Annotated in this window: 90 protein-coding genes and 2 pseudogenes; 61 read left to right on the forward strand and 31 right to left on the reverse strand. The window is 38.4% G+C overall.

Annotated elements, in window-relative coordinates; all coding sequences use genetic code 11:
- Positions 1–224: 224 nt before the first annotated feature.
- Positions 225–1,427 (reverse strand): enoyl-ACP reductase FabV, encoded by a 1,203-nt coding sequence (fabV, locus tag CTN07_RS12540; RefSeq protein ID WP_005306254.1) that lies wholly within the window; start codon positions 1,425–1,427, stop codon positions 225–227.
- A gap of 303 nt (positions 1,428–1,730) precedes the next feature.
- Between fabV and CTN07_RS12545 the strand changes: the two genes are divergently transcribed.
- Complete coding sequence (locus CTN07_RS12545; protein WP_005306251.1) at positions 1,731–2,924, forward strand: acetate/propionate family kinase; 1,194 nt, start codon at positions 1,731–1,733, stop codon at positions 2,922–2,924.
- Between the two features lie 633 nt (positions 2,925–3,557).
- Here the strand turns inward: CTN07_RS12545 and CTN07_RS12550 are convergent.
- The 3 genes from CTN07_RS12550 to CTN07_RS12560 form a co-directional block, all read right to left on the reverse strand.
- On the reverse strand, positions 3,558–4,730 hold the full coding sequence (locus CTN07_RS12550; protein WP_005306248.1) for an EAL domain-containing response regulator: 1,173 nt from the start codon (positions 4,728–4,730) through the stop codon (positions 3,558–3,560).
- Between the two features lie 202 nt (positions 4,731–4,932).
- The gene (locus CTN07_RS12555; RefSeq protein WP_005306246.1) at positions 4,933–5,949 is read right to left on the reverse strand and encodes a helix-turn-helix domain-containing protein; all 1,017 of its coding nucleotides are present in this window, start codon (positions 5,947–5,949) and stop codon (positions 4,933–4,935) included.
- A gap of 147 nt (positions 5,950–6,096) precedes the next feature.
- Complete coding sequence (locus CTN07_RS12560; protein ID WP_005306243.1) at positions 6,097–6,924, reverse strand: DUF723 domain-containing protein; 828 nt, start codon at positions 6,922–6,924, stop codon at positions 6,097–6,099.
- A gap of 497 nt (positions 6,925–7,421) precedes the next feature.
- On the opposite strand from CTN07_RS12560, the gene CTN07_RS12570 reads away from it, so the two are divergent.
- From CTN07_RS12570 to CTN07_RS12610, 9 genes are read left to right on the forward strand one after another with little or no spacing between them, the layout of a single operon-like run.
- Complete coding sequence (locus CTN07_RS12570) at positions 7,422–7,817, forward strand: hypothetical protein (protein WP_036765879.1); 396 nt, start codon at positions 7,422–7,424, stop codon at positions 7,815–7,817.
- A gap of 1 nt (position 7,818) precedes the next feature.
- Positions 7,819–8,586, forward strand: a complete 768-nt coding sequence (atpB, locus tag CTN07_RS12575) for a F0F1 ATP synthase subunit A (RefSeq protein ID WP_005306240.1) — start codon at positions 7,819–7,821, stop codon at positions 8,584–8,586.
- A gap of 47 nt (positions 8,587–8,633) precedes the next feature.
- Entirely contained in the window at positions 8,634–8,870 is a 237-nt protein-coding gene (gene atpE, locus CTN07_RS12580) for a F0F1 ATP synthase subunit C (RefSeq protein ID WP_005306237.1), read from the forward strand.
- Between the two features lie 48 nt (positions 8,871–8,918).
- A complete protein-coding gene (atpF, locus tag CTN07_RS12585) occupies positions 8,919–9,389 on the forward strand; it encodes a F0F1 ATP synthase subunit B (protein WP_036765878.1) in 471 nt (156 codons plus the stop codon).
- Between the two features lie 14 nt (positions 9,390–9,403).
- Positions 9,404–9,952: a F0F1 ATP synthase subunit delta gene (locus CTN07_RS12590; RefSeq protein ID WP_005306231.1), complete on the forward strand. Its 549-nt coding sequence runs from the start codon at positions 9,404–9,406 to the stop codon at positions 9,950–9,952.
- A 12-nt stretch (positions 9,953–9,964) separates the two neighbouring features.
- On the forward strand, positions 9,965–11,506 hold the full coding sequence (gene atpA / locus CTN07_RS12595; protein ID WP_036765877.1) for a F0F1 ATP synthase subunit alpha: 1,542 nt from the start codon (positions 9,965–9,967) through the stop codon (positions 11,504–11,506).
- Between the two features lie 43 nt (positions 11,507–11,549).
- A complete protein-coding gene (gene atpG, locus CTN07_RS12600) occupies positions 11,550–12,422 on the forward strand; it encodes a F0F1 ATP synthase subunit gamma (protein ID WP_005306225.1) in 873 nt (290 codons plus the stop codon).
- 20 nt (positions 12,423–12,442) lie between these two features.
- Complete coding sequence (atpD, locus tag CTN07_RS12605) at positions 12,443–13,828, forward strand: F0F1 ATP synthase subunit beta (protein WP_036765875.1); 1,386 nt, start codon at positions 12,443–12,445, stop codon at positions 13,826–13,828.
- A 10-nt stretch (positions 13,829–13,838) separates the two neighbouring features.
- A complete protein-coding gene (locus tag CTN07_RS12610; protein WP_036765874.1) occupies positions 13,839–14,279 on the forward strand; it encodes a F0F1 ATP synthase subunit epsilon in 441 nt (146 codons plus the stop codon).
- 411 nt (positions 14,280–14,690) lie between these two features.
- On the opposite strand, the gene sodC is transcribed toward CTN07_RS12610, so the two are convergent.
- On the reverse strand, positions 14,691–15,206 hold the full coding sequence (gene sodC / locus CTN07_RS12615) for a superoxide dismutase family protein (protein ID WP_005306216.1): 516 nt from the start codon (positions 15,204–15,206) through the stop codon (positions 14,691–14,693).
- 327 nt (positions 15,207–15,533) lie between these two features.
- On the opposite strand from sodC, the gene CTN07_RS22790 reads away from it, so the two are divergent.
- The 11 genes and pseudogenes from CTN07_RS22790 (at position 15,534) to ltrA (ending at position 28,423) form a co-directional block, all read left to right on the forward strand.
- Positions 15,534–15,701 (forward strand): hypothetical protein, encoded by a 168-nt coding sequence (locus CTN07_RS22790; protein ID WP_155763176.1) that lies wholly within the window; start codon positions 15,534–15,536, stop codon positions 15,699–15,701.
- A 157-nt stretch (positions 15,702–15,858) separates the two neighbouring features.
- On the forward strand, positions 15,859–16,686 hold the full coding sequence (locus CTN07_RS12620; RefSeq protein WP_005306213.1) for a ricin-type beta-trefoil lectin domain protein: 828 nt from the start codon (positions 15,859–15,861) through the stop codon (positions 16,684–16,686).
- A 218-nt stretch (positions 16,687–16,904) separates the two neighbouring features.
- Positions 16,905–17,420: a hypothetical protein gene (locus CTN07_RS12625; RefSeq protein WP_005306211.1), complete on the forward strand. Its 516-nt coding sequence runs from the start codon at positions 16,905–16,907 to the stop codon at positions 17,418–17,420.
- 55 nt (positions 17,421–17,475) lie between these two features.
- Positions 17,476–17,970 carry a hypothetical protein gene (locus tag CTN07_RS12630; protein WP_036765873.1) on the forward strand — a complete coding sequence of 165 codons (495 nt, stop codon included), beginning with the start codon at positions 17,476–17,478 and terminating at the stop codon, positions 17,968–17,970.
- Positions 17,971–17,996: 26 nt separating this feature from the next.
- Positions 17,997–18,974 carry a TcfC E-set like domain-containing protein gene (locus CTN07_RS12635; protein ID WP_146154888.1) on the forward strand — a complete coding sequence of 326 codons (978 nt, stop codon included), beginning with the start codon at positions 17,997–17,999 and terminating at the stop codon, positions 18,972–18,974.
- Between the two features lie 141 nt (positions 18,975–19,115).
- Positions 19,116–20,735: a CS1-pili formation C-terminal domain-containing protein gene (locus CTN07_RS12640; RefSeq protein WP_036765870.1), complete on the forward strand. Its 1,620-nt coding sequence runs from the start codon at positions 19,116–19,118 to the stop codon at positions 20,733–20,735.
- A gap of 9 nt (positions 20,736–20,744) precedes the next feature.
- Positions 20,745–21,461, forward strand: coding sequence for a hypothetical protein (locus CTN07_RS12645; protein ID WP_005306208.1), 717 nt, complete (start codon positions 20,745–20,747; stop codon positions 21,459–21,461).
- Positions 21,427–22,545: a hypothetical protein gene (locus tag CTN07_RS12650; protein WP_005306205.1), complete on the forward strand. Its 1,119-nt coding sequence runs from the start codon at positions 21,427–21,429 to the stop codon at positions 22,543–22,545. Before CTN07_RS12645 ends, CTN07_RS12650 begins: the two co-directional genes overlap by 35 nt.
- Positions 22,546–22,552: 7 nt before the next feature.
- Positions 22,553–23,890, forward strand: coding sequence for a hypothetical protein (locus tag CTN07_RS12655; protein WP_005306203.1), 1,338 nt, complete (start codon positions 22,553–22,555; stop codon positions 23,888–23,890).
- An 18-nt stretch (positions 23,891–23,908) separates the two neighbouring features.
- Positions 23,909–26,359: a hypothetical protein gene (locus tag CTN07_RS12660; RefSeq protein WP_005306199.1), complete on the forward strand. Its 2,451-nt coding sequence runs from the start codon at positions 23,909–23,911 to the stop codon at positions 26,357–26,359.
- Positions 26,360–27,139: 780 nt separating this feature from the next.
- A pseudogene (gene ltrA, locus CTN07_RS12670) lies at positions 27,140–28,423 on the forward strand (group II intron reverse transcriptase/maturase).
- 927 nt (positions 28,424–29,350) lie between these two features.
- Here ltrA and CTN07_RS12675 read toward each other — a convergent pair.
- On the reverse strand, positions 29,351–30,127 hold the full coding sequence (locus CTN07_RS12675; protein WP_005306195.1) for a transcriptional regulator: 777 nt from the start codon (positions 30,125–30,127) through the stop codon (positions 29,351–29,353).
- Between the two features lie 251 nt (positions 30,128–30,378).
- Here CTN07_RS12675 and CTN07_RS12680 point away from each other — a divergent pair, with 251 nt between their 5' ends.
- Together CTN07_RS12680 and CTN07_RS12685 are read left to right on the forward strand one after the other, a co-directional pair.
- Positions 30,379–31,344: a helix-turn-helix domain-containing protein gene (locus CTN07_RS12680; protein ID WP_005306192.1), complete on the forward strand. Its 966-nt coding sequence runs from the start codon at positions 30,379–30,381 to the stop codon at positions 31,342–31,344.
- Positions 31,307–31,666: a diacylglycerol kinase gene (locus tag CTN07_RS12685; protein ID WP_036765868.1), complete on the forward strand. Its 360-nt coding sequence runs from the start codon at positions 31,307–31,309 to the stop codon at positions 31,664–31,666. Before CTN07_RS12680 ends, CTN07_RS12685 begins: the two co-directional genes overlap by 38 nt.
- A 123-nt stretch (positions 31,667–31,789) precedes the next feature.
- Here the strand turns inward: CTN07_RS12685 and CTN07_RS12690 are convergent, their stop codons facing one another.
- Positions 31,790–33,010 (reverse strand): response regulator, encoded by a 1,221-nt coding sequence (locus tag CTN07_RS12690; protein WP_005306189.1) that lies wholly within the window; start codon positions 33,008–33,010, stop codon positions 31,790–31,792.
- A 150-nt stretch (positions 33,011–33,160) separates the two neighbouring features.
- Here CTN07_RS12690 and CTN07_RS12695 point away from each other — a divergent pair, with 150 nt between their 5' ends.
- Positions 33,161–33,787, forward strand: a complete 627-nt coding sequence (locus tag CTN07_RS12695; RefSeq protein WP_005306187.1) for a LysE family translocator — start codon at positions 33,161–33,163, stop codon at positions 33,785–33,787.
- Positions 33,788–33,870: 83 nt separating this feature from the next.
- Here CTN07_RS12695 and CTN07_RS12700 read toward each other — a convergent pair whose 3' ends face one another.
- Together CTN07_RS12700 and CTN07_RS12705 are read right to left on the reverse strand one after the other, a co-directional pair.
- Positions 33,871–34,599 carry an oligogalacturonate-specific porin KdgM family protein gene (locus CTN07_RS12700; protein WP_005306185.1) on the reverse strand — a complete coding sequence of 243 codons (729 nt, stop codon included), beginning with the start codon at positions 34,597–34,599 and terminating at the stop codon, positions 33,871–33,873.
- Positions 34,600–34,696: 97 nt separating this feature from the next.
- Positions 34,697–36,250, reverse strand: a complete 1,554-nt coding sequence (locus CTN07_RS12705; protein ID WP_005306182.1) for a sulfatase family protein — start codon at positions 36,248–36,250, stop codon at positions 34,697–34,699.
- Between the two features lie 419 nt (positions 36,251–36,669).
- On the opposite strand from CTN07_RS12705, the gene agaR reads away from it, so the two are divergent.
- From agaR to CTN07_RS12765, 12 genes are all read left to right on the forward strand, one after another.
- Positions 36,670–37,446 carry a transcriptional repressor AgaR gene (gene agaR, locus CTN07_RS12710; RefSeq protein ID WP_005306179.1) on the forward strand — a complete coding sequence of 259 codons (777 nt, stop codon included), beginning with the start codon at positions 36,670–36,672 and terminating at the stop codon, positions 37,444–37,446.
- Between the two features lie 49 nt (positions 37,447–37,495).
- Positions 37,496–38,776: a tagatose-bisphosphate aldolase subunit KbaZ gene (kbaZ, locus tag CTN07_RS12715; protein WP_005306176.1), complete on the forward strand. Its 1,281-nt coding sequence runs from the start codon at positions 37,496–37,498 to the stop codon at positions 38,774–38,776.
- A gap of 10 nt (positions 38,777–38,786) precedes the next feature.
- The gene (locus CTN07_RS12720; RefSeq protein WP_005306174.1) at positions 38,787–39,959 is read left to right on the forward strand and encodes an SIS domain-containing protein; all 1,173 of its coding nucleotides are present in this window, start codon (positions 38,787–38,789) and stop codon (positions 39,957–39,959) included.
- 18 nt (positions 39,960–39,977) lie between these two features.
- The gene (gene agaV / locus CTN07_RS12725; protein WP_005306171.1) at positions 39,978–40,478 is read left to right on the forward strand and encodes a PTS N-acetylgalactosamine transporter subunit IIB; all 501 of its coding nucleotides are present in this window, start codon (positions 39,978–39,980) and stop codon (positions 40,476–40,478) included.
- A 34-nt stretch (positions 40,479–40,512) separates the two neighbouring features.
- Positions 40,513–41,277, forward strand: a complete 765-nt coding sequence (gene agaW / locus CTN07_RS12730; RefSeq protein ID WP_005306168.1) for a PTS N-acetylgalactosamine transporter subunit IIC — start codon at positions 40,513–40,515, stop codon at positions 41,275–41,277.
- Positions 41,267–42,160, forward strand: coding sequence for a PTS system mannose/fructose/sorbose family transporter subunit IID (locus CTN07_RS12735; protein ID WP_005306165.1), 894 nt, complete (start codon positions 41,267–41,269; stop codon positions 42,158–42,160). The genes agaW and CTN07_RS12735 overlap by 11 nt, the downstream gene beginning before the upstream one ends.
- Positions 42,161–42,220: 60 nt before the next feature.
- Positions 42,221–42,664, forward strand: coding sequence for a PTS galactosamine/N-acetylgalactosamine transporter subunit IIA (gene agaF / locus CTN07_RS12740; RefSeq protein WP_005306162.1), 444 nt, complete (start codon positions 42,221–42,223; stop codon positions 42,662–42,664).
- 1 nt (position 42,665) lies between these two features.
- The gene (gene nagA / locus CTN07_RS12745; protein WP_005306159.1) at positions 42,666–43,820 is read left to right on the forward strand and encodes an N-acetylglucosamine-6-phosphate deacetylase; all 1,155 of its coding nucleotides are present in this window, start codon (positions 42,666–42,668) and stop codon (positions 43,818–43,820) included.
- A gap of 32 nt (positions 43,821–43,852) precedes the next feature.
- Complete coding sequence (kduI, locus tag CTN07_RS12750; RefSeq protein WP_005306156.1) at positions 43,853–44,683, forward strand: 5-dehydro-4-deoxy-D-glucuronate isomerase; 831 nt, start codon at positions 43,853–43,855, stop codon at positions 44,681–44,683.
- Positions 44,684–44,782: 99 nt separating this feature from the next.
- Entirely contained in the window at positions 44,783–45,541 is a 759-nt protein-coding gene (gene kduD, locus CTN07_RS12755) for a 2-dehydro-3-deoxy-D-gluconate 5-dehydrogenase KduD (protein ID WP_005306153.1), read from the forward strand.
- A 17-nt stretch (positions 45,542–45,558) separates the two neighbouring features.
- Entirely contained in the window at positions 45,559–46,602 is a 1,044-nt protein-coding gene (locus CTN07_RS12760; RefSeq protein WP_005306151.1) for a glycoside hydrolase family 88/105 protein, read from the forward strand.
- A gap of 68 nt (positions 46,603–46,670) precedes the next feature.
- Positions 46,671–47,390, forward strand: coding sequence for a carbohydrate-binding family 9-like protein (locus CTN07_RS12765; protein WP_005306148.1), 720 nt, complete (start codon positions 46,671–46,673; stop codon positions 47,388–47,390).
- 53 nt (positions 47,391–47,443) lie between these two features.
- On the opposite strand, the gene CTN07_RS12770 is transcribed toward CTN07_RS12765, so the two are convergent.
- The 4 genes from CTN07_RS12770 to CTN07_RS12785 form a co-directional block, all read right to left on the reverse strand.
- Positions 47,444–48,121: a hypothetical protein gene (locus CTN07_RS12770; RefSeq protein ID WP_005306146.1), complete on the reverse strand. Its 678-nt coding sequence runs from the start codon at positions 48,119–48,121 to the stop codon at positions 47,444–47,446.
- Between the two features lie 76 nt (positions 48,122–48,197).
- Positions 48,198–48,569, reverse strand: coding sequence for a hypothetical protein (locus tag CTN07_RS12775; protein ID WP_036765867.1), 372 nt, complete (start codon positions 48,567–48,569; stop codon positions 48,198–48,200).
- A gap of 68 nt (positions 48,570–48,637) precedes the next feature.
- On the reverse strand, positions 48,638–48,820 hold the full coding sequence (locus CTN07_RS12780; RefSeq protein WP_036765865.1) for a helix-turn-helix domain-containing protein: 183 nt from the start codon (positions 48,818–48,820) through the stop codon (positions 48,638–48,640).
- A 197-nt stretch (positions 48,821–49,017) separates the two neighbouring features.
- Positions 49,018–49,671, reverse strand: a complete 654-nt coding sequence (locus CTN07_RS12785) for a GntR family transcriptional regulator (RefSeq protein ID WP_005306143.1) — start codon at positions 49,669–49,671, stop codon at positions 49,018–49,020.
- Positions 49,672–49,824: 153 nt separating this feature from the next.
- Between CTN07_RS12785 and CTN07_RS12790 the strand changes: the two genes are divergently transcribed.
- The 4 genes from CTN07_RS12790 to CTN07_RS12805 all read left to right on the forward strand — a co-directional run bounded on the left by CTN07_RS12790 (position 49,825) and on the right by CTN07_RS12805 (position 55,022).
- A complete protein-coding gene (locus tag CTN07_RS12790; RefSeq protein ID WP_036765864.1) occupies positions 49,825–50,154 on the forward strand; it encodes a UxaA family hydrolase in 330 nt (109 codons plus the stop codon).
- Positions 50,154–51,329, forward strand: coding sequence for a UxaA family hydrolase (locus CTN07_RS12795; protein WP_005306137.1), 1,176 nt, complete (start codon positions 50,154–50,156; stop codon positions 51,327–51,329). The genes CTN07_RS12790 and CTN07_RS12795 overlap by 1 nt, the downstream gene beginning before the upstream one ends.
- 50 nt (positions 51,330–51,379) lie before the next feature.
- The gene (locus CTN07_RS12800; protein WP_005306135.1) at positions 51,380–52,336 is read left to right on the forward strand and encodes a DMT family transporter; all 957 of its coding nucleotides are present in this window, start codon (positions 51,380–51,382) and stop codon (positions 52,334–52,336) included.
- A gap of 265 nt (positions 52,337–52,601) precedes the next feature.
- Positions 52,602–55,022, forward strand: coding sequence for a polysaccharide lyase 8 family protein (locus CTN07_RS12805; protein WP_005306131.1), 2,421 nt, complete (start codon positions 52,602–52,604; stop codon positions 55,020–55,022).
- Between the two features lie 39 nt (positions 55,023–55,061).
- Here the strand turns inward: CTN07_RS12805 and CTN07_RS12810 are convergent, their stop codons facing one another.
- The gene (locus CTN07_RS12810; protein ID WP_005306128.1) at positions 55,062–55,616 is read right to left on the reverse strand and encodes a manganese efflux pump; all 555 of its coding nucleotides are present in this window, start codon (positions 55,614–55,616) and stop codon (positions 55,062–55,064) included.
- A gap of 134 nt (positions 55,617–55,750) precedes the next feature.
- Positions 55,751–58,831, reverse strand: a complete 3,081-nt coding sequence (locus CTN07_RS12815; protein ID WP_005306125.1) for a chondroitinase family polysaccharide lyase — start codon at positions 58,829–58,831, stop codon at positions 55,751–55,753.
- Between the two features lie 259 nt (positions 58,832–59,090).
- Between CTN07_RS12815 and CTN07_RS12820 the strand changes: the two genes are divergently transcribed.
- From CTN07_RS12820 to CTN07_RS12855, 8 genes are all read left to right on the forward strand, one after another.
- The gene (locus tag CTN07_RS12820) at positions 59,091–60,344 is read left to right on the forward strand and encodes an anaerobic sulfatase maturase (protein ID WP_005306122.1); all 1,254 of its coding nucleotides are present in this window, start codon (positions 59,091–59,093) and stop codon (positions 60,342–60,344) included.
- 71 nt (positions 60,345–60,415) lie between these two features.
- Positions 60,416–62,047: a sulfatase family protein gene (locus tag CTN07_RS12825; RefSeq protein ID WP_005306120.1), complete on the forward strand. Its 1,632-nt coding sequence runs from the start codon at positions 60,416–60,418 to the stop codon at positions 62,045–62,047.
- A 188-nt stretch (positions 62,048–62,235) separates the two neighbouring features.
- Positions 62,236–63,774, forward strand: coding sequence for a DUF2264 domain-containing protein (locus CTN07_RS12830; protein WP_005306117.1), 1,539 nt, complete (start codon positions 62,236–62,238; stop codon positions 63,772–63,774).
- 280 nt (positions 63,775–64,054) lie between these two features.
- Entirely contained in the window at positions 64,055–64,909 is an 855-nt protein-coding gene (locus CTN07_RS12835; RefSeq protein ID WP_005306113.1) for a tagatose bisphosphate family class II aldolase, read from the forward strand.
- 145 nt (positions 64,910–65,054) lie between these two features.
- Positions 65,055–66,029, forward strand: coding sequence for a sugar kinase (locus tag CTN07_RS12840; RefSeq protein ID WP_005306110.1), 975 nt, complete (start codon positions 65,055–65,057; stop codon positions 66,027–66,029).
- On the forward strand, positions 66,022–66,654 hold the full coding sequence (locus tag CTN07_RS12845) for a bifunctional 4-hydroxy-2-oxoglutarate aldolase/2-dehydro-3-deoxy-phosphogluconate aldolase (RefSeq protein WP_005306107.1): 633 nt from the start codon (positions 66,022–66,024) through the stop codon (positions 66,652–66,654). The genes CTN07_RS12840 and CTN07_RS12845 overlap by 8 nt, the downstream gene beginning before the upstream one ends.
- A 9-nt stretch (positions 66,655–66,663) precedes the next feature.
- The gene (locus CTN07_RS12850) at positions 66,664–67,242 is read left to right on the forward strand and encodes a DJ-1/PfpI family protein (protein ID WP_005306104.1); all 579 of its coding nucleotides are present in this window, start codon (positions 66,664–66,666) and stop codon (positions 67,240–67,242) included.
- A gap of 233 nt (positions 67,243–67,475) precedes the next feature.
- Entirely contained in the window at positions 67,476–69,011 is a 1,536-nt protein-coding gene (locus CTN07_RS12855; protein ID WP_005306101.1) for an outer membrane protein transport protein, read from the forward strand.
- A gap of 152 nt (positions 69,012–69,163) precedes the next feature.
- Here CTN07_RS12855 and CTN07_RS12860 read toward each other — a convergent pair whose 3' ends face one another.
- Positions 69,164–69,886, reverse strand: coding sequence for a YebC/PmpR family DNA-binding transcriptional regulator (locus CTN07_RS12860; protein ID WP_036765862.1), 723 nt, complete (start codon positions 69,884–69,886; stop codon positions 69,164–69,166).
- Positions 69,887–70,270: 384 nt separating this feature from the next.
- Between CTN07_RS12860 and CTN07_RS12865 the strand changes: the two genes are divergently transcribed.
- Complete coding sequence (locus CTN07_RS12865; RefSeq protein WP_005306096.1) at positions 70,271–71,005, forward strand: IclR family transcriptional regulator; 735 nt, start codon at positions 70,271–70,273, stop codon at positions 71,003–71,005.
- A 45-nt stretch (positions 71,006–71,050) separates the two neighbouring features.
- Positions 71,051–72,022 (forward strand): formimidoylglutamase, encoded by a 972-nt coding sequence (locus tag CTN07_RS12870; protein WP_005306093.1) that lies wholly within the window; start codon positions 71,051–71,053, stop codon positions 72,020–72,022.
- A 228-nt stretch (positions 72,023–72,250) separates the two neighbouring features.
- On the opposite strand, the gene CTN07_RS12875 is transcribed toward CTN07_RS12870, so the two are convergent.
- Positions 72,251–73,687, reverse strand: coding sequence for an amidohydrolase (locus CTN07_RS12875; protein ID WP_005306090.1), 1,437 nt, complete (start codon positions 73,685–73,687; stop codon positions 72,251–72,253).
- Positions 73,688–74,070: 383 nt separating this feature from the next.
- Here CTN07_RS12875 and CTN07_RS12880 point away from each other — a divergent pair, with 383 nt between their 5' ends.
- The gene (locus CTN07_RS12880) at positions 74,071–74,961 is read left to right on the forward strand and encodes a VirK/YbjX family protein (RefSeq protein WP_036765860.1); all 891 of its coding nucleotides are present in this window, start codon (positions 74,071–74,073) and stop codon (positions 74,959–74,961) included.
- 66 nt (positions 74,962–75,027) lie between these two features.
- Here the strand turns inward: CTN07_RS12880 and CTN07_RS12885 are convergent, their stop codons facing one another.
- Positions 75,028–78,078, reverse strand: coding sequence for an efflux RND transporter permease subunit (locus CTN07_RS12885; protein WP_005306085.1), 3,051 nt, complete (start codon positions 78,076–78,078; stop codon positions 75,028–75,030).
- Positions 78,079–78,081: 3 nt separating this feature from the next.
- The gene (locus CTN07_RS12890; RefSeq protein WP_005306082.1) at positions 78,082–79,188 is read right to left on the reverse strand and encodes an efflux RND transporter periplasmic adaptor subunit; all 1,107 of its coding nucleotides are present in this window, start codon (positions 79,186–79,188) and stop codon (positions 78,082–78,084) included.
- A gap of 199 nt (positions 79,189–79,387) precedes the next feature.
- Here CTN07_RS12890 and CTN07_RS12895 point away from each other — a divergent pair, with 199 nt between their 5' ends.
- The 3 genes from CTN07_RS12895 (at position 79,388) to CTN07_RS12905 (ending at position 80,851) form a co-directional block, all read left to right on the forward strand.
- Positions 79,388–79,999, forward strand: coding sequence for a TetR/AcrR family transcriptional regulator (locus tag CTN07_RS12895; RefSeq protein WP_005306079.1), 612 nt, complete (start codon positions 79,388–79,390; stop codon positions 79,997–79,999).
- Between the two features lie 242 nt (positions 80,000–80,241).
- Positions 80,242–80,613, forward strand: a complete 372-nt coding sequence (locus CTN07_RS12900) for a YgiW/YdeI family stress tolerance OB fold protein (RefSeq protein ID WP_005306076.1) — start codon at positions 80,242–80,244, stop codon at positions 80,611–80,613.
- A gap of 4 nt (positions 80,614–80,617) precedes the next feature.
- Positions 80,618–80,851 (forward strand): hypothetical protein, encoded by a 234-nt coding sequence (locus tag CTN07_RS12905; protein WP_075985072.1) that lies wholly within the window; start codon positions 80,618–80,620, stop codon positions 80,849–80,851.
- 98 nt (positions 80,852–80,949) lie between these two features.
- Here the strand turns inward: CTN07_RS12905 and yidA are convergent, their stop codons facing one another.
- The gene (gene yidA, locus CTN07_RS12910) at positions 80,950–81,762 is read right to left on the reverse strand and encodes a sugar-phosphatase (RefSeq protein WP_005306073.1); all 813 of its coding nucleotides are present in this window, start codon (positions 81,760–81,762) and stop codon (positions 80,950–80,952) included.
- Between the two features lie 353 nt (positions 81,763–82,115).
- Here yidA and CTN07_RS12915 point away from each other — a divergent pair, with 353 nt between their 5' ends.
- The 3 genes from CTN07_RS12915 to CTN07_RS12925 all read left to right on the forward strand — a co-directional run bounded on the left by CTN07_RS12915 (position 82,116) and on the right by CTN07_RS12925 (position 85,442).
- Entirely contained in the window at positions 82,116–83,117 is a 1,002-nt protein-coding gene (locus CTN07_RS12915; RefSeq protein WP_005306069.1) for an ABC transporter substrate-binding protein, read from the forward strand.
- A 157-nt stretch (positions 83,118–83,274) separates the two neighbouring features.
- Positions 83,275–84,165, forward strand: coding sequence for an ABC transporter permease (locus tag CTN07_RS12920; RefSeq protein WP_005306067.1), 891 nt, complete (start codon positions 83,275–83,277; stop codon positions 84,163–84,165).
- A complete protein-coding gene (locus CTN07_RS12925) occupies positions 84,165–85,442 on the forward strand; it encodes a quaternary amine ABC transporter ATP-binding protein (RefSeq protein WP_005306065.1) in 1,278 nt (425 codons plus the stop codon). Before CTN07_RS12920 ends, CTN07_RS12925 begins: the two co-directional genes overlap by 1 nt.
- Before the next feature lie 65 nt (positions 85,443–85,507).
- On the opposite strand, the gene CTN07_RS12930 is transcribed toward CTN07_RS12925, so the two are convergent.
- Positions 85,508–86,422 carry a LysR family transcriptional regulator gene (locus tag CTN07_RS12930; RefSeq protein ID WP_005306063.1) on the reverse strand — a complete coding sequence of 305 codons (915 nt, stop codon included), beginning with the start codon at positions 86,420–86,422 and terminating at the stop codon, positions 85,508–85,510.
- A gap of 156 nt (positions 86,423–86,578) precedes the next feature.
- Here CTN07_RS12930 and CTN07_RS12935 point away from each other — a divergent pair, with 156 nt between their 5' ends.
- Positions 86,579–87,835, forward strand: a complete 1,257-nt coding sequence (locus tag CTN07_RS12935) for an adenylosuccinate synthetase (protein WP_005306060.1) — start codon at positions 86,579–86,581, stop codon at positions 87,833–87,835.
- Positions 87,836–87,931: 96 nt separating this feature from the next.
- Here the strand turns inward: CTN07_RS12935 and CTN07_RS12940 are convergent, their stop codons facing one another.
- Positions 87,932–88,957: an isoaspartyl peptidase/L-asparaginase family protein gene (locus tag CTN07_RS12940; RefSeq protein WP_005306057.1), complete on the reverse strand. Its 1,026-nt coding sequence runs from the start codon at positions 88,955–88,957 to the stop codon at positions 87,932–87,934.
- Between the two features lie 297 nt (positions 88,958–89,254).
- On the opposite strand from CTN07_RS12940, the gene CTN07_RS12945 reads away from it, so the two are divergent.
- A complete protein-coding gene (locus tag CTN07_RS12945) occupies positions 89,255–90,232 on the forward strand; it encodes a nucleoside hydrolase (protein ID WP_005306054.1) in 978 nt (325 codons plus the stop codon).
- 109 nt (positions 90,233–90,341) lie between these two features.
- Here CTN07_RS12945 and CTN07_RS12950 read toward each other — a convergent pair whose 3' ends face one another.
- From CTN07_RS12950 to CTN07_RS23325, 4 genes are all read right to left on the reverse strand, one after another.
- Positions 90,342–91,889, reverse strand: a complete 1,548-nt coding sequence (locus CTN07_RS12950; protein WP_036766071.1) for a cryptochrome/photolyase family protein — start codon at positions 91,887–91,889, stop codon at positions 90,342–90,344.
- 398 nt (positions 91,890–92,287) lie between these two features.
- Complete coding sequence (locus tag CTN07_RS12955) at positions 92,288–94,477, reverse strand: FUSC family protein (RefSeq protein ID WP_005306048.1); 2,190 nt, start codon at positions 94,475–94,477, stop codon at positions 92,288–92,290.
- Complete coding sequence (locus tag CTN07_RS12960) at positions 94,474–95,382, reverse strand: HlyD family secretion protein (protein WP_005306045.1); 909 nt, start codon at positions 95,380–95,382, stop codon at positions 94,474–94,476. The genes CTN07_RS12955 and CTN07_RS12960 overlap by 4 nt, the downstream gene beginning before the upstream one ends.
- Before the next feature lie 18 nt (positions 95,383–95,400).
- Complete coding sequence (locus CTN07_RS23325; RefSeq protein WP_080551782.1) at positions 95,401–95,616, reverse strand: DUF1656 domain-containing protein; 216 nt, start codon at positions 95,614–95,616, stop codon at positions 95,401–95,403.
- 165 nt (positions 95,617–95,781) lie between these two features.
- On the opposite strand from CTN07_RS23325, the gene CTN07_RS12970 reads away from it, so the two are divergent.
- Both CTN07_RS12970 and CTN07_RS12975 read left to right on the forward strand, forming a co-directional pair.
- Positions 95,782–96,669, forward strand: a complete 888-nt coding sequence (locus tag CTN07_RS12970) for a LysR family transcriptional regulator (protein WP_005306043.1) — start codon at positions 95,782–95,784, stop codon at positions 96,667–96,669.
- A gap of 310 nt (positions 96,670–96,979) precedes the next feature.
- A complete protein-coding gene (locus CTN07_RS12975; RefSeq protein WP_005306040.1) occupies positions 96,980–97,876 on the forward strand; it encodes a DUF808 domain-containing protein in 897 nt (298 codons plus the stop codon).
- Positions 97,877–97,939: 63 nt separating this feature from the next.
- On the opposite strand, the gene CTN07_RS12980 is transcribed toward CTN07_RS12975, so the two are convergent.
- The 5 genes and pseudogenes from CTN07_RS12980 to CTN07_RS13000 all read right to left on the reverse strand — a co-directional run.
- Positions 97,940–99,913, reverse strand: coding sequence for an amidohydrolase (locus CTN07_RS12980; RefSeq protein WP_005306037.1), 1,974 nt, complete (start codon positions 99,911–99,913; stop codon positions 97,940–97,942).
- A 510-nt stretch (positions 99,914–100,423) separates the two neighbouring features.
- A complete protein-coding gene (tkt, locus tag CTN07_RS12985; RefSeq protein ID WP_005306034.1) occupies positions 100,424–102,418 on the reverse strand; it encodes a transketolase in 1,995 nt (664 codons plus the stop codon).
- Between the two features lie 98 nt (positions 102,419–102,516).
- Positions 102,517–103,467, reverse strand: coding sequence for a transaldolase (tal, locus tag CTN07_RS12990; protein WP_005306031.1), 951 nt, complete (start codon positions 103,465–103,467; stop codon positions 102,517–102,519).
- Between the two features lie 500 nt (positions 103,468–103,967).
- Positions 103,968–104,585: a hypothetical protein gene (locus CTN07_RS12995; protein WP_005306029.1), complete on the reverse strand. Its 618-nt coding sequence runs from the start codon at positions 104,583–104,585 to the stop codon at positions 103,968–103,970.
- Between the two features lie 199 nt (positions 104,586–104,784).
- Positions 104,785–105,074: pseudogene (locus tag CTN07_RS13000) on the reverse strand (ISNCY family transposase); the annotation flags it as partial.

Raw genomic sequence — 105,074 nt, forward strand, 5'->3', positions numbered from 1 at the left:
GTCACCTTGGTTAACATTTTTCGGAAGTCATCAAGATCAGATTCTGTCTTAATTGACTTTGCGGCTTCACGAGCAAAAGCTTCGAGTGCTTTCTTATCCATATTGTCCATCCTTAACCTTTAAGGTTTAAGTTTAGACAGTTACACAGAATTCAGGACACTCTCAGTTTTTGATTTTGCGATTAAACCAACCTCATTATGATTGAGGTTGGTTTAATCGAATTATTATGGCTTTAGTTTAAGTAATTCTGCCACATCGACCGATTGTTCATAATTAATATTAGGTACTTCAAATCCATTAAGTTGCATAAACTCTTGTCGATATTGTTGATAGTCACTTATGTCTTTAAAGTTATCGGGTGTGATTTTTTTTATAAGCTCTGCCGTTTGTTGTTGAACTTCTGGTCGTAATTCCCAATCATCCAGACGAATTAAACCATTTGCATCCGACTGTATTTCATCTTTGTTTGTCGATAACTTCTCTTTAAACAGACGCTGCATTTGTTTTAAGCACCCTTCATGAAGACCCTGTTGTTTCATCACTTGGTATAAAGCCAACATATAAGGTGAAAAAGTAGGAATAAATGCGCTCGCTTTGGTAACTAAGGCCTTACAGACAACAACATGAGCACTTCCTTGAATCGGTGCTAACTGCTGATTGAGTGTCGTGACACTTTGATGTAAATGCTCTTTTGCAGCACCTAATGTTCCGCGATGATATATATTGTGAGTTAGAGGAGAACCTATATAGGAAAATGCCAAGGTTTGGCATCCTGATGCAAGTAAATCTTTTGACTGTAGAAAATCAACCCATTCTTGCCAGTCTTCACCCCCCATGACTTTAACGGTATCTTCTATTTCTTTGGTTGTTGCTGGTGGAATGTCGACCAAGTCTAATGTTTCATGTTCTAAGTTAAGGTTATAGCCTGTTTGAACTTCTTTTATCGGTTTGATAGTAGAGCGCCACAGCGTTCCATCAATAGGGTTGGGCCTTGCTCCCGTTGCTAATGAGTAGATAACGAGATCAACTTTACCATTAAACTTTTGTTGAATAGCTTCGGCCACTTGTTGTCGTGTTGATTTTGCAAAGGCATCACCCACAATATTGATTGCTTGATAGCCATGACGCTCAGCTTCTTGCTTAAAGTAAATATTGTTATACCACCCAGCTGTACCTATGTTTTTATCGGATGGTCCTCGCTCATATGAGACACCAAGAGTATTGGCTTGGCCTCCTCCAAACGTTAAACATATCCGCGCAGCAAGACCAAATCCTGATGAAGCGCCGAGAATCAGAACATTTTGCTTATTTCTCGATGCTCCAAGTGAATTTTTAATGGTTTTAACTTGCTGTTTAATCATTTCATGGCAACCTAAGGGATGACACGAACGGGCGACATTAGAATCAATGATTGGCGTAATGATCATAGATAAGTCCTTTTTTTTTGTGTTACAAATAACAATGTATTCCATTTATTTTCAACAAAAGTTGAGTGTTTGCTGAATTTTTAAACTGATGAAATCGATTTCTTGATAAAAATTTGATCTAAACCAGTTAAATTCCAATTTTTTAATATTTTTTAAAACAAAAGTTGAGACTTTCAAAAAAAATTGAGTAAGATGGTCGTTAGAAAGCGATAACTTAGTGAATAATGCTCCACATATTTTGCTGAGTGATAATAAATGGGAACTTTGTATCCTTTTAGTCCTTGAAACGTTGATGAGATAACCATGAGCAACTCTTTAGTTCTAGTAATCAATTCTGGTAGTTCTTCACTTAAATTTGCCCTAATCGACACTGTTACCGGTGATGCGATGTTAAATGGTCTTGGTGAGTGTTTCTTCTTACCTGAGGCAGTAGTTAGCTGGAAAGTTAACGGTGAAAAACACGAGTACAAACTCAGTGGCCTAGAAAACCACCACCAGCAAGCGATTGATCGTATCGTTGCTCTGGTTGACGAATTAGGTCTGAAAGAAGACATCGTAGCTATTGGTCACCGTGTTGTTCATGGTGGAACTAAGTTCTCACATACCGTGAAAGTTGATGAGCAAGTTATGGCGGATATCGAAGCGTTGAGCGATTTAGCTCCTCTTCATAACCCAGCTCACGTTATTGGTATGCGTGCTGCAGCTAAAGCTTTCCCTACGCTATCTCAATACGCTGTGTTTGATACTGCTTTCCATCAAACTATGCCAGAAAAAGCGTTTACTTACGCAATTTCTAAAGAAGTTAGTAAAGAATATGACATTCGTCGTTATGGCGCACATGGTACAAGCCACTATTATGTAACTCGTGAAGCTGCAAAAGTGGTTAATAAACCAGTAGAAGCATCAAGCTTTATTTCTGTTCACCTAGGTAATGGTGCATCAGTTTGTGTGGTTAAGAACGGCGAAAGTATTGATACCTCAATGGGCTTTACACCACTTGCTGGCCTTATGATGGGCACTCGTTGTGGTGATATCGACCCAAGTGTTCTTGAGTACCTTCTTAAGAAAGGTTGGACTCCTGAGCAACTTCACGATCTTCTAGTTAAGAAGTCTGGCTTCCTTGGTATTTCTGGCATTACAAGTGACTGCCGTGGAATCATTGAAGCAATGGAGCAAGGTAACCACGATGCTAAGCTTGCATTTGAGGTGTTTACTTACCGTGCCGCGAAATACATCGCATCTTACATGGTAGCTCTAGATGAACTTGACGGTATTATCTTCACAGGTGGTATTGGCGAAAACTCAATGCCTGTTCGTAGCGAGATCCTTCGTTTATTGAAGATCTTTGGCTACCGTGAAGATGAACAAGCAAACGCAGATGCACGCTTTGGTAATTCAGGCGTGATCACGCAAGCAAATACTCCTCTTGCAATGGTAATTCCAACCAACGAAGAATGGGTAATTGCGAACGAGTCTATGGCGCTACTACACGCTTAATAGACTAATATCTCGCTTGGAACACGAGATATTGTACGGAACGGGAAAACGGCTCTGAGATCACTCAGAGCCGTTTTTCGTTATATGAGGTAAATTTTATTCTTGCTTACTCTTAATTGTTTATATTTGTAATAATGCAGATGCGGATATAAACAATCATCATATTTCAAGTGGTTGTATATTAAGAATTAAATTTTACTATCTCTATTTTGGAATTTAGATCACTTAAAAAATATTAGAAAAATTTGCAAAAAAGCCAAACAGAGACCATATTAAATATAAGCCTACTAACTGTTATCCATTATGCGAAGGTTTAGGAGGAATCAAGCAAGAATTCTTTCAATCTAGTTAGGCTGACGTTGCTGTCTCCAGACAAGATGCAGCAAAGACAATTTGGAATAGCTTCAACTAAGCCGTTGCTTAGAAATTAGATACTTAACAATTTGGTTTAGTACAAAGATATTTGATACTTCTTCACCAAAAACTATCTGGGCAGTCTAAGAATACGTTTGGCTCCCACGGCATACTCAACGTAATGAGTGGTGAAGGTACACATGCTTGCAAGCAAAAAACACAAAGGCCATACATATTGTTTGTATGGCCTTTTCTTGTTGAACGTTACCTAGAAGTTACTTAAACAACACTTTGAGTTAATTCGTTGGAGAGATGAAGATAGAGTTGCTCTAATGCCATCGGTTTACCTAATAAGTAGCCCTGACAGAAATCCACATTAAATTCGCGTAATTTCCCAAAAGTACGTTGTGTTTCAACGCCTTCTGCAACAACATTCAAATCAAGACTGTGCGCAAGCTGAATTGTATGCTGAATGATACTCTCTATTGATTCATTAATTTCAATTTGATCAATAAAACTTTTGTCTAGCTTCAATTCTGTAAAGGGTAAAGATGCTAGCTTTGAGAGTGACGAGTAACCAGTACCAAAGTCATCAATTGATAAACCAAAACCATTGAGCCTGAGTCGAGATATATTCTCTAATACGGTTTGGTTTTCAACAAATACAATCCCTTCTGTAAGCTCAATACAAACTTTATGATGTGGTAGGTTAAATTGTTTACAGGTTGCAATTAACCAATCACAAATAGGCTCTTCACTTAGGGTTTTTTGCGATACATTTATTGATATTTTGCCAATTTCTGGTATTGAGCTGAGGTCTTGAATTGCGTTAAAGGCTGTTAAATAAAATATATCACTGATTAATAAGCTAGTTTCCGCTTCTTCAATAAAATAATAAGGGGAAAGTAAACCATATTCTGGATGTTGCCAACGAACTAATACTTCAACACCATATAGCTTTTGGCTACGAGTTTCATAAATAGGTTGATAGAAATTAATTAACTCATGATTTTTAATACCATTAGCAATATCTCGTTGTGAGATAGAAATAGGCTCTTTTTTTTCTATATGAGATTGATGAGGACCCGGTGCAAAGATGGCATTGATGATTTTTTTTTCTGTTATGGGTTTTTGGATAAACTCTCCAATAAAGACAGAAAGAAAATCATTCATTCTCTGAATGGTTGATGATATTTTAGAATCTAAAGCTGAAATAAAATTGATTTGTCCTTCAAATCCAATCGCAACTAATTTATTGAGAAAAGAGACAGAATCGATTGAGGTTAATTCTATATCACATAAAATAATATCAATAGCTTGAGATTGGCAAATACTAAGTCCGGTTTGAATCGAGTCTGATGAATAGATTGATTCAAATCCAATACGCTCGAGCATATGTTTGAGCATATTGGCCTGAAAATGATTGTTTTCAATGATAAGTATATTTTTCATATGAACACATGCATAAAAATTATTGAACAGAGTTCACATTCTAGCGGCGTCTAAAGGTAAGAAAATAGCAGATGAAAAAGCAAAAGAATGAAGGTGCTATATATACCCAAGTAACCTAGCATCTTGAAGTCACTTGGGTATAGATATCTAATGATAGCTGAGTGATCCTCGATAACTGTTGAAGATCACTCTATATATTGTATTAGTTGATTAAATAAGGGTGATTGGATAGTTGCGATGGGCATACTCCTGTCCAGCGTTTAAATGCGCGAGAAAAAGTACTTAAGTCGGAAAACCCTAAGCGCGAAGCAACTTCTGTCATGCTGATATTACTGTTTTCTAGCCAAACTAACGCTTTTTCAAGTTTATATTTTTCTAGTACGCCTCGGTAACTTGTTTCCACTTCAGCTAATCGTCTATTTAACGTCCTAAAGCTAATATTCATCACTTTTGCAATATGCTCACCTGAGGCTTCATAAAGCGAAGGGAGTGTGTCTAGCGTGCTGTAAACTTGCTGGGTTATGTTCGTTTTCTTTAATCCAGCAAGTTCGGTATCAAGTAGTTGCCCCATTTGCTGATAAATAGCATTGTTTGCATAAGAGCTACCAACATCTAGCTGCTGCTTTTTAATAACAAGACGATGAATAGGGTAGCCTTCATGAATTCGGCAATGAGCATATTTTTCTGTTTGTTTCTTTATATCTAAAGAGCTCTGCCATTTTGGAATAAATAAGTCAAAATCAATGTTTGTACTCGCATTGGCATCCAGCATCGAGATAAAAGCGGATATGACCAACATTGTTTCATTATGACTCATGTCAGATTCTTTGCTGCTGGTTTCATGGTTGATAAACCAAATATCAATAACATCATTTTTTGTTTCATGGAACAAGCAGCGGATAGGAAGCCCTAATAGTGGACTATAGTGACAAGCATCTTTTATTGCGGTTAACAGCGTAGGTGCTGTCCAGATTCTTAAACTATACTCACCGAAAGAAAGTGGGCTAATTTGATTGGTTAGGTCAAATGGAAACTCATTTAATGATTGAGTCAGAGCCTTCTGGCGATAGAAAGTACGAAACTGATGAACATCCCACTCTTCTGAATGCGTGGCACTATTAGTCACTAGAGTTGTTTGTTCACTATCACTGAGCAGAGCAATCCATCCAGTATGAATAAGCGGGCTGTTTTTTGATGAGGTATGACACTTAAGCTCCATTGTCTATACTCTTTCCGAATTTTGATACTTTTTTATACCATGCTCAATGCAATATGTAGCATGTGAAATATTATCTTGCATTATAAGTCAGTCATTTTAAAACGTAGCTCAACAGCCCAATCATATACTGGGCATTGAGTAAATTTGTTATAACAATGAAATGGATGCTGAATAATGTTTTGATTTACAATGACTTCGTCTAGTCGAGCATTTTTTCTCGGCTGCACATTTTGGGCAACCGTTGCCAGATAAGTGATTGGAGGGCAATTGTTCAAATTTGCCATGTTGAGCGCAAATAATAACGCCTTTCGTTCTTACATTAGTATAAATAAACTGACTATAATCATAGAGCTTTCCATGCACCTGCTGAGCTTCTTTGATAAATTGCGCTGTTGTTTTTTTACGCCCATTTTTTGCACATTGAGGACAACCCACTCCTCTTAAATGCGCATCCGCTCTTTGTTCAAAATCACCATGTTCGGGGCACGTAATAATTCCTTTTTCTAAAGCTCCTGAGTAAATAAAGTGGCCGTAGCTATATTTGTTTTGATGGGTTTCATTTGCTTTTTCGATAAACATGGATTGGGATTTTGGATAAGACTTTGAACATTTTGGGCAACCTTTACCTGAAAGATGTGCGTTTGGTCGTTGTTCAAATTCGCCATGTTGAGGACAAATAATAGTACTTTTATTTAATGAACCTAAGTATTCAAATTTTGAATAATCGTATTTTGTACCATGAATTTTACGAGCATTAATAACAAACTCTTCTTTTGTTTTCTTTTCTTTTCCTGCACATTTTGGACAACCTCGCCCTGCTAAGTGTGCGTCTGGACGTTGTTCAAAATCACCATGAACAGGACAAGTAATCATACTTTTTGTTTTTGCATTTACATAAATGAAGTGGTTGTAAATGTATTTACCGTTGTGGACGATAGTTGCTTTTTCAACAAACTGCTCTTGTGTTTTCTTCATGGCTTTTCATCATATTTAATATGAACTTATTATATTAAGTTACGAAATAATCTAATATTTATGTATGTGGCTCTCCACAAATATTACCAACTTACAAATCGAGTTTTCATTAAAAGTTGATTAAGAATACTTATGCCTATTTATGTTTATTATGGTCGTATTTAATGAAAAAACATGCAATATACAAAAATGAAAATCATTGATTGCAAAATTTTTTGTGGCTTCAATAGATATCCTATCGTAGATTTTTTAGGCCGATATAATCCCGTGATATATCTTGATGTTATATTTGATGTTTATTTAATAGCCTGCTTGCTTATGCATACTATTAACATAACAAAAAATGTAATCGTGATTTTTGTTGGATTAAGAAAAGTTAAAAAAATTAAATAACGATTCATATTGAATTTATTGTTATAACGGGTTAACAATAAAAAGGACGCTAAGCTTTGACTAGAAAAGGAGTAACTATATTTTTATTGTAGAGTGATTCTTATATGGATAAAACGTATCAGCAGGATATTCTGTCTGCTTCTAAGTTTATAATCTTTGGTAAAATAATTACGAGTCTAGTCTTAATTGTTGGTTTAATTTCTTTTGGCTTGTCTAAAGAAATTTACTCTTTATGTCTGGGGGGTGCGATTGCCATTATACCGAATGCATTAGGTATTTGGTTTGCATCAGTAAAAGCTCGTATCAATCCTAATGTAGATATTAAAGTGTTAGCTCGAACAGTTGAAATGACACAATGGGTTTATACCGCATTATTTGTCTTAGTTACTGTTAAATTTTTATCATTTAATAGTAATGTTTTACTGTTGTCTTACAGTTTTACATTCTTAGGTTGTTTTATTGCTCCAATGTTGAATAAACCTCAAATTAGGATGACGTAAGGTGGATACTGTAACTACCGCTCATGATTATATTGAGCACCATATGACATTCTTAACTGTTGGTAAGGGGTTTTGGAGTATAAACCTTGATTCTATGCTAATGGTTTGGGTGTTAGGTTTACTGTTCATTGGCTTATTTCGATATGTTGTAACTCGAGGCACCAGTGGTGTTCCTGGTCGTTTACAGTGTTTTGTTGAGGTAACATTTGAATTTGTAAACAATTTAGTTAAAGAAATCTTTAAGACCGATGATAAGTTAATTGGACCATTATCATTAACTATTTTTGTCTGGGTTTTCTTAATGAATACAATCGATCTACTTCCTGTCGATTTTATTCCTCACGTTATGGGCCTTTTAGGCTTTGGACATTTTAGAGATTTACCTTCAGCCGATGTTAACGTACCAATGTCAATGGCGATAGGTGTCTTTATTCTTATTATTGGATATACATTTAAGAACAAAGGATTTGTCGGTTTTATTAAAGAGTTAACTACTCAACCGTTTGAAAATCCATTGTTATATCCGGTGAACTTTGTTTTGGAGTTAGTGACATTAATTTCAAAACCAATTTCTCTCGGTTTACGACTATTTGGCAATATGTATGCAGGTGAGATGATCTTTATTCTTATTGCATTAATGCCATGGTGGATGCAATGGGCTTTAAGTGTACCTTGGGCTCTATTCCATATTCTAATTGTGTTCTTACAGGCATTTATATTTATGGTGCTAACAATTGTTTATTTAGCAATGGCAGTAGAAGAACATTAATTAAATCAGTTTTATATATTAGTTGTTTAAAAATTTTGGAGTTATTTATGGATATCGTAAGTGCAGTTCTTTATGTTGCAGGTGCACTGCTAATTGGTTTAGGGGCTGCTGGTGCTGCAACAGGTATCGGTAACTTGGCAGGTAAATATTTAGAAGGTGTTGCTCGTCAGCCTGATTTAACTCCAATGCTTCGTACTCAATTCTTTATTATGATGGGTTTAGTTGATGCGGTACCAATGATCGGTGTAGGTATTGGTCTATATATTATCTTCGCAGTAGCGTAATTACGCAGAGTTTTATTCGTTATTTAATAGCGTATCAAGTGAGGATGTATGAACTTAAATGCAACCATGCTTGGTCAGGCAATTTCCTTTGTGATTTTTGTATGGCTATGCATGAAATATATTTGGCCACCATTGACCGAATTATTAGATAAGCGTCAACGAGAAATTGCAGAAGGCTTAATTCATTCTGAAAATGCAGCGAAAGAATTAGAACTTGCTCGTGCTAATGGCGACAAGCTTCTAAATGATGCAAAAAAAAGTGCGAGTGAATTAGTTGAACAAGGAAATAAACGTCGTTCACAAATTATTGATGATGCAAAAGCAGAAGCAGAAGCAGAGAAAGCTCGAATTATTGCTCAAGGCCAAGCAGAGTTAGAAAGTGAACGTAACCGTATTCGACAAGAATTACGTCGTGAAATGTCAGACCTTGTCATTGAAACTGCAGAGAAACTGATTAATCAAAATTTAGATTCGGCAGCGAACCGCGAATTGGTCAACAAACTTATTAAAGATATTTAGTTAGGGAGTGTGTGATGTCAGATCCTCAAACAATCGCTCATCCTTATGCTAAAGCTGCTTTCGAGTTTGCCAAAGAACAGCAAGCTTTAGAGCAATGGGCGCAGATGTTGACGATTGTCTCCGATGTAGTAACACAACCTGTGATATCTGAGCAGCTAGAAGATCTTGAGCAATTGGGTAATGAGCAGAGAGAACAGTTTGTCGACATGTTCTTGGCGATTTGTGATGGGTTATTAGATGAGCACGTTAAAAACCTAATTCGTGTAATGGCAGAAAATAGTCGATTGGCTGTGTTATCTAGTGTTACCGAGTTGTTTTTAGAGTTAAAAGCCGACTATGAGCGAACTGTCCAAGCTCATGTGGTTAGTGCTGATGAATTAACTGCAGATCAGAAAGTTAATTTGATTGCTGCTCTTGAGAAAAAACTCGATCGACATGTTGAGTTAGATTGCCAAATAGATAAATCGCTTGTTGGGGGCATGTTAATTCATGCTGGTGAGTTGGTCATAGATGGAACGTTGAAAACCTCAATGGATCGCTTAGCGTCTCGTTTACAAGCGTAATAGGTAGTATGTATGCAACTGAATTCAAATGAAATTAGCGATCTTATAAAGCAAAGAATCGCAGACTTCAATGTGGCGACTCAAGCTCGCAATGAAGGAACTATCGTTTCTGTTAGTGACGGTATTATTACTATTAACGGTCTTGCTGATGTTATGCAAGGTGAAATGATTGAGTTACCTGATAATCGTTTTGCTTTAGCATTAAACCTAGAGCGTCACTCAGTGGGTGCTGTTGTGATGGGACCTTATGCAGACCTTGCTGAAGGGATGAAAGTTAAGGGTACTGGCCGTATTTTAGAAGTACCTGTTGGTAAAGGTCTATTAGGCCGTGTAGTTAATACTCTTGGCCAACCTATTGATGGTAAAGGGCCTCTCGAACACGATGGATTTTCGCCAGTTGAAGTAATTGCTCCGGGTGTTATTGACCGTAAATCTGTAGATCAGCCGATTCAGACTGGCTATAAAGCGGTAGACTCTATGGTTCCTATTGGTCGAGGTCAACGTGAGTTGATTATCGGTGACCGCCAAACAGGTAAAACCGCAATGGCTATTGATGCCATTATCAATCAAAGAGACACCGGTATTTATTCTATTTACGTAGCTATTGGTCAAAAAGCCTCAACCATTGCAAACGTTGTGCGTAAATTAGAAGAAAATGGCGCACTACAAAATACTATAGTCGTTGTAGCATCAGCGTCAGAAGCGGCGGCACTGCAATATTTAGCACCATATTCTGGTTGTGCAATGGGTGAGTACTTCCGTGATCGCGGTGAAGATGCTCTTATTATCTATGATGATTTGTCTAAACAAGCCGTTGCTTATCGTCAAATATCTCTACTTCTTAAACGCCCACCAGGTCGAGAAGCATTCCCTGGTGATGTTTTCTACTTACATTCTCGTTTACTAGAACGTGCTGCTCGCGTAAATAGCGATTATGTAGAACGTTTTACTAAGGGTGAAGTAAAAGGCCAAACAGGGTCACTAACAGCTCTTCCTATTATTGAAACTCAAGCTGGTGACGTTTCAGCATTTGTTCCAACTAACGTAATTTCGATTACTGATGGTCAGATTTTCCTACAGACTCACTTATTTAATGCGGGTTTAAGACCTGCGGTTGACCCAGGTATCTCGGTCTCTCGTGTTGGTGGCGCTGCTCAAACTAAGATCATTAAAAAGTTATCTGGTGGTATTCGTACCGCTCTTGCTCAGTATCGTGAATTAGCTGCGTTTGCTCAGTTTTCATCAGACCTTGATGATGCAACTCGTAAGCAGTTGGATCACGGTGAAAAAGTAACTGAACTCATGAAGCAAAAGCAATATTCACCAATGTCGGTAGCACTTCAAGCTCTTGCGGTTTTCTCTGCAGAAAAAGGTTATCTAAATGATGTACCTCTAGCAAAAATTGGTGAATTCGAAGCTGAGCTTATTGCTTTTGCTAAGAGTGCTTACAGTGAGTTGTTAGATCGTATTAATCAAACTGGCGACTATAACGATGAAATTGAAGCGAGCCTTCATGAGTTACTAAAAGCATTTGTACAAACACAGTCGTATTAAGACTTTTTCAACATGTTGTTATGAATGTGGATAGGAGCTAACGATGGCAAACGCAAAAGAGATACGTACTAAGATTGCGAGCGTACAAAATACGCAGAAAATCACCAGTGCGATGCAGATGGTTGCCGCAAGTAAGATGCGTAAAGTAGAAGAAAACATGGCGTTGACTCGTCCTTATGCTGCCAATATGCGTAAGGTAATCAGTCATGTTGCTTCTGGCTCTCTAGAGTATCAGCATCCCTATCTTGAAGAACGTGAAGTTAAACGTGTTGCTTACATTATTATTTCCTCCGACAGGGGGTTATGTGGTGGCTTAAACAACAACCTATTTAAAAAGGCGCTAGCAGATATGCGCCAATGGCAAGAAAGTGGTGTCGAGGTGGATACAACTTTAATAGGTTCAAAAGCAATTTCGTTTTTTCACCGTTTTGGCAATGTTATCGCACAAACATCAGGCTTAGGGGATAAGCCAAAACTGGAAGATATTCTTGGTCCTGTTAATGCGATGCTTGAGCATTTTGATCAGGGAAAAATTGATCGTTTGTTTTTAGTGTTTAATGAATTTGTAAATACTATGGTTCAAAAACCACAAATAGTTCAATTACTTCCTAGTCCTGAGATTGAAAAAGAAGCAAATGATGAAATATCTGCTTCTAGTCGCTGGGACTATATTTATGAACCCGATCCTAAACAAATCCTCAACGAATTGATGCTCCGTTACATTGAGTCTCAGGTTTATCAAGGCACCGTTGAGAGTATTGCTTGTGAACAGGCAGCGCGAATGGTTGCTATGAAAGCAGCTACCGATAATGCAGGCCAGCTAATTAATGACTTGCAACTTATGTATAACAAAGCGCGTCAAGCTGCGATCACTCAAGAATTAAGTGAAATCGTAGCAGGGGCACAAGCTGTTTAACCGAATTCAGAGGATAGAGAATGAGTACTGGCAAAATAGTCAAAGTCATCGGTGCTGTCGTTGACGTTGAGTTTGACCAAAATAGTGTGCCTCGAGTCTACGATGCACTAACTGTTTTAGGCACTGAACATGCATCCTTAGTGCTGGAAGTACAACAACAAATTGGTAGTGGTGTTGTTCGGTGTATTGCAATGGGGTCATCAGACGGTTTACGTCGAGGATTAGTCGTAGAAAATACACAAAATCCAATTTCAGTTCCCGTTGGTAAAGAAACGCTTGGTCGAATCATGAACGTGCTTGGCGAACCTATTGATGAGTGCGGTGAAATAGGTGAAGAGACTCGGTATGCGATTCACCGTTCTGCGCCATCTTATGAGGAGCAAGCAAATTCAACCGCTCTACTTGAAACGGGCGTTAAAGTTATTGACCTTATTTGCCCATTTGCAAAAGGCGGTAAAATCGGTTTATTTGGTGGTGCCGGTGTTGGTAAAACCGTAAACATGATGGAACTTATCAACAACATTGCAAAAGCACACTCAGGTTTATCCGTATTTACCGGTGTGGGTGAACGTACTCGTGAAGGTAATGACTTTTATTACGAGATGAAAGAAGCTGGTGTTCTCGATAAGGTGTCCATGGTTTATGGTCAGATGAACGAGCCACCGGGTAACCGTCTTCGTGTTGCTCTAACTGGTTTAACTATTGCAGAGCGCTTCCGTGATGAAGGCCGTGATGTACTTCTGTTTATCGATAACATTTATCGTTATACCTTAGCGGGTACCGAAGTATCAGCCTTACTTGGTCGTATGCCATCTGCGGTAGGTTATCAGCCAACCTTAGCTGAAGAAATGGGTGTACTCCAAGAGCGCATTACTTCAACTAAGAAAGGCTCTATTACCTCTATTCAAGCCGTATATGTTCCTGCTGATGACTTAACTGACCCATCACCAGCGACAACATTTGCTCACTTGGATGCAACCGTTGTATTGTCTCGTAACATCGCAGCACTTGGTCTATATCCAGCCATTGATCCATTAGATTCAACGTCTCGACAACTTGATCCATTAGTGGTTGGTACAGAGCACTACGAAGTGGCTCGTGGTGTACAGACAGTATTACAACGCTATAAAGAGCTAAAAGATATTATTGCGATTCTTGGTATGGATGAATTATCTGAAGAAGATAAACAAACTGTATCTCGTGCGCGTAAAATTGAGCGTTTCTTAACACAGCCTTACCATGTAGCAGAAGTCTTTACCGGCCAGCCAGGTATTTTTGTTTCACTTAAAGATACGATTTCTGGATTTAAAGGACTGTTAAGTGGTGAATACGACGATATTCCTGAGCAAGCATTCTTGTATTGTGGCGGCATCGACGAAGTGATCGAAAAAGCGAAATCAATGTAAGGGGTAAAGTATGGCTATTGGTGTTTCAGAAAATACCTTTCAACTGAGTATTGTCAGTGCTGAAGGTCCTCTATTTTCAGGCCCGGCTCATGCTCTAGCTGTATCTGGAATTGATGGAGAGTTGGGTATTCGACCTGGACATTCTCCATTACTAACAAAACTAAAACCTGGTGTTGCAAGTTTTGTCGTTGACCTTCAGTTGCCAGAAGAAGTGCTTTATATTTCAGGCGGTATTGTTGAGGTTCAACCCAGTATTGTAACTGTGTTAGCAGATACGGCAATGCATGGTAAAGACATTGATAAAGCAAGAGCGGATGAAGCTCGCCGAGCAGCGGAAGAGAACATCAATAAGCATGCTGATGATGTTAACTTTGCTCAAGCTCAAATGGAGCTCGCGAAAGCTATGGCGCAACTTCGAGCGGTGGAATTAACCCAGCAAGTGCGTCGTTAAACGAATAATCATTTTAATAAATTACTATCTCCATTTGCCTCGATATGTAGCGATATCGAGGCTTTTTTCTATCTGAGGAAAAACGATTACTGGAACCAACAACATGGTGTTTCATTGGTTTGTCCATAGAAGTTTAGTTTTGCTTAACTTTGTTTGATAAAAACTGACTATGATAAAGCCATAAAAAGCGTAATCTGAAGCTACATACTCAGATTATTTGAGTATAAATAGATTTGTATAAGGCAAAGGAAGGTAAGTATTATGTCTTTTTCAAAAATTTATATCTTTTGGTTTATGTTTGCCACTGTTTTATGGATAGGTTTTCCATTGCTTGCGGTTACGTCAGGGATTTAAAAAAACGCTAGATTGAGTGCTCAATCTAGCGTTTTTATCAATATATTTGGCTAGTTATTATTTTACTACGCCACATGCCATTCGAGCCCCGCCACCACCAAGTGGCTTTGGCATATCAGAGTAATTATCACCGCCAGCATGAATCATAATGGCGTGGCCCTTTAACTCTTTTAAAGTTAGGCGAGGGGCTAAAACGGGATTCGTTGCTAGGCCATTGGCACTAACAAATAGAGCGGGTAGGTCGCCTTTATGATTGTCTGTACTCCAAGGATATCCATGCTTACCTGTTTTCTCTGGGTCGTAATGTCCGCCTGCTGCTCCACCTAAAATTGTCTTCCCATCTTTTTCGATAGAGCCACAGCTGCCATTTTGATGAACGTGGAAACCATGCATTCCCGGTGTTAGATCGGCAAGGTCTGGAGTAAACACGACACCATATTCATTTTGTGAGAGAGTAATATGACCTACCGTTTTACCTGTTTGTAAATCAGTCATGTTAACGACAAGGTCTTGAGCAAAAACTTGTTGAGATAGGGCTAGTGTTAACGCTCCTAGTAATACTTTTTTATACATATCTATAGTTCCTTTAGATGACGAATAAGCTTTCTTATCCTTAATTAGAATAATCATAAAACAAAAAAAAGATAACGAAATTTTCCGTATTGATTTATCGATTAATTAGAAAACATAAATCCTGTCAATAATGTTTTTGAACGTTGTTTGAAATTTATTGCCTCAAGAAGAACTCGGAAATATCCTAAGTTATTAAAAAACAAGGGAGTCTCTTTGCGGTTATGGTCACAATTATCATCTTACGAATTTGACAATTTGAAATGCTATTTTCTTTACGTTTGACTATGACAAAATGGTTTCATAATAAATTTTGCGGAGTAAAGTCACATGTCAAAAAAATGGGAACTGTTGGATCAACGAGTGCAACGAACGTTTGATCGGGCTGTAAAAAAGAAAGGTAAATTATCATTAGCAACAATTGTTGAGTCTCAGTATTATTTCCCTCGAAAGTATTCTATTGAACCGTTGGTGCAGGAAATAAAAAAGATTGCATAGGAATCATAAAATTAAAAAGGCACCAATATGAAGTTGTTGGTGCCTTTTTTATTTAGCAATTATTATATTATATAGTGTTTTTTTGCTATTCAAATTGCTATTAAATATAACTACACTGAAGATTGAAAGTAAATGAAGTCAACAGTTAGGTGTTAATATGATAAAAAATATAATATTAGTCTCATGTGTTATGATGAGTGCCAATGCAATGGCAGGTTTAAGTGAGTATGCTTCAAATTTAGACAAAACAACATTTAAATTTAAAGTTGGTAAAGAAAATAAACCAGGTAAATTTAATTGTGTAACAATTGCTGGCGGTTCAGAACTCGGTAATCCATATTTTAATGGTCAAGATGTTGTCGCTCATAAATGCAGCGAAGAAGAGAAGGACACCCAATTTTATTCATATATTAATGGTGAGATAAAGGCTGTTATTAATACATTTCCAAGCACGTATGTTTCTCATGATTATTGTATTGATGTTGATAATGGAATTGACGTACCAGGAAATAAAGTACAACTCTTTGAATGTAATGGATCTAAGGCACAAAAATTCACACCATACACTACCAATAAAGATCAAGTTGTATTTAAAACTAATGCAAAGAATTGTCTAAGTATTAGTGAAAATGGTGCTGAAGTAAGAGCTTGTGATTTAGAAGATAACACTCAATTATTTGATGCTGTAAACCCTAAAAAAATGATAAGAGTCGATTTTTATGATGGAGCAGGATTCAATATGTTAGGTCGAGTAGAAGATAAAGGTCTAAGAACATTCTACTCTCCTAAAAAGATGATGCTAGGGCAAGATAGAACGGTATATATGCCTGGAACCTCGAAAACAGTTAAAATATCTGGTATTGGGCTTTATGCTGGAGCTAGTACATATAGTAAATGGGTTGATACTAAACCTGGCGAACACTTCCGTTTACAAAGTTGGGGAACATTATTTAATCCACAGTATGAAGTTAGCAAGATTCTTTAAATAAGTAAGTAAAATTCTTAAATGATAAAAAGAGTAGCATTGGCTGCTCTTTTTTATATCTATAATAATTTTATTAAATATTATAAGGCATATTTAATATTCGATTGATTTTATATGCTATTAATTGTTCGGTGTTTTATATCTATTATACATCACATCAAGACAAAGCATCTTGGTAATAAATTTTAAGTAAAATACGTAAAGTAAAGGAAATTAAAATGAAAAAGACAATGACAACTCTAGCAATCGCAGGCCTATGTGCAATGTCAGCTGGCGCATTTGCAGCAACAGATTCGGCTAATGCAGTAGTTACTTGGAAGGGTACTGTACCTGGCGTTCTACCTGGTAACACTATTACAGTTACTGGTTTGGGTGGTGGTGATATTCCTGCTGGTCAACTTAATGTTTTAGAGGATGGTACATTCGCATCTGCAGAGTCTGTTATTCTAGAATCACGTTCGTACGATGAGACTAAACCAGAATCTGAGCGAACTGGTGATCTAATTCAGGCAACATGGAAACTAAAAGCTGTTTCTGTATCACCTGCATCTTATCATAAAGAAGACGTAAAAGTATCATTTAATAATAGCGAGATTGCAGTGGGTACTGATTTAGGCGATTTGACTGACACGATTTCTGTAGATGTTCGAAATGATGTTGCAAACGATCAAGTTACACCAAGTCAATCTGTTCAAGTTACAACAATTGCAGTGGCTTCTGTTGAAGTTGCGTAATTTCAAATAAAATTAATTTTGGGGAGGAGATAACTCCCCCCTTTTTGGATCTGCTATGAAAAAACTGTGTTTATATATAATGTTATTAGCATTTTCTGTAAATGGATTTACAAAAATGCTCTCTCATGTTTTCGATGTTTCTACTATTATAGATACCAGTTTATTTTATGATGATCATCTCGTTATAACTGGTAAGGATGCAAGTCTTTTAATTGATGATGGAGATTTATTTATTAATGATGATGGAGTATTTAAATCATCTCCAATTATTTTAGAAGCTCATATGAGTTCTGAAGGTATTATTGATATTGAAAAATATACAGGAGAAACATATTGGAGCTTAAAAAACATAGAAACATATATTGATCTTGAAAAAAAAGATTTATCATTAGATATTACAATCGATAATAAAGAATTTAAATTGAATGATAAATATAAAGATATAGATAGTACTGTTTTACTACTCGTTGCAAATAACGAAAAACTTGATGTCCATGCTGAACAAAATATAACAATTAATCTTACTGTATTTTTAGAGCCAGTCCTTTAAAATAGAACCATGAAGGGTTATTAATCGTGACTTATAAAAGAAAAATATTAGCCATGTCAATTGCTGCATTAGTTTCTAATTCGGCGTTTAGTATTCCTCATGGTTTTGAAGAACTATATAAAGAAAATGCAGGTAAAATAAAATTTATTATTAATGATGATTATGTCATAGAGTTAAATGCTAAATATAGCGATGAAAGCGTGTCTTTAGAACCAACAGAAATTAAAAGCTTAGAAAATAATTTAAAAGAAACTTATGTAAATTCTGATGGCATAAAAAAGATTGTTAATGATTTATCTCGAGGTGTTAAATCTTCATTAAGTTGTAAAGGAAAAAGAGACATATGTATACCTAATTTCAGTGAGGGTATCTCATATATAATCATTAAAAATCAAAAAATTGTTAGAGTCTTAACACCTCCAACATACTTAAATAGTCAAAAAATTCAAAAAAAATATGTTCCAATTACAAATAAAAATAAAGCATTAGTATCAAAACATAATCTAAGTTTTGATATGTATGATGATACAGATTCAACATATTATTATCGTAATACTTCTTTTTTAGGGTTGGGACCTGGTTATATATCAGGTGATTTTGATCTAAGTGAAAAATCAGATGATGATGATTTAGAGCTAAACGAGTTAGCGTATAATTTCTTGAGTGAGTCAACTCGTGTAAGATTTGGCTATTTATCTGATTTTGTTAATCAAGATTGGAACAGTACTAGCTTGCTAGATACAAATGCGAGTAAAAACTTCTTTGGTTTAACAATTGGTTCAACCAAACAACTTGAGTTTGAAAATAAAGATACATCACAAAGAATATTTTTTAATTCACCATCTAGCGGAAGATTATTTGTTTATAGAAATAATAAGCCAATTTTACAAAAAAATGTAAATTCAGGCCAGAATTATTTACGATTATCTGAGTTACCTCAAGGTATCTATGATATTGAGCTTGTGATCAAAAATGGTGAACGTACGGTCTTCAAAGAAAATTGAACGATATATAACAAATCTAAATATAATCTCAATAAAGGAGAAGTTGATTATTCCGTTTCTGTAGGTAACTACGAGAAGAATGATGTTTATGATAATCTAGATTATGGCAGAAACGATCAAGTTGAGTATGAAGATCGTGCAATGATTAATGGAAAAATTACGTATAAATTGAATGAAAGTATTATTGTTGGTGCAGAAGCTGCAATATTAGAATCCGATTCTTTTTATAAGGCCGGTATTGATTATCAGATAACAAATGACTTGAATATAAATTCAGTAATAAACCTATTCTCTAATGGTAGTAACTATTATCAAATAAACGCTATTTATAAAAATTTAGCTGTTCAATTTAATGACTACGATGATAGTCACGATTTGAATGAAGAACCTAAGATAGATAACTATTTTTATGGGATCGGTGATAATCAAGAACTAGCTATTTCATATAACCAAGAAATATTATCAGGTAACGCATATATAAGTTATATCAATCAAAGATCAGAAAAAAATAATTACTATAGTGATTATGATATTTATAATATTGGTTACTCAAGATTGATATTTACAGATAGTAATTTATCTATTAACTTTTCTAAAGTGAATAGTAAATCAAACTTTATTCGAGATGATAGCTGGGTGATATCAGTTGGTTTGGATATTCCAATTGGAAACTTTGACTCCGTTAGGTATTCTGGCGACTTTGATGACTCTTCACAATCAAATCGTATTGCATATAATCATCATGTGGAATTGATGGATAATGTCGATGGAAGTGTTGAAGCTGGAATAAGATATGATAGTGGAGATTATTCTGATAAAGATCTTGTCTCTGATGCATCTATATCTCTAAATAATAATAACTATTACTATAATAGTAGCCTCTATGGATATGCTGATTCTGAAGGTTATGCATCATTATCGATGAATTTAAGTACAAATACAGTAATAACATCTGATAATATTTTTGCTACGTCTCATAGTTCAGAATCTTATTTATCATTAAATAATCATTCATATATTGATACTGAAAAAGATGATGTTTTTTCTTCTGTTGCTAATATTAAAATGAACAATGAGCTATCAAAACGTATTCATATTAATGAAAGGTCTGAACTTGTTCCTATTGATAATTATAAAGAATATCAGGTATCTATCGATACAGAGGCTAGTGATTTTTATAATCAAGGAGATGACTTTATAAAAGCAACAACCGCACCAGGGACTGTAATAGATATGGATCTTCGCTTATATAATGTGGATTCTTATATTTCTATTTTTAATGACTTAAGTGGTTCACCTGTATCAAATATTAAATGTATAGGTGATGGTTGTTACGGTGTTCAAGAAATACAAGATGGCGTCTATAAAATTAGAGTTGCTAAAGGCCAACCATTTAAGTTAGTAACAAATAATGAAAGGTGCTTTATTCCTAGTTCTGATTCTATTGAAAGTAATAATTTAGGTGAGAATTTTTGTATGCCGACGACTGAAAATATTGATGGTATACAAATGGCTAAAATTAATGATAAGTATTATTATTATGTTGGATTATATAATGATAAAGACATATTTATGAATACGGCAAATACATTATCCAGTAATTTCAATGAGAAGTTTGTATTTAAGAACGCTGGTAATAAAACAATGGTTTTCTTTAGTTCAGATAATAAACTTTCTAAATTAGATAAAGAAAATATTAATACTCTTCAAAGTTATGCTTTAGATGATACTAAAGCGAAATCTGACTATGTAAAATTATAATGGGGTTATATGAATCTAAATAAATTTTTGTTGACTATTGGATTAGCTTCGATATCAATTTCAGTTCAAGCATTTTATGTTGATAGTATGGTTAAGTTTCCGCAAAACAATAGTGGGAATGGTATATTTACGGTAACGAGTGATTTGACTAGAACTGAATTTATAAATATTGAAATTAGTAAAGTTCTTGCTAACGAAAATAAGATAGAAAAAATACCTTATACCAGAGAAAATTTTCCTCTGTGGGATTTAGCTACTTCTCCAGGAAAACTGGTTCTCCATCCTGGCGAGGCAAAAGATATTGCTGTTAAATTTTTATGTCAAAAAAATTGTAGAAATGAAAATTCAGATTTAGTTTATCAAGTTAATTTTATACCTGTTAATGATCCAAATAAAAAAAATAAGAAACAAAAAGTTAATATGTTATTTGGTATGGCTCCATATTATATTATACCTGCTAAAAATCCAAAATATGATTATTCATACAGCTTTTCCAAGGGAAATAACGAATTAACTATTAAAAATAGTGGTAATAGTTATTTAAATTTCAATGTGGATAATTGTAAAGATAAAAATATTCCAGAAGGAAAAGATTGTTCTGTTAACTACCATTTAATAGCCAATAGAGAAAGAAAAATACAAATACCAGAACATTTAATTAGTCATAGTACAATATTAAGAGTTGCAAATCATGATGAATCATTTCTTAAGAAAAACCATCTATAATATCTTTTTTGTTGTAGTGTTAATTAGTTCTTTTTCCGGTTACTCTATGACTATTAATGGTACGATAAAAGATGGAGCCATGAGGTGGAATAATGCTATTCGAGTTGATGGTTTTTTATCGATGTCTAACTGGCAAATAATATCAGGATTACAACCAACAGAAGAGTGGAAACCTGGCGGTTTAATGTCAGTTACTGGGATCAAAGATAGTAATTTAATCTTATCAAATGGAAGTAAGGAAATTACTATACCTTTCGATATCTCAGGAGTTCAATATGGCCTTGGTGATAGTGGCGGAAAATTTGATATAGTGAGTTCTGGTAGTGCATCTTTTTCGGCATGTGATACTAGAAGTATATCTTCTGCTAAAGCTAGTATTATAGGGAAAAAGTGTGCATCAAAAGAATCATATAAAGGTAAAAATGGTTTACAGTTTACACCATTTCATTTTGCTAGACCGCTAATTTCATTAAAAGATTCTGATATTATTGATCAGTTTAATGATCCATCACTGACTAAAGGGATCTATAAAGGAACGGTCAATATTATCCCAATGTATGTATTTAAATCTCCGACAGGTACTTGGACTTACCGAACCACAACGCCTATAGCTATTGATATAGCTATTAAATATAGTGGTAGTCAAATGTTTAATGTTGAAGTCATTGGCGATGGAATTATTACTCCTAGATATAATAGAGAACAAAAAACTGTTACAGGTTTTACCGATTTTCAGGTTAAATTTAATGGTGTTTTTCCTAAAGGTACTAGAATTAATATGAGATTCTTAGAGCCGGAAGCTGGAATTTATAATTTAAAAGCTACTGACTCTTCAATTTCTGAAGATAAAAATAAAATACCTTATGGAATTTATTGCCATGGTAAGTCTTGTCACGATAAAGAAATTGTAGATTATCATGGGCAAATGATTTTAGATGATAAGAAAAGTTATTTAGAATCTACAGATGATAGTAAAGAAATTTCTTTTAGATTTCTTGTGGGCTATAAAGATATTCCAATGAATAAAGTTGATACTGGAAAATATCAAGATAGTTTTACTGTTATGTTTGAATCTGAAATGTAGAGGGAATATGAACAAGATAAATATAATTGCAGTTGCCTGTATTATCTCTTCATTATTAAGTGGTTGTGATGGAGATAACGATAACTCGTCAGTTGTAAAAAGCGCAGATAAACCTATTATCACTGATATCTTTGATAAAATTGAGTATAATAATGATGAGATATATCATATCGATTTATCTCATTCGGTAGTCGATCCTGCTGGTTTTCCTCTGTATTTAGAATCAATAAATTCATCATCTGAAGATTGCTCTATTATCTCTTTTGATAAAGATTCATTGTCGCTTGAATTAACGACAAATGGTAAAACAGCATGTAATCTTGATTATACGGTGAGAAATATACCCATTAGTAGTGATATTCAATCATCATCAGGAAATGGTAATCAATATCTTTTAATTTCAGATTCAAACGATGATATAGATTTATTAGCTATTAGTTTGACAACTACAATAAATACAGATCCTATCGAGATTGATCTAAAAAAAGAATTAGCTGATCGATATCCTGATGGTTTTGTAATTCTAAGTGCTAGTAATAACGGTGAAGGACATATAGATGATATCGATAAAGAGTCATCTATAATAACATTCTCAAGCTCAATTGTTGGCAGGAATCGCATTTATTATTCTCTTACTGATGGCAAGACAATTACTCCGGGTTTCATTGATATTGCAGTGTCAGATATCGGAATAGAGCAGCCAGAAGCAGATAACTTTATTGCAGAGGCTGTAGTTACGCCTGGTGAAGAAAATAATATTAATATTCAGGGGCATTTTGATGATAAAGGGCAAAAACTACAATTAGCTGATGTATCAGCATTTAACGCTGATGTATCTATTATCAATCAATATGAATTTAGTTTTGTATCTGAACAACCTGGAATTCATTATGTAACTTATTATGTGACTAACGAACTTGGAGGATTAGCTGTAGGGATTATTCAGGTTAATGTTGGTGGTGCTCCTTACCAGGATATTACGATAGATATTGATGGTATAGATACAACTTTTGTTGCGCCAAAAGAAATAAATTCTCTATCTGAAGACGAAAAAAAAAGTGTTGTTGCTAAATATAAAGAAACTGGGGAATTTGGTCCGAAAGGTGTAATAATGCCATTATTTGATGTTACTGGGTCTGTCCAAGTATGTAATAAAATGCGATCTTTTGTTCCTAGTATAGATGAGTTAAAAAAACTTTATAATAATGCTGAAGAAAACCTATTTGAACAATATTATTGGCCAATCACTAAGAAATATATAACCAGTGAAGGTTTTCTTTTTGATTTTAAAACTGGTGAAGTGACTTATTCAGATGGAATTGGTTATCTCACATGTTTAAAATAATAAATAGGTGATTTAATAATGGAAAAGATAAAAACTATAGTGTTTGTTATAGTTTCTTCTTTGCTATTTGGCTGCAATGGCTCTGATGGTGGAGAAGGAACTATAAAAGATGATTTTTATTTTAATGTTGAAAATAGTTTTCATCATGTAATTTTATCCAATGATAAAAGTAAGCATATAGACCTTTCAGATAATATCCATAAGCAAGGAAGTGGCTCTGTATCAATAAAAAATGTTACTATATTATCTGGTGATTGTTCAGCTCCTATTATTGATGATTTATCATTGGTTATCACTGATAATAAATCCAACCTATGTAAGGTAAATGTTGAATATGTATCTGATAATAATATACAGAAGTCGTCAAATGTAACCTATATTGTATCAGCTGGAGAACAGGGTGATATTCTACCTATTCTTAATTTAGATAAAAGCATAGAACAGGCAAATGCGCCCTTGGTGATAGACCTTAAATCTTCTCTAGGAAGTGATTATCCTTTTGATTATCATTTGGTTAGTTCATCAGTAGTCGGGAATGGTCAGGTTGATAATGATATTACAAATGATACATTATCTTTTTCTACCGATATGATTGGTTCGGATCGTGTTTATTACTCTCTAGAGAGTGATAATCCAGAGAATAAATCTGTTTATGGTTATATTAATGTTAATATTTCTAGTGATGATATCATTCCACCACAAGCTAATGATATAGCTTTAGAAAAAGATGTTGTTGCAGGTGAGACAATAACAGTCAATCTTAATGACTTAGATGCTATAAAAGAGGGATCTGTACCTCTTAGTGAAGTCCAATTAACAGATGTATATATGTTAGATACTTATGATGCAGCATCTGTGAAGATTGATAATCAAGACGATTTACGTAATGTTGAATTCTCTTTTCAATCTCAATATCAAGGTAAATATTATGTGTCAGATTATATATCTGATCATTTAGGCAATAGCGATATTGGCATTGTTGAAATCAATGTAAAACCTGCATACGATCTTATCTTCTTGCCCAATGTAGGTATTTTTACTGCTCCATTAACGGCTTATGATGTTCTTGATACTAGATATGAAAGACCAGATCCTTCTCATATTTATACAGAAGATGGGTCAAATGGTCCTAATGGTTTAGATATCGCTTTATTTTCTCAAACTGATGCTCAGCAATATTGTTCAGATATTGGGATGACACTAGCCACTGGGATTCAGTTAGAGCAACTCGATAGAAGCGCTTCTGGATCTACCCTTTTTGATAAGTACAATTGGCCTCAGAGTCATATTTTTTGGGGGTTAGAGAATAAAGGGGCATTTGATTTTAAAACTCATCAATGGATTGAAGAAACATCTACTACAACAGGTTATTTTACTTGTGTTATGCAGGTAGAATCAGATCAAGTTACGATTCATTCAAAAGATAAGCTCTATGTTGGACAAAATGATGATGCTTATTTAACGACAAAATTAGATTCAGGAGAAGAAATTGTTATTCCGGATGAATATGTAAATTATTCTGTTGGTAATGATAATATTCTAAATATTGACGTTAATAATGGTGATATAACTGCCTTAAAGTCTGGTTTAACTAATATAACAGGAACACTTATTGATTCCCCGGTTAGTGACTCAAAGCAAGTCGAAGTAATTGATTATCCTATTATTGAAATGAGGGTGAGACCTTTCGTTTCTGTTAAAGAAACGATTCCTGTGACATTCGAAATCTCATATAATAGCGGTAAGTCTTGGCAGCCATTGCCAGAAGATATTGTTGTTCAAAGTGTTTCTATGGAACCAGAAGGTCCCGCAGTAATCACTAAAGATGGTTCGAATCAATTTAATCTAACAGGTGTTCAAGAAGGACTTGTAACATTAACGGCTCATACAAATCATTCAGAAATTGATCAATACATAAAGCCCCATGATGTTAGAGTTTTTGCAAAAAATGTAGATGTTTGTTTACAATTTGCCTACTTTGATAGAATACATGGGAGAAAATTTTGTTTGGCATATGATGAAGGACGTTTTTTTGAGGTTCCAGGGTTAGAAGATTTAATTCTATCAAGACGTTGGTTTGCCAATAATAATCCTCGAGTTCTATATACAAATCAAAAAGAATATTGTCGTTTAATTGGTGGAAATGAATATCTTATTCCTCATGACTATGGAAAAGCCTATCCATTAGATGGCTGGATATTTGGATTATCTGATGAGAACATTTATATACATAGGGTTGTCAAAGAAAACTACGAAGAAGGTCAAGATAAGCCAGGAAGAAAAATGGAATGGAGTGGTATTGGTCCTTGGCATTGGGAAAGGTGGCGATGGGGTGGTGCCGGTACACCAAGTGAAAAGATAGCACCAACTTGTATGTACGAAGATATACATGTCAACCCATCTGAATCAACTAAAAAACGATTTGAAAATTATAAGCAAATGGTTAGAAATGTTGTTCTCATTAAATGATTGATATAAACCAATAGGGGGGCTAAGCTCCCCCTTTTTCGTTTGCCCAGCGAAGCTGGCAAACCCGTCAGATTGAAAGAAATCTGAATCACCCCGACTGAGGGGAAGATAATCCGAGTCGCAAGGGCGTCACTGGCCAACGGTGGGGTCTGAAGGAAGCGATAGGAAATTAACAGTACACAACACAAGTAAACCTGCTTCGGCAGTGTAGGTGGGTAAGCGTCCGAAATATCGCGAAGCCCTATACTCAGTCAGACCTATGCTGTGCTTGAGGGTGGCATTGTTAACAGGGAGCCAGTGCAGTAACTGGGGAAGCCTGACATCACATCTGGATAAGACCAGAAGCACTAGCTCAAGGTGAGTGCCAAGACTGGTGTTGGTGTGAGGTGGCAGATGAATCCGTAGTAGTGAATAAGGCTTGGCCTGTGAAGCCCAGTAATGGTGTGGAGGGGAAAACTAAGCTGACCAACAGCATCGCGTCTGTTGGGATGTCCATTAGCCAAAATCGATGAGGCATTGCGAAGGGAGGAAGTATACTTTTAAGTCTGTGATGAGCAGGTATTTTTTTTTTAGTGGTACACAAACCGACTCGCTATCGGGGTCTTCCGAAATGGAGCTCTTGGGAACAAGAGGTCTAAAACGAGAAACTGTACAAGGGAGTAGCTCAGGCTCAATTTAGTAGATTGCCAATGTGCTAGAAGGCTAAATAGCAGAGTGAAATAGACCAACATTAAAAGAAGATACCCTGTCCCCACATAGCACACAACCCAAAGGAAGAGAGTGAGAGTTTACTACAGTTTGTATGGTCACCTGCTGAGTAAGCAGCGACTCTACAAAGGATTTAAACAGGTGTAGAAAGCAAAAGGCGCGGCCGGAATTGATAGGCAGAGCCTGAGTGACTTCGCCTCAAATCTGAGTGATAACCTCGATCAACTTCTTCTTGAACTCAAAACTAAGCAATACAAACCACAAGCAGTCAGAAGGGTTGAAATCCCCAAAGATGGCGGAGGTGTAAGATTGCTTGGCATCCCGAGTGTTCGGGATAGAGTTGTCCAACAAACCTTAAACGATCTACTCACCCCAATTTTCGAGGAGCAGTTCCACCCATCTAGCTTTGGGTATCGGCCTCGAAGAAGCTGCCATGATGCTATCAATAAGGCCACAATGTTCATCCGTCGATATGGCATGCGACATGTAGTCGATATGGATCTGTCGAAGTGCTTTGATAAGCTCGACCACGAGCTTATCCTGACAAGTATCAAAAAGCGGATCACAGATAGCAGCATACTAGAACTGATTAAACAGTTCTTACAAAGTGGGGTGATAGCGAATGGAGAATGGCATGTAACAGAGATCGGCAGTCCTCAAGGAGGAGTTATTAGTCCGCTGATAGCAAATATCTACCTTGATGCCTTTGATCAAGAGATGCGTAAACGAAATCACCGAATCGTGCGCTACGCAGATGATATTTTAATCTTCTGTCGAAGTCGGCGAGGTGCAGAGAACGCGCTCAAGCAAGCCAGAAAAATACTAGAGCATGATCTGAAACTGAAAGTGAACCAAGAGAAGTCTCATATCGCACACAGTGCGGAAGGGGTAAAATTTCTAGGCGTTGAAATAGGGAGTAATTATACCCGTATTCAACCGAAGAAAATCAAAGGGTTCAAAAGAAAGTTGAAGCAGATGACACGGCGAAATAGTGGTAAGCCACTAACAATGATCATCGATGCCCTGAACCCAGTATTACGCGGGTTTGGTCAGTATTTTAAAATCGCCAATACCAGCAGAGAGTTTAAGAGCCTAGTAGCATGGCTAAGACGCAGACTACGCAGCATCCAACTAAAATTATGGAAAAAGCCGATGAAGTTGCACCGCAGGCTAAAGCAGCTTGGGTACAAACCACCGTTCCAATTCATCAAGATGAATAGTTGGAAAAATGCAGCGAGTCCACTTGCGAGTTATGCGATGCCAAACCAGTGGTTCGTCGACCTAGGACTGGTAAATTTAGGGCATATAAAGACAGGGTATGTGTTCAGCAATTATGCTGAATGGAAGTATACATGAGCCGTATACGAGGTCCGTACGTACGGTTCTGTAAGAGGGATGAGGCGGTGACGCCTCACCCTACTTGATGTTTGTCCTGCGAAGCTAGCAACACCATGAGGTTGAAGAAGTCTGAATCGTAAGGCTGTTACTGGTCAATGGTAGGGTAAAACCATAACGCAAGCGTTCGAAATATCGCTAATCCTAATACTCAGTCAGACCTATGTTGTGTTTGAAAGAGGGGACTGGGAATAAATGCAGTAACTGTGAAAGGTCTAGTTCTATATAATATTAGTCTGGTGTTGGTGTGGGGTAAAACCAAACTGATCGACAGCAAAGCCTCTGTTGGAGTACATTAGCCAAAACCGTGAGGCACTGCGAAGGGAGGAAGTATATTTTTAAATCTGTGATGAGCTGGTGTTTTTAATGATACACAAATCTATTCGCTATCGGGGTCTTCCGAAATGGATCTCTTGGGAGCAAGAGGTCTATAATGAGAAACTATACAAGGGAGTAGCTTAGGCACACTTTTGTAGATTACTAATGTACTGGAAAGCTCAACAACTGAGAGAAATAGGCCGACATTAAAAGGAGATGCCCATGTCCCAATATAACTCAAAGAAAGAGAGTGATAGTTTATTACGGTTTGTATGGCCACCTACTGAGTAAACAGCGATTTTACATAGGATTGAAATAAGTGAGGAAAGCAAAACGTGGTCAGAACAGAAAGGCAGAACCTAAGTGACTTTGCCTTAAATTTTAGTGATAACCTAATAACTTCTTCTTGAACTTAAAACTAAACAACATAAGTTACACACATTCAGAAAGATAACCCCTCAAAGATAGCGGAGGTGTAAGATTGTTTGGCATCCCGAGTGTTCGGGATAGAATTGTCCTATAAGCTTTAAACGATCTACTAAGGGGCTGTACAGATTCACTCATCTACTTTTATTTCAATGATTTATAATAAAAAAATATGTCTTTATTGGATAAGAAATCAATTCTATTGAATTTAAAAATATATTTAATAATGTCTTTTGAAATTCTTGTTATTTTTATTATTTCCCCTCCTAATTTTTTGAATAATTTATAGCCATTATCGTCGAAACTATACATTATTATATTTTCCACATTAGACTCTAATATCAATTCATATAATTCCCTATAGATTAGTTCAAAACTTGTTCTGTTCTTTGCAAAAACGCCCATGAAAATCATATTGTCATTATTATGTTCTTTTATTGGTGATGTATATATAAGGCAGGCTTCTAATTGATTGTTTTTATTCCAAGATATAGTTTCAATATTTTCTCTAAGTACAAAGTCAGATACAAATTCGTTTTGGAAATAATCGATCACAAATTGTTCAATATTAAGATATGGGTCATTATTTGTTTTGGTAAAATAGCAATTATTTGTATTTAATATATCGGATATAATTATATTGCTATTCTCGAATTTGTTATTTATATAGCTCTCCAATAAAGGATATTGATCTTTTATTGATGGAATGTATGCTGTTGTGAATTCGCATAATTTATTTATATAGTCAAATACTAAAAATTGTTTTTTAAGTGGTGGTAGTGTTTTCTCGTTTTCCCATCTGCTTAAGGTTACAGTATCAAGTTTATTAAAACTTGGGTGATAACTTGCCAATTGATCAACCATATCTTGTTGAGTTAGGTTATTTTCTTCTCTATATTGAGATAAAAAATGATTAAACATAGCATTCCTCTTTATTGTTTTGGTTGAATGCTTATTGTGCTGCTTTATGTATATGTCTGACATGGCATAATTTTTTATGTTATTTTCTTATTTGCTATGTGCTATCTTTTTGAGTATTTTTTTCTCTAGATACTGTTAAATAACATTATTTTAGTTTTTTTTTCTAATTATTAAGGGTAATTGTAGAAAATTATTACTTTGTCAAATTTGTGCTAATATCATTTAAAGTTGAATTTAGGAGACTATGCTAAATGAGTAACTGTTTTGCACAAATATTTACGAAGCACCGTAAAGCACAAGGCCTAACGCAAAAAGAAATGCTGGATTTTCTGTATCAACAGAATGAAGTGTTTTCTTCTCTAGATGCGGTAACCTTGAGTCGTTGGGAGCGGGGTAAAACAGTTCCTCCAATGGAAAAACGATTGTTTGTTTTATCTCTCATCAATAAAGTAGAAGAGTATTTTTGTCTTGAGGCTGTACAAGGGGAATATGAATCTGGTTTGGTCAACAAGATACTCAATAAACGTTACAGTAAAGTTATCAGTTTAGCCGCAATGTTTAAAACCGAGCAGGTTCAACAGGATTATCAACTTAATTTTAGTACATTTAACGATACTCCCAAGGAAGTGCTAGGATACTTTTCTAACCGTAATCGTTTTGCAGGTCAAATATGTGATCAAATTAATGCACAGTTGGGGTATTGGGAAGATAACAATCAAATTTTTGGTTTTTTTATTCATGCGCCAATTAAAACTGAAATGTTATCAATACTGTCTGGCCATATTGATGATATGATGAACCAAGTAAAATTTGAATCATCTCCACCATCGCAATGTGATGCTCTTTTTTTATTTGATCAAATCAACTTAACTCAAGAATGCTTTGAACTATCAAATTTACGGCTGTTTTTGTTATTGCTCGCCAATCCTCAATATAAACAACTTTATATTTGTATTCATGATCAAATGTACTTAAATTTGATGTTACGGTTGGGTGCCGAAGTGGTTTGTACTTATCAAACGGAAGAGATGAAAGAGACTGGTATAGAGCATTCACAATTAGTCGTTTTTGATTCGCTCAAATTCATCTCAAACAAATCTGTTTTTGAATTCTTTGCAAATGTTTATAATAAGCTAAATAGGAATAATCCTGACTTACTAAAACAACTAAGAGAATCAAATGAAACCAGGAGCAACAGGTTTAAAGCGTATTGTTGACGCGGCGGGTTACTCTGCACAGGGGCTAAAGGCTGCATGGGAAAATGAAGCGGCATTTCGTCAAGAGATGGTGTTACTGCCAATACTAACCATTATCACTTTTTTTCTACCAGTCAGTGTTGTAGAGCAAGTGCTAATGATAGGTACGCTGTTTATTATAGTCATTACAGAGCTACTGAATTCTGCTATTGAAGCGGTAGTTGATCGAATTGGCTCGGAATATCACGAGTTAAGTGGTCGAGCAAAAGACATCGGTTCTGCTGCTGTATTTGTTGCAATGGGACTTGTCGTTGTAACTTGGGGTTTGATTTTAATTTTATAGATAAAAGAATATATAACAGTATTCTGATTAGAAGCAGAGCATATTAAGTGCTCTGCTTTTTTGCTTTTTAACTGCTTGATTTAGCGTTTTCTTATAGATTAATCGATTTAATATCCATCGGGCTTAACAGACTACAATCTGATTTCTACCCTGTTCTTTTGCTTGATATAGACATTTATCGGCATTTGAAATCAAAGTATGAATGTCTTGATCGCCGTGTGTAACGCCAATACTAACGGTGTACTCAATATCGTTGTTGAGAATCACAGTTGGGATAGTATTGAGTTCTTTTTGCAGAGCTTCTAAGCGTTGTAAAAAAATTGATTGAGAGTTACCAAATACAATGCAGAATTCTTCTCCTCCCAGACGAGCGACAAGAGAATCCGAGAAATAGGTTCTCAGTAGTTTCGCAAAGTTGATAAGGACCATATCACCAACATGATGGCCATACGTATCATTAACCAGTTTAAACTTATCAATATCAATAAGAGCAAGGCATTTGGGGCCTGATGTTTTCTTTGTCGCAGGATGATTGAAAAAGTAACGGCGGTTCCAAGATTGGGTGAGGTAGTCGGTATTTGCCATATTAAATAGCTTTCGTTCAGCATCAAGAATATTCAATGTAGAATGAAGACGGCAATAAAATTCTTCTTGGTTAAACGGCTTACTTAGAAAATCATTGGCTCCGGCTTTTAAAAATTTTGCTGTTAACGCATGCTCATCACTGGCAGAAAGGCCAATCGCAGCCACTTCACTTGGGCTATGTGTTTTTCGAATTTCTTTGATTAAACTAACACCATCACGTTCGGGCATAGTGTAATCTGTAATAATCAGGCTGATGTCTTTTTCTTTACGAAAGATATCTAATGCTTGTTCTCCATTACACGCCTCTACGACATTTAAGTATTGACGTTCAAGTAAGCTACGAACATATTTTCGAGAGGTGATAGAATCATCAACAACCAGTACTTTGTGCTGGCTATTATTTCCCAGTCGATTAAGGATCGGAATAATGGAGGCTATACAACTTGGGCTATCTTTAGGTACATAGTCGATAACGGTTTTTGCGAGAACTCTTTCCCGGGTCATTTCATCCATTAAAGCGGTAAGGACAATCACTTTGATCCCAACCGATAGGCAGACATCTATCACTTCACCGTCTTGACCATCAGGTAAGCAGTAATCGAGAATTGCACATAAGAAATCGAGGTCTTGATCTAAGATTTTTTCCGCATCAGCGATAGACTCTGCAAAAATTGGTGTGTAGCCTGCTTTACGTAATTCCACTTCTAGTACACGGCGAAAAGGACGGCTGTCTTCCACCACCAAGATTTTATGTTCCATTCATTTTAACCTAAAGACAGTTTCATCGACGATTATAGGGGCGCTATTATGAGGCATTTCTTTAAGGCATACAAATAAAGTTATTGTGAATAAACTTATTGATTATTTTATAATTAATTGAATTTTTCTTGATATGGATGTGGTATTTAAATGCACGGAATTGCGTATTTTGATGTCTTTTTGCACGTGTTAGTGGTCTGGTCTTTAGCTGCTATTACGCCTGGAGCCAATGTTTTTTTGACGATTAATACCAGTTTGGCATCTGGAAAGGCAAATGGCTTGGCTTGCGCTTTTGGGGTTACTCTTGCCGTTGGCCTATGGGGATTGGCTGGTATTTCAGGGATTGTCATTATGCTATCCCTTTACCCTTGGTTATTTACTGTCATGAAGATTTTGGGTGGGACTTATCTTATTTATTTAGGGCTTAGTCGTTTTAAGACCGTACGCCGAGGGTATCAATTAGCGGGACAGGTAGAGGATAAACACTCATGGGGTGCCTCTGCTATTCGATCATTTACCACCAGTATATTGAATATTAAGACAGGATTGTTTGTGATCAGCTTATTTAGTCTTGCGATCCCTCGTGAGCATGATTACCGTATTGCTATCTTGGTTATAGCAACGATGATGTTGATTACGTTTGTTTGGCATTGCTTGTTAGCGCTTGTTTTTTCCCATTCAAGGGCTCAGAAAACCTATTTTCGGCTACAGCGTTATATTGATGCTTTAACAGGCGGATTGTTTACTCTTTTAGGTATTAAATTAATCACCAGTTAAAGTAAAAGCCCGACAAAGAATGATCGTTAGAATCTATTTTTATCGGGCTTACAAGTTTATCTCAATTTATAGCTGATATTCGTTTACCAAGTGTACTTAATACCCATGCGGTAGCGAGTTTGGCGGTTATCAGTATAGCGGCTTTGGCTCACATTACCGATTTCAATAAATGGACGCCAAGACGTATCATCTTTTGTTTTGTAGGTGTACATCAAACGGAAATTATGTAAATAGTTAATATCGTCATTATCAAACTGAGGTAGGGCGTTACTTTCCATCTCTTTCCAAATTTGGAATTCATACTGGAAGTCCCAGTTTTGAGTGTTGTAGCCTAGCCACGCATCAAATTCTTGAATTTTTGAATGATAGCTATCACCACTTGGACCTGTCATTGAATAGTCCCACAGTTTCCACTTATAACGGCCTTGAACACGAATGTTGTTATCGAACTTATAGTTTAAACGAACATAAGGTACATAGACTAAGCCATCTGGAACAAAATCAAGAGACATACCGACAAGGCCAACGGTATTTGGATTTAGACGCTTATAATAAAATGCGGAGAACTCAGAACCATTCATAGACATTGAGTCGAACATTTTGTCTTTTTCGTCGTTGTTATAACGAGCATCAAGTTCGAAACCAACACCTTTTCCTGTGTCTAAAAATGCTTTAATACGGTCACTGTGTTTATTTGCACCATCAACATACTGGTGGCGATATTCAATAGTGGTTTTGTAATCATTGGCAAGAGCTTGGCCGCCTGCAGTTACAAGAGTTGATGCAATAACAACTTTGGTTAATGTGTTCATGGATTGTCCCTAATATTTATAGTTAAGTTTTTATCAACCACATATCTTTTCTAATTCAGCAGATTCGTGGCAGAGATAGTTGATTTATCGATAACTGCTAGGTGTACGCTTTTGCACTATTTGCTGGAACCTCGGTTGGTCGCCAAGGGTCACCTGTATGTTCAAGCCAAGGTAGTAGCTCTTGTTGTACTAGTTTCTCAACGATTGCTTGGTGATCCGCTGCGATATTTTTCATTTGATACGGATCGGCTTGGTTATCATGCAGAGTAACCGTGAGAGGCTTTCCGATCTTACGATCAATCACTAAAGTATAATGATCGGTTCGTACGCCCCGACGACCGTAAGATTGGCCGCCATAAGGCATGAAAGTATAAAATTGAGAGGTTGGGGTTTTATCGCCTTTCATACCTTGTAAAGTTCGAGCAAAGTTGGTTCCTTCAACCGTATCTGGAATCAACTGCTCCATCCCCATTAAGCCAAATAAGGTTGGATAGATATCTGGGGCAGAGAAGAGTAAATCGTTTTGTTGTGGTTGCAGTTTTCCAGGCCAACGGAAAATCATCGGAATGCGCATAGCTTCTTCATAATGAACGTTTTTGGTTGGTTGACCGTTTGAGCCCATGCAACATCCATGATCGGAGAAGAACACAACCAAGGTATCATTAGCTAAATTAAGGCGATCTAATTCATCCACAATACGACCAAATTGTTCATCAACACCATTGACCATCGCCATGTATTCTTTGAAATAGTTAGGACCGTAACCCTCTAAATACTCTTTATCCCATTGTACGTTTGGACGTGTATTTAAACTCTTTGAACTTTGGCCTTTAAAACGGTCAAGGTATTTTTGTGGCACCTGATCGTAAGGGGAGTGTGGTGGGTTCATCGAAACTACGAGTGTAAATGGTTTCTCCGCATCACGATATTTTCCATTTTCGTTTCGTAAATAATTAATAGCAACATCAGCCTCATGCTCAGGACTCCATTGATTTATATGAAGCGGCTGATCACGTGGAGTGTCATTAGTCCAGTAAATTGGATTTAGATGTAAGTCATAAGTACCGTAGGAATACCAGAAATCAAAGCCATGGCGACGATCTGGTGCAGTCCAATCATTCCAATAGCGACCTTCCATAGGATTATTATAGCTAGGAACAAATGGGGTCTCTGGGGCATCGAGATGCCATTTACCGATATATCCCATGCTGTACCCTTGTTCTTTAAGGATATCAGACCAGGTCACTGTATTTTTCTTAAGTTCGATTCCAAAGTCTTTACCACCAAAGAAACCAGGGGTTCCCGTATGGCTATTACCTTGAATACCATTACGGTAAGGGTACTGCCCTGTCATTAACATACCGCGAAAAGGGGTACATAAAGGAAAGTTTGAAACCGCTTGGCGTAGTACAACGCTTTGTTTGGCAAACTTATCAAGATTTGGCGTTAAGCTATTATCTTGTTTCATAAAGCCTAGAGCTTGCGCTCGAAACTCATCAGGAAAAATGATCAATAGATTGGGTTTCTTTTGAACATTTTCGTTTGCGTATTTTTGTTCGGAAGCAGATACCGCATGAGGCGTTAAACCTGCTGAAACTAGCGCACTAGAGGCCGCCATTCCTTTTAACAGTCCACGTCGAGTAATAGACATACCATCAACTCCTAGTTGAAGTTATTTATAATAAAACAATAAAAGTAAATAAAAGTCTTTTGTGTTGCGATTTGTTGCGGATCGTAAGGTATCGACAGTTTTTGTGCTGTGTTTATGATCACAAAAAGTAAAATGAAAGAATAAGAAGGTTTTCGAAAGTTGACTTTCTTACTGTTTTTCGTTCAAAAAATGGCGAATTGCTCGAAAAAACTCGAATATTGTTTGTGGTTCCTATTTTCGAGATATATTATTGATTCGTAATACGTAATATAGCGCAAGCAAATTCGAAGATTAACGAAAGTTTGTGAAAGAGATCATAAGTTTTATTTTTACGTATTGTTTGGGTGTTTTTTAGGTGTAATCTACAAACGAAATCATTCGAAAGTAATTTCATTTGATTTCAATAGGAGACAACAGAAGTGAAAAGTGCTGTTGAAAGACGCATGGAAATTGTCAACGTTGTGAACCGTGATGGTAAAGCACGCGTTGAAGACCTTGCGTCACAGTTTAATGTCTCAAGCGTCACCATTCGTAGTGATCTGAGTTTTCTCGAAAAAAATGGTTATGTTGTTCGCTCTCATGGCGCAGCTATTCCTAACTCAGGTGTGATTGCAGAATTAACCGTACATGAAAAGCGTCGTCAAAATGCGGGAATTAAAACCGCGATTGGACAGGCTGCGGCGAAACTGATTCACAATGGTGACACCGTTATTCTAGATTCGGGGACAACAACACGAGAGATCGCTTCGAACTTAAAAACAGTTGAAGACGTTGTTGTCATGACCAATGGTCTGGATGTAGCAATGGAGTTAGCGTCAGCCCCTGGTGTTGAAGTGTTAATGTCAGGTGGTGTGCTTAGAAAGAACGCACTCTCTTTTTCTGGCTCTCAAGCTGAAACCGGCCTGAAAAACTATCGTTTCGATAAAGTTTTTTTAGGAGTAGATGGTTTTGACTTACGAGCAGGTATCACAACACACAATGAGCAGGAAGCCAGTCTTAACCGTTTAATGTGTGAAATTTCTGAACGCGTGATTGCGGTTGTGGACTCAACTAAGTTTGGGAAACGTAGCTGCCATATGATTCGCGAGTTTGGTCATATTGATACGGTAGTAACCGATTCTGATATTCCAGAAGACTATTTACAAGGTCTTCGAGATATGAAAGTTGACGTTATTATTGTCGAAAAAGAGAACTGATTAACTGACTCCATAGCGGCATCCTAGGTGTTGTTTGTGGAGTTAGTTAATGAACACCCTTCAAGAAATTGTTCAATCTCATAAAGCAGGCGCAAAAAATGGTATTTATTCCGTCTGCTCTGCCCATCCTTTGGTAATTGAAGCTTCATTACTTCAAGCCCTAGATGATAACTCTGCATTATTAATTGAAGCGACATCCAATCAAGTGGATCAATTTGGTGGTTATACCGGTATGACTCCCAGTGATTTTCGTGATTTCGTTTTAGATAAAGCTGAGCAATATCAATTTCCTACTGAAAAATTAATTTTAGGTGGTGATCATTTAGGTCCTAATCGTTGGCAAGATCTCCCAGCTTCTGAAGCGATGAGTAAAGCCGATGATTTGATCGCTGCTTATGTTGCCGCTGGATTTAAAAAAATTCATTTAGATTGCAGCATGTCTTGTGCTGGTGATCCTGTTCCGTTAAGCGATGAAATTGTAGCTGAACGTGCCGCTCGCCTTGCAAGAATTGCTGAGCAAACTGCGGTCGCAACATTCGGTTCAAGTGATGTCGTTTATGTGATTGGCACCGAAGTTCCTGTTCCTGGGGGTGCGGCAGAAGAGCTTGATGAATTGGAAGTTACTTCAGCACAAGCGGCGACAAAAACAATTGAATGTCATCGAAGTGCTTTTGCAGCTTTAGGCCTTAATTGTTGGGAGCGAGTGATTGGTCTTGTGGTTCAACCTGGCGTGGAATTTGACCATACAGGTGTTATTGATTATCAACCAGAAAAAGCCATTGGGTTAAGTCAAGTTGTTGATCAATATCCTCAAATGGTGTTTGAAGCTCATTCTACTGATTATCAAACCGATAAAGCTTATTGCCAACTTGTTGCCGATCATTTTGCCATTTTAAAGGTTGGTCCTGCTTTAACTTTTGCAATGCGTGAAGCGTTATTTAATTTAGCGGCCATTGAAGATGAGTTAGTCGCGTCGGCTCACAGCTCCCATTTTAAACAGCGCATTGAAAATCAAATGCGTGAGCATCCTCAATATTGGCAAAAGTATTATCACGGTAATGAGTCGCAGCAGCGTTTTTCTCGTTGCTATAGTTTTAGTGACCGTATCCGTTATTACTGGCCTGATGAAACAATTTTACAGGCTCAAGCCACACTTTTTTCAAACTTGTCTCGTTATAGCATTCCTTTGCCGTTATTGAGCCAATATCTTCCTGAGCAATTTCACCATGTCCGAGAGGGGCTGATCTCAGCCGAACCTAAGGCGTTGGTTATCGATAAGATCCGTCAAGTTTTGCGTAGTTACAGTAAAGCTTGTCATCCAAATATTTAATGAGGTCAGCATGAATTCATATTTAGGTTATACCGAGCAAGAGTTAAACCGTTTGAAAGGTTACTGGACAGCAAAAGAAATTACACAGCAACCTGAATGTTGGTTACAAACACTGCAAATTGTTCAGGAATGTCGTCCTGCAATTAAAGCATTTATGGATAAAGTGTTTGCTCATCAAAACATTCGTATTGTGTTAACTGGAGCGGGTACATCTGCCTTTGCCGGTAAATCTCTTGCGCCAACACTAACGGAACAGTTGAGTTGTCGTGTTGAAGCTATTGCTACAACTGATATCGTTTCCAATCCAAAACAATATTTTGCAGAAGATATTCCAACTCTTTTAGTTTCTTTCGCTCGTTCAGGAAATAGTCCAGAAAGTGTGGCTGCTGTTGAGTTGGCAAATCAATGCTTATCTCAGTGTTATCATCTAGTTCTTACCTGCAATAATGAAGGTGAATTATATAAAAATAGCATAAATAACGAAAATGCATTGCCACTATTAATGCCAGAGCAAACGAATGATAAATCTTTTGCGATGACCTCAAGTTTTTCATCTATGATGCTAGCCTGTCTTTCGGTTATGTTGTATGGAAACGATTATACGAAAGGTTTCGAAAGTGTTTGTCGAGATTCTGTGCAGTCGCTCAAAGATTTCGATTCGAAAATACGTAATACTATAAACCATGAAGTCGATAGGGTGATCTATCTAGGAAGTGGCGGTTTACAAGGGCTTGCTCAGGAGTCATCGCTAAAGTTATTAGAGTTAACGGCCGGAAAAGTGGTCGCTTGTTATGATTCTCCACTGGGCTTTCGTCATGGACCGAAATCTATCGTAAACGAAAAAACCTTAGTTGTTGTTTTCGTTTCTAATGATGAATACACCCGAAAGTACGATCTCGACCTATTAAATGAATTGCGTCGTGACAATATTGCATTTGATGTCATCGCGATTGCAGCTCAACCAGACCCTCGTATCGAAAGCGGAACCCATTTTTATGTAGATAAGATGGCTGGCGCTACTGATGCAGGGTTGTTATTTCCTTACATGCTATTTGCTCAGAGTTACGCATTCCATTGCTCTCTAGCGCTTGGCAATACACCTGATAATCCGTGTCCTACTGGTGAAGTTAACCGTGTAGTACAAGGAGTAGTAATTCACGATTTATCTGGCAATTTAAAATAACTATTAGAGGTAGAACTCATGACGGCACCAAATATCGTATGGACTCGCATTGATGAACGTCTATTACACGGCCAAATTCGTATTACTTGGGGTAAGCATTCTGAAGCTAACCTTATTTTAGTTGCGAATGATGACGCTGCTGACGGCCCTAATGCTGCATTTATGCAAGCGGGGATGAAAGCATCTGCTGGCGGTGAATATGCGGTACGCTTTTTCTCTATCCAAAAAACTATTGATGTAATTCATAAAGCATCACCGCAACAGAAGATTTTTATTCTGTGCAATAACCCAACAGATGTTGCTCGTTTGGTTGAAGGTGGAGTGCCAATTACTCACTGTAATGTAGGCAATATGCATTTCCATGAAGGTAAGCGCCAAATTGCAAAAACAGTTTCGGTTGATGAAAAAGATATTGATGCATTTGAACGTATGGTTGCTCGCGGTGTGACTTGTACTGTGCAAAATACACCAGACCAAAATCCAGTACCTGTTCTTGAACTTGCGAAGACGGTGGCATAAGCCGTCTCTACCCTACATACACAAGGATTGAATTATGTTTTTTGAAGCTGCACTTGTGGCGGTGTGGGCATTCTTCTGCGGTATCGATAAGTACGATGTTGCGCTGAATATTCACCGTCCATTGATTACAGGACCTGTGGTTGGTTTGATCATGGGTGATTTACAAATAGGTTTGATTGCTGGTGCAACACTTGAGCTAGCTTGGCTTGGTTTGGTGCCTAATGCCGGTGCTCAGCCACCAGATGTAACCATGGGTACTATCGCAGCAGTAGCATTTGCGGTAATGACGGGACAGTCTCCTGCGGTTGCGATGGGGGTTGGTATGCCTATCGCCGTTATGATGCAAATGTTGGTGATCGGCTTCTTTGCTATGACAGCATTTACAATGGGTAAAGCTGACCGTTTTGCTGAGCAAGGTGATTCTGATGGTATCGATCGCTTATTGATTACCACTATTTCATTGCGTGCTGTGTTATACGCTGTGATTGCCTTTATTACCGTTTACTTTGGTGAGCATGCGGCAACTTGGATTGATGAAAATGCACCAAAAGCGTTACTTGAAGGCTTAGGTATCGGCGCGAAGATGGTTCCTGCAATCGGTTTTGCCATGTTGCTAAAAATCATGTGGTCAAAAGAAGTGGCAGGTGTGTTCTTCATCGGTTTTGTAATGACTACTTACCTAAAACTTCCAATTATGGCAGTGGCAATTTTGGGCGCATCAGCCGCAGCACTGTACTTCTTCTTTAGTGGCAATGGAAACAGCAATAAGCAAGCAGAGGAATTTGAAGATGGCATCTGATATCACAGCAGGCACTCTAGCCGATAAAAATACCAAAACTCACGTAAATCTAGTCGATGATGTCGATGCGTACGAAGATACTACACCACGTAAAGTGATCACGAAAAAAGATCTTTGGATCTGTGCTATTCGCGGCCTATTTATGGAAGGTAACTTTAACTTTGAACGTATGCAGGCTGGTGGTTTTGCTTACTCTATCGTTCCGGCGTTAAAGAAAATTCACGGTGATAATAAGCGTGATTTTGCAAAGTCTCTTAAGAACCATCTTCAGTTTTTTAATGCAAGTCCAAAGCTGTTTACTTTCTTGCTTGGTACGGCCATTGCGATGGAAGAGAACAAAGAGAAGCCATCAACTGTTAACGTAATGAAAGTTGCGGGTATGGGACCAACGGGTGGTATCGGTGATGCTATCGACCACATGACGCTAATGCCATTAACACTTGCTTTGGGTGCTTCTATTGCGATGGAAGGCTCAATTGCCGGCCCGTTTGTGTTCTTCTTCTTATACCAAATTGTTCACTTTGCTGTTTATTTCGGTTTGATGTTCATGGGCTATAAAGCGGGTACCGCAGCCATGGTTAACATGAGCGAAGCTACGGAGAAGTTAGCAAAAGCTGCCAACATTATGGGTATCTTTGTTATCGGTGCGCTCTCGGCCACCTTTATTAAGGTGCAGACAACCGCCTCCATTGAATTGGGGGGCAAGGTGGTAGAACTACAAAGTGCTCTGTTTGACAAGATTATGCCAAACCTTTTACCACTGGCGCTTGTGTTCTTTATGTTCAAGATGGTGAAAGGAACAGGGTTCTGGGCTAAGCCACCTGTACTTATCTTCTCAACACTTGCTGCAGGTGTTGTCGGTCACCTACTCGGTATTTTATAAGCTCTCATCAAGTTAGGGAGTACTTGCTCCCTAACTTTCTGCAATACAAGGATTGAAATCATGATTGGAATCGTCGTATCTGGCCATATTCATTTTGCTTCTGGCGTTGCTTCTGCTGTGCGTGCTATCGCTGGAGAGCAAGAGCAAATGTGTTATGTCGACTTTGTAGAAACCATGTCAACCGATGAGTTAGAACTTGCCTTAAGACAAGCGGCTCAAGAAGTAGATTCTGGTGATGGTGTGCTGTTTTTAACGGATATCCCTGGAGGCTCTCCTGCTAATCGCGCTCTAGCTATATTGATGGATACACCTAATGTTGAGCTTATTGGTGGAGCTAACTTACCGATGATTGCGAATGCTGCGTTTGAACGTGATGGGGTTGAGCTGAAAGAGTTAGTTGAAATATTGCTAGAAATTGGCGGCTCTTGTATGCAAGACATGCGTAAGCAACTTGAAATGATGATGGCTCCAGAGCCTGAAGTTGAATGTGAAGATGGTTTGTAATATGCGTTTTGCTCTTCATCCCCAACGAATTTTTACAGCAACAGGTATTGAAACAGATCGTTATGTGATTGTTGCTGGCGGTGAGATTGAACAGATCACCGTAGAGCGTCCAGTCGATTGTGATGTGATAGAGCTTGATAATCAGACCTTACTGCCAGGATTGATTGATATTCATATTCACGGACGAGCAGGTTCTGATGTAATGGATGCAACAGAAGCGGCTTTGCAAACCATTAGTGACGCACTACCTCAAACTGGGGTTGTTGCATGGGTTGGAACAACGGTAACTGCACCTTGGCAAGATATTTTAGCCGCGTTAGAACAAGTTCGAGATTTTACCACAGGTTCTCATTCTGGGGCACAGTTGCTTGGTAGCTTTTTAGAAGGGCCATATTTTACAGAAGCGTATCGAGGCTCTCATCCAACAACCTATTTAAAAGCACCAACTATTGCTGAGTTAACCGAACTGCAGCAGGTTGCGGGTCAATCTTTGCTTCGTGTTGCCCTTGCTCCTGAATATGACGGCGCGATGTCTGCCATTGATTGGTTAACCGAACGAGGCATCAAAACTTCTGTTGCGCATACTAGTGCTAACTTTGAGCAAGTAACACAAGCTTATCAAGCCGGTGCTGACTGCGGTGTTCATCTGTTTAATGGCATGTTGGGATTGCACCATCGTGAACCGGGTTGCTGTGGTGCGGTGTTATATCACGACATGTTAGCAGAACTGATTGCAGACGGTATTCATGTTCATCCTGTGATGATGCAATTAGCCTATCGGATGAAAGGGTACCAAAAGCTGGCGTTAATAACCGATTGTATGCGTGCTGGTGGATTAAGTGATGGTGAATACTTACTTGGTGCACAAATGATTCAAGTCAAACAAGGTGAAGCGCGCACTCAAGATGGGTCACTTGCAGGCAGTACATGCAGTTTAGATCAAGCATTGCGTAACATGATCTTTAGCGTTGGTGTCAATGAGTGGGAAGCGGTTCAAATGGCCAGTCTTGTCCCTGCTCAATATATCAATAAAGCGTCGGAATTAGGTTCGATTGCAGTGGGTAAACGTGCTTCATTTGCAGTCGTAGATAGTGATTTTGTTATTCAAAGTACCATGATTGATGGTCAATGGGCATTTAAGCGTAATGCTTACTAATGTGCCTGAAAAACGTATTTTAGAGGTTAAACATGGAAATTCGTCAACCAATACATAGTGCACATGCAAAGCAACTTGATACTGCTGGTTTGCGTGAACAATTTTTGATTGAAGATCTGTTTCAAGCAGGTCAGATCAATTTAACCTACAGCCATATTGACCGTATTATTGTGGGCGCTGCGGTACCAACAGAGACTGCTATTGCCTTCGAAGGTGGCAAAGAGATCGGGGTGGATTTCTTTCTTCAGCGTCGTGAGTTGGGCATAATCAATATTGGTGAGCCAGGTTTAGTGGTTGTTGATGGCCAAACTTATGAAATTGGTGCACGAGAAGCCATTTATGTCGGAATGGGCGCACAAGATATTCGTTTTGAAAGTGTGAGTGCAGAACAACCTGCGCGCTTTTACTTGAACTGTGCCCCAGCTCATCACGCTTATCCAACTCGTAAAATTACCCGTGAAGATGCTGCTCCTGAAACCTTAGGTAATCAAGAGAACTGTAACGTTCGCACCATCTACAAATATCTTCATCCAGCAGTACTTCCAACTTGTCAGCTGCTAATGGGGATGACGGAACTTGCCCCTGGTAGTTTATGGAATACGATGCCGTGTCATACCCATGAACGCCGTATGGAAGTGTACCTTTATTTTGATATGAACCAAGATAATGTGGTGTTCCACTATATGGGTGAACCACAAGAGACTCGTCACTTAGTTGTGCGCAATGAACAAGCTGTGATCAGTCCTAGTTGGTCAATTCACTCAGGTGTAGGTACTGCTGCTTATACCTTTATCTGGGGCATGGTTGGTGAAAATCAAACGTTCCACGACATGGACCACGTAGCGATGAGCGATCTGAAATAAATTCAGCTTCGCCACTCTTCTTTTTATTAACTCATTTTTAGATAGCCAAGTGATTACGGTGACTTGGACGGGCTTGGCTATCTCTATTAAGGACAAAATATGAATAATCTATTTGATTTAACAGGAAAAGTTGCCATCGTTACTGGGTGTAATACGGGTTTAGGTCAAGGTATGGCTTTAGGACTTGCAAAAGCGGGTGCAGATATTGTTGGTGTAGGTCATCAAGCCGCACCGGAAACGCAACAGCAAGTGGAAGCAATGGGTCGTAAATTTCATTACATTACCGCCAATCTAATGGCCCAAGATCATTTAGAGCAAATTGTCGCTGAAGCCGTTGAAGTCATGGGACATGTGGATGTACTGGTTAATAACGCAGGCATTATCCGTCGCCAAGATATTTTAGAGTTTTCTGAGCAAGATTGGGATGATGTGATCAACATTAACCAAAAGACCCTATTTTTCCTTTCTCAAGCGGTGGCTAAGCAGTTTGTTAAGCAAGGTAACGGTGGCAAGATCATCAATATTGCTTCTATGCTCTCTTATCAAGGTGGTATCCGAGTGCCATCTTATACTGCAAGTAAATCGGCTGTCATGGGTCTGACACGAGCTCTTGCTACAGAGCTTGCTGAGCATAATATCAATGTGAATGCGATTGCTCCTGGATATATGGCAACCGATAACACCGCAGCGCTTCGTGCTGATGAAGCTCGTAATGCTGCTATTTTAGAGCGTATTCCAGCTAATCGTTGGGGCTTGCCGTCTGATCTTGAAGGTCCAGCTGTCTTTTTAGCTTCTAGCGCCAGTGATTATGTAAATGGTTACACAATTGCCGTTGATGGTGGTTGGTTAGCCCGCTAATTTAAGGAGAATGTGTCATGGAAGCAAAAGCAAATATTCTCACTGTAATGAAGCAAGTCTACCAATATCAAGCGCAAAATCAGACTCGCAGTGTGGTGCGCCGTAGTGGTAAAACCCGTTTTATTAAAGATACCGACTGGGAACGCGGCGTTTTTTGGTCATGCGTAGCCGCAGCTTGGCAGGCAACTGACGATAATGACTATTTAGATGGGGTGATGAACTACACCTTACATACTGGTTTTCGACCAGGCCCAAATGGTCGTTTTGCCGATGATCATATTTGCTGTCAGGCCTATTTAGATGTTTATCCACTGATTAATAAAGAAGAAGCGCTTGAGCCGACCATTAAGGCTCTAGATCTTATGGTGAATGAGCCACAACCTGGCCGTCAAGATTGGTGGTGGTGCGACTCTTTATTTATGGCTCCTCCAAGTTTTGCCGCTCTGTCGCAAGCAACAGGTGACAGTAAATATTTAACATATATGAATACAGCATTTTGGGATGCGGTTGAGCATTTAAAAGATCCTGAAACGGGTCTGTTCTACCGTGACCATCGCTATATCCCTGATGGTAATGGCAGTGAATTGCGTGAAGCCAATGGAGAAAAAGTATTCTGGAGTCGTGGAATTGGTTGGGTATTAGCAGCAGTTCCTCGTTTAATGGCTCGTATGCCAGAAGACTTTGCTGATAAACCACGTTATTTAACCTTATTTACCGAGCTTGCAGCAGAAGTCATTAAGTATCAACAAGAAGATGGTTTCTGGCGTACCAGCTTATTGGATCCACAAAACTATCCAGCAAAAGAGAGTAGCGCAACGGCCCTATTTTGTTACGGTTTAGCATGGGGAGTTCGTACTGGCTTGTTAGATGAAGCGACTTACTTACCTGTTGTCGAAAAAGCGTGGGCAGCATTGGGTGAGTGTATTCATGATAATGGCATGATTGGTTGGGTTCAGCTACCTGCATTTAATCCGCGTGATGTGCAGTTTGAACACAATATCGATTATGGCGCTGGTGCGTTCTTATTAGCCGGTACCGAAGTGCTCCATCTTGCAAAATAAATAGATATGAATAGCTGGCTTCGGTCAGCTATTTTTTTGCTTTACGTTTTTCATATAAGGACATAACAATGAAATTGGCTCTACTAACGACACTGGCTGCTGCGACCTTATTTTCTGCAGCAACATACGCATCTGATAATAATAAAACCTATAGCGTGAACTTTACCGATAAAGCGCCAGTTATTGATGGGCAGCTTGATACCAATATTTGGGATAAGGCAGAAAACTTAACAGATTTCACTTTCCCTTGGCGTAAAGTGGTACCACCGAAAACTGAATTTAAAGCATTATGGGATCAAGATGCGCTGTATTTTATCTATACAGTCACAGATAAAAATGTCGCAATAGGAACAGATCCTGAGCGTGCCATTTTAGACTCGGACCGTGTTGAGATCTTCTTAGCCAAAGATACCGCGTTATCACACTATTACACGATGGAAATTGATCCGAAAGGGCGTGTTTTTAGTGCAAAAGCGAGCTTTGATATGAAAACCCAAAAGCGAGCATCTTTAGATAGTCAGTGGCGCTGGCCTGGACTTGAAACAAAAGCAGTATTGACTGATATGGGCTACCAAGTTGAGGGTAAGTTACCGTTGGCTACGCTATCCCAACTTGAATTGTGGCAAGATAAATCTCAAAGTGAACTACTATGTGCATTAATGCGCGCTGAGTTTACTCAACAAGATGGCCAATTAGATATGGGATGGATGACATGGGTGGATCCTAAGACACCAAAACCAAATTTCCATAACCCACAGACATTTGGTTCTTGTAAGCTAGTGAAATAATGATATGGCTTACTTGTTTATCGTACTGATAAATAAGTAAGCCTTTTTACTATTTAGTTTGTTATCTTAAATAATTGAGATGAAGGGTCATCTGTTCCAAAGAGTTTTGTCGAACATTTCTTCGTTGCGTTGTTGCAAACAAAATCTGCATCCATTTCGCCTGCGGCAATAGAGGCCATCATCGTTGGGTATGGAACACCATCGGTCCAAATACCGGCAAGTCCTGCAGTTACTGGTAAATAATCTATCTTTTCTTGACTCTCAAAGCTGAAACTAACGATGGTTTCTGCTGATTTCCCATCAAAACTAACATCATCAATATTTGCTTTTATGGTGTGACCCAAAATATCCATAGGTACCATTGGCAAGGTATGAGCTAAGTAATCGGTTAATTCTGATGGTTGTTCAGCAAAGCGATTAAATGCTTCAAGACTAATAGGCATCTTAAATGGGCCAACAGTTAATGTTGCTGTCTTTGGCTCAACCTGTTGTGTCGAAAACTGTGAATTTACAATTGGCTTAACGTGTAGCTTCACTTCATATTGTTCACCTGATTGTCTTGCATACTCATAATTAACATCCCAATGGTCTCGGCCCGCAGCTTTGGTCATTCGAACTTGTTCAACATTGCCATAGTTTAGAATGTCAAAATCTTGCTCTGTAATACCATTAGCACTAAAAGCTGATTGCGAAATAATCGCGAGAATAAATGCAATAGATGTTCTTTTCATTGTTATAGATACCTCGTATTAAAGAACTAAGTGTATCTAATATTTCAGAGAACAATAATGGCATTGTCTGGTTTTTTTAACCATCATGATGCTGAATAGTTATAATGGTCTTGGCATACAAATAAGCCGAAATCCAACCCCATAGAACAACATTCACCACAAAGGCCTTTATAAGGTTAATTTCTGTTATTGGTATAGATTGAAAGACAGAGAATGTACATAGACTAGCGAGCAGTCCAACAAAGGTTCCTTTGATATACCATGTCTGTTTAAACCAAGGTAGGAGATAAAGTAAAGCCCATAGGCCACCCCAAAATACTTGTTTATAAATGAATATATGGTCTGGTGATGGTAATCCTTGTAGTGGGTTTATGAGATAAATAGCGATAGCATTGGCCACGCTTCCTACAAATCCAGCTCCTAAAGCGAGGGTAATGCGTTTTATCATAAATTATTTTCCATTGGTTAAATACTCTATCTAAGTAATAACCGCTTAGTTAGAAAATAATTTCACACTTAAGATTCGAGCTCATCGAGATATTGTTTTAATCCCTCTCTGTTAATAATGACTAATTCTCCATTTTTTTGCTTGGTTACAAGCCCTTGTTCAATTAGCCTTTTTAAGGTACGACGATAAACTCTACTTGATGTACCAAAGCGCTCGGCTTCTTGATCGATTCGATTAAAACGACCTAGCATTTGAGTATTATCTTTGTGGTGCAGAAGGTCATACGCAATATTGTAAAAGGCATATAACGTCAAGGGGAGGACATATGTCCTATTCAAAGAGAGGCAGATCATAGTTTGGGGAATAATGGATATAAACCAAAAGCAACCTGCCAACTATTATCCAACATTGCATTGAAAGTGGCAGATTGCGTACAAATTAATTCAACTCAATTTGACTCGGTGTTATTTCTATTCAAATCAGTAAACGTCGTAATATTTTCTTTAGACTCAAGCCATGCTCGGTTCGCATCACCTGCAATAATGGCATCAACAATACCATTATGACTGATGCCACTTTGTGAGAGATCATAATCATGGTGAGTTAGCTTAATGTAACTCTTTAGCTGATTTGAAATTTGTTCATATATCTTAATGAATTTATTGCTTTTACTGATTTCAACGACCTTACGATGAAACTCAAAATCCTTTTCACATACCGCAATAATATCTAATGAATCATTGAGACAGAATTGGCAGAAATCCTGATAGATACGGCTTAATTCTTTCTTATCTTCTTCTGTTGCTCGCTCCGCAGCCATAACCGCGGCTTGTGATTCAATAGCAACTCGTAAATTGTACAGTTCCCATAAATCATCTTGCGATAGGGTAAAGACATGCCAGCCTACATAAGGTTTCTGAACCACTAACCCTTCATGTGACAATGAGTTTAATGCCATGCGAACCGTACTGCGTGACAGCTCAAGATCTTTTGATAGCGTACTTTCGACAATCTTTTCGCCCATCGCTAACTGACCAGAAACGATCATATTTCTAATAAATTCAGTCGCTTGCTCTTCTAAACTCTGCTTATTGATCTTCATTTCCCTGACTCGCTTTAGTGCAAGTTTTTAAGTTGTTGAAAAATATAACACAAACTTGTGAAGCTTGTCATATTTTGTATTCTGTAGATCTGTATACTGCCGATTGTCGGACAATAGACAATTAACTAGTAACGATAAACCGAGAATATAACAATGAAAGCAATAAAACTTTCTCCTGCCGATAATGTGGCAACACTGCTTGGCGACGTGGCAAAAAATGAGTGGGTGGAAATTATTTCCGCTGATAATGAAGTTATTGCTGAGATTAAAGCTCTGCAAAAAATCCCCTTCGGTAACAAGATTGCATTGTGTGATATCGCTCATGCAGAACATATTAACAAGTGTGGTCATTCGATTGGTAAGTCAATTATTGAGATTCCATTAGGACAGCTTGTTCATGTGCAAAATGTTCGTAGTGAACGTTTAGATATTCCGGAATCCATTATCGAAGAAATCATTAAACAAATGGGGATTGAGCAATAATGACTATGACTTTCAAAGGCTTTCCACGTCCAAACGGTACATTTGGTATTCGTAATAATGTCATGATTGTTGCTATTGACGAGTGTTGTGAGGGCATCGCTCGTAATATCAGTAAAGAGATTGATGACTCTGTTGTGGTTACAAATCACTACACCTGTATGTATGGCGGTAACGAAGAAATGATCGATACCATTATTCATACTGCAACTAATCCCAATATTGCTGGCGTATTAGTAATTGCAATGGGATGTGGCTCAATTGATCCTGAAATGGTCGCAGAGCCTATACGTAAAGAAGGGCTTCCTGTTCATACGTTAACCGTGATTAAAAATAAGGGCACGATCGAAACTATTAAAGATGGCCTTGTGTTAGCTAAAGAGTTAAAAGCTTACGCTGATAGCGTTGAACGTATAGATGCCCCAATTTCTGCTCTACGCATCGGTATTAAATGCGGCGGTTCAGATACATCAAGTGGCTTAGCATCTAATCCATCTGTGGGTGCAGCATCCGATAAATTAGTGGATATGGGTGCAACAACAATGGCGGGTGAGTTATTAGAACTGCTAGGTTGTGAAGAGATTTTAAAAGCGCGTTCAGTAACACCGGAAGTTGGTAGCAAAATTGAGCGCCTTATTGCTGAAGATCTTAAGCGCTGGCATGTTATTGAAGGCACCGAAACTATGTCTATTGGTAACAGCGTTGGCGGGTTAACCACGATCGATGAAAAATCACAAGGCGCAATGCATAAAACAGGTACTCAACCGATTCAAGATTGCCTTCGCATTAATCATATTCATCGTGAAAAACCAACAAAACCAGGATTTTATCTAACGGAAACAACAATGCTATGTGGTGGTGCTGCTATGCATTTTGCATCTTTAGGTTGCCAGTTAATTTTGTGGACTGCAGGCGCTGCTGGTTTTAATAACTCCATTGTGCCAGTGATTCGAGTTTCTGGTAATAGTGCTTTGATCACTGCTGATATGGATATCAATGCTTGCGGAATTATGGATGCAACAGACACCATTGATAATGTATCTAATAAAATCATTGATAAAGTTTTTGCTGTTGCTGATGGTTTGCCAACTAATTTAGAAGGGATCGGTTTTGCTTATGCCTCTTTATATCAAAAAGATCAGCGTTTAGAACATGTTATCGGTATCTGTCCTCAATAATCCTATTCCTTTTAAAAGGGGTAAGATACTCCTAACGTGAGACTACAAAAATGAGTAAAACAGCTCCAAATAAATCATTAGGTCTGACTCTTGCGCTTATTTGTGCCGCTTTGTGGGGAGCATCGTTCCCTCTAGGTGGAGTATTGGCTGGTAAACTTGATCCTGTTGTTTTAGCTATTGCTCGTTATGCAATTGCCACTTTATGTTTTGTTGCCGTATTTATTTTTTCTAAAAAACACACCTTAAAGAAAATTCAAAGTAAGAAAGATGCCATTTTGTTGATGGCGGCTGGGATTTCCGCCCAAGCAGTATTCTTCTATTTTACAATTCTCGCCTATGAATATACTTCATCGGGAGAGATCGGTGTGATAAATGGTATGGCTCCATTTTTAACAATGGCTGCTGTATTTGTTATCGATAAAATTAAACCATCAGCACCGAAAGTATTTGCGGTTGTTTTATCTTTAGTGGGTGCTGCTGTTATCGCTTATGACCCATCTAATAAGATTCAAGGTCTAAATTTGGGTCATTTATTTGCTCTCTGTGGTGTTTTAGGTTTTGTTACTTATAACTATATTTTGGGTAAATTTGGTTCAGATTTAAATTCTCGTTACGATCTGTATTCGAGTAGCTTCTACCAGTTTGCTTCAGCAACAGTAGCCCTGTTTATTTTGGCTATTGTCACTGGCGCAGATTTCAGTTCTGCTGCTGTGTTAGTGGAAAACGGTAAGAATTTAGGCAGTATTTTAGCATTAGGTTTGTTGTGTTCTGGTTTTGCTTACGCACTATGGGAGTTAGCAACACTAAAAACTCAAGATGCGGTTATTACAACAATGGCACTAAACGTATTGCCTTTGTTCGCAATGATTGTTGCTTACTTCTTATTGGGAGAAGTGATGACACTGCAGAAATTAGCAGGTGTAGTTACAGTTGTGATTGCACTATGTATTTATACGGTTGGTGACAAATTTAAGAAGAAGCCAACAGTCCATCAAGCAACGGTTTAATTTCTCCATCTTATAAGCTGCTAGCCTGAAAACTGGCAGCTTTTTTTATTAAATCTCATCTACAACGCGCTACAAGTTTGCTGAATTTTTAGATAAGGGGTCTAATGGCCTCTTTTCGATTTATATTCGTAGACATTTTCGAATGTGATTCTCTAGCAGAATATTGCGATTATTTTTCTTGTTATAATCAAAATTTGAAGTTCATTTACTTTCATTTTGTTTCTTTTGTTATGTTTTAGAACAATAAAAAACAAAAGGACTTAAAATGAAACAACTATCACTACTAACTCTATCTATTATCTGTGCGTTTTCATCTATACCAGTACAAGCTAATGATAATGAGAGTGCAAATATAGCTTTAACGTCACAGTTAGAAGTTAACGAACAGGCTTTTTCTCAACTTCGACAAAAATGGGCTGAAGGATTTCTTGGGGCTTCTGATATTGCTTTTGACCAGAAATTAAAGCAAATGGTTATAACCGCAAATAATGGTGCGCAAAAACATTGGAGCTCAATGAATACAGCTTCGACTCGATTGTCTTTATGGAATGATCTTGTTTTAGATGATCAAAGCGAAGCTGGAAAAAAAGTACTTGGAGCTAAACTTAGAAGCTCCTACCAACGCTTATTTATTATGGCAAAAGCTTATCAATTGCGAGGTGGTGTTTTACAACATAATCCACAATTGTTAGCGGCAATTATTGATGGCCTTCAATTTTTAAATCAACACTATTATAAGGTTGGTGCTAAAGAGTGGGGGAATTGGTGGCATTGGGAACTGGGAACCCCGAAAGATATCCATAATATCTTGGTTGTTCTCTACGATCAGTTGCCCGCTCAATTAATTACCAATTATCTTGATGCAACTCGTTATTTTACCCCTTTGCCAACTCATTTAGGTGCTGGCTCTGGTGCGGATGTTTCAAGTAATCCTCACTATCGAGAATCAACAGGGGGTAATAGAACGGATAATACTCAAGTAGTTTTATTACGTGGTATTTTAGCTAATGATAGTGATGAAATTTTTTCGGCTATACAGGCATTATCTCCTGTTGTTGATTACGTACAAGCCAGTGATGGATTTTACCAAGATGGCAGTTTTCTACAGCATTATGATATCGCTTATAACGGTACGTATGGCAATGTACTACTAGGTGGATTAGGGGCTCAGATGAGTTTGGTTGCAAATTCTCCTTGGCAAGTAACCGATCCTAAGCTGCAAGAAATTTATCCGCTTATCTTTAAGAGTTATGCCCCGCTATTGTATCGCGGTACTATGATGGAGTTTGTTAATGGTCGAGCGATTTCTCGCCCTCAAGAACAAGGTCATCATGTTGGACATAATGTTATTGCCTCTCTTATCCATTATCTCGATGGCGCCTCTGCACAGTATCTCTATCCGTTGCAACAACTGATTAAAACTCAAATTAGCCAAGATACGTATTTAGACTTTTTTGATTCTATTAACCATATAGGTAATTATCAAAAAGCGCAGCAGTTGCTCCAAAATCCACAAATTGACGTGAAAGATAATGTCCAAGGAGTCTTTACTTTTCCTGCAATGGATCGAGTTGTATACAGAACCGATGATTGGGCATTTAGTTTAGCCATGCACTCAAGTCGATTAGGTAATTTCGAGTGTATGAATAATGAAAATCGTAAAGGGTGGTTTACGGGAGATGGTATGAGTTATTTCTATACCAATCAATTAGATCATTTCCATGATTATTGGCCTGTAGTAGATAGTTATCGCCTTCCTGGTACGACCGTCGACGATCAGCTAATGCTTGAGTGTCAAGGGCAACGAAATCAAATTAAAGGTGGACGAAAACTGCAAATGGATTGGGTTGGTTCTGCTAAGTTGGATGATATAGCAGTTGCTGGAATGGATTTCATCAATTGGAATGAAACATTAACCGCTAAAAAATCGTGGTTCATGTTTGATGATGAAGTTGTCATGTTAGGCTCTAATATTTCATCCCAAATTGGCGCAAATATTACAACAACCGTTGCTAACCGAAAGCAATTAGATAATGGCAATATTAATGTATTCATCAATGAATATCCTTGGGCAGGTCAATACCCGAATAAGATAAAGAGTCTATTTATTAGCAATGATCAAATGGATGAATCTGGTATGGGGTATATTTTTTTAAGTCCACCAGAACTTTCGGTTAAACAAGATACTCGGATCGGAAATTGGAATGAGATAGGAACAAAATCTGGGGAGGTAAGTGCTGAGTTCATTACTGCAACAATCCGACATTCAGTCGAGCATGATTCTTACGCATACGTTGTGCTGCCAGCAAGTGACTTAGATGATATTTCTGAATATCGTGATGAGAAGCCTATAAAGATCATAAGACAAGATGATATTGCCCATATTATTCGTTATAAAGATGATAATGTGATTGCGGCTAATATTTGGCAACAGCAGAAAGTTGAGCTTACTCGACATATATCTGCGATAGGTAAGATGGCGATACTTGTGCAAAAAGAAGAGGGCACTAAACGTATCTCGGTAAGTGACCCATTACAAAATCAAACTACAGTAGAGCTAGAATTTAAAAAGCCTATCAAGATTATGTCAGACCCAGATCAAAGACTGCAAATAAGTGGACAGAAGATCCTTACGATAGATGTAACTAATTTAAAAGGGAATAGTTACCAATTCATCGTTAAGTAGTCGGTGTGTTATGGAGCGAAATGAATCTTTCGCTCCTTTTTATAATGCGTAGATAAAAGATAGAAGCCCTAAAATTACAAGTAATAGTCCTGATACTAAATCGTTATATCTGCCTAGAAGTCGACCGATTATGTGATTACCCAGATGATTACCTAAGTAGATGAGTAGAATACTGGTTATGAAGGTCAGGACAGTAATTAAGGTAATATTTAAACGAGAAACACTGCCTAAAATCCCAACACCAATATTATTGATAGAGAGCAATATTCCCAGAATAATAGCGCCTTTAATCCCTAATTCTTTGGTATCGTTTTTTTGAGTCTTTTTTTTATTTGAGAAGCTATTTCCAATAGACCATATTCCAAGTCCAATAAAAATGATTGAGCCGATATCCGAAGATTCTTGATGTGATATGAGGTGCGTTAACCATTGACCTAAAATCATAGAAAGATAAGTAACAACGGCGATAATAGTGGCAATAATGGTATTAGATAGTAAAGATATTTGTTTATGTTTAACTCCATAAGAGAAACCAATAACAAAGTTATCTAAATTAGATGATAAGCTAAAAAGTAAAGCAAGTAGAAAGGTCATAATATAAAGCCTAAAAATTGCTTTATAGATTTTTTATCAATAAGTTACGAGTGGTTTTATTGCAGGATTATATTTCATTTATTGAAGATAGCCAGCAAGCAACTGGCTATCTTAGTATCACAATTAAAGATGTATTATTTTGCGATTAAACCGAACTGTAACACTTCAGCATCCGTTGTTGTCGTTGTGACTTTGGTATTTTCACCATCGATACTGGTTTGTACCTTGTCTGATGGGGCGGCTAGTTGCCAATGCCCTTTTACGGTAAAAATACTCGTGACAGGCTGTGATAAATCATAACGCCATGGTCTGCTGTAGATACTCACTTCAACTTGATCGCCATTTTCATCAATTTGATCGGGGTCTTGTCCTTTGTAAAAAGCAAAATCAGGATTAACGATACTTAAAGCCAATTCATCTCCTTGCTGATTAGGCTTGGCGATAATTTGCATTGGTGTTTCTGCCGATACAACGTGAGTATTGCTGGTAACTTGAGTAGGAGCAAAGAATGCATAGGCTTCGATTCCATCTTTTTCAACGGCATGAAGATTAATATCTTGCTGTAATACGTGATATTTTGGTTTTACCGCCTCAGTACCATCTATAGTAATCGCGTATTCATAACTTCGATTTTTTGCTTGAATGCCATGCTCGATCACAGCAGAAGCAAAATTACCCGTTGTGACTTTACCATCATCCTCATCATTGGAGGTTTGAGTTTGATAGCTAATGTTAAGTGGTTGCTCATTGGTTGCTGAAATAAAATAGTAGTTATGAGCAGGATCTTGCAGAGTAATTTCTCCAGATAAAGAGTCAGCATAGTCAAGATTGCTAATAGGAGTACCATTCACTTCGATTGGTTCTAGCGATGAAACTGAGTGTTGGAATAAGGTTGTTTCTACAGGATATAGGGGATCATCACTGTTGATATTAGATCCCAGGGCAATCACATTATTATCAAAAATGAAGTAGGATTTATTAGCAGTAAAACCTTGTTGTTGATATTTCTTATGCCCTTGTAGTTTCATTGCAAACATTGCCATGTGATCGTCAAGACGATTTGCTCCCGAATAAGCTTCAGTGGAGAGCAACATTTCTTCAATACCGGCTCCTGATAATTGGTTTAATACGGCTTTCAGTTTGTTGTTAGGTAAATGAATCGTTGTGGTACCTGGATAGCGATTCCAGTCCCAACCGTCGTGACTAAATGCACGCAGAGAATAATCGGCAGGAGTAATTTCTAACTGACCATATTGGAGATAACGGCCGTATAGATTATTTGCTGCATAGGTTTCATTTCCGACTAAATAACGGCTAAATCCTCTTGCTGTGGCGAGCCAAGACTTTTGTGTATCACTGTGACTCGAGCCTCGAACTACAGCCATTGAGGCATAATTCATTGCCCAGCTGCCGACAGGCTCATTTTCAGCTTTAATTCCTTCAAATTCAGTTTTATTTGTCAGGTTAGCAAATGCAGCTGCAAGCTCTGGATCAATTAGATGGGTTTGATCGGGGGAGCCAGCTAAAGCCAGCCACTTAAATGGGGTTGCAGTAATCTTTTGTTTACCATCTGGGTGGCGTCCACTCAAAACAATTGGGGTATTGGTCTCTTTGGTGTAGATACGCATCTTAAGTAATGCATCTTTAATTCTGCTATGAGCTTGTGGTGTGATCTGATAAGGGCTGTTACTGAGTCCAAAAACGGCTCCGGCTAAGCCACTGAAAGCATCTTTGCCATATGCAGGGTAATGCTGAGAGTGGTGAAATATACTGCCGTCAGGCTTAAAACCACCACCAAGTCCATCTGATGCGAGTAGTGTTTTACTCAACCACGTTTGCAGTTGTTGAAGCATGTCATGACGTTCGGACGAGTTAGGAAGTAAGAGAAAGCTTTTTATCATCCATTGTAGCTGAGTATTTAAAATATCAACATTTGAAGCTGTAATATCTTGGTCTGTTTCATAAATTCGACCAGTGGCATTAAACCACATCATAGATTGTTGAGCGGATTGTAATAGGTGATGTTGTGCCAACAATTGTCGAGCAATAAATAGGGCATCGAAATATTCGCGAGTTTGGTAGCCAACATGAGTAATAACTTGCAAACCGGATCCACCTTGCCATCCTTGATCAAAAGAATAAGAGACTGCATTGATAAATGCTTTTTCTAAAGCGGCTCGATTGGCATTGGAAAGGGATTCACTGCGAAGGAGTTTGGCGCTTTCTAACAATATTTTACCAAGGTCTCGAATATTAGCGGTATCGGTTACCATGGCCAAAGTAGCATCATCTAAAATGCCTGTTTTTAGATAATTTTGACGTTTAGGATGGTCGAGCGGTTTCCCTTGCCAGCTGCCATCTGTATTTTGGGTTAATGCGAATTTTTGATAGCTTGCGAGATTTTTATCGATTTGCTGCTGGGTAATGGTTGCATGTGGGTTAACGGCAAGATATTGATCAAATTGCTGATACAAGTTGGCAGTATCGCCAGATGTATCATCAAATGGGACAGTAAAATCAAATGTTGCATGATGTTCTTTTAACATCTCGTCATACATCATCAACGCTGTCCAGTTTTTACTCGCCATATCAACAACGGTTGGATTTACAAAAGGCTGTTGATAATCAGCGGTTGGCCAACGGTTATCTACGGGGACTGACATCATCATTTGGTCAAAGTAAATCGTTCCACTTGCTTGCGGTGCGATAATACGGAGTCGATCCATATTGGCGTTCGCTTGTCCTTGCATGTTTCTATATGGTACGGCAATTCCTCGCCAACCTTTGAAGTTTAATCGGTAATGGAATTTGACTTGAGTGGAGTCATCCGTTCCAAATTCAAAAAGCAAACTATCATCAATTGGTTTTTCATTGTAAATCCATGCAGTGAATGTTTGAGGGGTAATTGCATCTTCTTTTTCAGGGCTATATCCAATGGCTTGATGAAAAGTCAGCATAGTTGTTGGGTCAAACTGCCAACGCAGAGATTGAGCGCCGTCTTTATAGTGTCGATTGGTTACAGCTAATGACTGAGTAGCTGTAGTTGTAATTGCTTGTGGTACATCTTGTTCAAAGAAGTACATGTAACCACCAGGCTCTAGTTGTGCTCCTTTTCCATCTACATTTGGAGCGTTTTGAATACTTTCGTTATTACATCCAGCCAGCGCTAAAGAAAGACTGATTGTTAAGATTGAAGGGAGAAGGGGATGTTTCATTGTCGTTTAACCTTTTGTTATATTATTTGAGTGCGAAAGGTTAATGAAAGTGTGTTGATTAAAAAATGATCTAGATCGAATTGTTTAGCTCATTCTTACTTTCGGTTTGTTTTGTTTTTAGTGGTTGAAGCAAGATCACAAAAGAAAATGGCGTCTAATCTTTCATTTGTTTTTGTTCTTGTGATCTCAATCTCTTTGTTGTTTCGTTTGTTTTCGTATTATGTGCCGGTCTTAATAACGAAATATGCAAGGAATGAGCATGGCAACAGCACGCTTTCACATGATGGCAAAACCAACGAGCTATCGCTGTAATTTAAAATGTGAATACTGCTTCTATCTTGAAAAAGAGGAAATATTAGGAGATTCACAGTCATCTGAATGTGTTAGTGCGACATCAAAGCAACCAGATGTAATGCCTAATCCTGTGCTAAAGCGTTACGTTCGAGATTACATTGCTTCTCAAGATGCAGATCAAATAGATTTTTCATGGCAAGGTGGGGAGCCAACACTCGCTGGCTTGGATTTCTATCGTCAAGTGGTGAAGTACCAACGTCAGTATGCCAACGGTAAAACCATCACCAACAGTTTTCAAACTAACGCGGTTGCTATCAATAAACAATGGGCGCAATTTTTTGCTGAACATCAATTTCTGATTGGTGTATCTATTGATGGTACCCCCGATATTCATGATAAATACCGCATATCTGTTAACGGTAAACCAACTTTCGAACGAGTGAAACGTGCTATTGAATTGCTGCTTGAATACCAAGTAGAGTTTAATGTTCTTACTGTTATTAATGATCAGAATTGGGATAAAGGTGCGCAAACCTACCAGTTCTTAAAATCACTAGGGGCTCGCCACCTGCAATTTATTCCAATTGTTGAAGTGGAAGGTTCAGCTACGACCTCGACTCGTCATTACGCTCCAGAAAAAAATAATAACGTCACGCATTTTTCGGTTCCTGCTTATGGCTACGGTCAGTTTATGACTGAAGTGTTTGAAGAGTGGTTAAAAGAAGATGTTGGCACCGTATATGTGCGTATGTTCGATAGCATTTTAGCTACTTGGCTTGGTTATCCCGCCTCTGTTTGTGTTCAATCCAAAAACTGTGGTCAAGCCATGGTAATTGAAGCAAATGGTGATGTGTATTCTTGCGATCACTATGTTTATCTAGCGAACCGATTAGGCAATGTTGCTGAACTGTCGTTAACTAAAATGGCAACGAGCAAACAGCAACAACGCTTTGGTAATGCTAAATCGACCAAATTAACGGATCAATGCCAATCTTGCGAAGTACACGGCTTGTGTTATGGCGGGTGTCCTAAGCATCGCATTGTTCATCAAGAAGGGCAAAAACATAAACAAAACTATTTGTGCCCGTCATATCAAAAAATTTTCCGTCATACCGCGCCTGCCATGCATTTAATGAGTCAAGCCATTCGTCAAGGGGGCACGGCCGCCGACGCCTTACCTATGATTGCTCATGCTCGCGGTCAACATGCTTTTGCGTAATACCCATTTAGGCAATAAATAAAAACGATATTAGTACAACTATGAATAACGATTGAGACAAGGAGTTAACAATGAATCTGTCCTCGACTAAGAAGACAGTGGTTGCCAGTTTAGTTGCCGCAGCATGTGTTGCAGCACCGGTTACCACCTATGCGGCAAAACAAGCTGAACAACCAAATGTATTATTGGTGATCATGGATGACCTAGGTACGGGTCAGCTCGATTTTGCTTTAGACAGCTTAGATAAAACAGAATTAGCAAAACGCCCAGTACCGGCTCGTTATCAAGGCGATCTGGATAAAATGATTGATGCGGCACATCGAGCAATGCCTAATGTGGCTAAATTAGCACAAAATGGCGTTAAGATGACCAATGCATTTGTGGCTCATCCTGTGTGTGGTCCATCTCGTGCTGGTATCTTTACAGGCCGTTATCCAACCAGTTTTGGTACTTACAGTAATGACGATGCGTTGCAAGGCGTGCCTCTTGATATCAAATTACTGCCTGCATTGTTCCAAGAAAATGGTTACCGTACCGCCAATATTGGTAAGTGGCACAATGCGAAGATCGCAAGCAAAGATAAAGTAGCAGAAGATGCCCGTACCCGCGATTACCACGATATTCAGATTCCGGTGATCGGTAAAGGATTTGGTCCTGAAGAGCGTGGATTTGATTATTCATACAGTTTCTATGCTTCTGGTGCTGCGTTATGGAATTCCCCTGCGATTTATCAAAATGGCAAGAACATTCCAGCGCCAGGTTATCTAACTCATAATCTCACCAATGAAGCGCTTAAATTTATTGAAGATAGTGGCGATAAACCATTTTTCATTAACTTAGCTTATAGTGTGCCACACATTCCACTAGAGCAAGCATCACCTGCTAAGTACATGGATCGTTTTAATACAGGAAATGTAGAAGCCGATAAATATTTTGCGGCAATTAACGCAGCCGATGAAGGCCTTGGTCAGATCATGGCACTGTTGAAGCAAAAAGGTGAGCTTGATAATACGCTGATTTTCTTCCTATCTGATAATGGTGCTGTTCATGAGTCACCAATGCCAATGAACGGTATGGACAGAGGCTTTAAAGGCCAAATGTATAATGGTGGAGTGCGTGTACCATTTGTCGCTGCTTGGCCAAATCACATTCCTGCTGGTGGTAAGAGTGATACGCTAATCTCGGCTCTTGATATCTTACCAACTGCATTAAAGGCCGCTGGTATTTCGATTCCTCAAGATATGAAGGTCGATGGCCAAGATATTATGCCTGTCCTTGCAGGTAAAGCAGAGCAGTCACCACATAAATATATTTACTGGGCAGGCCCTGGCGCTAAGCATTACAGTGAAGAAAATGACCCATTCTGGTATGGCTATTGGAAATGGATTACATACGAAAGCGATACTATTCCATCTAATCCTAATTTAGAAAAGCTTTCTAAAGGCTCATGGGCAATTCGAGATCAAGATTGGGCTCTGTATTTTTATGATGATGGTTCTAATAAAGTGAAATTATTTAACGATAAATTAGATCCTTCTGAATCTAAAGACTTAGCTCAGAAATACCCAGAAAAAGTAGTTGAAATGAAAAATGCTTTTTATGACTGGATCAAAGATAAGCCAAAACCTGTGGCATGGGGTCAAGACCGCTATCATGTTCTTACTGAGTCGGCAAAACCAGCACCTAAATTAGCCCAAAACTGATAATCCTATTTTTAAGATTGTAAGCCACGTATGAAGTGACCGCAAATAGTGAACATTTCAGCTACGTGGCTTCGTTTATTTTTATTTTCGAATTATCAAATCGATTTTTTATTATATGAATTAACGAGTTGCTTTGATAATACCAATCAGTTCCTTGGTTGGTTTAAACGTCATGATAGGGAAGAAAAATGACAACGAAAACACCTCAGACGCCAACCTCAGCCCCAAAAGCTGAGACTAAATCACATATTGATTCGATTAAGCATATTACTGCAACAGAACGACCCGTAGTTCCATATGAGCACCCGGATGCAAAGATGTATTGGCATCTGTTTAAGCAGCGTTTAGTTCGGTTAAAAGTGAAAAAGCCACGTTACGCAAAGCATGACCACCATATTCAGCAGCTTTTCCAGCAAGAACAAGATCTACGCGTATTATGCGACAGTTTAAGCCAATATGTGACCGAAGCGTTTTGTCATTACAGTGTATGGGACCACTCTCACGCTTATTACCCTGGCCGTCCTAGTCAGCAAAGTGCTCGTACCGATGCTGTAGAAGGGGTAAGTCGTGTGTTACCAACTCTTGCCGCTTGGCTTCATTTTAGCAATCAAACTCAGATGACAACTTTAGATGGTCAATCGATTGATATTGCATCGTTGCTATCTCAAGCTTTTTTAGCGGGCACAAATCCAACCCATCCGGGTTATTGGGGGACGTTACATAACTGTGATCAACGTATTTGTGAATCAGCTGATTTGGCGTTGGCTTTATGGTTATCAAAAGAGTGGGTATGGCAACACTATAGCGCGCCTGAGCAGCAGCAGATAGTACAGTGGTTTAAGCAGGTTAATTCGTTAATTACAGTTGATAATAATTGGCACTTATTTCCATTAACGGTACAGGTGGTTTTAAAAGCTTTAACGGGCGAAGAGCTGGTTGATCATGATAAGTATGAGCGGATCAAAGTTTTTTACGTTGGAGATGGCTGGTTCCGTGATGGCGCAAAAGGCAATTATGATTACTACAATGCTTGGGGGTTCCATTACTCTTTATATTGGCTAGATCAGATAGACCCGAGCTTTGACCCCGACTTTATTCGCCAATCATTAAGTGATTTTGTTTCTGGATACCGCTATTTCTTTACGCCGCAAGGACTGCCTTTTTTTGGTCGCAGTGCGTGTTACCGTTTAGCTGCAGCTGCCCCGTTATTAATGGCGATTGATCAAAATAGTTCTGCTCTTTCTGTGGGCGAGGCGAAACGAGCATTTAGGCTTAACCTAACGTATTTTGTGGGTAATGGCGCGATGCAATACGGTGCACCAACACAAGGTTTGTTCCAAGATGACGGCCGTTTGGTCGATAATTACAGTGGACCTGCAAGCAGCTTTTGGTCTTTACGAGCTCTAAATATTGCTCTATTTATAGGGAATCGTTGTGACTTATGGCACGCGAAAGAAACCCCATTGATGATAGAACAACAAGGATATGATTTTGATATTCCTGCCATTCAAGCCAATATTAAAGGAGTTTTCGAAACGAAAGAGATTGTAGTGACATTCCGACATGAATATACCGAGCAGCAAACTCCTCTTTCTCGCCGCTTAGAATCACAATCATATCTCAATAAAGCTCTTGAATTGGTCTTGGGGCGAGCCGAACGACCAAAAAATAATTTATTACGCAAAGGGATCACCAGTTATAGTTCGAAAATGTCCCATTTCTTTTAAATTTTAAAGATTGTCTGATTAATAGCCGAAGCTCATAACTATCAAGATAGGCGTTTCGGCTTTATTCACAGTGTTTTTATTCCTCTTTTTTGTTTATTCATCGGTATAACCAATAATTTATTGTGAAAGCGCATTAGTCGAAATTATTCGAAAGTACTTTTCTTTTTCTTTTCTTGTTTATTTTTGATTTGAAAGTGTATCTGTGATCAAGATCTTTTTATTTATCTTTGTTTTCGAATAGTATCTTTATCGAAAGTTAACGAAGGATTTGAGGTTTTCTATGTTTTTGGTTTCATCTCGCGAAATGCTGCACAAGGCGCAAATGGGTGGCTATGCTGTTCCTGCGTTCAATATTCATAATTTAGAGACAGTGCAGGTAGTGGTAGAGACTGCTGCCGAGATGCGCTCTCCTGTGATCTTAGCGGGTACGCCTGGCACTTTTACTTATGCTGGGACTGATTATCTGGTTGGAATTTGTAAGGAAGCGGCGAAGCGTTATGAAATGCCTATTGCGCTTCATCTTGACCACCATGAATCTTTTACTGATATTCGCCAAAAAGTGGAAGCTGGCATTAAGTCAGCCATGATTGATGGGTCTCACCACAGTTTTGAAGAAAATATAGCTCTAACTCGTCAAGTTGTTGAATTTTGTCACCGTTGGGACTGTTCAGTTGAAGCTGAATTAGGCCGCCTCGGTGGTCAAGAAGATGATTTGATTGTTGATGCAAAAGATGCTTTGTATACCGATCCTGATGCAGCAGTGGAGTTCATCCGTTCAACTGGGATTGATTCTCTAGCAATTGCAATTGGTACAGCTCACGGCATGTATAAAGAAGAGCCGCGTTTAGACTTTGACCGCTTAGGCATTATCCGCAGTAAAACTGACACTCCGTTGGTACTGCATGGTGCATCTGGTGTGCCTGATGCTGATGTTCGACGTTGTATTGAGTTAGGTATCACCAAAGTTAATGTCGCGACAGAACTTAAAATTGCGTTTTCTGATGCGGTAAAACAATACTTTATTGAAAACCCTAATGCTAATGATCCTCGTCATTACATTATTCCTGGCAAAAATGCGATGAAGCAAGTTGTTATGGATAAGATCCGAGTTTGTGGTAGCGAAGGTCGATTATAAATTTTTGAGTATCTCTCCCCCTAATTGGTTCTAAACCAAAGGTACTCATATTCATTGATGCTCTTTTGAGTCCGTTATTAGCTATGTTTGGCGTTTCCCATAACGGTTAAACATAGCTTTTTTTATTTTCGTATTGGAGAGATTGATGGAACAACTCCCGTCATTATCTAAAAAAATCGCCATCATTGGTGAGTGCATGATTGAGCTCAGTGGCCAACCATTTGTACAACAAGAGCAAAATTTTGGTGGTGATACGTTAAATACGGCGATTTATTTATCTCGTTTATTACCGCGTTTGGCTCCTGCTTATATTACCGCTTTGGGTCTTGATAACTATAGCCATTACATGGTTGATGCATGGCAAAAAGAAGGCATTAATTGCGATTATGTATTGCGAGAAACTCGTAAATTGCCAGGTATGTATGCCATCGAAATTGATCCTAATGGCGAAAGAAGTTTCCACTACTGGCGTAATGATTCTGCTGCTCGTCAAATGTGTGATCATCCTCAGTTTTGTACCGCTATCGACTACATGAAAAGCTGCGATCTTGTTTATTTATCTGGGATTTCTTTAGCTATTTTACCTGATCACGGCAAAATTAAATTATTAGAAGCTTTAGCAGAAATCCGTTCTTGCGGCGTTAAAATTGCTATCGATTCTAATTATCGTCCTCGTTTATGGCGCAGCAGAATGAATGCTAAAGAGTGGATGATGCAGCTTTATAGTTTGGCTGATCTGGCTTTAGTAACCGCAGAAGATGAAGATCTACTGCATGGTTCGGTCAATAGTTTACCTTCAATCATTGCCAAACGTCTACAAGGACAAGGTGTCGAGCAAGTTGTCGTTAAAATGGGTAAAGAGGGCGCTCAATGGTTTGAACTAGGTCAGTCAGGTGTTGTTGCTGGTAACCAAGTTGATAACGTTATTGATACCACGGCTGCCGGTGATTCGTTTAATGCTGCTTATTTAGCTTCGTGGGCCTTGGGCATGTCAATGAGCGAAAGCTGCCATTGGGGTAATCAGCTAGCAGCGCAAGTAATTCAGCATAAAGGTGCTGTTATTCCAACAGCTTACACTCGTTATTTAACAGAATTGATGGACGTTAATTATGATGACTAAAGAATGGCTAATGAAGTTACGTGACTTAAAAGTGATGCCTGTAATTCAGATTGATAATGCAGATGATGCAGTACCATTAGCTAAAGTTCTTATTGATAATGGTCTCCCTGCTGCTGAAATTACGTTTAGAACAGCCGCAGCGGCGGAGTCAATTCGTCGTATTCGTGCCGAGTTTCCTGATATTGTTCTTTGTGCCGGAACGGTGTTAACCAAGGAACAAGCTGATGAAGCTACTGCTGCAGGGGCCGACTTTGTTATTAGTCCTGGGTTTAACCCAACTACAGTAAAATATTGCATTGAAAATAATATTAAGATGATCCCTGGCGTTAATAACCCAAGCCTTGTTGAACAAGCTCTTGAGTTGGGAGTTACAGCCCTAAAATTTTTCCCAGCAGAAGCATCTGGCGGTATTAATATGCTGAAATCATTAACTGGACCATACAGTCAGATTCAGTTAATGCCTACAGGTGGAGTAAATCCAAAGAATTTATTAGATTATTTGGCTATCTCTCAAGTCATTGCTTGTGGTGGAACTTGGATTGCACCAACCGCTGCGATTAATGCCCATGATTGGGATTTGATTGCGCATAATGTGCGTGAAGCTGTAAAACTGACTCAACAATAGGAGAGGATAATGTCTGAGACTAAACGCGTTGCAGTCTTACTTGCTGATGGTTTTGAAGAAGGGGAGGCGGTTGTTTTTATTGATATTATGCGTCGACTTGATATTGAAGTAGATGTCTTATCATGCATGGAAACAACAGCATTAAATACTTATTTTAAAACTAAGATCACTGCTGACTACACACTTATTGAGAAGTTTGATGAGACCTATGACGCAGTAATGATGCCGGGAGGCCCTCAAGGTACCGATAATCTCACTGCAAATACCAGTGTGATTGCATTTTTGAAGCGTCATATTGATGCTAACAAATACATCTGTGCTTTATGTTCATCTGGAGCAAAAGTATTAGCCGCTCATCATTTATTTCAAGGTCGTCCTTATACTACTGGTGATAAACTTGCAGATAAGTTTGATGATGGTGATTTTCGTATCCAGAAAGTAGTTGTGGCAGATAACTTTATTACAGGTCGTGGTTTAGGCGTCAGTTTTGAGTTTGCTTTTACTGTAGCTAAGTATTTACTCTCTGATAATCAGGAGAAAGTAGATTGGCAGGCTAATCATATTTATTTTGAACATTGGCCTTTGTAATATTTCGCCATTACACATAGCCGATAGTTATTTCTATCGGCTTTTTTATATTTAAATATTTGTAATTGAACAAGCCATATATTTTTATTTTGTATATTGTTACTGGTCTAATGACTTATTGTTTAATCGTTTCTTTATAATCCCGATTCATTTAGCTTTTAATATATATGAATAAATTAATTTCATATAAAAGTTAACTCTAATAAATCAATAAATAATTAAATATAAACACAATGAATAAGAAGCTATTATTACTTCCGTCTGTTATTTCATTTATCGTAAGTGGTACTGCAACTGCTGGTGGATTTCAAGTTAATGAACATTCTGCAACCGGTTTAGGCCGTGCATTTGCAGGTGAAGCTGTTATTGCTGATAACGCCTCAGTGCTTGCTCGAAACCCTGCTGCTATGGCGATGTTTAAGCGTCCTGCGATGTCTGTTGGTATGACGATTATCGATACTGATGTCACGGTTAAAAATGCTCAGTATCAAGCGCCAGGTGCTAATATCAATGCTAACTTTGATAAAGAGTCTATTTTTCACTTTGATGGTTTTGCAGGCTTTCCTGGGGTTGATCAAGATTGTAAAGGTCAGTTATGTAAACGAATGGCTGCGACTGCAATCAATGGTTTTTTAGAAAAGCATGGATTAGAAACTAAAATAGCTTGGCAAGATATTCCAGATCATATTTCTGTTCCAAAACTGCCTGCTATTCCTGAATTTGATATTTATGTACCTAAATACGATTCGGTCGATATATTACCTAATACAACTTTTACGCCAATTGCTGATGTATCTGAAATCGGACCAACAGAAATTGTACCGAACTTTTATTATATTCGACCAATTAATGATAAATGGGCTGTAGGTATTGCTGCATTTTCAAACTTTGGAACAGGTACTGAGTTTAAGAGCAATTATCCGGCTTCTATCTTTGGTGGTAAAACTCAAGTTAAGAGCATGAATTTAGGTTTAAGCGCTTCTTATCGTATTAATCAATATTTAAGTTTAGGTGCGGGTTTAGACATCATTTATGGGGTAGGTGAACTCTATCGTGATGCCGGTTTCGATGCTTCATTATCCGCATCATATAATGATAAACACTATAATTTAGGCAAGCATCACTTTGGCGCAAATGTGATTGATATTGATGCTTCGGGTGTTGCATTTGGTTGGAACGTTGGTGCGGTATACGAGTTAAACGCTAACCATCGTTTTGGTGTTAGCTACCGACATAGTCCAGATCTTAAAGCTAAGGGCGATGTAATGATTGCAGGTAAAGATCATGATGAGATTACTGTTCCATTGCCTGATATTGCTGAGTTCTCTGGTTATCATCTTTTAACTGATAAATTTGCTATGCACTACAGTGTTCAGTGGATTGGGTGGCGTGATTTTGACCAAGTATCATCAAAAGATTTAGCGATCAAAGAATATGAATGGAAGAATTCATGGCATTACGCTTTAGGTGGTACTTACTATCTAAATGATACATGGACACTACGTGCTGGTTATATGTTTGATAAGAGTCCTGTCGATGAGCTTAAATCCATTTCGATTCCTGATTCAGATCGTCAATGGTATTCTGCAGGTGTGACCTATCATTATACGCCAAATGCGAGCTTTGATTTTGGTGCCGCTTATGTTCGTGGTGAGGATGTAAATGTAACGGAATACTTATCGCCTGAAATGCCTGAACTGGGTGCAATCAGCGCTGTTACTCGCGCAAATGCGTTCTTAATGGGTGTACAGTTTAGTTATCTCTTTTAACTAAATAGAAAAGAATATAAAAAAACCGAACAATGAAGTTCGGTTTTTTTAATCTCTTTACAGAGTAATATCAGTCTAACTAATTACTTATTCATCTCTCCGTTATAGTACTTATAACAGGAGAATGGAACAACTAACGACTCAGATTGGTATTAGTCTGCAATTTCTGCGTTGTGGTAAACGTTCTGAACGTCATCACAATCGTTTAGCATATCAAGGAATTTCTCGAAAGATGCTACATCGTCACCAGCAAGCTCAACCATTGTTTGAGGAACAAATGAGATTTCCTCAACATCTAGAGTCACTTCAGGCATAGTTGCTGCTAAAGCATTTTTAACTTTGAAGAATTCTGTGTGTGGTGCGTAAACAGTGATCACGCCATCTTCACAAGTGATGTCAGTCACGTCAGCGTCTTCCATCATAAGGTTCTCAAGAACCACTTCTTCATCTTCGCCTTTGAATTCAAACACAGCTTGGTGTTCAAACATGTGGCCACAAGTACCTGGGCTACCAATTTTCGCGTTGTTCTTCACGAAGCACTGACGAACATCCATAAAAGTACGGTTGTTGTTATCAGTTAGACAGTCAACGATAACCATGCAGTTACCAGGACCAAAGCCTTCATAGCGAGCTGTTGCGTAATCTTCACCAGCACCACCTTTCGCTTTGTCGATCGCTTTTTCGATTACGTGACTAGGTACTTGGTCTTTTTTCGCTTTTTCGATTAGGCGACGAAGTGCTAGGTTACTTTCTGGATCAGGACTACCGTTTTTTGCACAAACGTAGATCTCTTTACCATATTTAGAGTAAACCTTGATTTTAGCGCCCTGTGTTTTAGCCATGGACAGCTTACGTACTTCGAATTTTCTTCCCATGAGGAATAACTCTCTTTGTTCGGGTTTGGGTATATTAACCACCCAATTTTATCAGCTAGAGTCCCTATAAGGCTAGTATTTACCTATATAAACCAACAAAAAAGACATTTGTCAGGCAAATTTAAATAGTTTCTTAAATAGTGTGCATAAGATGATCGCGCAAAATTTTATCTTTGTAGCTCTATGTTCTGGGAATGTAGCAATCGGGTAATATTTTTGTATTTTCATCAGGTGAAAATATTGATTAATTATTTTAATTCTCTTTTTTCTCAATATGCGAGAATTAAGCGATAAATTTTTTATTTAATTCTTATATTGTAAGAATTTGACTTGTCTCTATGACTTAGGGTGGTTATAACTTCATTATCACTTAAATACCGAGAAATGATTGTGACTTATTCCCTAAGCGCCAATGAGAAGTTGCTGCAAGTTTTAATTCATATTGCAGCATCCAATAAACCGTTACATGCTCAGCAGTTAAGTAATGAAACGGGAATGCCAATCAGCAGTTTATATCGTTATTTAGCACTGTTACGTGGCTGGAACTTAGTAGAAGAGAATCATAGTCAAAATACTTACAGTGCAGGCCCTGCAGCTCTTCAACTACAGCGCAATTTTCATACCCATTCGCCATTACCTGATGGTGTTCGACCTGTTCTTAAGCGTTTACAGCAGCAAACTGGTGAAATGTCAGCTTATATGGTGCCTGTTGGTTTTAATGCATTGTGTGTCGATAGTATTGATAGCCCGTATGCCCTACGTTGTAGCTATGAAAAAGGCCAAAGCCAGCCATTGATTCGTGGTGCATCAGCAAAAGTGATCTTGGCTCATTTGTCTTTATCTCGTCAGCTGATGATCTTAGCGCATTACGGCATTACTGATCAGTTTGAAATTGATCGGTGGATGACAGAGTTAGAACTTATCAAGCAAGATGGTTTTGCCCTTAGTACCTCCGAAATTGACCCTGGTGTTTCAGGTGTAAGTGCTCCTGTATTTATCGGAAATAAAGTCGCTGGTGCTGTGAGTGTGATGGCTCCTGCTGAGCGAATTAATAGTCGTAAAAACAAAATAGTCATGTGTGTACTACAAGCTGCTCGCGCTTTACCACCTCAGCACTAAGCTGCGTGGTATTTGTTATAACATATTGAGTTTAAGGAAGTATCGATGTTTGTTGATCATTTAAAGCGTCTATTTATGTCTGAACAGATAGAACATAAAACGGCATCATCACGCATGTTCATTACTCCTTATGCTCAACAGCGAGAGCGTGGCATTGTACTTTTGGGGGTAGTATCGGACTTAAGCCTTGGTTTTCATCGCAGCCGAGATGAAGCCAAAGATGGTCCTGAAAGTATTCGCCAAGTATTACCAAAAATTCATACTCACGGACATTTACCTGTTTATGATGCAGGTAATATTGAACTCGAACAAAGTCATTTTACTGCCGTTGCTCAACAGCAATATTTGACTTTATGTGAATTATTACAACAAGGACAATTGCCTGTCGTTCTTGGTGGTGGACATGAAATTTCGGTTGCTAGTTATCAGGCTGTGTCCGATGTTATGGCTCAGTTGCATCATATAGATAAGACGACAACAGAGACTGATATTGCTCAGTGTGTTCGTGTCGGGGTCATTAACTTTGATGCCCACTTTGAACTTAGACCTGCATTGTCGATGAAACCGGGTTCTGCTTTTCATATGGCTGCAAATTACAGCCGAGAAAAAGGTCGTGAATTTAATTATTTAGGTCTTGGTATTTGTGAGCATGCTAACTCTCAGGCCATGTTTAAATTAGCCGATGAATTGGGATGTCGCTGGTTATTAGATAATCAGATGACAACACGCAATAAGAAGAAAGTTCAAGCAGTTTTAGATGGATTTATTGACAGTGTTGATCATATTCATTTGAGCGTGGATATGGATGTGTTTTCTTCTACTGTTGCCCCTGCTGCCAATATGACGAATATGGGGGGAGTCAGTCTCTCTGTTGTAGAGTGGGCTCTCAAGTACATTATGGAAAGTGGCAAAGTGAAGTTAGTTGACTTAGCTGAGTTAAACCCTGAATTTGATTATGAGCATCGTACCGCTAAGTTAGCAGGTAAGCTTGTTCATGCGATTGCTCGAAATTTATAGTGTAAATAGATACAAACTTATTGATTTTATCTGGTTAACCGACCCATTTAACTGGTTAAATCAGTAAGTTGTATGCTCTGGTCTTATTTTATTTCCCTTATGCTAGTCATAATCAGGGAGCAAGTTGCATTGTACTTGCTCCCTTCTTTTTGTTTTCCTAAACCTTATTTATAGCTTCATCTATTCTCTCTATAACTGACTGTGTTATCTGGCTTGGATATAGTCGAATTACTTCATCAAACTTGGAGACTTAATGGCTTTTTTAGCTAACTCTTTAGCAAATGCTGTAATGTCTTGCTCGATAAGTGACATATTCTGATAAATATCACTTGGCTCTACCGTCATTATTTGGCGGTTGTGCATAATGATTTTACCATTGACGATTGTGGTATCTACGTTGCTGGGGTTGGCTTGGTAAACTAGAGTTGCGTACGGATTATAATTAGGATGCATGTTTGCAGATTGTGTTTCGACAATAATAATATCGGCTTTTTTCCCTACTTCTAGCGAACCTATTTGCTTGTCCATATGAAGTGCTCTTGCTCCTCCAATTGTTGCCATTTCAATGACTTGCTCTGGAATCATAATCGTTCGATCTTGATATTTTAATCGTTGCATATTCGCTGCATAACTTAATGTACGCCATAAATCGACTTGATTTGAACTCATTGGTCCATCAGTGCCTAGCCCTATTGCAATATCTTGCTGATACATAGGCCAAGCAGGTGCAATACCGGTTGCACCTTTTGCATTTGCCATTGGGTTATAAGCAACGCCAGCACCCGATTGTTTAATTAGATTAATATCATTTGGCTCTAAATGAATAGCATGAGCTAATACCATTCGATTATTCAGAACTCCTATTTTTTCTAGCCAAGCAATTGGACTCAATTTTTCTGTGTTATCACTGATACGTTCAGCTTCGTTATTAAACTCACTGGTATGGATCAAAATAGGCACATTAAGTTTTTCAGATAAGATATTAATTTCTTTTAGTTTTTGTTCTGAAACTGTATATACCGCGTGAGGTGCAAAAGCTGGGGTAATCAACGGGTCGTTTTTATATTGTTCAATAAAGTTTTTGGCATATTCAATTCCACCATAAGGTTTTGGGGCATCGACAACGGGGAACTTAATGACTGTTTCACCTAATACCGCTCGCAGGCCTATTTCCTTTGTTGCTTTAGCCATTTCATCCATATGATAGTACATATCTGCATATGTAGTGACGCCACTTTGTGCTAAGTCAAGCGTCCCAAGGCGGGTTGCTTGATAAATAACATTTCGACTGAGCTTTTCTTTTTCCAGAGGGAAAAAATATGCAAATAGTCGATTTTCAATGCCTTCTTCGCCTAATCCTCGAAAGGCAATCATAGGTAAGTGATTGTGAGTATTTATCATTCCTGGCATGACAATCCCATCTTTAGCATCAATCGTATGCTCTGATTGATACTTAGACAGAAGTGATTCCTCTCCAATTGCAATAATTTTATCGTGATCAATGACGATGATGCCATCTTCAATAACTTTTTTATTTTTATCCATGGTTAAGATCTGACCGTTTTTAATGATCAGACTGGCATGATATGGCTGTTGGGCCTGGCTCGCGAGAGATGAACTACTAAAAAAGAGTATAGAGATAAGAGATACTGCCGTTAATTTCATTGGTAAATTAATTTATGGATAGGAAAAGAGGACGAAAGAATAGAGAGGTTATTTATTAGTGTAAACGTTTGCTTTTGATGTAATGAATATTTTGTGCATTGCGTCAACATTATATTTAAGTCAATTAACTCATTTAAGATCATGTTTCTGCATAGAGGTAGTGTGCTAGCAGTCCAGAGAGCTTTGTTACTTTAAGTTACTTTCTAAATTTAACTAATAATACAGCTATTTCAACACCTTGATGTCATTTTGGTATCATAGATAGCATGGTAGGCATAGATTGTTTGACAAAAACATACAAAACCAAGCTCTATGGGTTTGTTGTTATTTATTCTTATTATGTATAATGCTACTTGGGAATATTAAGTCGAAATTATTTGGTTATGAATTTATACGAACAGGCACAATTGGCGAACCGTCATAAAAAATCGGGAAAGAACAAGGCGGTTGTAAAGTACATGGTGAGAGCACTGATTCATGCCGCTCAGTTTAAAAGAATGAGTGCGTATTTTCATCAAGGTAACCGCTTGAAACTGTTTGAAAAGCAACCTAATTTCGTGACTAAGTGTATTACTCCTTATCTCAGAGACGGTTTTACTAAAGACCAGCGTGTTGATATTTTAATTAATCATTATCAATGGTTTGAACAAGTATTTACAGCTCAAGCCCAATGCGCAATCTATCAAGATAATGTGGTTCTTTGTGAATTGTCGATTGATGAAGAACGTTATTTTGTAACACTAAGTTTTGAGCGTAATTCACGAAAAGAAGGTGAATTGACCCTATCTCTTTGTGATGAACAGCATAATAAATACTACGTTATTGCATTTACCTATATTGCTGGTGACTTTTATATTGGCTGTATGCAAGGTGGGGCGAATGATAATGGGTTTAGTCGTAAGTTTACAAAAGCATTTTACGGTTTGCGTCCAAAGTCTTTTATGGTTGAAACCATGCAGTTACTGGCTCAGTTATTACATATCCCACACCTTTATGCGGTGAAGAATTCAGGCCATATCTATAATGCCAAGCGTTATGGCAAAAAAGCTCAAACGATCAATTTAAATTATGATCAGTTATGGGAAGAGCATGATGGAGAGGTTTATGATGAATGGTTTTATCAATTGCCATTAGAGTCTAAACGTCGTGCAATGGAAGATATTAAGCGTCCTAAGCGAAAAATGTATCGTGAACGATATGAATGGCTTGATGGTTACAAAGATCAGTTGGCGCAATCATTAGAGCCATTGTTGAACTCTTCAACGGTAAAATAGCTGTAACCAACTTTTGGAATAAAAATAGCGGGAGCATCATACTCCCGCTATTTTTTTCACTGTTATTTATGCTGTCTCTACTTTGACACGGAAAAACATGGCATAAAATAGAGGAATAACCAGTAGGGTTAATAAAGTAGCAAAGAGTAAACCAAACATAATGGTTACTGCCATGCTCTTAAAGAACGGGTCAATAAGAAGTGGCGCTACCCCTAATATGGTGGTAAATGCACCCAACAATACTGGTCTTGCACGACTAATTGCCGCATCAATAATTGCCTGATAAGGCGCTTTGCCTTCTAAAATTTCAGCGTCGGCCTGATCAACCAATACAATGGCATTTTTAACCATCATACCGATTAAGCTTAAGAATCCCAAAATCGCCATAAATTCAAATGGAGTCTGGAAGATAATTAGGCCTATTGTTACACCAATTAATGCCAGCGGAGCTGTTAGCCAAATCACCAGAGGTTGGCGAATGGCATTAAACATAAAGATTACCGACAAAATCATTGCTGCAAATCCGTAAGGCGCTGAAATAGCAAGACCTTCGTTAGCATCTTTTGAAGCTTTATATTCACCATACCAAGTTAATTGATAGCCTGGTGGTAGCTCAATTGCTTCAATTTTATCTTTAACATTATTAAATGCATCTGCGGTTAGTACTCCTGGCGCAGGATCGGCCTGAACTAGCAGAGTTGGCATACGGTCAATACGACGTAATATCGCATCTTCCCAAACCACATCTACAGATTCAACCAACTGACTAACAGGAATAAATCCACCAACGGTATGACTGTATACTTCTGTATTTTCAATCGCTCGTTGATGATCGCGCTCACTTTGTGGTGCTCGTACAACAATTGGGATCAGATCATCACCTTCACGATATACACCCACATTTCGTCCAGATAAGGTTTGAGCAATCGCTTGGTTTATTTCTTGCGTAGTTAAACCAAAGCGCTGAGCCTCTTCTGCTGAATAGACAGGACGAAGGACTGGTACTTGTTGTCGCCAGTCGTCTTGTACCGCAATCAGTTGAGGATCGTTTAGCATGATTGCTTTTGCTTGCTCTGCTAATTGTCGTAGTACTTTACTGTCAGGGCCCTTAAAGCCGGCTTCAATCTTTTTGCCACCCCCACGGCCTAACATAAACTTCCATACTTTAATTGAAGCATCTGGATATTTTGCATCAAGCTCGCTTTGTAATTTACCAAGCAGCGGAGCGATTTTGGTGTAGTCATCAATATCGATCAATAACTGACCATAGCTTGGGTTACGAGCCTCTGGTGCATAAGTCAGCATAAAGCGTAAACCGCCACCACCGATGAAGCTGGTGATATTCGTAATGCCTTCTTTGACTTTTACATCTTGTTCAATTTGTGCAACCAGTTTTTCGGTTCGCTTAATATCAGAACCTTGAGGAAGATAAACATCAACCACAAACTGTGGGCGCTGGGACTCTGGCATAAAACCAGGTGGTACAAAGCGCACAGCATAAACAGCAACGCCAAGCATCACTAGTAACAGTGTAGTACTCATAGCTCGATGCGCTAGCACCCAAGTTAATACTGTCTTATAGCCCGTTACCATTTTACTTGGCTTACTACCTGGTACCTTTGGCTTAACTTTTAAGAAGTCATAGCAGAGCATTGGGGTGACAGTGACTGCAAATACCCAACTTAAGAACATAGAGTATAAGATCACCCAAAATAGTGAGCCCGCATATTCGCCCATATCAGATGGTGATAAGCCGATAGCACTAAAAGCACAGATACCAACGACAGTACCACCAAGCAGTGGCCATTTGGTCGAGTTCACTATATCTGAAACAATGGTTGCACGATCTTCTTCGGGGTTATTTTGCAAACGAACTAAGACACCATCTGTAACTACAATGGCGTTATCAACCAGCATACCCAATGCAATGATCAGAGCACCAAGAGAGATACGCTGCATCGCAATATCTTCAATGAGCATGATGCACAGGGTTCCAGCAACGGTTAGCAGTAGGACAAAACCGATAATGATCCCTGAGCGTAGGCCCATGAAAACTAGGAGTACAATAAATACAATAACAACGGCTGCAATTAAGTTATCGATAAAATTGGTAACAGAATCACGAACTGAATCAGACTGCATGGAGATGACATGCAATTCCATCCCCAAAGGACGCTGACCCTCTAATTCGGCGATACGAGCTTTAACCGCATCACCCATATCGACCACATTACCACCTGTTACATTGGAGATACCAAAGCCAATCGCCCGCTCTCCGTTGTATCGCATCAACATAGACGAAGGCTCTTTATACCCTCGTTTTACGGTTGCAATATCACCCAGTCTTAATACGGTGTTGTTTTCACCTACGCCTACTTGTAAGTTCTTCAGATCGTTAAATGAACGAATACTAGAACTTGGAATAACTGGAATACGCATTGAGTCGGTTTCGATACTGCCAGCAACCGTTACCAAGTTTTGTTTTTGAAGAACTTGGAAGACTTTCTCCGCCGATAACCCAAATTGTGCTAAACGCTCGCTAGAGATCTCAACAAAAATGGTCTCTTGTTGTTCTGCAAGTGTGGCTGTTTTAGCAACACCTGGGACAAGAACTAATTCTCTGCGTAGGCTATCGACATAGTCTTGTAGCTGTTTATCGGTAAACCCATCCCCGGTTACCGCAAAAAATAATGCATAAACATCTGAGAAATCATCGTTAACAATAGATGGTCCAGCCCCTGGCGGTAACTGGCGCTGAGCATCATTAACTTTACGGCGCAATTTATCCCAGACTTGTTGTAAATCGGCAGAGCTTTTTGCAAACTCTAGCTTGATTTCAACGGTAACTTCCGACATCCCCTGTTTGGAAACCGATTTAACCTCTTTTAATTCTTGTAGAGATTGTACGGCCCCTTCAATAACATCTGTTACTTCGTCAGAAACTTCTTGTGCAGTCGCTCCTGAATAAGGGGTATTAATGACCGCTTGGCGAATAACAAATTCGGGATCTTCAAAGCGTCCTAGTTTGAGGTAGCTGATATAACCACCAATGAGGGTTAGAGCAATCAAAACCCATACACTAGTACGCTTTGCTATGGTGTAACGAGCAATATCCATCGATTATGCTCCGCTATTATCATCAGTATAAGGGCGAACTTGCATACCATCTTTTAAACTAGCAACACCGGCAATGATGATACGTTCCCCTGGGACAAGGCACTCAGTAATTTCAATACGGCTACTGCTAAGTGCACCAACCTTTACGTAACGTTTTTCAACATGGTTTTTATCATTAACGACCCATACGAACTGCTTTCCTTGATTATCAGGAACAACGGCTGTTAATGGTACGGTAATGGTTGTTTCAAGAGGCAGTTTAATCTCAGGATCGGCAGGACTTACCTTTACTGCCATACCAGGTAGTACCCGAAAGCCTTTTAGATCTTCAAAACCTAATACAACGGCATAAGTTTGAGTCACAGGGTCTGCCTGCGTAGCAAAAGTGCGCAGTTTTAAAGCAAAGTCTTTACCCGGAATGCTTGATAGTTCCGCTTTTGCCTTGGTCTCTTTTAGGCCATAAAGCATAACGGTGTCAGGAATATTGATGACAACTTCAAGGTTCTGTACATCATGTATTGCAATAATTGGCATGTTTGCCTGTACTTGAACATGATTGTCGACCATTTTTCGACCAACAATGCCATCAAATGGCGCCTTGAGCTGGGTATATTCAAGTTGACGTTTGGCTTCTTCTAAGCGGTTTTGTGCTAGGTTAAAGCGAGTCGTTAATGTGTCCAGATTGCTTTTAGCAATCGCTTGGCTCTTCTCAAAGATAGCTTTACCACGCTGATATTCAGCACGAGCATTTTTAAGTTCTAGCTGTGCCGATTCAAACGCAGTTTGTGCGTCACGATCATCGAGCTTTGCTAATAATTGTCCTTGTTTAACTTGATCACCTTCTTTAACGAAAATATAAGTTAAACGTCCACCAATACGAAAAGCTAGATCTGCGCGTTGAGCTGAGCGAACGACACCATTAAAGCTCAGTTCATCATCAGCATGAGCTTTGACTACTTCTGATAACGCAGGTTTTACTGCAGGAGGCAGTACTGCTGTGCTTTCTTCACTGCCACAGCCTGTAATAACTAAAGAAGACAGTGCTAAGCTAACAGCAAGAGTACTTACTTTTAGGTTTGTTAGTGCTGAAATATGAGTTGTTGTTTTCACCTATTTTCTCCGTAACAGATAGGGTCAGGTGCGACCCGCCATTTATGATTGTATTTGTCAGCTTACTGCGTCTCGATTTTAATCGAACGCTGTAAAGTAGACTTTTGAGTTTATTTTATAGTGAATATGGGAAAAGTAAACTAGTTGGTGTACTTGTTAATGCGAAATTGATAGACTTATCGCAATAGAAGGAGAGCAAATGAAAACAAAAATGACACGCTCCGAACAGAAACATCTTGCGATTATTGATGCAGCAAAAGAAGAATTCATTCAGCATGGCTTCTTAGCGGCAAATATGGATAGAATTAGTGCAGCAGCAGAAGTTTCAAAGCGGACATTGTATCGACACTTTGAAAGTAAAGAGGTGTTGTTTGAATCTGTTTTGACCATTATTCAAGATGAAGTGAATCAAGCGATTCAATATCCTTATATTGAGGGAAAAACATTAAAAGAGCAATTAACTGAAATCACCTATAAAGAAGTTGATATTCTCTATAATACTTATGGTATTCCTCTATCTAAAACTATTGTTATGGAGTTTATGCGCCAACCTGAAATGGCTCATAACCTTGTTAAAACGATTTATAGTAATAAGGCGATTACGCAGTGGTTTCATGACGCAATGATGGCTGGAAAATTAAAAGAGACTAACCTAAATTTAATCACTAATATTTATGTTAGTTTGTTTCAAGGGTTGTTATTTTGGCCTCAAGTGATGACATTAGCCCCAAATGCGGAAGGGAAAGAGCTAACTGATAAGGTTGAGACTGTTGTATCAATCTTCTTAGCATCATATTCATTAGAGTCGTAATTTTATGCATGGTATCTTTGTCAGAGTTCTGTAAAAAGATGCCATTTTATTTTTAATTTTCTCATACTTCACGATCTCTTCACATTTATCCTGCCAATATCAACACATCGAAAAAAAAATCTTAATTAACGAATTTGTTCATCTTCAATTAATTTCGTTAGCGTTACTATAACTACAACTTAGAGAGAAGCACTCAACCAGCTTCATGTAATTATAATAAATTATTGCTAGGACATTGGACTATGAAAAAAATTATTTTAGCATCTGCTCTTCTTCTTGCTTCAGGCGCAACTTTTGCTGCAAATCAAGCAGTTCCTGCTCAAGGCGGTTTTGCAGGCCCTGTAGCTGCAAATATTATTAAAACAGTAGATGGTGCACTACAAGCTAATGATGATGCACAAGTCGAACTGACAGGTCATATTGTTAATTCTTTAGGTGATGAAGATTACACTTTTAAAGATAATACTGGTCAAATTGTGATTGAAATCGACCATCACAAATGGAATGGTATCAATGTGACACCAGAAACGAATATTGTAATTACTGGTGAAGTTGATAAAGATTGGTCAACTCGAATTATTGATGTAAATACAGTACGTTTAGCGACGAAATAAAATTATGGATATACAGCATACGCAATATTTATATGAGAGATTGTATCAACATTTCGAAATGACATCGGATGACGAAGTCCGTAGAAAACTTGATGCAGCACTATTTAATAAAAATCGTCAGCGGATAGACAGTAGTATGCTGGCTCGCTTAGCCGATAGCGAACATTTGTTTGAACGAAAATATTATCAACAGTTGGCTTATAACGCGTCGGTACTTGCTCAGCGTTATCAAATTTAACGCATTTAATGAGTAAAAAAGAAAACCCAGAGTATGTAGATATTCTGGGTTTTTATTTATCCGTTTATTTATATTATATTTTATAAATCAAGGGATAATTATTCAGCGTTAAGAATAAATTTCTCAATAACTTGGGCCACGCCACTATTATCGTTAGTATCTGTAATATAGTTAGCAATCGCTTTGGTATCTTCTGACGCATTTTCCATTGCAACGCCTAATCCTGCATATTTGATCATGTGATGATCATTACCTGCATCACCCATGCAAATTACTTCACTTGCATCAATACCAAGATAATCAGCTAATGCTTTAACGCCTGTACCTTTATTACTATTTGGGTTCATGAACTCAAGGAAGAATGGTGCACTCTTTACTATGGTGTAGTCTTTAAAAAATGCTTCGGGAAGTTGCTCATGAGCGGCGCTCAATTTTTCCGGTACATCAATGATCATTACTTTCATGATCTCTTCATCATCTTCTAATGTTTCAAAGTCTTTTAATGTGATGGAGAGTTCATTGATCTTTGCTTCATGATCAGTGTAATAGTTGTGCTCTGGTGTGATAAGGCCTTCAGTTCGAGAAAAAGCATGAACATGTACACCCAGTTCTTTGGCTTTACGGGCAATACGTTTAGCATCAGCTCCCGTTAAAATATTACTGCGTACAACCGCTTGGCTTGCAATGCGTTGTACCAGAGATGCGTTGTAACTCAGTACGAAATCGTCATCACTGGTCATATTTAATTCTTGAAGGGCGGTTTGCATTCCCTCTAATGGACGACCAGATGCCAAAACCACATGAACACCTTTAGCACGAGCTGCGCTAATGGCTTGTTTATTACGTTCAGTAATTTTATGTTCAGAGTTAAGTAGGGTGCCATCCATATCTAAGGCAACAAGTTTATACATCGTTTCATCCCATTAATAAAAATTAGTAAAGATTTTATACCTAAAGTAGCCTCTGATGCGAGTATCTCAGGAGAATCATAGAGTTGAATTAGCCCTGTGTAAGAGAGGGTAAAGTGAAATTTTGATGTAAGTAAAAATGGGGGATCTAAGAGAGTTCTATAGTGTTTATGTTTATTGCTCTAACTAAATTATGTTTTTTTAAGTTCTATGTATCCCGAAATATTTAGGTTTAAATTTTGATTTAGGCTCTATAATTGTTTAGTATACAAAGGATTTTGTATGGATATAAATCAGTAGAAACTCAGAATTGATGACGAGTTTTTATTTAGTTAGATATAAATAGGGACGATACAATGCGTAAAACATTAGCTGTTTTATTACTCTCAAGCCTCGGCTTTTCTCTTCAAGCTCAAGCCAACGAATGCGGCAAAGTAACGATTGCTGATATGAATTGGAACTCAGCCTCATTTCTCGCCAACTTAGATCAATTTGTCCTCAATAATGCATTTGGTTGTAGTGCTGAATTGGTGCCAGGCGATACGATGCCTACAGGTACATCTATGATTGAAAAAGGGGAGCCCGATATAGCGCCAGAATTTTGGAGTAATTCGATGAAAGCTGCGTTAGATCGTGGTGTCGAAGATAAGCGCTTACGTTTAATTGGTGGGCCTTTTGCCGATGGTGGTGTTGAAGGGTTTTGGGTTCCAGCCTATATGGTAGAAAAAGATCCTTCTTTAGCAACTATTGCGGGCATTAAGAAACACGCTAAACTATTTGCTCATCCAGAAGATCAAAGTAAATCAGCATTTTATACTTGTCCATCAGGTTGGAATTGTCAGATTTCTGCGGGTAATATTTTTCGAGCTCTTAAGTTAAAGCAGGCTGGATTTGAATTAGTTGATCCCGGTTCAGGTGCGGGACTTGCAGGTTCTATTGCCAAAGCTTACGAGCGCCAACAACCTTGGTTTGGTTACTATTGGGCACCAACAGCGGTTTTAGGTAAATATAAAATGGTTAAAGTCGATTTCGATTCTGGTACCGATCCTGAATATTTTAAATCGTGTTTAACTCAAGATACGTGTTTAGATCCAAAGCCATCTATGTACCCAACCTCACAAGTTGATACGGTTATTACGGAGTCTTTTGCTAATAAAGCTGGTGATGCTCTCAAGTATTTACAACAGCGAGCACTTACTAATGAGCAAATGAATGAGTTACTTGCTTGGATGGAAGAAAACCAAGCAGATGGTGAAATTGCAATGGAGCATTTCCTCACAGATTATGAATCAACGTGGACGACCTGGTTTACTCCGGCTCAAGCAACAAAGCTTAAACAAGCCCTAAAAAATTTATAATACTTTAAATATACATACCCAGTGTTTTTACTGAATCTCATTTTTTGAGAACGCTGGGTATATTTCTACCTACTGCACAAAATAATGATATGAAGTGAGCTATTTTTGTGCATTCCCCCCTCACTGATTGAACAGTAAATAACTATGGATAGTTTATATGTCTGATTCTTGGCTAACTGAGATTCCACAATTGGATCGTGCTCAGTTACTGGAAATTCGTAAAACGTTAGATGGTGCTTATCGATCTTTCTCTCGGGAATATGGCGATACCATTGAAGGTTTTTTTGATCCTTTACTTTCTTTTTTGGTTTGGTTTGAAAACTTACTACTTGATAGTCCTTGGTGGTTAGTGATTGCAGTCCTAGCCTCCCTTGCTTATGTGGCCAGTCGCTCTTGGAAATTAACCTTGGGTGTGATTGTCTCATTTGTGCTTATTGGTGTATTTGGGATGTGGGATAACACCATGAGAACAATGAGTATTATTTTAGTGTCGACACTGGTTGCTATTGGAGTGGGTATTCCTATTGGTATTGCGATGGCTCGCTCTGATCGGGTGCAAAATGGTGTGACACCAATGCTTGATGTGATGCAAACCATGCCCGCTTTTGTCTATTTAATTCCGGTAGTGATGTTGTTAGGTATTGGTAAGATCCCAGGTGTTATTGCTGTTGTTATTTATGCTATTCCACCTGTTATTCGTCTAACCAATTTAGGTATTCGTTTGGTTGATAAAGAAGTTCTGGAAGCGGCTACCGCGTATGGAGCGAGTCCTATGCAGCGGCTATTTGGTGTCCAACTTCCTCTTGCAATGCCTAATATTATGGCGGGAATAAACCAAACTATCATGATGGCCCTTGCTATGGTGGTTATCGCCTCAATGATTGGAGTTAAAGGCTTAGGGCAGCCTGTTCTTAAGTCCATTACAAACCAGTACTTTACGTTAGGATTGCTTAATGGTTTGGCGATTGTGGCATTGGCAATTATTTTCGATCGCATTTCACAAAGTTATGCTAAACGTACTCAACAACATCTGGGAGGATCTCATTAATGTCTTATTCAGCCGCCCAGCCAACCCAGGCACCTTTAATTCGAGTGAAAAAGCTCTATAAAGTTTTTGGCCCTAAAGCTAAGCAAGTACTTACTCAAGTTAAAGCCGGGGAAAGTAAAGACGATATTCTTGCTCAAACGGGTCATACCGTTGGATTAAGTGATATTAACTTAGATATTTATTCTGGTGAAATCTTTGTTGTAATGGGGTTGTCTGGTTCTGGAAAATCCACATTGATTCGTCATTTTAATCGCTTAATTGAACCCACAGAAGGCGTAATTGAAGTTGATGGCACCGATGTTTTATCTCTAAAAGAGAAAGATCTGCAACATTTTCGACGTCATAAAATGTCGATGGTTTTTCAACGCTTTGGCCTTATGCCGCATAAAACAGTTCTTGAAAATGTCTCTTATGGTTTACAAGTTCAAGGTGTTAACAAAGAAACGCGAATCACCAAAGCGCAAGAGTGGTTAACAACTGTTGGTTTAGATGGCTATGAGAATCAATACCCAGCAAGCCTATCAGGGGGACAGCAACAGAGAGTGGGATTAGCCCGTGCTCTCTGTACTGATGCTGAGATACTTTTAATGGATGAAGCCTTCTCCGCTCTTGATCCACTTATTCGTAGTGAAATGCAAGATCAGTTAATTGAACTACAAGAAAAGTTGCATAAGACTATTGTTTTTATTACCCACGACTTAGATGAAGCGCTTCGACTTGGAGACAGAATTGCGATACTCCGTGATGGTGTATTGGTTCAACAAGGTAAGCCTGTTGATATTCTCTTAAATCCAGCTGATGACTATGTTGAAGCTTTTGTTAAAGACGTTAATCGTGCAAGAGCTTTAACCGTTGAAACTGTTATGAAACCCCAGATTGTTCGTATTTCGGCCCAAACGATTGGCGATGCGGTTAATCAAATGCGGCAAGTTAAAGAAGATTATGGTTATTACGTAACGGATGAAGGGTATCAAGGTGTTATCACGCAAGAAAGTTTAGATGAAATTAGTGAGTCACAATACCATCAAGCTATTCCAGACTCATTAGTTGAGAGTGTCCCTGCTGTGACGACTGATGCTTTACTTGAATCGGTTATTCCTGAGACTTTAGATAGTGATCATCCACTGCCTGTTATTGATGAGCTAGGGGAAGTTAAAGGTCGATTATCGCGTTCTACGTTGGCAGAAATATTGAGCGATCAGACTGACAGTAATAAAGCGGAGGTAGCTCAAAATGAGACAATAAAAAAGTCTCAAACTGAAACCAAAGCTGCTTAATATAAGAAAATGCCATACTCAATGAGTGCGATCCCAAAAGTTTGAGTATGGCTTTTATATTTCTGTTATTGAGATTTTTGGATCTCTTGGTCTACCCAGCCAAGCAGTTGTTTGATCGCTCGTGATAGCACCTGATTTTGACGAACAATATAGCCTAAGCTGGTGGTTGGAAAATCGGGTAGCGGGGTTATTTTTGTCTTTAAATCGAGTTTGGAATGAACCGAAAAGGCCGGAATGATAGCAACACCAAAGCCCGCTTCAGCCCAGTCTATTTGTGCATCTACGCTACCTACTTCCATGATGCGATACTTGGGTAAGTTCAAGCTTGGTAGCGCTAAATCGATTAAATCCCTTGTACGAGTATCGTGACCCAATAAAATTAATGTGGGCTCATCAGCGGTTAAAATTTCCTCTTCAACCGACATTGTTATTATTTCCGTATTTTCAGCGAGCGCCTGCCATTGCTGGAGTCCATTTCCTAACGCACACCATTTCACTTGTCGTAATTCTGTAAAATGTAGCGGTTGGCTCTCTTTTTGCGCAATAACAAATCCTAAATCGGCTTTTGCACTTTTTACCAGCTCAGCCGCTTGTGATGAGGTGGTATTAAATAATGAAAGATCAATGCCTGGAAACTCTTTGCGAAATGATTGAAAAGGGCCAATAAGAAGCAGGCGTGAAATAATATCACTGGCTGCAATAGATAAGGTTCCTTGATTTAACTCATTGATAGCATTGAGATCAGCCTGACAGATTTGCAGTTCCATTAATGCATTCTCAGCGCTGGCTAATAGTCTTTCTCCCGCTTGAGTAAGGCGAAAAGGATTTCTCTCAATTAACTTTACTCTTGTCACTTGTTCTAGCTGTTTAATTTGCAGGCTTACATTAGGTTGGGTCATATGAAGCGCGATCGCTGTTTTCCCAAAATGTTCATATTTTGCCAAAGTAACAAAAGTATTTAGCCAATTAAGATCTAACATCTATTGCTCTCTCATTGGATATATTTCAAATCAGTATGCCGATAAATTAAACTTTACGCTCATATGGAATCCTTATCAAGATTATAAAGATTATTAATTTTTCTTATTCTTATGGTAGGCATACGATAGCTTCATCGCTTTTAAGGAGAGTTAATCATGTCGTCTATTGTTGTTGTTGGTGCAAACTGGGGTGATGAAGGTAAAGGTCGTATCGTAGACTTTTTGGCTGAAAATGCTTCAGCAAGCGTTCGTTTCCAAGGTGGTAATAACGCAGGTCATACTGTTGTTAATGATTTTGGTACATTTAAATTGCACCAACTACCAAGTGGCGTGTTTAACCCTGACTGTATTGCAGTGCTAGGCCCTGGCATGGTAATCAGCCCTGAGTTACTTTCTCAAGAAATTGCTGAAGTTAAGCAATCTGGTGTCGAAATTAAACTTTGCATCTCAGATCGCGCAACTTTCTGTCTTCCACTCCACGCTTTAGAAGACACTCTAGAAGAAGCTCGCTTGGCAGATCGTGCTTACGGTTCTACTCGCCAGGGCATTGCACCTGCATACGGTGACCGTGTAATGAAAAAAGGCATTCTAGTGGGATGGTTAAAACAACCTGAAGTACTAGAAGAGCGTATTCAGTTTTGGTTAGATTGGAAACTACCTCAGCTTAAAGCGCTATATCCAAGCTTTGAATTTACCCAGACTGCGGCAGAAATGACGCAATGGTTATTGGATGTGTCTGCACCATGGCGTGATGCTATTTGCAACGTTACGGTTCCACTTAAAGAGATTCAAGCAAAAGATGGCAACTTACTGTTTGAAGCTCAATTAGGTGCAGGTCGTGACCTTGTGTATGGTGAATACCCTTGGACAACATCATCGAATGTAACTTCTGCATATGCAGGTCTAGGTGGTGGTTTACCTGCTCTACGTCCAGAGCGTGTTGTTGCTGTCGCAAAAGCATTCAGTTCATCTGTAGGTACTGGCACACTGATTACCGCGATGGAAGAGCAAGATGCCTTCCGTGAAAAAGCTAACGAATTCGGTGCAACAACAGGTCGTCCTCGTGATATGGGTTACTTTGATGCTGTGGCGACTCGTAATGGTGTTGAACTTCAAGCCGCTACCGAGGTGGCATTAACGAAGATTGACTGCTTAACCGGTCTTAAAGATCTTAAAATCTGTGTTGCATACGATGGTAATCACAGCGAAAACCCAATTTGGCCACAAACCGCGTCTCTAGCACCTGTTTATGAGCAGATGGAAAGTTGGGAAGAAGATATTACAGGTTGTCGTACATTTGAGAGCCTACCAAAAGCAGCACAGCAATATGTGCTACGAATTGAAGAACTCATGGGTGTGCCGGTATCAATGATTTCGGTAGGCCCAGAGCGTGAACAAATGATCCTTCGATAGTTGTTCACATCGGTTGTTTGAGACACAACCATTATGGGAATGGCACAAGGCCAGGGCAGGAAGCTCTGGCCTTTTGTCGTTTTATGTAGAAGTTTTTTAATTCTTATAAATAGCTACATGGGGAATACCGTCATTGCTAATGGTGCCTCGATACATACCAGCAGAGTTAAATTCCATTGTGTAATTACCTTGCTTATCAAGTACAATTACACCTCCAGATCCATCAATAGATTTCACATCATCTAATGCATTTTTTGCTGCCTCTTGTAATGAGACGCCCTTATATTTAACTTGTGATGCAATGTTGTAAGCTGTAAGGGTACGAATAAATTTTTCACCCGAACCTGTTGCAGATACAGCTACAGTTTCATTATCTGCATAATTACCTGCACCAATAAGTGGTGAGTCACCAACACGGCCGTAACGTTTATTTGTCATTCCCCCGGTTGATGTGCCTGCGGCAAGATTACCTTCTTTATCTAATGCAACAGCGCCGACGGTGCCATACTTGTAGTCATACATCATTGGATCGACAAAAAGTGCTGCAGTTTTACCATCATGATCCAGCACTACTTGTTCTTTTTCGATGGCTTTTTGCAATTGTTGCCAGCGAAAATCAGTTTTGAAATAAGACGGATCGACTGTTTGAATGCCATTTTCGGCTGCAAATTTTTCAGCACCTTTTGATACCATTAATACATGTGGACTCTTAGTCATCACAATATGTGCAGCATTGATGGGATTTTTAATATTTGTTACACCAGCAACGGCTCCTGCCATTAAGGTTTTACCATCCATGATCGAAGCATCAAGTTCATTTTTACCGTCATGGGTAAATACAGCGCCTTTACCTGCATTAAATAGTGGAGAATCTTCCATTACATTGATTGAAGCCATGACCGCATCAAGACTGGATCCTCCCTTGTTTAAAACGGCATAACCTGCTTGAAGAGCTTCTGACAATTTTTGTTGATATTGTTGCTCTTTTTCTGGGGTAATAGTCTCTTTTGTAATAGTGCCAGCACCACCATGAATCACTAAACGGATTGGCGATTCTTCTGCAAATGAAGATAGTGAGAACGTAGCGCTTAAAATAGCAATAGATAATGTTTTTAGTTTCATATTGTTGTCATCCTTTACTTGTTTACTGAACACTACCATGCTTTTAATTAACTATTTATTCTAACTTTACTTAAAATTCTAGTATTTAACAGAAGATCTCACCACATTGAAACGTATTGGAAACGTTTAACTATTTCTATGTGGTTCTCAGCATTTTTTTATCACTTGTTATGCGTGTTGTATCTTATTTGGGGGGTATCGAGGTTGTGTTTTATAACAAGAAATAGGATATATCACAGTTATCTTAATTAAAATTTTATACTCTTTATTTTTGTTTTAATAATGACTGTGATTCTTATGACGAAGAAAATCATTTTAGATACCGATCCTGGCATTGATGATGCTATGGCTATTTTGTTTGCTGAGGCTCATCCAGATATTGATTTAATGGCCATTACGACTGTGTTTGGTAACGCGACTATTGAGAATGGCACTCATAATGCGTTATATCTTAAACAGCGATTTCAAATGAAAGCAGATATCGCAAAAGGTGCTCGACAGCCTCTTATGAGACCACCTGTTGGTCCTACTGAAATTGTGCATGGTAAAACGGGGTTGGGTGATTTCCATGCTCCTGAATTAATAGATAAAGCGATTGATCTTCGTCCCGCCTACCAATATATAATTGAGTCGATTCGAGCTAATCCTCAAGAGATTACTTTAGTTGCTGTTGGCCCTTTAACTAACCTTGCTATGGCCATTCAGGCTGCTCCCGATATTGCCAGTTTAGTGAAAGAGGTTGTTATTATGGGTGGTGCTTTTGGGGTTAATGATCATAGAGGTAATGTTACCCCCTACGCAGAAGCGAATATTCATGATGATCCTCACGCAGCCGACATTGTATTTTCTGCATCATGGCCAGTAAAAATTATTGGATTAGACGTGACAGAAGAGAGCTTTTTCTCCGGCCAATATTTAGATCAACTTCGAGATCATGCGGGCTCTGTAGGGCAATTTATTTGGGATATCAGTCGTTATTACTTGAGGTTTTACTCAAATAAAGTTGGTTTAGATGGCTGTCATGTTCATGATCCATCTGCAATTGCCTATGTTATTAATCCTGATTTATTTTCATTTCGTTCTGGTGCGGTTCGGGTGGTATGCGAAGGGCCGGCAGAGGGTATGACTATCCAAAAATTTGATGATAAGTTTTATCCGATTGATGAATGGTCAATACGTCCATCACAGCAGGTTGGTGTTGATGTTGATGAAAAGCAATTATTAGCTCTTTACCAGCAGACTATCGTTAACTATTCATATCAATTTGAACAATAAAGAATGTCGTACTTCAGGGCTGAATTTAGCCGCTAAGTATTTATGATGTTTGTAGGCAGTCTTTAATTTTTTAGTATTTTTCGTTTAGCTTGATTATAAAGACTGCTTATTATAAATGTTCTAGATTTGCCAAATAATACTGTGCTGTATCTAAAATAGCTTGTTTCTGCTTATCGTCCATATTATCCCAAGTTCTTAATATCATTCTGGTTCTTGGGTTTTTGGCTAATAATAAGTCATGCTTGTTCATAAAATGCCAATAGAGACTGTTTAAAGGGCAAGAGTTTTCCCCATGGCGAAGTTTGATGTCATATTTACAGTGCTTACAATAATCACTCATTTTGTTGATATATGATCCGCTAGCGCAATAAGGTTTAGTACCAACTATGCCACCATCTGCAAATAGAGCCATTCCGCGAGTATTAGGGAGTTCAACCCATTCAATCGCGTCGATATAGATCCCTAAATACCAATTGTCAACTTCGCTAGGATCAATTTCTGCTAATAAACAAAAATTTCCTGTTACCATTAATCGTTGGATATGATGAGCATAAGCAAAGGAAAGAGATTGTTGGATAGCCTCCCGTTGACACAGCATTTTTGTATCGCCATTCCAGAAGAATTGAGGTAAAGGTCGTGATGAATTTAATGCATTCTTATCTTTATATTTAGGCATGTTTACCCAATAAATAGCCCTAATATATTCTCGCCAGCCTAATATTTGACGAATAAACCCCTCTATTTGTGCGATATCAATGTTATTATTTTTTTGTTCAAAATGACTGATAGCGATATTCATGACTTCCAAAGGAGAGAGCAATTTGCAATTTAGACAGAAAGATAGACGACTATGGTATAGAGACCATTTAGTAGATGGAGATGTATGAGTCATTGCATCTTGAAATTGGCCAAAAAAGGGTAAGCAAACATGACAAAAATGGTTCAGAAGTGTGAGTGCTTGCTGCCGATTAATTGGCCATAATAATACACTTTGTTCATCTCCTATTGTTTTTATTCGATGTCGGTTAAGTCGTTGTACAATTTCAGATACATCGTTATTAAAACACAGAGGTTGGGGAAGATTTTTAATATCAATGGATTTAAGTTTTTCTCTATTATTCTTATCAAAATTCCATTTCATTCCTATCGGTTTATCTACTTCCATTAATATATTAAAACGTTTACGCATTCTCCTATAAAAGTGTTCCATAACAGTATGTTTATCTGCAGTAAATTGTTCGTTTATTTCTTGGCGACTTAAAAGAAAGTGTTCATTATCAACACATGCGATTGAGCAAGGAAAAGAATAGGCTTTTATCTGGTTATCAAGACGATATTCATCCGGTTCCTGATATTCGAATTTTTCAGCCTTAGTTTCTTTTATATAAACTTCAATAAGTTGACCTAGGTTTTCATATTGTTCTGTTTCATCTAATGTTAAATATAGAACGTGATGACCTTGTTGTGTTAGTTCTTGTGCGAACGCTTTCATTGCAGCAAAAAATGCGCATACCTTTTGAATATGGTGCACGACATAATCAGTTTCTTGTTTTATTTCAATAAGTAAATATAGAGTAGAGTGGTCTATATTACGAAACCATGAGTGATGGATATTAAGCTGATCACCTAAAATTAACCTTATAGTTTTATATTCCATCATCACTATACCTTTAAGTTATATATTTTTAGATTAAATACTAATAGATAGGTTTTAATTATTATAGTGTTAAAAATGTAAGTAATACTTTTTTGTGATTGCCATTTTATTGACGTTTTATTGTGCATGATATAGTCAAAAGAGGGATGCTGTAGTATGCTATATGTTATAGATTAGTAAACAAGGAGTAGTTGCTATGAAATGTCAACAATGTGGGTCTTTAGATGTCAGACGGTTACGACGTAGTATTTTAGAGCGTGTATATATCCGTAGAATTTTTGTTTGCAATGAATGCAGTTATATTCAAAAAGAGCACAAGTATATAAGAGATTAATAGATGAGTTCTTTTCTAAAATAAAAAGTCACCACGCTCGGTGACTTTTATAATAAATAGATTTTTATAAAGAAAAAGGGGATAATTTTAGTTGATAGAGTTGCTGGGTGGATATTTGCGTACTGACCTCTTTAAGAGATTGAATAAAAAGTAATAAAGAAGTAATTAACTGATAGTTCTTGTTGATTTCATCTACTGTAAAAACAGCATTTAATGCTGATAAGCTTTCGTTATGCCTATAGCTAATTAAATATTCCTGTAGAGCGCTTAATGTAGCGGTATGAGTTGTTGAAATTTTTTCATGGATCATACTGGTACGCATAATATTTGCCAGCTCAGTTAAACTCTCGACAATTAATCGATTAATTCCTTCACTATATTGTTTCTCTCTCCAGTTATTATAATTATCCTCAAATGATCGATAATGAAAACATGCTCGATAAGCAAGATTAAGTACATTTTCTACTTTATCTTTATCTAGATCATTATAGGTAGACCAATTTATCTTGGTACTTGCCATTTCAGCTAAAGAAACAGCTTGTACAGGCGTTGATAACTCTAGCGAGATCAGGCTATGTGTTTTTTTTCTTAGTAACTTGTTTATTTTAAAGTACAAACGGATTCGAAATTGAGTTAGTTGACGTAAAAAAACAAACTCTGGTTGACTTGAAAAAATGCCGTTATAAATCCAAAAAATGATAAGTAGTGCGATGGATAATAAGGTTATTGTTAATAGAGATGTCTCGATATTGTAACTCGGGGTTAATTGAATCGCGCTCGTTGTCATAAGCATTAAGGTTTGACAACCAAGTAAACGATGAAAAATCTGTTGAGGTTGATTGAAGTAAAACCAAAGGCTGAAGACATTAATAAAATAGAACAGACCAAGCTGCCAAAGGTGACTCAAATGCGGCAAGATAAATGTATATTGGAGGAGAGCTAAGGCTGCCCAACAAATCATGTGAAGCAATATATAGCGTGGGCTTACAAATGGAAGAGATAGAGCAACACTACCGAAGATTAAGCTTAGCATTACGATCATCGCACCGCCTTGCATGGGTACATAGACCCACAAAGCAACGCTTACCCAAAAGATGATCAAGATTTTAAGCACATTAATCAGACGCTCAGAATCAAAAGTTAACGTTAACACTGATGATTTGGTTGGTTTTTTGGGGTGAGCTTTTGACGGTTTATCATTTATTATTGCTTGAATAAGGTTTTGATACATCTGCTCTTGAAGCGTATCCATTTTCAGTAAATTTTCAGCCAACATTCTTAGTGCCCCATGTTGAGAATTGCGGTTATCTAGTAACGATTCAAGGGTCAATGTATAGCTTGATTTTGCTGTAGTGTTGTTAAGATACTGGCGAAGATCATCCATTGTCGAGTGTGGATGTTCTACTGTATATTCCAGTAAGGTAATGGAGTTGCTATATCGGGTTTTAAGTTGAGTTAGGATCTCAATAAGATCTTCTTTTTGCTCTTGGGTAAATGGAGTATTAATTAAATTGATAGCTTCAGATAGATGACCACTTAAAAGGATCCATTGATTTTGCTGCTCCCGAATGCTATCCCAAATAGTAAATTCACTACTAACTTGATAACTATCACTTTTTGCTGCTTGTAGTAAATCGTCTATACGGGCTAAATATTTTAAACCATCCCCCCAAGAAACATTTTTACTGAGCGTATTATTCGCTTGGAGGCTGCAGATCGCCTGTTCTATCTTATCTTGCTTTGTTTCAGCATTATTTTTTAACGTGTTAAGCAGCGTTATTCGACTTGATGCTGGGCTAAAGATACTAAAAACGAAGCTAAAACACAGTACGCCTAAAATAGTTTCTTGTAATCGCAGGGCGGCAATTGTAAATGTTTGCTCTGACGTCATTTTTCCCATCACAATAATGACACAAGAAACCATTAACCCCATGGTCCATGCATAACCATTTTTGGGATTACTCTGCTGATAAATACAGATAGCGATGATGATCGAATAAACAACTAAAAAAGCAAGTGGCTGTTGACCAAGCAAACTTACCAAAATAAAGGCAATGACTACCCCTGCACAGGTTCCCAATAGTCGAAGGCGACCTTTTTTGAGGGAATGGCCATTCGTTTCGGTTGCAGCCATTACAATCACAGCAAAGGCAGCCCAGTACGGTTTATTCCAACCAAACGCCAGAGCGATAACAATAGCCAGAGTGAGTGCAGAGGCAACTTTTAATGGCATGATCCAGCGTTTAGATATCATATTACCTCCTCAATCCGCTGCAATAGGGCGTTTTGAGCCAAATGTTTTTTATGAATCACAATTGATGCTGACGAACCAATACGAAATTGAATATCTTGCGGAACATGATCTAAGCGAATACGTACAGGAATACGTTGTGCAAGACGAATCCATTGAAATGTTGGATTAACGTTCGGTAAGAGAGAATTTCCAGTACTACCATCTTTATGGGCGATACCATAACCTATGCTCTCGACATTGCCCGATAATGGTTGATCGCCATAAGCCATTAACGTAACTGTCGCTTTATCGCCTGTAGTGACATCGCTGATATCCGTTTCTTTAAAGAATCCGTCAATCCAGAAACTGTGTTTATCAATCAGAGCAACAACAGGCTGATTGGCCACAACTTGACTACCAACATTTAAGTTTAAGTTTGTGATATACCCATCGACAGGGGCTGTAACTTTAGTGAAGCTTAAATCTAATTTGCTTTGATCATAAAGAGCTTTTGCAGCTTCTACGCCTGCTTTGGCTGCTGTTACGGTATTTTTTTGTTGAACTAAGGTGATTTTTGATATGGCTCCTGGTTGGCGTAGAGCCAGTTGACGACCTCGGCTCGCTTCATCTTTAGCTCGTTGCAACTGCGCTTTAGCTTGGTCTAAGTTACCTTTGGCTTTTTCTAGAGCTGTTTTGTATGTTCTCGGATCTATAGTAAAGAGAACCTGGCCTGCCTTAACTTCACTATTATCTTTAATATTAAGGTGGATTATAGGACCTGTAACACGAGGGGTAATTTGAACAATTTGAGCTCGGACCAAACCATCTCGAGTCCAAGGGTTCATCAAATATTGTTGATATTTCCAACCTATGGTCATGAGAGCAATAATCACAAAGCAACTAGTAATAAGTAAACGTTTGAACATGGATCTTCTCTATTATTATTATGATGGAAAGATAAAGGTACTGATTAATACGGTGTAAATGACGGCTATCGATAACTCGACTAAGGGAGGGCTTGATACGTATTTGTACCATTTGATTGTATTGAATATTCGAACAGTAATAGAAGTACAAATGATCGCGACAAATCCTGAAATTAGTAGAGGTGGAAAGTAAATTTCTCCGATAGCAATCTCTTTAGGGATGAGATCTAACATAGTTACGATTCGCTATCTAAATGTTGATATTTATGATTTCTAGAATATTAATAGTGATAATAGTCACATTTATTTGCGAGATAAATATACACCTATGGAATACAATAGAAACTATGAGTTTCGAATAGAGGCTATTATCTGAACTTTTTGATAGGAATAGAGTAGGTGGATCGGTTAAGTAGCATTGAAATTTTTGTTAGGGCTGTTGAGTTAGGATCATTTGCTGTCGTTGCGGAAGAACGTGGTATTAGTGCGCAAATGGTTGGCAAGCATATTAGAGGGTTAGAAAGCTCTCTTGGTACTAAGTTGTTAGCAAAATCAACTCGTTATCAAGCATTAACCGCTGCTGGAGAACAATTTCATCTTCGATGTTTGAATATCTTATCGGAGATGAATGCTGCTCAAGAAGACATATACCGGAATATTAATGAACCAATAGGTAAACTAAAGCTATGCTGTGGGGTAAATTTAGGGATTAGTCTTATAGCGCCATTATTGGGTCAGTTTATTCAGCAGTATCCCAAGTTAGAAATTGAACTGATATTGGATAACAATCCACCTGACATTCAACGAGATGGATTCGATGTTATTTTTCATGATCGGGTTGAAGGATATGAGTTCTTGGTTGGACATCAGATCTGTAGTTATGACATGGTTGCTTGTGCTAGTCCTGAGTATTTACATAAGTATGGCATACCAAAGCATCCTAAAGAACTAGAGCATCATCAATGCTTGAAACACAGTACAACATATCATGCACATCGCTGGTGTTTTAAAGGGCCTGATGGCGAATATTTCTTACCTAGAATTTCCTCTCGCTTTATGATCAATAGTGGTCAAGCGATGCTTGCTGCGGCGAAAGAAGGGGCGGGGATTACTATCCAACCTCGATTCCAAGTACAAAATGATCTGAACTCAGGATCTTTAACTCATATTCTTCCTAGCTATACATTGCCTGAAATCGAGTTATTTATGCTTTATAAACCATCACTGCGTAATACATCACGATTAATATTACTCAATGATTTTTTTATGAAAAGTATGTATAAGTAATTGATTTTATGGGTTTTTAAAGTGGTTTTGTGCAAGGTGAAAAATTTGAATTAGAAAAACATAGTTTTATAAATGGCGTATAACAACAATGTTTTTTATAATGACTAAAAATAGTCATATTTCTGACGGCTAAATTGTTGTCTATTTTAATACTGACAACAATACTTACGCATAATGTGATGTGCTAAGTTAATAGATAGGTTGATACCCAAATGATGCCATAAGAGGAGATATTTTCTCTCATTGATGTTGTTTGGGTATAATTATTATAAGCGTATTTAAGTAAGCAATTACTTGAAAGGAGTTTTCAGTGGCCGGTGCCTCCCTTCTTACTTTATTAGATGATATTGCAACTGTTTTAGATGATGTTGCGTTAATGACCAAGGTTGCAGCTCGTAAGACAGCTGGAGTTTTGGGTGATGATTTAGCTCTTAATGCTCAACAAGTCTCTGGTGTTCGTGCTGAGCGTGAAATCCCTGTTGTTTGGGGAGTAGCGAAGGGATCATTTCGAAATAAGTTAATCCTTGTTCCTGCTGCGATATTAATCAGTGTTATTGCTCCTTGGCTTATTTCTCCAATGTTGCTTCTTGGTGGCTTATTTCTTTGTTTTGAAGGTGCCGAGAAAATTTTAGAGAAATTCTTTCACCACGAAGAGCATAATGAAGAAGCAAAAGTTGAACCTGAAATTGTTGATATAGAACAGTTTGAGAAAGAAAAAATTAAAGGTGCAGTACGAACTGACTTTATCCTCTCCGCTGAAATCATTGTGATAGCGCTAGGTACTGTACAAGACCACCCTCTGATGACTCAAATTCTAGTTGTTAGCTTGATCGCTATCGTGATGACAGCTGGGGTATATAGTTTAGTTGCGGGTATCGTAAAACTAGATGATGCAGGTCTTTATCTGGTAAATCATAGCGAAAAAGAAACATTAAAACATCGTATTGGTGGTGCTTTGGTAAGTGTCGCACCGTACTTAATGAAAGCGCTTGCCGTGATCGGTACTATCGCAATGTTTTTGGTTGGTGGCGGTATTGTAGTTCATAGCATTCCGCAATCACATGACATTATTCATCATCTAACTGAAACAGTCAGTTTCCCAGGGGCTGCATCTATTTTACCTGCCGCGATTAATGGTGTGATCGGTATTATTGCTGGTCTTGTTGTACTTGCTGTTGTGACGTTGGTGAAAAAAATCAAAGGCTGATACTGCTTTCTGATTTTCAATATAATAACGCCCGTAACCTCTTGGCTACGGGCGTTTTATTTATTATAGAGTATTCATCTGCTCTTGCCATAAGCTAACAACAGCGTAGCCGAGTGGATTATCATGACTACATGCACTAGTGTGTGTATGTTGTTGATGTTTACTGCTACGTACGCTCTCCATGACCACTTTATAACTTTGATCTGGGGTTAGTTTATGCATATCAACGAAATCACCACTTACGTTTGCCTGTGGTACTGATTTCTGTTCAAGTTTGATTGGTTGAATACGACCTTCTAGTACGGTACCCCAAATCTTAATATCTTTAATTTTTGCAGGATCAATCGTTAATGGGTTTTCATCAAGAATAGTAAAGTTAGCCAATTTACCTGGTTCAATACTGCCAACCTGATTTTCCAACTGAAGAGAATATGCCGCATCAATGGTAACGGCTTTTAGTGCTTGTTCTGCACTTATTCGTTGTTCAGGACCTGCAACTCGACCTGAGAATGTTGTACGGTTGACTGCACTCCACATCAGATATAGAGGTTGAGCCGGGGCCATTGGCATATCTGAGTGTAGGGAAATAGAGATTCCTTCCTTGGCAACATCACCTAAACGAACCATCTCATTAGAGCGTTCAGGGCCAACACCGGCTTCACTGTATTTGTCAGCCAGTGCCACTGTGTAGTATGGGTTTGCACTGACAATTGCGCCGAGTTCTTTTAGTTCTTTAACCTGCTCTGGGGTTGAGAAGCCAAAGTGAACAATGGTTGTTCGGTGATCTTTACGCGGATTGCGCTTCATATTTTCTTTGAGCGATTTGAGAACCATATCCAGTCCTTTATCGCCATTTTGGTGAATATGAATTTGGTAACCCGCATCCCAATATTGAGTAAAAGCTTGGGCGAAAATTTCTGGTTCGATCATCCATTCGCCTTCGTGGCCATCAAGATAGCCATCTTTCATCTGCATTAGCTGACTAAAAATAGCACCATCAGCAAATAGCTTCACTTGTTTAGGAAGGAATGCCGTATTGCCTTCACCCCATGACAGCATCTCTTCAGTTGCACCGATCATATTGTCATTTAGGTGTTCAAGAGCCATCGTTTTTCCATCTGGAATGAAGTAAAAACGAAATGGTGTTTGTGCGTCACTAAGCACTGCGTTTTGAGCTTCTTGTAGCTGTTTTGATACTAGACCACCAGGTTCAGCTGAGGTCGTGATGCCATTTGCATGCAGATACTGTTCAGTAAACTCTAAGCCATCTTTTAAGCGTTTAGGAGTCGCAATGGCTGGGGCTATTTTAGGCAATAAAACAAACATGCCTTGCTCCCAGAAATGCCCTTCAGGTAAATTTATCTGTTCTTGGGCACTTTTACTTTGTTTTGCGATGTAGTCTGCAGTTATCCCATACTTTTTGAGCGCTGCGGTATTTAAAATAAATTCGTGAGCTGAGCGATGCCAAACAATAATAGGACGCTTATTATTGATCTTATCTAAATCATCTTTGGTCAGTTTGCCATGGAAGTAATGGTGAAAACCCCAAGTGAGTAGTAGTTCATTAGGGTCGGTCAGTTTTTTATCAGCATCAGCAAGGCGCTTTAAGTAATCCTCTCGATTGCTAACAGCTTTAACTGTACCTGTTGGTAATACCCAGTCTTCCATTGAGATGATTTCTGCTGTCATCGTCAGAGAAGAAAGTAGTGGGTGAAGATGCTGATCAATTAAGCCAGGAACAATGATTTTATCTTGAAATTGGTTATTAATAGTAACGTTCTTATCACCAACTTTAGATTTTACCTCTTCTAGAGAACCGACAGCGACTATCTTATGGTTAACAACTGCAACAGCCTGTGCGTTTTGTTTATTACCATCCATGGTAACGATATCTTTGGCAGTATAAATCGTTGTTTCTGGATTAAGAGCAGTAGCGCTAATAACATCTTGTAGCGAAGAGCCTTGAGCAAAAGCTCCTGTTGAAACAAATGATAGAGCTACGGCTAGAGAGGTTTTTTTTACTTTCATTAAGTTCATTTAAATCAACCATCTGACTTTAATTATGTAATCATGAGGATAGACAATTAAAAGCAATATTGACCAATTAAAAGTTTTGAATTGCGAGCAATACGTAATTGTTGTGTTTTATCTTAATTTAATTGTTTTTATTTATAGCTATATTGCTTAGCAACTATCTGAAATTTTATGAAAAAAAAAGCCTATCTATAAGGATAGGCGTACGGAAGAAGAAATAAACTTCTTAAGGGCATACTGGATGTGAATACCAATATGTTTTTATAATATGATGTACTGTATTTATCTTTCAAGATGAGAGATTAAATTTTGCGAGTCATCGTTTATTTTTTTGTAAACTGAAGCAATAACAAAATTGTTGTTTGGAGGGATGCAGCTAAGTTGTTTTGAGCTGTTTGATTATGGTAGTTGCGTGGTTGTATGAGGCGGGGCATAAAAAAACCGAGCTAACTTTTCCTTAACAAGGTAAAAGGGCTCGGTTTTTATTAGCTATGGGTAATTACTATACGCGAATTAAGCCAATAGTTCTTTTGCGGTCTCAACCACGTTCTCTACGGTAAAGCCAAATAGCTTAAATAGTTGATCCGCTGGTGCTGATTCACCAAATGAGGTCATACCGATAATACGACCATCAAAACCAACGTATTTGTACCAGAAGTCAGCAATACCAGCTTCAATTGCAACACGAGCAGTCACATCTGATGGTAGAACAGATTCGCGGTAAACCGCATCTTGCTTATCAAATACATCGGTTGCTGGCATAGAAACAACGCGTACTTTACGGCCTTCAGCAGTAAGTAGAGCATAAGCCTCTGTTGCTAGTTCAACTTCAGAACCTGTTGCAATCAGAATTAACTCTGGCTTGCCATCACAATCTTTAAGTACATAACCGCCTTTTGTGATGTCTGCTAATTGCTGAGCATCACGCTCTTGTTGAGCTAGGTTTTGACGAGAGAAGATAAGTGATGTTGGACCATCTTTACGTTCAATAGCAAATTTCCAAGCAACAGCTGATTCAACTTGGTCACATGGGCGCCATGTGCTCATGTTTGGTGTTAGACGAAGAGAGGCAACTTGTTCAACAGGTTGGTGTGTTGGACCATCTTCACCCAAACCGATAGAGTCGTGTGTGTAAACTTGGATATTTTGCACTTTCATTAGTGCAGCCATGCGCATTGCGTTACGTGCGTATTCCATGAACATTAGGAATGTTGCACCGTATGGTACAAAACCACCGTGTAGAGCAATACCGTTAATGATAGCAGTCATACCAAATTCACGAACACCGTAGTGAATGTAGTTACCAGATGTATCATCAGCGGTTAAAGACTTAGAACCAGACCACATGGTTAGGTTTGATGGTGCAAGGTCAGCAGAACCGCCCATAAATTCAGGTAGTAGTTTACCGAATGCTTCTAGTGCGTTTTGTGATGCTTTACGAGAAGCGATATTCGCTGGATTTGCTTGAAGGTCAGCGATAATGGCTGATGATGCTTCTTCCCAGTTAGCTGGTAGTTCACCATTTACACGGCGCTTAAATTCAGCTGCTAATTCTGGGTATTGTGCAGCGTATGCAGCAAATTTTTCATCCCAAGCTGTTTCTTTAGCTGTACCTGCTGCTTTAGCATCCCATTCTGCATATACGTCTGTTGGGATCTCAAATGCACCGTAGTTCCAACCAAGGAATTCACGAGCCGCTTTGATTTCTTCTGCACCAAGTGGAGCACCGTGACAGTCGTGAGAACCTGATTTATTTGGCGAACCAAAGCCGATAATAGTCTTACAACAAATTAGTGTTGGGCGAGTTGTATCTGCTTTTGCTTCTTCGATAGCTGCGTTGATCGCTGCCGCATCGTGACCGTCTACAGAACGGATAACTTGCCAGCCGTATGCTTCGAAACGCTTAGGTGTATCATCAGAGAACCAACCTTCAACATGACCATCGATAGAAATACCGTTGTCATCCCAGAACGCGATTAATTTGCCTAGACCTAAAGTACCAGCAAGTGAACACGCTTCGTGAGAGATACCTTCCATCATACAACCATCACCCATAAATGCATAAGTATGGTGGTCTACAATGTCATGGCCTTCACGGTTAAATTGAGCTGCTAGCGCTTTTTCTGCTAAAGCCATACCAACAGCGTTAGTGATACCTTGACCTAGAGGACCTGTTGTTGTTTCAACGCCTGGTGCATAGCCGTATTCTGGGTGGCCAGGCGTTTTTGAATGAAGTTGACGGAAGTTCTTTAGATCGTCGATAGATAGGTCGTAACCAGTTAGGTGCAATAGCGAGTAGATCAACATTGAACCATGGCCGTTTGACAGAACAAAACGGTCGCGATCTGCCCAGTTAGGGTTTTGTGGGTTGTGGTTCATGTGGCTACGCCATAAAACTTCAGCGATATCAGCCATACCCATTGGTGCACCTGGGTGACCAGAGTTTGCTTGTTGAACACCATCCATGCTTAGAGCACGAATTGCATTGGCAAGATGTTTACGATCCATAATAAATCTCGTGTTTTCTAAATTGAATAAATTGGTTTGATGAAAAGATTGGGTATCAAACTAATGAATGATACCCAAAATCTCTTTTTATCTAAATCTTATAGTTTCTCTGCGATCATTGTTTCAAGTTTACCTTGGTCAATCGCAAAGTTACGAATACCTTCAGCTAGTTTCTCAACAGCCATTGCATCTTGGTTGTGTTCCCATAGGAACTCAGAGTGGGTCATTGCAGCTGGACGAGCTTTAACTTCAGTTGCTGGAAGAAGTTTTTGCTCAACAACACCTGTTGCATCTTCAAGATCTTGAAGAAGTTGAGGGCTAATAGTTAGACGGTCACAGCCTGCTAGCTCAAGAATTTCACCTGTGTTACGGAAGCTTGCACCCATAACGACAGTGTTGTAACCATGTTCTTTGTAGTAGTTGTAGATATTAGTTACAGAGATAACACCTGGATCTTCTTGAGGTGCAAAATCACGGCCTTCTTTAGCCTTGTACCAGTCCATGATACGACCAACAAATGGTGAGATTAGGAATACACCAGCTTCCGCACATGCACGAGCTTGAGCAAAAGAGAAAAGAAGCGTTAAGTTACAGTTGATGCCTTCTTTTTCAAGAACTTCAGCTGCACGAATACCTTCCCAAGTAGACGCCAGTTTAATTAGGATACGATCGTTGCTGATACCAGCATCATTGTACATTTTGATTAATTTGCGTGCTTTAGCAATACTACCTTCAGTATCAAATGATAGACGAGCATCAACTTCAGTAGAAATACGACCAGGAACGACTGTTAGGATTTCTTTACCGATATTTACCGCTAGCATGTCACAAGCATCTTGAACTTGCTGAGTTTTGTCAGAGCTTTGTGCTTTTGCATACTCAATAGCTTGATCAATTAATGGTGCATATTGTTCGATTTGAGCAGCTTTTAGAATAAGAGATGGGTTGGTTGTTGCATCTTCTGGCTGGTATTTAGCAATTGCTTCAATTTCACCTGTATCAGCTACAACTGTTGTTAGGGCGCGAAGTTGTTCTAGTTTAGTGCTCATAGCTATCGACCTTCTACGTTGGTAGTGCTTTTAATGCTAAGTGTTATTTCTATTTGCTTAGCGATTAAAGGCCAAATAATTAACTGGATGTTAACAGCAATAATTCAATCATCAAACAAACGACTTGAACATATGGTTTGCTGTAGAACATTTGATGCATTGATAATTCATTTTTATGTGATACTTGTCAACGATATTAGAGGTTAAATTTCGTTTAGATCTCATTTTTACTTATTTTTATGACCTTGATAGCCAAATCTCGTAGTTTAATGCGTACGACATATGATTTAATAAATGTATCTAGATTGAGCATATGATCATGGTTGTGATCTTTTGTTCGTATTGAGTAGCAATGATATTGAGTAAGATGACTTATTTTTATCTGCTCTGAGTGAAATTTGTTCGACACCCAAGTGATTTCAAAATACAAAATTCACTTGGGTATAAATGTAGAACAGATAATCACGAGAAACCAATTAGGAGTATTCCCAATTGATTGATTAGCTGAGAAGTTGCTCTAAGGTCAGAGGTGCTGAAGTTAGACCAATCTTTTGAGCGGGAGTTAAACCACTTCGATCTTGTCGACATAAATTATGCCAAGCACGATAAATATCGAGCAAAGGCATCAATCCGCCAGGTCTTAGTTTGCGTCGTGGTTCATTGACTAACTGTGAAAATTGATCATGAAAACGACTTTGGTATTCACTGATTGCACGATGAGAAGCAATTTCAAGCCAGCGTTTTTCATTGTCTTTTTCACCGCCCAGATGGCTAATACCTTTGCTTGTTTCATTATGTCGCGTAAAGGCCCAGCGATCTCTCCACCATCCTAATAATACGATATCAATACGTTCACTTACCTCTTGATCAAGCCAATCGGCATCTTCAACTACATACAAAGGATGGAAGCTTTTATCTTTTACTCGCTCAAGAAAAACGGAAATACATGCCGATCTTAATAACGTTTCTTGCGGCATAAAGAGAGATAGCTGTTCGTTGTTCTCTTTTAATTGCTGAGCTAAGTGCAAGTAATGGGCATACGCTGTGTATTGGGGTCTGATGAGACACCCTTTTGTTGGGTAGTTGATTTTCGCTTGATTTGTGAGCGGATCTTCCATATTTGTTCGAGATAATATTTTGCGATACGTTGCATCAACTCTTGCCAGTAAGCCGTTAGTCTCAGGCTGTGGTGCTTCTACTAATCTTAATGGTTGTGGTGTTTATCCCAATTTAAAATGTCCTTTTTCTTTCCCAGATTAAAATGTCTCTTTTTAAAGTAGCTCATCTTGCTCAGAAACTGGTTATAGAGTAGGGAAGTCACGGCTTTTTTCTGGTACTGGGTTTAAATTGTTCAGGGTGAACTAAGACAGGATTGATGGCTTCAAGTTGCCGAATGGCTCGTTGTTGAGCTGTTCGTTTCGGGGCTTTTTTACTACGACTGCGTGTTTGTTGTTGCTCAAATTCTTGCTGTTTTTCCTGAGCAAATTTCAAAACGGCACCTAAACGTTTATTATCGACTATCTGGCCTTGGTCAATATCAGCCAGTTTATCGAACACTTTGAACGTGAGTTTTCGCTGGCCGTATTGGATAGCAATGGTCCCATCTG

Origin of the sequence: Photobacterium damselae (assembly GCF_003026815.1) — a bacterium.
Lineage (GTDB): Bacteria > Pseudomonadota > Gammaproteobacteria > Enterobacterales > Vibrionaceae > Photobacterium > Photobacterium damselae.

Bases quoted from the DNA above. Each gene is read 5' to 3' on its own strand.
- fabV (WP_005306254.1), bottom strand. From the start codon at position 1,427: ATGATCATTACGCCAATCATTGATTCTAATGTCGCCCGTTCGTGTCAT.
- CTN07_RS12545 (WP_005306251.1), top strand. From the start codon at position 1,731: ATGAGCAACTCTTTAGTTCTAGTAATCAATTCTGGTAGTTCTTCACTT.
- CTN07_RS12550 (WP_005306248.1), bottom strand. From the start codon at position 4,730: ATGAAAAATATACTTATCATTGAAAACAATCATTTTCAGGCCAATATG.
- CTN07_RS12555 (WP_005306246.1), bottom strand. From the start codon at position 5,949: ATGGAGCTTAAGTGTCATACCTCATCAAAAAACAGCCCGCTTATTCAT.
- CTN07_RS12560 (WP_005306243.1), bottom strand. From the start codon at position 6,924: ATGAAGAAAACACAAGAGCAGTTTGTTGAAAAAGCAACTATCGTCCAC.
- CTN07_RS12570 (WP_036765879.1), top strand. From the start codon at position 7,422: ATGGATAAAACGTATCAGCAGGATATTCTGTCTGCTTCTAAGTTTATA.
- atpE (WP_005306237.1), top strand. From the start codon at position 8,634: ATGGATATCGTAAGTGCAGTTCTTTATGTTGCAGGTGCACTGCTAATT.
- atpF (WP_036765878.1), top strand. From the start codon at position 8,919: ATGAACTTAAATGCAACCATGCTTGGTCAGGCAATTTCCTTTGTGATT.
- CTN07_RS12590 (WP_005306231.1), top strand. From the start codon at position 9,404: ATGTCAGATCCTCAAACAATCGCTCATCCTTATGCTAAAGCTGCTTTC.
- atpA (WP_036765877.1), top strand. From the start codon at position 9,965: ATGCAACTGAATTCAAATGAAATTAGCGATCTTATAAAGCAAAGAATC.
- atpG (WP_005306225.1), top strand. From the start codon at position 11,550: ATGGCAAACGCAAAAGAGATACGTACTAAGATTGCGAGCGTACAAAAT.
- atpD (WP_036765875.1), top strand. From the start codon at position 12,443: ATGAGTACTGGCAAAATAGTCAAAGTCATCGGTGCTGTCGTTGACGTT.
- CTN07_RS12610 (WP_036765874.1), top strand. From the start codon at position 13,839: ATGGCTATTGGTGTTTCAGAAAATACCTTTCAACTGAGTATTGTCAGT.
- sodC (WP_005306216.1), bottom strand. From the start codon at position 15,206: ATGTATAAAAAAGTATTACTAGGAGCGTTAACACTAGCCCTATCTCAA.
- CTN07_RS22790 (WP_155763176.1), top strand. From the start codon at position 15,534: ATGTCAAAAAAATGGGAACTGTTGGATCAACGAGTGCAACGAACGTTT.
- CTN07_RS12620 (WP_005306213.1), top strand. From the start codon at position 15,859: ATGATAAAAAATATAATATTAGTCTCATGTGTTATGATGAGTGCCAAT.
- CTN07_RS12625 (WP_005306211.1), top strand. From the start codon at position 16,905: ATGAAAAAGACAATGACAACTCTAGCAATCGCAGGCCTATGTGCAATG.
- CTN07_RS12630 (WP_036765873.1), top strand. From the start codon at position 17,476: ATGAAAAAACTGTGTTTATATATAATGTTATTAGCATTTTCTGTAAAT.
- CTN07_RS12640 (WP_036765870.1), top strand. From the start codon at position 19,116: ATGATTAATGGAAAAATTACGTATAAATTGAATGAAAGTATTATTGTT.
- CTN07_RS12645 (WP_005306208.1), top strand. From the start codon at position 20,745: ATGAATCTAAATAAATTTTTGTTGACTATTGGATTAGCTTCGATATCA.
- CTN07_RS12650 (WP_005306205.1), top strand. From the start codon at position 21,427: ATGATGAATCATTTCTTAAGAAAAACCATCTATAATATCTTTTTTGTT.
- CTN07_RS12655 (WP_005306203.1), top strand. From the start codon at position 22,553: ATGAACAAGATAAATATAATTGCAGTTGCCTGTATTATCTCTTCATTA.
- CTN07_RS12660 (WP_005306199.1), top strand. From the start codon at position 23,909: ATGGAAAAGATAAAAACTATAGTGTTTGTTATAGTTTCTTCTTTGCTA.
- CTN07_RS12675 (WP_005306195.1), bottom strand. From the start codon at position 30,127: ATGTTTAATCATTTTTTATCTCAATATAGAGAAGAAAATAACCTAACT.
- CTN07_RS12680 (WP_005306192.1), top strand. From the start codon at position 30,379: ATGAGTAACTGTTTTGCACAAATATTTACGAAGCACCGTAAAGCACAA.
- CTN07_RS12685 (WP_036765868.1), top strand. From the start codon at position 31,307: ATGAAACCAGGAGCAACAGGTTTAAAGCGTATTGTTGACGCGGCGGGT.
- CTN07_RS12690 (WP_005306189.1), bottom strand. From the start codon at position 33,010: ATGGAACATAAAATCTTGGTGGTGGAAGACAGCCGTCCTTTTCGCCGT.
- CTN07_RS12695 (WP_005306187.1), top strand. From the start codon at position 33,161: ATGCACGGAATTGCGTATTTTGATGTCTTTTTGCACGTGTTAGTGGTC.
- CTN07_RS12700 (WP_005306185.1), bottom strand. From the start codon at position 34,599: ATGAACACATTAACCAAAGTTGTTATTGCATCAACTCTTGTAACTGCA.
- CTN07_RS12705 (WP_005306182.1), bottom strand. From the start codon at position 36,250: ATGTCTATTACTCGACGTGGACTGTTAAAAGGAATGGCGGCCTCTAGT.
- kbaZ (WP_005306176.1), top strand. From the start codon at position 37,496: ATGAACACCCTTCAAGAAATTGTTCAATCTCATAAAGCAGGCGCAAAA.
- CTN07_RS12720 (WP_005306174.1), top strand. From the start codon at position 38,787: ATGAATTCATATTTAGGTTATACCGAGCAAGAGTTAAACCGTTTGAAA.
- agaV (WP_005306171.1), top strand. From the start codon at position 39,978: ATGACGGCACCAAATATCGTATGGACTCGCATTGATGAACGTCTATTA.
- agaW (WP_005306168.1), top strand. From the start codon at position 40,513: ATGTTTTTTGAAGCTGCACTTGTGGCGGTGTGGGCATTCTTCTGCGGT.
- CTN07_RS12735 (WP_005306165.1), top strand. From the start codon at position 41,267: ATGGCATCTGATATCACAGCAGGCACTCTAGCCGATAAAAATACCAAA.
- agaF (WP_005306162.1), top strand. From the start codon at position 42,221: ATGATTGGAATCGTCGTATCTGGCCATATTCATTTTGCTTCTGGCGTT.
- nagA (WP_005306159.1), top strand. From the start codon at position 42,666: ATGCGTTTTGCTCTTCATCCCCAACGAATTTTTACAGCAACAGGTATT.
- kduI (WP_005306156.1), top strand. From the start codon at position 43,853: ATGGAAATTCGTCAACCAATACATAGTGCACATGCAAAGCAACTTGAT.
- kduD (WP_005306153.1), top strand. From the start codon at position 44,783: ATGAATAATCTATTTGATTTAACAGGAAAAGTTGCCATCGTTACTGGG.
- CTN07_RS12760 (WP_005306151.1), top strand. From the start codon at position 45,559: ATGGAAGCAAAAGCAAATATTCTCACTGTAATGAAGCAAGTCTACCAA.
- CTN07_RS12765 (WP_005306148.1), top strand. From the start codon at position 46,671: ATGAAATTGGCTCTACTAACGACACTGGCTGCTGCGACCTTATTTTCT.
- CTN07_RS12770 (WP_005306146.1), bottom strand. From the start codon at position 48,121: ATGAAAAGAACATCTATTGCATTTATTCTCGCGATTATTTCGCAATCA.
- CTN07_RS12775 (WP_036765867.1), bottom strand. From the start codon at position 48,569: ATGATAAAACGCATTACCCTCGCTTTAGGAGCTGGATTTGTAGGAAGC.
- CTN07_RS12780 (WP_036765865.1), bottom strand. From the start codon at position 48,820: ATGCTAGGTCGTTTTAATCGAATCGATCAAGAAGCCGAGCGCTTTGGT.
- CTN07_RS12785 (WP_005306143.1), bottom strand. From the start codon at position 49,671: ATGAAGATCAATAAGCAGAGTTTAGAAGAGCAAGCGACTGAATTTATT.
- CTN07_RS12790 (WP_036765864.1), top strand. From the start codon at position 49,825: ATGAAAGCAATAAAACTTTCTCCTGCCGATAATGTGGCAACACTGCTT.
- CTN07_RS12795 (WP_005306137.1), top strand. From the start codon at position 50,154: ATGACTATGACTTTCAAAGGCTTTCCACGTCCAAACGGTACATTTGGT.
- CTN07_RS12800 (WP_005306135.1), top strand. From the start codon at position 51,380: ATGAGTAAAACAGCTCCAAATAAATCATTAGGTCTGACTCTTGCGCTT.
- CTN07_RS12805 (WP_005306131.1), top strand. From the start codon at position 52,602: ATGAAACAACTATCACTACTAACTCTATCTATTATCTGTGCGTTTTCA.
- CTN07_RS12810 (WP_005306128.1), bottom strand. From the start codon at position 55,616: ATGACCTTTCTACTTGCTTTACTTTTTAGCTTATCATCTAATTTAGAT.
- CTN07_RS12815 (WP_005306125.1), bottom strand. From the start codon at position 58,831: ATGAAACATCCCCTTCTCCCTTCAATCTTAACAATCAGTCTTTCTTTA.
- CTN07_RS12820 (WP_005306122.1), top strand. From the start codon at position 59,091: ATGGCAACAGCACGCTTTCACATGATGGCAAAACCAACGAGCTATCGC.
- CTN07_RS12825 (WP_005306120.1), top strand. From the start codon at position 60,416: ATGAATCTGTCCTCGACTAAGAAGACAGTGGTTGCCAGTTTAGTTGCC.
- CTN07_RS12830 (WP_005306117.1), top strand. From the start codon at position 62,236: ATGACAACGAAAACACCTCAGACGCCAACCTCAGCCCCAAAAGCTGAG.
- CTN07_RS12835 (WP_005306113.1), top strand. From the start codon at position 64,055: ATGTTTTTGGTTTCATCTCGCGAAATGCTGCACAAGGCGCAAATGGGT.
- CTN07_RS12840 (WP_005306110.1), top strand. From the start codon at position 65,055: ATGGAACAACTCCCGTCATTATCTAAAAAAATCGCCATCATTGGTGAG.
- CTN07_RS12845 (WP_005306107.1), top strand. From the start codon at position 66,022: ATGACTAAAGAATGGCTAATGAAGTTACGTGACTTAAAAGTGATGCCT.
- CTN07_RS12850 (WP_005306104.1), top strand. From the start codon at position 66,664: ATGTCTGAGACTAAACGCGTTGCAGTCTTACTTGCTGATGGTTTTGAA.
- CTN07_RS12855 (WP_005306101.1), top strand. From the start codon at position 67,476: ATGAATAAGAAGCTATTATTACTTCCGTCTGTTATTTCATTTATCGTA.
- CTN07_RS12860 (WP_036765862.1), bottom strand. From the start codon at position 69,886: ATGGGAAGAAAATTCGAAGTACGTAAGCTGTCCATGGCTAAAACACAG.
- CTN07_RS12865 (WP_005306096.1), top strand. From the start codon at position 70,271: ATGATTGTGACTTATTCCCTAAGCGCCAATGAGAAGTTGCTGCAAGTT.
- CTN07_RS12870 (WP_005306093.1), top strand. From the start codon at position 71,051: ATGTTTGTTGATCATTTAAAGCGTCTATTTATGTCTGAACAGATAGAA.
- CTN07_RS12875 (WP_005306090.1), bottom strand. From the start codon at position 73,687: ATGAAATTAACGGCAGTATCTCTTATCTCTATACTCTTTTTTAGTAGT.
- CTN07_RS12880 (WP_036765860.1), top strand. From the start codon at position 74,071: ATGAATTTATACGAACAGGCACAATTGGCGAACCGTCATAAAAAATCG.
- CTN07_RS12885 (WP_005306085.1), bottom strand. From the start codon at position 78,078: ATGGATATTGCTCGTTACACCATAGCAAAGCGTACTAGTGTATGGGTT.
- CTN07_RS12895 (WP_005306079.1), top strand. From the start codon at position 79,388: ATGAAAACAAAAATGACACGCTCCGAACAGAAACATCTTGCGATTATT.
- CTN07_RS12900 (WP_005306076.1), top strand. From the start codon at position 80,242: ATGAAAAAAATTATTTTAGCATCTGCTCTTCTTCTTGCTTCAGGCGCA.
- CTN07_RS12905 (WP_075985072.1), top strand. From the start codon at position 80,618: ATGGATATACAGCATACGCAATATTTATATGAGAGATTGTATCAACAT.
- yidA (WP_005306073.1), bottom strand. From the start codon at position 81,762: ATGTATAAACTTGTTGCCTTAGATATGGATGGCACCCTACTTAACTCT.
- CTN07_RS12915 (WP_005306069.1), top strand. From the start codon at position 82,116: ATGCGTAAAACATTAGCTGTTTTATTACTCTCAAGCCTCGGCTTTTCT.
- CTN07_RS12920 (WP_005306067.1), top strand. From the start codon at position 83,275: ATGTCTGATTCTTGGCTAACTGAGATTCCACAATTGGATCGTGCTCAG.
- CTN07_RS12925 (WP_005306065.1), top strand. From the start codon at position 84,165: ATGTCTTATTCAGCCGCCCAGCCAACCCAGGCACCTTTAATTCGAGTG.
- CTN07_RS12930 (WP_005306063.1), bottom strand. From the start codon at position 86,422: ATGTTAGATCTTAATTGGCTAAATACTTTTGTTACTTTGGCAAAATAT.
- CTN07_RS12935 (WP_005306060.1), top strand. From the start codon at position 86,579: ATGTCGTCTATTGTTGTTGTTGGTGCAAACTGGGGTGATGAAGGTAAA.
- CTN07_RS12940 (WP_005306057.1), bottom strand. From the start codon at position 88,957: ATGAAACTAAAAACATTATCTATTGCTATTTTAAGCGCTACGTTCTCA.
- CTN07_RS12945 (WP_005306054.1), top strand. From the start codon at position 89,255: ATGACGAAGAAAATCATTTTAGATACCGATCCTGGCATTGATGATGCT.
- CTN07_RS12950 (WP_036766071.1), bottom strand. From the start codon at position 91,889: ATGGAATATAAAACTATAAGGTTAATTTTAGGTGATCAGCTTAATATC.
- CTN07_RS12955 (WP_005306048.1), bottom strand. From the start codon at position 94,477: ATGATATCTAAACGCTGGATCATGCCATTAAAAGTTGCCTCTGCACTC.
- CTN07_RS12960 (WP_005306045.1), bottom strand. From the start codon at position 95,382: ATGTTCAAACGTTTACTTATTACTAGTTGCTTTGTGATTATTGCTCTC.
- CTN07_RS23325 (WP_080551782.1), bottom strand. From the start codon at position 95,616: ATGTTAGATCTCATCCCTAAAGAGATTGCTATCGGAGAAATTTACTTT.
- CTN07_RS12980 (WP_005306037.1), bottom strand. From the start codon at position 99,913: ATGAACTTAATGAAAGTAAAAAAAACCTCTCTAGCCGTAGCTCTATCA.
- tkt (WP_005306034.1), bottom strand. From the start codon at position 102,418: ATGGATCGTAAACATCTTGCCAATGCAATTCGTGCTCTAAGCATGGAT.
- tal (WP_005306031.1), bottom strand. From the start codon at position 103,467: ATGAGCACTAAACTAGAACAACTTCGCGCCCTAACAACAGTTGTAGCT.
- CTN07_RS12995 (WP_005306029.1), bottom strand. From the start codon at position 104,585: ATGGAAGATCCGCTCACAAATCAAGCGAAAATCAACTACCCAACAAAA.